We start from the raw sequence: 109,660 nt of genomic DNA, 5'->3' as shown, positions 1-109,660 counted from the left end.
CCCCAGGACGAGCCTGCGGTAGCCGCGTACGGCCGCGACCTCCAGCACCCGTTCGGCCCGGGAGGCCAGGGCCGCCGGGATGCGGTGGGCGTCCTCGGGGGTCTGCCGCTGGATCACCCCGGCGTTGGGGGCGGGCGAGGTGAGGAATCCGGCCGCGTACGGGGCGTCCAGGAAGCGGCCCCGGTCGTCGCGGAAGACCGGCACCGCGGGCGAGTGAATCACCCGGTCGGTGTAGAAGGCGCTGCGTTCGGCACGGTGGTGCGCGTAGTACTCGGGGGCGCGCAGGAGCGTCGCGTGGAGGGCGGAGCCGCGGCACAGGGCCTCCTCCTGGGCCTGCGCGCCGTTGAGATAGCCGCCGCCGGGGTTGCGCGCCGAGGCGTAGTTGAGAACGGCGACCCGGCCGGGCCCCTCGCCGGTCATCCGGCGGGCCGCGCCGAGGCTGCTCTCCCCGGTGACCTCGATCCGCGGGACGCGGTCGGTGTCCAGGGCTGCGACGGGCACCGGATCCGGTCCGTAGAGCCGGGTGCCGGACAGTGCGGCGGTCACGGCACGTTCGATGGACACGTCCTGACCTGCTGCGTTGCGGTATGTCCCGGCCTCGACGACCGCTTCCGTCCCGCGCGCGATGCCGCGCAGCCGCGCGCTCACCGGCGCTCCCCCCTGAGGTGCATACGGGGCATGCTGGTAGGGATCCCTTCCTGGGCGCAACCGGATTTCCTTGGCTCGGGGGCACCCTTGTGCGATCTCCGGGTACGGGTTTGGCTGGTAGGTACGCAGCTGAGAAGGAGGCCCTGATGGCCCTGCACATTCCCGGCGCGACCGGCTCGCGCCCGGACGCCGCCCCCCTCGACGAGAGCGGGGCAGAGGATTTACTGCGCGGCATATGCTTCAAGACGGGCCCTCCCCGAACCGTCGGGGTGGAACTCGAATGGCTCATCCACGACCGGGAACGTCCCCACCTGCCGGTCGGCCAGGAGCGGCTGGACAGCGCCGTCGAGGCGGTCCGCGCGCTGCCCCTGAGCGCGGCGCTGACCTTCGAGCCGGGCGGGCAGCTGGAGCTCAGTTCGCAGCCGGCCGGCTCGCTCATGGAGTGCGTCGAGACGACCGCGGCCGACCTGGCGGCGGTCCGCGCCTCGCTCGGCGCGGCGGGGCTCGCGCCGGTCGGGCTCGGCGTCGACCCGTGGCAGCCGCCGCGGCGCAGGCTGCGGGAGCCCCGCTACGACGCGATGGAGGCCGCGCTGGACCGCGTGGGGCCGGCGGGCCGGGCGATGATGTGCACCTCCGCGTCGGTGCAGGTGTGCCTGGACGCGGGCGAGGAGGAGCCGGGGCCGCTCGGTTACGGGCGGCGCTGGCAGCTCGCGCACCTGCTGGGCGCGGTCCTGGTGGCGGCGTTCGCGAATTCGCCGTTCCAGCAGGGCCGCCGGACCGGCTGGCGCTCCACCCGGCAGTCGCTGTGGGCCGACCTCGACCCGGGCCGGACCCTCGCGCCGGGCTGCGGGCGCGCCCCGCGTGAGGCCTGGGCCGCGCATGTGCTGGACACGACGGTGCTGTGCATCCGGCGCGGGACGGGCCCGTGGGAGGTGCCGGAGGGGCTCACCTTCCGCGAGTGGATCCGCAGCGGTTCGCCCCGCCCGCCGGTGCAGGCCGATCTCGACTACCACCTCACCACCCTGTTCCCGCCGATCCGGCCGCGCGGCCATCTCGAGCTGCGCATGATCGACGCGCAGAGCGGGCCCGACGGGTGGCTGGTGCCGCTCGCCGTCGCAACGGCCCTGTTCGACGACCCGGAGGCCGCCGAGACCGTGTACCGCACGGTGAAGCCGCTGGCGGAGACGGCGGGCGCACCGGCCGCCCCGCGCAATCCGCTCTGGACGACGGCCGCCCGTGAGGGCCTCGCCGACCCGGAGCTGCGGGCCGCGGCCGCCGTGTGTTTCGGCGCGGCGCAGTCCGCGCTGGAGCGGATGGGCGCCAGCGAGGCGGTGCGGGACACCGTGGCCGCCTTCACCGACCGCTATGTCGCCCGGGGCCGATGTCCGGCCGACGACCTGCCCGAACCCGGCGATCTGACCGATCTGAGCCTGCTGACCGGTCCCCCCGTGCCGACGACCCCGCCGCACCCCGGAAAGGCGGCCTCCGCATGACCGAGCACCGTGCAGACTCCGAGCGCCGCGAACTGTCGGACGCCTTCGATCCCGCGCGGGCCGCCGGCCCCGCCGCCACCGGATTCCCCGTCGTGCCCGGCATCGATCCGGAGACCCTGCGGCAACGCGCCCTCGATGCGCTGGTGACCGCGCGGACGCGCACCGCCCTGCTCACCGACAGCGTGGACGACGGTGAACTGACCGCCCAGCACTCCCCGTTGATGTCGCCGCTGGTCTGGGACCTGGCGCACATCGGCAATCAGGAGGAGCAGTGGCTGCTGCGCGCCGTCGGCGGCGGAGAGGCGCTGCGCCCGGAGATCGACGGGCTGTACAACGCCTTCGAGCACTCGCGCGCCTCGCGCCCCTCGCTGCCGCTGCTGGATCCCGCCGAGGCGCGGACCTACGCATCCGACGTGCGGGGGCGGGCGCTGGACCTGCTGGAGGGCGCGCCGCTGCACGAGGGCGGACGCCCGTTGGAGCGGGCCGGGTTCGCCTTCGGGATGATCGCCCAGCACGAACAGCAGCACGACGAGACCATGTTGATCACCCATCAGCTGCGCTCGGGTCCGGCGGCGCTCACCGCGCCCGCCCCGCCCGCGCCCGCCGACGCCGGCGCGCTCCCGGACGAGGTCCTGATCCCCGGGGGCCCGTTCACGATGGGGACCTCCGCCGAGCCGTGGGCCCTGGACAACGAGCGGCCCGCGCACCGGCGCGATGTGGCGGCGTTCCATCTGGACACCTCGCCGGTCACCTGTGGCGCCTACCGCCGCTTCATCGCGGACGGCGGATACGGGGAGAAGCGCTGGTGGGCTCCCGAGGGCTGGGCCATGGTCCGCGAACACGGCCTGGTCGCACCGCTGTTCTGGCACCGGGACGCGGGGCAGTGGCTGCGCCGCCGGTTCGGGGTGACCGAGCCGGTTCCGGACGACGAGCCGGTGCTGCACGTCAGCTGGTACGAGGCGGACGCGTACGCCCGCTGGGCGGGGCGGCGGCTGCCCACGGAGAGCGAGTGGGAGAAGGCCGCCCGGCACGACCCCGTCTCCGGCCGCTCCCGCCGCTACCCGTGGGGCGACGAGGATCCGACGCCGGACCGGGCCAACCTGGGGCAGCGCCATCTGCGTCCGGCGCGGTCCGGTGCCTACCCCAAGGGCCGCTCGCCCTCCGGGGCCGGGCAGTTGATCGGCGACGTGTGGGAATGGACCTCCAGCGACTTCCTGCCCTACCCGGGGTTCGCGGCGTTTCCCTATCGCGAGTATTCGGAGGTCTTCTTCGGGCCGGGGCACAAGGTGCTGCGCGGCGGCTCGTTCGCCGTGGACCGGGTCGCCTGCCGGGGCACCTTCCGCAACTGGGACCTTCCGGTGCGGCGGCAGATCTTCTCCGGGTTCCGCACCGCGAGGGATGCCTGATGTGCCGTCATATCGCCTATGTGGGCGATCCGGTGGCGCTCGGTGACGTTCTGCTGAAGCCCGCGCACTCCTTGGTGCGCCAGTCCTGGGAGCCGCGCCGCCAGCGGTACGGCACGGTCAACGCGGACGGGTTCGGCGTCGGCTGGTACGCGGACGGCGACCCCTCGCCCGGACGCTACCGGCGGCAGGGCCCGGTGTGGGGCGACGAGACCTTCGCCGATCTGGCCCGGGTGGTGCGCAGTACCGCGCTGCTCGCCGCCGTACGGGATGCCACCGAGGCGGGTGCGGACGGGGAGGCCGCAGCCGCGCCGTACGCCGCCGGGCGGCTGCTGTTCAGCCACAACGGGGCGGTGAAGGGCTGGCCGGGCTCGCTCGCCGTACCGGCCGCCGCGCTGCCTCCGGAGCGGCTTCTGTCGCTGGCCGCCCGCAATGACTCGGCGCTGATCTGGGCGCTGATCCGGCATCGGACCGACGCCGGGGACGCCGTGTCGCAAGCCGTCGTGGAGACCGTCCGCGAGGTCGCTGCCGCCGCACCCGGGTCCCGGCTGAATCTGCTCCTCACCGACGGGGAGACGATCACGGCCACCGCCTGGGGCGACACCCTGTGGTACCTCACGACACCGGGCCGTCGCACCGCGGTCGCCTCGGAGCCGTACGACGACGACCCGCTCTGGCGCGAGGTCCCCGACCGCACCCTGCTGGTCGCGACCTCCGCAGACGTCCTGCTCACCCCGCTCAAGGAGCCCTCCGCGTGAGTCCTTTCCTGCTGACCCGCACCCTGCCGGTGGACGCGACGGACGCGGCGCTGCGCGCCGATGTCCTCAGCGGTCTGACCCGGCATCCCAAGACGCTGCCGCCGAAGTGGTTCTACGACGCCCGCGGCAGCGAGCTGTTCGAGGAGATCACCCGGCTGCCCGAGTACTATCCGACCCGCGCGGAGCGGGAGATCCTCCAGACCCGCGCCGAGGAGATCGCCGCGGCCTCGGGGGCCCGGACCGTGATCGAGCTGGGCTCTGGTTCGTCCGAGAAGACCCGCCATCTGCTGGACGTCCTGCCCGGGTTGCACAGCTACGTCCCGGTGGACGTGAGCGAGAGCGCCCTGACGGGGGCGGCCGATTCGCTGCTCGTCGAGCATCCCGGCCTGTCCGTGCACGCGCTGATCGCGGACTTCACCGGCGGCCTGGCCCTGCCGGACACGCCGGGGCCCCGGCTGGTGGTGTTCCTGGGCGGCACGATCGGCAATCTGCTGCCGGAGGAGCGGGCGGCGTTCCTGCGGTCGGTGCGCTCGATGCTCTCCCCCGGTGACGCGCTGCTCCTCGGCACGGACCTGGTGAAGGAGGAGGAGACGCTGGTGGCCGCGTACGACGACGCGGCCGGGGTGACGGCGGCCTTCAACAAGAACGTCCTGAGCGTCGTCAACCGCGAGCTGGGGGCCGATTTCCCGCTCGACGACTTCGATCACGTCGCGGTGTGGAACCCGGAGAACCGGTGGATCGAGATGCGGCTGCGTGCCAGCCGGGCGCTGAGCGTCAAGATCCCGGAGCTGGACCTCGTGGTGCCGTTCGAGGCCGGCGAGGAGCTGCGTACGGAGGTGTCGTCGAAGTTCCGGCAGGAGGACGTCCGCGGGGAGCTGGCCGCCGCCGGGCTGCGGCTGGCTCAGTGGTGGACGGACTCGGCGGGGCGCTTCGCCCTGTCGCTGGCGACGGCGGTCTGAGGGGGCCCGAGGGGGTCTCCCGGTCCGAGGACGGCCGCTCGCGCCCGGTGGGCCAGGGCGCGGCGGCCGTCCTCGCCGGCTGCGGGGATCGGCCCGAGGACGTCGACCCGGCCGGTCAGTCCGGCCGCCCGCACCACCCGCCACAGGGAGGCGGCGAGCGGGTCGTCCCCGACGAAGGCGGCGGCGCCCGCGGCCGGGCCGCAGGCGTGTGCGCCGGTGCGGTAGGCGATGCGGACCGGGCGGACCGTCACGCCCGCGTCGATCGCCGCCTGGAAGACGGCGGGCCGGAACGCGCCGCCGCCGCCCCGACCGCACCAGGTGCTGCCCTCGGGGAAGACCACGACCCGGGAGCCGGAGCGCAGGGCCGCGGCGACGGTCCGCACGGCGGCGGGCAGGGCGCGCAGCCGGTCGCGGTCGATGAACAGGGTGCCGCCGAGGGCGGCGAGGGAGCCGAGCAGGGGCCAGCGCCGGATCTCGCTCTTGGCGACCATCCGGCCGGGCAGGACGGAGGCGATCAGCGGGACGTCGAGCCAGGAGACGTGGTTGGCGACGACGAGCTCGCCGCCCGTGGCGCGGTCCGGCGCGTGCCGCCCGACCGTGACGCGTACGCCGAAGGCTTGGGCGACGGCGCGCGCCCAGCGCCGTGTCAGCTCCCTCCGCGGGGCGACGCCGAGCAGCCGGACCAGCGGGACGCAGGCCACCCCGAGCAGCACCAGCGTGCAACCGGCCAGCAGCAGGAGCGCGGCGGGCAGCGGGGCGCGGACGGCTCCGTCGTGCCGGGCGCAGTCGCCCGGGGTGCACGGGGCGACGGGCAGCCAGGCGCTCATCGCAGCGGGGCCAGGGAGAGGAAGTGGCGCAGGTAGCGCGGGTCGGTGCGGCGCAGCGACAGCAGGACGTACAGGTCGGCGACGTTGAAGTCGGGGTCGTACGCCGGGGCTCCGCAGACCTGGGCGCCGAGCCGGAGGTAGCCGCGCAGCAGGGGCGGGAGATCGGCCCGGGAGCCGGCTTCGGGGCCGTGCGCGGAGGAGTCCCAGAGGCGGTGCGGGGTGACCCAGTGCCTCTCGGGCGCGAGGTGTCCCGCGCGTACGGTGTTCCAGCTCCTGGCGGCCTGGGCGCCGCCGTCGGTCAGCGGCAGGGAGCAGCAGCCCGCGATCCAGGTGTGTCCGGTGCGCTCCATGTAGCGGGCGAGTCCGGCCCAGACGAGGGCGATGACCGCGCCGTCGCGGTGGGCGGGGTGGACGCAGGAGCGGCCGACCTCGACGAGGTCGTCGCGGATCGGGGCGAGCCGGCTGAGGTCGAACTCGCTCTCCGCGTAGAGGCGTCCGGCGATCCGGGCGCGGTCCGGCGGCAGCAGGCGGTAGGTGGCGACGACGTCGCCGGTGACGGTCTCGCGGACCAGGAGGTGGTCGCAGTACGCGTCGAAGGCGTCGCTGTCCAGGCCGGGTTCGGGGCCCTCCAGCCGGGCTCCGAGCTCCCCGGCGAACACCAGGTGGCGCAGGCGCTGGGCGGCGCGGACGTCTTCCTGGCAGGTGGCGAGAGAGACCCGGTAGGCCGGTTCCGGGGCGCCGGCGGGGGCGGGGGCCTGCGCGGGGATGTGGGCCTGCGCGGGGGCGGGAGCGGTGGGGAGCGGGGCGTGCGGGGCGGTGGGCAGCACGGTCATGGCGGTCTCCGGGGACGGAAGCGGCGAGGGGAGCTGCCGGGTCGTCGCGGGAGTGCGAAGGCCCGGCCCCCCTACTTCTTCCGTCATCGGCTGGATTCGACGTGACCGCTGTGGGGAGCGGGGATGTGCGACGGCTGAATCCCCAGGGGGCCATGCCCCCGGGGCCCCCGTCCGGGGGGATCAGCCGCTGCCGGTGAGCATGGCGGTGATGCGCTCGGATGCGGCCTTGGCCTCCCGGGCCGGGTCGCCGCCTTCCAGCACGGCCGTCATGTACGGCTTGATCGGGTTCTCCGCCTCCACCCGGGCCCACTGGGAGGAGTTGGGCGTGGCGCGGCCGCGGGTGGCGCCCTCCGCCATCGCCGCGGTGCCCTCGTCGCCTTCGATGACATGGGCCAGGCTCGGCTTGTTGGGGACGTAGCTCATGCCCCGGGCGAGCTCCGTCTGCCACTTCTCGCTCGCCAGCGCCTTGACCACGGCGATACCGGCGCTGCGCTCGTCGGCCTTCTTCGGGACGATGAGGTCGGAGCCGCCGGTGAATACCGAGCCGGGAGCTTTCGCGGACTTCCCGGGAATGGGGAAGTAGCCCAGCTTTCCCTTGAGTTCGGGATTCTTCTGCTCGATGAGCGCGGCGCTGCCCGGTACCGAGATGATCTGCGCGACGTCGCCCTCGGCGAATACGTCGGTCTGCGGGGGCTTCTCCTCGTCGGCGTCGGTCGGGCCGTCGCCGAGCGCCCGGAGTTTCTTGTAGAACTCCATGCCCGCCAGGGCCTCCGGGGTGTCCAGGGCGCCCTGCCAGTCGCCGCCGTTCTCGTCGGCGAGCTCGCCGCCCTCGTCCCAGATGAATCCGGCGAGCACGTACCAGTTCTGACCGGCCAGGTAAATGCCTTGGTTGCCCGCGCTGTTGACCTTCTCGGTGTCGGCGATCCACTCGGCACGCGTCTTCGGGACCGAGTCGATGCCCGCTGCCTCGAAGATGTCCTTGTTGTAGATCACCACCCGGTTGGCCGCGTACCAGGGGATGCCGTACTGCACGCCGTTGATGCTGCCGGGCTGGGCGAGCCCCGGCAGCCAGTCGTCGCTGCCCAGGTCGCGCATCGATTCGAGGGTCAGATCGCGCAGGCCGCCGCTCTCCGCGTACTGCGCGACCTGCGTGTTTCCGACCTCGATCACGTCGGGGGCGTCGTCGCCCTCCAGTGCGGCGATGACCTTGGGCCCGATGCCGCTCCACTCCTGGATCTTGAAGTCCAGCCGGATCGAGGGGTTCTCCTCCTCGTACGAGCGGGTGAACTTGTCCAGGAAGCCGGGCGAGACGCTGTCCTTCATCAGCCAGACCGTCACCGTGCGATCACCGCTGCCCGAGCCCGATATGTAGCCGCATCCGCCGAGTGCGACGGACGAGACAAGCGCGATGGCTCCGGCCAGTATGCGGTTCTTCACGTGGTCACCTTCTGCGAAACGGCACGACGAAATCGGGACCCGGTGTGGGGGGATTGCGGGCGGCGCTCGCACGGGTGGTTGGCCGAATTTTGGTATGGACCAATGAGTAGGTCAAGGCGGACGCCCGTTCCGATTCGCCTCACCCTCCCTCTCGCGGGACACCCCGGATTAGGGCAACGTGGTCACAGGAGAGGAGACAAACAATGGCGAACCACACCTATCGGGTCACCGAGATCGTAGGAACCTCCGAGGAGGGCATCGACGCGGCGATCCGGAACGGCGTCGCAAGAGCGGCGGAAACGTTGCACAATCTCGATTGGTTCGAGATTAATCAAGTTCGCGGCCATATCGAAGATGGCCGAATCGCGCACTACCAGGTCGGCCTGAAGGTGGGCTTCCGTCTCGACGAAAGCGCCTGATCAGGTACGCCCCTCGCGCTCCTGCGCATCCTTCAGCGCCGCCGACGGGTCGGCCCAGCGGGCCCGCACCACGGCGAATCCGGCCACCTCGGCCGCATCGCAGACGAGTTCGTCGTCGTCCACGAGCATGCGCACCCGATCCGTCCGCCCCAGCCGCCGGAGGACGTCCAGCTTCGTCCGGCGCGCGGGGCGCCGGTCGTCGTTGCGCCGCATCAACAGCGTGCCCTCGGGCAACCCCTGCCGGCTCAACCAGCGCACGGTGTCGCGACGGCAGCGCTCGGGCCGTCCGGTCAGATAGACGATGCGGCACTCCTCGGCACTCGCGAGCACCATCCGTACGCCCTCCGGGAGCGGCGGGTCGGCCGCGGCCGCGGCGAAGAATCCGGCCCAGTCCCGCCGCGGACCCTCCAGGAAGTGCTGCCGGTGGGCGGTGTCCGCGAGCGTGCCGTCCAGGTCGAATACGGCCAGCGGCCGTGCGTCGTTGTCCACTCCCCCAGCTTAGGAAGCCGGAGGCGTCGTGCGGGAATCCTGGGCGGACGGCGGTGTTGAAGAGAGCGTGAGCTCTGTGATCGCCTCGACCCGCTTCTCCTTCCTGGACCGTTCCCGCACCCGTGAGGGGCACGACGCCCCCGGGGCGCTGCGCGACACCGTGGAGCTGGCCCGGGAGGCGGAGGCGCTCGGCTTCCACCGCTTCTGGGTCTCCGAGCACCACGGCGTGCCGGGGGTCGCGGGCTCCGCGCCGACGGTCCTGGCGGCCGCCGTCGCCGCCGCGACCTCCACCATCCGGGTGGGCACCGGCGGCGTGATGCTGCCCAACCACCGGCCGCTCGTCGTCGCCGAGCAGTTCGGGGTGCTCGCCTCCCTCTTCCCCGGCCGGATCGACATGGGGCTCGGCCGCTCCGTGGGGTTCACCGACGGCGTCCGCCGGGCACTGGGCCACGGCAAGGAGGACGCCGAGGACTTCCCCGGACGCCTCGCCGAACTGCTCGGCTGGATCGACGGCACCCAGCGGACCCACCCCCGGGTGCACGCCCACCCGGCGGAGGGCCTGAGCATCCCCGCGTACGTCCTGGCGATCGGGGAGGGCGCGTCGGTCGCCGCGGCCGCCGGGCTCCCCCTCGTCATCGGCGATCTGCGCGGCCGGGAGAAGGTGCTGCGCGCCATCGAGGTCTACCGCCGCGATTTCCGCCCCTCCGCCCGCGCCGAGCGGCCCGAGGTGATCGTCGCGGGCACGGTGGCCGTCGCCGGCACCGAGGAGGCGGCCCGCCGGCTGCTCGTACCGGAGGCGTGGGCCATGGCCTACTCCCGTACGCACGGAGACTTCCCGCCGCTGGCTCCCGCCGGGCGCGTCGAGGCCCTCACCATGACGGCCAAGGAGCGGACGCTGTACGAGCGGGGGCTCGACGGCCATGTCCACGGCACCGAGGACCAGGTGGCCGCCCAGTTGGAGAAGGCGATCGAGGAGACCGGAGCCGACGAGGTGCTCGTCACCACCAGCACGTACGACCGTGCGGGACTGGTGGACTCGCTGCGGCGGCTCGCCCGGATCGCCCGCCCGGGGGGCCGGGCCGACGGGCGGGCCCCGCAGCGGGGCCTCGGCGTCCCCTAGCCGCCGGATCCCGTCCGGCCGCCGTCGAGGACCACGCCTAGAATCGGACTGTTCGTCCCTCCCGGTGTCAGCACCCCACGCGTACGGAGCCGAGCCCCATGCACTCCCCCCACGATCCGTATGTCCGGGTGCGCGGCGCCCGCGAGCACAATCTGAAGGACGTACGGGTCGACATCCCGCGCGACACCCTGACGGTCTTCACCGGCGTGTCCGGGTCGGGGAAGTCCTCGCTCGCCTTCGGGACCATCTACGCGGAGGCGCAGCGCCGCTACTTCGAGTCCGTCGCCCCCTACGCACGGCGGCTGATCCACCAGGTGGGCGCGCCGGCCGTCGGGGAGATCACCGGGCTGCCGCCCGCGGTCTCGCTGGAGCAGCGGCGCTCCGCCCCCGGGTCCCGGTCCTCGGTCGGCACGGTGACCACGCTCTCCAACTCGCTGCGCATGCTCTTCTCCCGTGCCGGGGACTATCCGCCGGGGGCCGAGCGGCTGGACTCCGACTCCTTCTCGCCCAACACGGCCATCGGCGCGTGTCCCGAGTGCCACGGTCTGGGGCGGATCCACCGGACGGACGAGGAGCTGCTCGTCCCGGACGCCTCCCTGTCGGTCCGGGAGGGGGCCATCGCCGCATGGCCGGGGGCCTGGCAGGGCAAGAACCTCCGCGATGTGCTGGACGCGCTGGGTTACGACGTCGACCGGCCGTGGCGCGAGCTGGACCCGAAGGACCGGGAATGGATCCTGTTCACCGACGAGCGACCGGTGGTCACGGTGCATCCGGTGCGGGACGCGGACCGGATCCAACGCCCGTACCAGGGCACGTACATGAGCGCGCGCCACTATGTGCTGCACACCTTCGCCGACACCAGGAGCCGGGCCCTGCGGGCGAAGGCGGAGCGTTTCCTGACCAGTGTGCCGTGCCCGGTGTGCGGTGGGAGCCGGCTGCGGGCCGAGGCGATGGCGGTGACGTTCGCCGGGCGGACCATCGCGGAGCTCGCCGGGCTGCCGCTGTCCGCGCTGGCCGAGGTGCTGGCCGGGGCCGGGGCCGGCGGCGAGGAGACGGCCCGGGTGCTGACGGGCGATCTGCTGGGGCGGATCGGGACGGTGACGGAGCTGGGACTCGGCTATCTGAGCCTGGACCGGACGGCCCCGACGCTGTCCTCGGGCGAGCTGCAACGGCTGCGGCTGGCCACGCAGTTGCGGTCGGGGCTCTTCGGCGTCGTCTATGTCCTGGACGAGCCGTCGGCCGGGCTGCACCCGGCGGACACCGAGGCGCTGCTCGGAGTGCTGGGCCGGCTGAAGGAGGCCGGGAATTCGGTCTTCGTGGTGGAGCACCAGATGGACGTGGTGCGGCGGGCGGACTGGCTGGTGGACGTGGGCCCGCTGGCCGGGGAGCATGGCGGGCGGGTGCTGCACAGCGGGCCGCCGGAGGGTCTCGCCCGGGTCCCGGAGTCGGCCACCCGCCGTTTCCTGTTCGACGAGGACCCCGCGCCGGTGCGCGAGGCGCGCGTTCCGTCCGGCTGGATCCGGCTCAGCGGGGTGGAGCGGCACAATGTGCGGGGCGTCGACGCGGCGTTCCCGCTCGGGGTGTTCACGGCGGTGACCGGCGTGTCGGGCTCGGGCAAGTCGACCCTGGTCGGCCAGGTACTCGCCGGTGCGCCGGCGGACCGGCAGGCGGACGAGGGGGCCGGGGCGGGCGGGCGGTACTGCGCGGCGGTCAGCGGCCTGGAGGCGGTGGACCGGCTCGTCCAGGTCGACCAGAAGCCCATCGGCCGGACGCCCCGGTCCAATCTGGCCACGTACACCGGTCTGTTCGACGCCGTGCGGAAGCTCTTCGCGGGGACGGAGACGGCGCGGGAGCGGGGGTACACGGCGGGGCGGTTCTCGTTCAACGTCAGCGGCGGGCGGTGCGAGACCTGTCAGGGCGAGGGCTTCGTCTCGGTGGAGCTGCTGTTCCTGCCCAGCACGTACGCGCCCTGCCCGGACTGCCACGGCGCGCGCTACAACCCGCAGACGCTCGAGGTCACCCTGGACGGCCTGACGATCGCTCAGGTGCTTGATCTCACCGTGGAGTCGGCGGCTTCGTTCTTCTCCGGGACGCCGGCGGCCGAGCGAGCGTTGTCCACCCTGCTGGACGTGGGGCTGGGCTATCTGCGCCTCGGGCAGCCCGCCACCGAGCTCTCGGGCGGTGAGGCGCAGCGGATCAAGCTGGCGGCCGAGCTCCAGCGCACCCGGCGCGGCCACACGCTGTATCTGCTGGACGAGCCGACGACGGGACTGCACCCGGCCGATGTGGAGGTGCTGATGCGGCAGTTGCACTCCCTGGTCGACGCCGGGAGCACCGTGGTCGTCGTGGAGCACGACATGGCCGTGGTGGCGGGCGCGGACCATGTCATCGACCTGGGCCCCGGGGGCGGCGACCGGGGCGGCCGGATCGTCGCGGCCGGCACCCCGGCGGAGGTGGCGCGTGCCGCCGGGAGCCGTACGGCTCCGTATCTGGCGAAGGCGATGCGGCGCTGAGCCGTGCGGGCTCCGCAGCCGGACCACCATGATCCCGTACGGCCCCGGGCTCGGGGCTCCGGGGCCGTACGGGATCGGCTTGCGTGTCAGCGGCGGACCTTGAGGGTCGCCCGCAGCCACTCCTTGTTCATGGCGGCGATCGAGGGCAGCGGAATGCCCTTGGGACAGGCCGTGGCGCATTCGCCGGCCAGGGTGCAGCCGCCGAAGCCCTCGTCGTCCATCTGGGCCACCATGTCCAGGACGCGGGTCTCGCGTTCGGGGGCGCCCTGCGGCAGGACGTTCAGGTGGTTGACCTTCGCCGAGGTGAACAGCATCGCCGAGCCGTTCGGGCAGGCGGCGACACAGGCTCCGCAGCCGATGCACTCGGCGTGCTCGAAGGCGAAGTCGGCGTCCGGCTTGGGCACCGGGGTGGCGTGGGCGTCCGGGGCGGTGCCGGTGGCCACGGAGATGTAGCCGCCGGACTGGATGATCCGGTCGAACGAGGAGCGGTCCACGACCAGGTCCTTGACGACCGGGAAGGCGGAGGCCCGCCAGGGCTCGATGTCGATCGTGTCGCCGTCGTCGAAGGACCGCATGTGGAGCTGGCAGGTGGTGGTGCGCTCCGGGCCGTGCGCGTCCCCGTTGATGACGAGGCTGCACGCGCCGCAGATGCCCTCGCGGCAGTCGTGGTCGAAGGCGACCGGCTCGTCTCCGGCGAGGGTGAGTTCCTCGTTGAGCGTGTCGAGCATCTCCAGGAACGACATGTCGGCGGAGATGTTGTCGACTTCGTAGGTGGCCATGGCGCCGGGCGTCTCGGCGTTCTGCTGGCGCCAGACGCGCAGGGTGAGCTTCATGCGTAGCTCCGCTGGGTGGGGTGGACGTACTCGAAGACGAGGTCTTCCTTGTGCAGGACGGGTGCGCCACCGGTGACGGTGAACTCCCAGGCGGCGGCGTAGGAGAACTCCTCGTCGCGCCGTTCGGCCTCGCCGTCCGGGGTCTGGGACTCGTCGCGGAAGTGGCCGCCGCAGGACTCGGCGCGGTGCAGGGCGTCGAGGCACATGAGCTCGGCGAGCTCCAGGTAGTCGACGATGCGGTTCGCCTTCTCCAGCGACTGGTTGAACTGTTCGCCGGTGCCGGGGACCTTGATGCGGCGCCAGAACTCCTCGCGGATCTCCGGGATTCTCTGCAGCGCCTTGCGCAGGCCGTCCTCGGTGCGGGCCATGCCGCAGTACTCCCACATGAGTTCACCGATCTCGCGGTGGAAGGAGTCGGGGGTGCGGTCGCCGTCGACGGAGAGCAGCAGGTTGAGCCGGTCCTCGGTCTCGGCGACGGCCTCCGCGACGGCGGGGTGGCCCCGGTCCACGGTGTCGGCGTGCGGGTTGCGGGCGAGGTAGTCGTTGATCGTGGACGGCAGGACGAAGTAGCCGTCGGCGAGGCCCTGCATCAGGGCGGAGGCCCCGAGGCGGTTGGCCCCGTGGTCGGAGAAGTTCGCCTCGCCGATGGCGAAGAGGCCCGGGACGGTGGTCTGGAGGTCGTAGTCGACCCAGAGGCCGCCCATCGTGTAGTGCACGGCGGGGTAGATCCGCATGGGGACCGTGTAGGGGTCCTCGTCGGTGATCCGCTGGTACATGTCGAAGAGGTTGCCGTACTTGGCTTCGACGGCCTTGCGGCCCATCCGGCCGATCGCCTCGGCGAAGTCCAGGTAGACCCCCTGTCCGCCGGGGCCGACGCCGCGGCCCTCGTCGCAGACGTTCTTCGCGGCGCGGGAGGCGATGTCGCGCGGCACCAGGTTCCCGAAGGCGGGGTAGATGCGCTCCAGGTAGTAGTCGCGCTCGTCCTCGGGGATCAGGTTGGCCGGGCGGTCGTCGCCCTTGGCCTGGGGGACCCAGATGCGGCCGTCGTTGCGCAGCGACTCGCTCATCAGGGTCAGCTTGGACTGGTGCTCGCCGGTGCGCGGGATGCAGGTGGGGTGGATCTGGGTGAAGCAGGGGTTGGCGAAGTGCGCGCCGCGCCGGTGGGCCCGCCAGATCGCGGTGGCGTTGGAGTTCATGGCGTTGGTCGACAGGTAGAAGACGTTGCCGTAGCCGCCGGTGGCCAGGACGACCGCGTCGGCGAAGTGGGTGTCGATCTTGCCGGTGACCAGGTCGCGGGCGACGATGCCGCGCGCCTTTCCGTCGACCACGATCAGGTCCAGCATCTCGGTGCGGGCGTGGAGTTCGACGCCGCCGGTGGCGATCTGCCGGGACAGTGCCTGGTACGCGCCGAGGAGCAGTTGCTGTCCGGTCTGGCCGCGCGCGTAGAAGGTGCGGGAGACCTGGACGCCGCCGAAGGAGCGGTTGTCGAGCAGACCGCCGTACTCGCGGGCGAAGGGGACGCCCTGGGCGACGCACTGGTCGATGATCTCGACCGAGATCTGGGCGAGGCGGTGGACGTTGGACTCCCGGGCGCGGAAGTCGCCGCCCTTGACGGTGTCGTAGAACAGCCGGTGGATGGAGTCGCCGTCGTTGCGGTAGTTCTTCGCGGCGTTGATGCCGCCCTGGGCGGCCACCGAGTGGGCGCGCCGGGGCGAGTCCTGGAAGCAGAACTGGACGACGTGGTAGCCCTGTTCGGCGAGGGTGGCGCCGGCCGCCCCGCCGGCCAGCCCGGTGCCGACGACGATGACGGTGTGTTTGCGCCGGTTGGCGGGGTTCACGAGCTTCGCTTGGAAGCGACGGGTGTCCCAGCGTTCGGCGACGGGGCCCTCGGGGGCCTTCGTGTCCACGGCGGGCTCGCCCGTGCGGTACTGCGTGTAGTCGGGCATGTCAGCTCACCACTCCGGTCATGACGGCGACGGGTACGGAGATGAAGCCCACTGTCAGCGCCGCCGCGAGGAGGGTGGCGAGGGCCTTCAGGATGCGGTCGCGGGTCGCGTTGCCGACGCCCAGGGTCTGCGCGGCGCTCCAGAAGCCGTGCTGGACGTGCAGGCCCATGGCGAGCACCGCGGTGATGTAGATGACGTTGCCGTACCAGGTCGAGAAGGTGTCGATGACGTTCTGGTACGGGTGCCCGGCCTCGAAGCTGGTGTGGACCGTGCCGGTCGTCAGGTCGAGGATGTGCCAGACGATGAAGAGCGCGAGGATGATCCCGCCCCAGCGCATGGTCCGGGTGGCGTAGCTCGCCCGGGGCCGCGTGTGGACGTACTTGGCGGGCCGCGCACCGATGTCGCGCCTGCTCAGCTGGTACGCGGAGACGCCGTGCAGCACGACGGCCACGACCAGCCCCACCCGGACGAGCCAGAGCGCCCACTCGTAGTGCAGTACCGGTTCGCCCATGGTGCGCAGCCAGTGGGCGTACCCGTCGAACTCGCCGGGTCCGAAGAAGATCTTCAGGTTGCCCACCATGTGGGCGACGAGATACCCGAGCATGACCAGACCGGTCACGGCCATGATCGTCTTCTTGCCGACGGTCGAGTCCCAGAGCGTACGCGTCATCGACGGCCGTCGGTCCGTCCGCGTTGCCAGTGCCATGGACACGACGATAGGGGCGAGGGATCGATCAGTCCAAGACATGGTCCGACTGAACTCCATAGGAAACACCTATGGAGGGGCGTTATCGTCGGCCTATGCACTTCCAGCAGCTCACCTACTTCGTGGCCGTCGCCGAGGCCCGGCATTTCACCCGGGCCGCGGAGGCGGTGCATGTGTCGCAGCCCTCGCTCTCCCAGCAGATCCGGGCGCTGGAGACGGAGTTGGGCGCGGACCTGTTCAGCCGGGCCCGGGGCAACATCGCCCTCACCGACGCGGGCGAGGCGCTGCTGCCGCTGGCCCGGCGGATTCTCGCCGACGCGGAGACGGCCCGCCACGAGGTGCAGGAGCTGGTCTCGCTGCGCAGCGGCCGGGTGCGGCTGGGGGCGACGCCGAGCCTGTGCACCGGGCTGCTGCCGGACGTGCTGCGCGCCTTCCACGACCGGCATCCGGGGGTGCGGCTGCTGCTGGAGGAGGGCGGCTCGCACGACCTCGTACGTCAGCTGGCGCGCGGCGTGCTCGACCTGGCGCTGGTGGTGCTGCCCCTGCCCGCCGGCTCCCCCGCGCTGACCACGCTGGAGCTGCTGCGGGAGGACCTCGTGGTGGTGTCCTCCGCGGCGGAGCCGCCCCCGGGGCGCGACGGCCGGATCCGGATCGCGGATCTGGAGGGGGCGCCGCTGGTGATGTTCCGGCACGGGTACAACCTGCGGGAGCTGACGCTCGCGGCCTGCCGCGCGGAGGGCTTCGAGCCCTCGTTCACCGTCGAGGGCGGCGAGATGGACGCGGTGCTCGGTTTCGTACGGGCGGGCATCGGCATCGCCGTGGTGCCGAGCATGGCGGCCGCCCGCGCCGGCCACGACCTGCGGAGGACCCCGCTGGCCGGGGACGGGCTGCGGCGCACGATCGCCCTCGCGCACCGCAGCGACGTGGCCCCGCCCCGGGCCGCGCGCGAACTCCAGCGGATGCTGCTGGAGCTCCGGCCGCTCCCCGGTTGACCGGTCGGCGGGCGGGGCCCGCGTCCTGCCGGGCGGAGGGGCCCCGCCCGGCGACGGTCAGACCGCGTCCGCCAGCAGCAGGGAGTGGATGCGGTCCGGAGCCCCGGGGCGGGCGTAGTACCAGCCCTGGGCGGTGTCGCAGCCCAGCCGGCGCAGCTGCTCGGCCTGGGCGCCCGTCTCCACGCCCTCGACCGTGACGGCCAGGTCCAGGCTGTGCGCCAGGGAGACGATGCCTTCGACGATCTTCATGTCGACCGGGTCGGCCGGGTGCTGCTGCATGCCCCGGGTGAAGGAGCGGTCCAGCTTGAGCACGCTGACCGGCAGTCGGCGCAGGTTCGCCAGATTCGAGTAGCCCGTGCCGAAGTCGTCGAGCGCGATGTCGACGCCCATCTCGGCGAGCTGCCGCAGCGGCTTGAGCAGATCGTCGTCCGCACCGATCAGCGCGGACTCGGTGACCTCCAGGCAGAGGGCGCCCGGCTCCAGACCGGAGCGCTCCAGCACGTCGACCGTCTCGGCGACCAGGCGGGGGTGGTGCAGCTGGGTCGGCGAGAGGTTGACGTTGATCCGGAGCGGCCCGCCGTCGCTGTGCCGCTCCTGCCAGAAGTTCGCCTGCCGCACGGACTCCTCCAGCACCCAGCGGCCGAGCGGCACGATGAGGCCGGTGTGCTCGGCGAGCGGGATGAACCGGTCGGGCCCGAGCACCCCGTGCTGGGGGTGGCACCAGCGCACCAGCGCCTCCGCGCCGTGCACGGTGCCGTCGCCCAGGTGCACGAGCGGCTGGTACTCGATGAAGAACTCGCCCCGGTCCAGGGCGGCCGGCAGCGCGGTGGTCAGCCCGTGCCGGGTGATGGCGCGCGCGTCGGCCTCCGCGTCGGCGAGCTGGAAGCGGTTGCCGCCCGCCGCCTTGGCCCGGTACATGGTGATGTCGGCGCTGCGCAGCACCTCGGCGGCGCTGCGCTCCCCCGAGGGGCCTTCGACGACGCCGATCGAGCCGCGGACGGTGAGCTCGCGGCCGTCGACGCTGATGGGCGAGGCGAGGGCGTTCAGGATGCGGCCGGCCAGTTCGTCCACCTCGTCGGCGGTGTCCGGCCCGGTGGTCAGCGCCACGAACTCGTCGCCGCCGAGCCGGGCGACCATCTCGCCGGGCGCGGGGGCGCAGCTCTGGAGCCGGTCGGCGACCTCGACCAGCAGACGGTCGCCGGCGGCGTGACCGAGGCTGTCGTTGATGGCCTTGAAGCCGTCGAGGTCCAGATAGCAGAGGCCGAAGCGGATTCCCTCCTGAGCGGCGAGGGCCTTCTCCAGGCGCTCGAAGAACAGGGTCCGGTTGGGCAGCCCGGTGAGCGCGTCGTGGGTGGCCTCGTAGCGCAGCCGCAGATTCAGCAGCCGCCGTTCGGTGGTGTCCTCCATCAGGGCGAGCTGGTATTCGGGACGGCCCTCGGAGTCCCGCAGCAGCGAGACGGTGAGGTTGGTCCACAGGACGGTGCCGTCGTTGCGGTAGTACGCCTTCTCGACCCGGTAGTGCTCGCGTTCGCCGCGTACCAGCTCGTCGTAGTACTTCCAGACCTGGGGCGAGTCCTCGGGGTGGGTCCACTCGTTCACCTTGTGGCTGCGGACGTGGTTCTCCAGTCCGCCGAACATCTTGGTGAGGGTGTCGTTGATCTCCAGGATGTTGCCGTCCAGGTCGGCGATGCCGATGCCGATGGCGGCGTCCTTGAAGACCGCGCGGAACCGCGCCTCGGTGGCGTGCAGGGCCTGTTCGGCGTGCGAGCGGGCGGTCAGCGCCGAGCGGGCGATGGCCTCCTGCTCGGCGAGCGTGCGCTCGCGCAGGGCCCCCGTGAAGCCGGCGGCCAGCGTGTGCTGGATCCGCGCGCAGCGGGCCCGGCCGTCCTCGGTGGACAGCGCGTCGGGTCCGTTGCCGCCGCAGTACAGGACGAGGTAGGAGTCGACGACGCCGAGCGTGGAACTGAGGGCGTCCGGGTCGGTGCAGTGCGCGTCGATCAGGGCCGCGCCGATCCGCTGGGCGGGCGAGGCGTCGAAGGGCCGGGCGTGCAGGATGCCGTTCAGCTCGCGCGCCAGGGGCAGCAGATGCTGTTCGAACTCCGGCCTGGTGAGGGAGGTGGCCGTCAGGGGGAAGATGGCCCGGCTCCAGATTCTGGCGAACCTGCGGAGCCGGCCTTCCGGACCGTCGGGTTCCGCGTCCGGCTCCCCGGACGCCTGGGCGGGAATACTCACGCCTTGCGCCCAACCCCTGCGAAGCCCGAGAAGGCGTACGGGTCTTCCTGCTCCGGCGACTGCGGGGTGTCCGGCCGCCATTCCGGCATCGACACGAGCCCCGGCTCGACGATCTCGTAGCCCTCGAAGAACTGACCGATCTCCTCGCGCGAGCGCATGATCAGCGGGTTGCGGATGTTCTGGTAGACGCCCACCGTGCCGGCCGCCTCCTCCTTGGGCAGCGGGATGCCCTCGTACGAGGCGTGGGTCAGGACGATCAGACTGCCGGGGGCCAGCGCCTCGCGCAGTTCGGCGACCGCGGCGCGCGGGTCGTCGGCGTCCTCGATGAAGTGGAGCACCGCGACGAGCAGCAGGGCCACCGGCCGGTCCAGGTCGAGCAGTCCGGTGATCTCCGGGTTGGCCAGGATCTCCTTGGGGCGGCGCAGGTCGGCGGCGGCGATGACCGCGCGGTCGTTGCCCTCCAGCACGGCCTGGCTGTGGGCGACGGCGACCGGGTCGTGGTCGACGTACGCCACCTTGGCGCCGGGATCGGCGGCCTGGGCCACCTCGTGGACGTTGCCGAAGGTCGGTATGCCGGAGCCGATGTCCAGGAACTGGTCGATGCCCGCGTCGACGGCGTAACGGACGGCCCGGCGCATAAAGGCGCGATTGGCCTGCATGATCTTGGGAAGGCCCGGGAGGAACTCCATGGCCTTGCGCGCGGCTTCCCGGTCCACCTCGAAATTGTGCGATCCGCCCAGATAGAAGTCGTACATGCGAGACACGCTCGGCACCGAAAGGTCAATGCCCTGCGGTGCCCAGGCGGGACGCTCCATCGATGTCTCCAACAAGTCGCCACGGCGATCCGGCCATGTTCATGGTCAGTGTTGACCAGAGGCTACTGATCGGCCGCCAAGAGAGCGAGTGGAAACGGAAATTCGCGATCCGTTATTGGTCACACTCCGGTGGCATCAACGACCGGCCCGTCGCTGCGCGTATGCGTGCAGCGACGGACCGGCACTCCGGACACCGTTTCCCGGTGGTTCGGGGCCACTTGGGGCTCCTGGGCGATTGTTCGCCGCCGCCCTGATCAGCGGGTGGCACCGACGAGTTCGGAATCCGGGGAAACGGCATACCAGGTGCCGCCGACTCCCTGTCCGTTGGTGTCGCCGGGCTTGCTGTCACCCGCGAAGGTGTAGATGGGCCAGCAGTCGATGGTCTGCTGCTTGACGCCGTCGGGGCGGTCGAAGGTGACGAATCCCTTCGTCGTCACACCCTCCACCGCATTTTTGGCCATGGGAGCGACTACCGGCCACTTCTTGAGGCAGTCGCCCGTGCAAGCGGTCTTCATCGGCCAGGCGGAGTCCTTGGTGAAGCGGTAAACCGTCATCCCTCGACCGTCCACCACGATGTCGCCGAGTTTCGGGTCCTTGCGGACCGAAAGCCCCGCGGGATCGGCCGGTTCCGTCACCCCCGCACTGTCGGCGTTGTTCGCCGCCTTCTTTCCGTCGGGGGCCGCGGCGAACCAGGTGCCGCCGACCCCCTGCCCGTTGACCTGGCCCGGGGCGGTGTCCTTCGCGTACCGGTACATCGGCCAGCCGTCGACGGTGAGCTGGCTCGTGCCGTCGGCGCGGGTGACCTCCCCGAGCAGTTCGGCGTCGGTGCCCGCCGCGGCGGTGGCGTTGCCCGCGGCCACCACGGGCCAGATCGCGGCGCATTCGCCCTCGCAGGTCGACTTCGGCGGGTTGGCGGTGTCCTTGTCGAAGCGGTAGAGCGTGAAGCCCTCGCTGTCGGTCAGCACCTTTCCGAGTTTCTTGCTGTCCTGGACGGCGAGTTGGCCGGCTTCCTTCGGTTGCGCCGCCTCCTTGTCGGCCCCGGAACCGTATCCCCCGCCGGCCGATCCGTACCCGCTGTCGGCGGGCTGCTGGGCCGGGGCCGCGTTGCCCACCGCCTGGCCGTTGGGCGATGCGTCTCCCTGCTCCTGACCGCACGCCGTCGTGAGCGTCAACAGAGCCGCGGCGGTGATCGCGAGCGAGGCGTTGCGCCAGGTGTTCATGTCGACTCCCGTGGTGCTTCGTCGTATCGCTTCCGGTGACGGCGCGGGACCGCGCCGTTCATGGCCCTAGGTACGGGGCGCCCACGGGGTCGCGTTCAAAGGAAGGCCGAGAAGAATTCGGTGGGCCGAACTACGGGGGCGTAAACACGAATGGCCGATTATCCGCACGATCAGGCGAATCACTCGCGGGTCCCGCGTGTCATCCGGCGCCGTGGATCATGCTCCCCGACGTGTACGGATCACGCATCGCGCGGCTCACGGCAGTCGCCGCACTCCTCTGGCTGATAGCCGTACCGCTGCCCGCGACCGCCGACAACTGCGCGGTGGCCTCGATCGGGCAGGGCGACGGCAGTTCCTCGGTCGCCGTGGCGGGCGACGGAGGCTGCGTCGCGGTCTCCGAGCCGGAGCCGCCCCCACCGCCTCCCCCGCCCCGACCACCTGCCCCACCGCCACCGCCGCCTCCCCCGCCACCGCCGCCTCCGCCGCCACCGCCCCCGGTGGTCGTGGAACCACCGCCACCGCCACCGCCACCGCCTCCTCCGCCCCCTCCGCCGCCCGCGCCGGAACCGCCGCCGAAGCCCACGCCCTCGCCGAAGCCCCCGGTGCGCGCCAAGCCACCGGAACCGCGGCCCGTCGCACTGCCGACGTACCGCAAACCGGCCCGCAAACAGCCCCGGAGCGGGCCGTCGCTGGTGTCCCTGACCTTGCTCATCACCGCCCCGGCGGTATTCGCCGTTGCCGTACTGCGGCCACGGTCATCCCGCTGACCAGGAGAGATGCATGTCCGAATGGCTCGTACTGAGCATTGCCATGGCGTCGGCCTGCGCGGTCGTCCTCACCATCGCCGTCCTGAACAACCGGCGCATCGGGGAGGATGACGACCCGTCCGAGACGCCCGACGTCATCGAGTACATGACGATGATGATCGGCGTGGTCTACGCGATCGTGCTGGGCCTCGCCATCGCCGGCGTGTGGGAGGGGCGCAGCGCCGCGCAGGAGTCCGTGCGCATCGAGGCGCAGGCCCTGCACGAGGTGCAGGCACGGGCCTCCGTCTACCCGGTCGAGGTCCGCGACCGCATCCGGGCGGACGTGGACGCCTATGTCCACCACGTCGTCAACGACGAATGGAAGGTGATGTCCGAACGGAACACGCTCACCGAGCGCGGCACCCGGCTGCTGGACCGGGTGCGGGCGGACGTCACCGACTACGAGCCGAAGACCGACCACGAGGGGCAGGCCTACCAGCCGCTGGTCGACCAGGTGGCGGCAGCGGACGACGCCCGCAGCTCACGGGGGCAGAACGCCGGGGCGACGATGCCCGGGGTGGTCTGGTTCGGCCTGATCATCGGGGCGCTGGTGACCGTGGGGCTGATCTTCACCCTGCAGATCCGCAGAACCTTCCGCGAACTGCTCCTGGCGGGCCTGTTCAGCGCGTTGATCGCCTTCCTGCTCTTTCTGATCTGGGACTTCGACGCGCCCTTCGGGCGGGGCATCTCGGCCACCGCCGAACCGTTCATCGACATGTTCCCCGGGGCCGCCCGTTAGAGGAGCGCCCCCAGGCCCCGCTCCCCCGGCCGGTGGGCCGGCCGGGGGACCCCACTGACCCATTCGCCGGACCCCGATCGCGGGCTGGGGCGACCCCTCCTAGCGTGTCGGTCATCGAGGTGCATTTTTCCTGCTATGTGGAAATTGGTTCCGCAGCTGCCCCTCGGGGAACCCGGAGGATCCACCATGCGCGCGATACGTGTCGCACCGCTCGCCCTGCTCGGTGCCACCGCCCTGACGCTGATCGCCCCGTCCACCGCCTTCGCCGCGCCGGACGGGGCCACCAGCACGTTCAATCCGACGATCTCCCCGTCGGTCATCGCACCGGGCGGCCGGGTCACCCTCGGAGCCGGCGGCTGCACGGGCGAGACGACCGTCTCCTCGGGCATCTTCGACACCACCACCATCCCGAGCGGCAGCACGACGGCCACCGCCACCGTCGACACGGACGCCCGCCGCGGCGCCGTCTACGCGGTGACGTTCGCGTGCGGCTCCACCGGCACCTCCCGGAACGTCAACCTGACCATCACCGGCGGCGCCACGAGCACCCCCACCCCGACACCCACGACGGTCCCGACCGCCAGTTCGACGGCCCTCGTGCCGGGCGGGGTGCGCGGCGGCCTCGGCGGAAGCTCCGGCACCACCGACACGGTGGAGGTCGCCGCCGGAGCGGCCCTGGTGATCGCGGCCGCTTCGGGCGCCCTCTACTTCGCGCGTCGCCGCACCGCCGACCGTCGCCACTGACCGCGCGACGTGCGCCGCACGACAGTCGCCCCGGGTCCTGATCCAGGACTCGGGGCGACGGGCGTATCGGGCCGGGCGAAAGGTGGGACGCCTTAGAACGCCGCATGGCTCGTCCGCCGACGCCGGACGAGGAAGACCGCGCCGCCGACGGCCGCAGCGGCCACCAGACCGCCGCCGACCTGCATCTCCACGGAGCTCGGACCCATCGAGCCGCCGAGCCCGCCCTGCGCGCCGTTGCCGGCGAGCACGGTGAACTTGTGCGTCTCGATCCGCTCGTTGTCGTTGCACTTCACCGAGAGGTTGTAGTGCCCCGGCGTGGCGTTGTGACGGATGTGCGCCTTCGCGTACCCGGTGCCGCCCGCGGAGAGCTCGGTCGTCGGGAACGCGTTCGACCAGACCTTGCCGCCGTGACCGCAGCCCTGCGCGGTGACCTTCATGGTCGCGCCCTGGTGGACCGAGTACGGGTTGACGGTGATGTTGCTCGGACCATTGGTGGCGGCGGCCATGGGGGCCGCGAGCCCGACGGCCGCGAAAGCGGTCGCGGTGACCGCGAGAGCGCGTGAAGCACGCATCGTGTGAACCTCCATCGGGAAACGCCCCCGGGGGCTGGTCCCCCGGGCTGGATCGACGAAGACGCCTCCCATGACGAACACTCACCAGTCGGTCCGTGACTCGCACTTCGGCATTGCTCCACCCCGGTGATGCGACACGCCGTACGAAAACCCTCGAACCTGACGGAGCCGCAGGTCACAGACCGTCAGAACTTTTATCTGCTCATTACTCCGATGGGCAGTCACCCGGGAGACCCCGGCCCCCGCCGCCACCCGTTCGCCCCTCTCTGATCGCCGCCCGGACGCCGCGCGCTTAGCGTTCAAGCGTCGCGACGAAGGGAGAACCATGGGCCGGGACTACGCTGGCGCCGAGCGGACCAGACGTGTGCCATGGGGTGCGGTCGCCCTGGTGATGCTCAGCGGCCTCGCCCTCATGCGCAACGGCACGGAGTTCGGGGAGGCGGGGCCACCACAGCCCGCTGCGGCCGCCTCGCTGGACCTGGGCAAGGACACCGCGGGGCCGCCGGTGGAGGGCGAGCCGGTGCAGCAGCTGCCGTACGCCCCGGCCTCCCGGGTGAAGATCTCGTCCATCAACGTGGACGCCCCGATCATCGACGTCAACCTGGACGCCAACGGCTGGATCGACGCCCCGCCCGCCGAGGACCCCAACCTCGCCGGCTGGTACCAGAACGGCATCGCCCCGGGCCAGCGCGGCACCGCGGTGGTCGTGGGCCATGTCGACAACAACTCCGGGCCCGCCGTCTTCTACGGTCTCGGCTCTCTCCAGAAGGGGCACCGCGTCGAAGTCACCCGCTACGACGGCCGGGTCGGGATCTTCGAGGTGTACGGGGTGGAGGTCTTCTCCAAGAACGACTTCCCCGGCCCCCGGGTCTACGGCGACACCGGCCACGCGGAGCTGCGGGTCATCACCTGCGGCGGGGGGTACTCGAAGGCGGGCGGCTACGACGGCAACGTGGTGGTCTTCGCCCGACTGGTCGACACCCGCTGACGGCGACGCACCCCACCCGGCTGTGCCCCCGGCGGACCGCCGGGGGCACAGCGCTGCGCGCGCACCGCTCGGCTCAGACGCGGTGCGGCACCGTGATGCGGTAGCCGGAGTCCAGCAGCCGGGGGAGATAGCGGCGCAGGGCCGCGACGCTCTGCGAGCGGTCACCGCCCGCGTCGTGCGAGAGGACGACCACGCCGGGGGCCGCCCCGTCCAGCACCCGGCGGACGATCGCGCCGGTGCCCGGCGTCTTCCAGTCGAGCGTGTCCACGGTCCAGGCCATGGGCTCCATGCCCAACTCGGCGCCGATCTCGAAGGAGTTGCGGTTCCACGCGCCGTAGGGGGCGCGGTACCACAGCGGCGCGGCCCCGAGCGCCCGGTCCACCACCTCGCTGGTACGCCCCAGCTCGTCGCGGATCGCGGGGCGGGAGAGCTTCGGGATCAGCGGGTGGGACCAGGAGTGGTTGCCCACCACATGCCCGTCGTCCGCCATCTCGCGCAGCAGGTCCGGGTTCCCCTCGGCCATCTCGCCGCAGACGAAGAACATCGCGCGGACCCGGTGCGCGCGCAGGGTGGCCAGGATGTCCGGGGTGTAGAGCGGGTCGGGGCCGTCGTCGAAGCTGAGGACCATCGAGTGCCCGAGGTCGGGGAGGTGCTCGAAGGGCCGGGTGCGCACGGGCGGCCGGGCCGGTCTGAACCGGGGCGGGGTGTTCGCGGTCATGGGGTCGAGCCGGTACGGGGAGGGCCGGCCCCGGACGGTGGCCGGGGGGCCCGCGGCCGCGGCGGGCGGCGGGCCGGCGGCGGGTGCGGGGCGGCTGGGGGTCGACGCCGGATCGGCGGCGATCAGGTGCACGGCGGTGGCGGCTCCGAGGCCGAGGGCGACCCTCAGCAGGGTGCGTCGCTCGGGTCCGGTGTGATCACTTCTCATGGCCAACTGCTCGCACGGCCGGACGTCCGCTCCGGCCGTCGACACCGGGCGCCGACCGTTTTGTACCCGATCGACGCAGTATGTTCATCTCCACCGGATCCCGTCGACGGCCCGGCCTCTCCCTCCCGGGACGAGCCGATAGCCTCGGAGCCGTGACAGAGCAGCAGCCTCATCAGTTCGAACGCGGCACGGACGGTCCCAAGGTGATCGTCGCGGGGCTCGACGGCTCCGACTCCTCGATGCGCGCGGCGGCCTACGCCGCCGGACTCGCCCGTCGGCAGAACGCCATGCTGGCCCTGGTGTACGTCCAGCCGGTGCTGGCCGCGGGCGCCGCGCTGGGCGTGCCGGTGGGCGACACCACGGGCGAGGTCGCCGAGGACCTGGTCACCGAGATCAGAGCGGCGACCGAGCGCTTCAGCGATGCCTGGAACATGCGCTGGGAGTTCCACACGTTCCGGGGCGACCCCTACAACGGCCTGGTCACGGCGGCCGACGAGCTGAAGGCGGACGCGGTGGTGGTCGGGGCCTCGGAGTCGGCCGGGCACCGCTTCGTCGGTTCGGTGGCGGTACGCCTGGTGAAGGCGGGGCGCTGGCCGGTCACCGTGGTGCCGTAGGGCCCGCCGTCGCACCCCCGCCTGCCGCGCGGGGGGGGCTACTTGCCCATGAGGAGGCCGTCGCCCTCCGCTCCCCGGCCGAGGACGATCGCGCGGATGCGGTCGCGGACCTCGCGGAGGTGCTCGGCCCCGTCGTCGAGGGAGGCGTTGAGGTTGACGGCTCGTCCGGAGACGGTGTCGTACCACTGCGGGACGAACTCCGCCTTCTTCACCGCCCAGCGCTCGCCGGGTTTCGCGGGCGGCGCGAAGGTGAAGCGGCCCATCGAGCTCTGGTTGCCGCGCGGGTCCTGGGCCCCCTCGTAGTTGATCATCGCTCCGGCGATCTGGTCGCCCATGCCGTAGACGACCCAGGTGCCGTTGACCTTCTCGTACGCCTGCGGCACATGGGCATGCGTGCCGATGATCAGGTCGATGTCGGGGCGGCCCCGGTCGGCGGAGGCGGTGAGCCGGCGGGCCAGCTCCAGTTGCTTCGTATCGGGCTCGTCCTGCCATTCGGTGCCCCAATGGGCGGAGAGGACGACGACGTCGGCACCGGCGCGGCGGGCCGCCCTGGCCTCTTCGATGATCTTCCGCTCGTCGGTGACGTCGACCGTCCAGGGCCGGCCGGCGGGCAGCGGGATGTCGTTGGTTCCGTAGGTGTACGCGAGGTGGGCGACCTTCGCCGCGTTCTTGCCCGGCCCGGCGGGCAGGATCGTGGGGCGGGCGGCCTCGGCGGCGGTGCGGGCGGAGCCGGCGTGCCGGATGCCCGCCTCGTCCAGCGCTCCGAGCGTGCGCGAGACCCCCTCGGCCCCGTCGTCGAGCGTGTGGTTGGAGGCGGTGGAGCAGGAGTCGAACCCGGTGGCGCGCAGAGCGGTGGCGACCTCCGGCGGCGACTTGAAGCTCGGGTATCCGGTGTAGGGGCCGCCGTCCTTGCCGTACACGGTCTCCATATGGCAGAAGGCCAGGTCGGCGGCGGAGACGACCGGGGCGACGCCGGCCAGCATCGGGGCGAAGTCGTAGCCCCCGCCGCCCGCGTCGACGGCGGCCCGGTCGATGACGGAGGAGTGCGGCAGGACGTCACCCGCGGCGAGAAGCGTGAACGGGCGGGGCCCGTCGGCGTCCTGGCCGCCCGCGCCCCGGGCGGCGGGCGGTCCGCTCGGCACGGGGTCCGGGGGCTGCTGCCCGGTGCAGCCGGTGGCCGCGGCGAGCAGGAGGGCGATGGCGGTCACGGTGCCCGGTCGGATGCGCTGCGTCATCTGCTCGACTCCATGTTCGGATGATTACGACCATCCGACTACACAGATTGTCATACCGGATAAGCAAGGAGCATTGCCGCATACCTAGCTGAACTGGTCGTACCGGCCGACCCCGACGGCCCCTCGACCGTTCACCGCACCATTCGCCGCACTGAGCGACCGCTCGTCGCACGCCTCGGCGCACCGCCTGTTCCCACGCCGCCGAATGCGTTCGTATACGCCAGTCGGCAACGAGGCCGTCAGGGGCCTCGGCGGGAGAGGACGTCCATGAAGACCACGACGACGACCGATGAGCGGGCCATCGCGGAGTTGCAGCGGGATCACGGCCCCGCGCTGTTCCACTTCCTCCTCGGGCTGACCTTCGGCGACCGGCAGCGGGCCGAGGACCTGGTGCAGGAGACCCTCGTACGCGCCTGGCAGCACCCCGAGGCCTTCGACGCGCCCTACGAGTCGATGCGGCCGTGGCTGTTCACCGTCGGCCGCCGTCTCGCCATCGACGCGCGGCGCTCCCGCCAGGCCAGGCCCCTCGAGGTCAGCGACACGGTGCTGGAGAGCACCCCGGCCGCCCTGGACACCGCGGACTCGGCCGTCCGCGCCCTGGACGTCCGCGAGGCGGTCCGCACCCTCAGCCCCGAGCACCGTGCGGTGCTGGTGCAGATCTACTTCCGCGGGCTGAGCGTCGGCGAGACCGCCACGGCGCTCGGCATCCCCGCCGGAACCGTCAAGTCCCGTTCGTACTACGCCCTGCGGGTCCTCGCCCGTACGCTGCCCGGCTACTCCCGCAGGTCCTCCGGCCGGAGCAGCGGCAGCAGGGCGGAGGCCTCGGCCACCTCCACGTAGACCCGGGCGCAGGCGTCGCAGCCCCGGAGATGGCGGGCGACCCGGCACGTCTCCTCGGCGTCCAGAGCGTCCAGCACGTACGCGCCCAGCAGCAGGCGCACATGCGGGTCGTCGCCCGGGTCGGCACTCATTCACAGCCTCGCATCTCCTGGGCGATCCTCCTCTTCTGCCCACGCGGGGCACCCGCCCCCGGTTCAATGCTGCGTGAAGCCCGGTACCGAGCAAGGAAAGAGGCGAGACGGGATGCGTCCCGAGGATATGGATGGGACCGGTGGGAACGGGCCCCAGGTACCGATGACCTGGCTGTCCACCGAGTACATCGCCGACGAGCTGTTGCGGACCGGCGATCTGATGGAGCCGACGACCCTGGAGTTCCGGGCGGGGCGCGACGCGCTCGCCCTGACGATGTTCCTCTGCGAATTCCTCCGGGACGCTCCCGCCCCCCGGGCCCTGCCCGAACCGCGGGTCGACGAACTGCGGCTGCTCACGGCGTACGGGTGCACCTGGCGCAGCTGGATCGGCGAGCGGCTGGCGGAGGCGGAGCTGCGCGCCGCCCCCCGCGACCCCGACCTGGCGCTGGCTCGGGCGGCCTGGCGCTGGCTGCGGGAGACCGAACTGCTCGCGGCGGACCTGGACGCGATCGGCCCCGCGCCCTGGGAGCCCGCGGCCGAGTCGACGGGTGACCAGGAGGTCCGCATCTGGACGCCTGCGTGGCAGTTGGGGCTGCCGCTCGGGCACCTGGCCGTTCACCTGTGCTGACGGCCGGGTTTCACCCGTGACGAGCGGGCTTGACCCGCACCGAAGGCCGGGGCTCAGGAACCGTGCACCCCGGCGCGGTACTTGGGCAGCCGGACCGTGATCCTCATGCCCGCCCCGACACCGGTCTCGATCACGAGGCCGTAGTCGTCGCCGTAGACCTGGCGCAGCCGCTCGTCCACGTTGAGCAGGCCGATGCCGGTGGACGGGCCGCCTTCGCCGCGCAGGATCTGCCGCAGTCGTTCGGGGTCCATACCGGTCCCGTCGTCCTCGATGACCACCTCGGCCTCCGAGCCGGCGTCCAGGGCGCTGATGGTGATGCGGCTGCGGGTGGCCGCCCCTTCGAGGCCGTGCTTGACGGCGTTCTCCACGAGCGGCTGGAGGCACAGGAACGGCAGCGCGACCGGCAGCACCTCCGGGGCGACCTGCAGGGTCACGGCGAGGCGTTCACCGAAGCGGGCGCGCACCAGGGCCAGATACTGGTCGATGGAGTGCAGTTCGTCCGCCAGGGTGGTGAACTCCCCGTGCCGGCGGAACGAGTAGCGGGTGAAGTCGGCGAATTCCAGGAGCAGTTCGCGGGCCTGCTCGGGATCGGTCCGGACGAACGAGGCGATGGCGGCGAGCGAGTTGAAGATGAAGTGCGGGGAGATCTGCGCCCGCAGGGCCTTGATCTCGGCCTCGATGAGCTGGGTGCGGGAGCGGTCGAGCTCGGCCAGTTCCAACTGGACGCAGACCCAGCGCGCCACCTCCCCCGCGGCACGGGCCAGCACCGCGGATTCGCGCGGGGCGTAGGCGACGAGCGCGCCCAGGACCCGGTTCTCGACGGTGAGCGGAACGGCGACGGCCCAGCGCAGCGGGCAGTCGAGGTCGGCGCAGCCGCTGTCGAAGGCGGTGCCGCGGCCGTTGTCGAGCAGCACCTTCAGGTGCTCCATCACGTTCTTGCCGTGGTGCTGCCCGGCGCCGTCCCAGGCCAGCACCCGGTCCCGGTCGGTGAGGCAGAGGGCGTCGGTGCCGAGCAGGGAGCGCAGCCGGCGGGCGGCGCGCCGGGCGCTCTCCTCGGTGAGGCCGGCCCGCAGCGGCGGGGCGGCCAGCGACGCGGTGTGCAGGGTCTCGAAGGTGGCGTGCTCGACGGGGGTGCCGACGTCGCTGGGGCGCAGCGGGCGGGCAGTGCGGCGGCCCAGCCAGAAGCCGGTGCCGAGCAGCAGCGCGATCATCACGACGAGGACGGCGATCCCGGCCCCGGTCATCGTTCCCTCCCCGCGCCGCGCGCCGACGTCAGCGTTTCGGGGAGGTGGAAGCGGCTCATGGCGGCGTTGGTGCCCGGGGGTATCCGCCCCGGTGTGGCGAGCGAGACGAGGATCATCGCGAGGAACCCCACGGGGACGGACCAGACGGCGGGCCAGGCGAGCAGGGCGTGCGGCCAGCCCGGCGGGCGCACGGCCCCGCTGACCGTGATGGCCACCGCGACCAGCGCGGAGCCGCCGCCCAGCAGGAGGCCCGCGACGGCCCCGGGCGGGGTGAGCCGCCGCCACCAGATGCCGAGGATGAGCAGCGGGCAGAAGGAGGAGGCGGAGACGGCGAAGGCCATGCCGACCGCGTCGGCGACCGGCACCCGGCTCACCAGCAGGGACCCGGCCAGCGGTACGGCGATGGCGAGGACGGTGGCGAGCCGGAAGTGGCGTACTCCGCGCGAGGGCAGGACGTCCTGGGTGATGACGCCGGCGACGGCCATGGTGAGCCCGGACGCGGTGGACAGGAACGCGGCGAAGGCCCCGCCGGCGATCAGCGCCCCGAGGAGGTCGCCGCCTAGGCCGCCGATGACCCGGGCGGGCAGCAGCAGGACGGCGGCGTCCGCGTCTCCCCCGTACCGCAGTTCGGGGGTGTAGAGCCGGCCGAGCGCCCCGTAGATCGGCGGCAGCAGGTAGAAGAGGCCGACCAGGGCGAGGACGGCGACGGTGGTGCGGCGGGCGTCGCGGCCGTTGGGGCTGGTGTAGAAGCGGACGACGACATGGGGCAGGCCCATGGTGCCGAGGAAGGTCGCCACGATCAGCCCGTAGGTGGCGTACAGCGGGTGGTCGGCGCGGAAGACGGCGAGCTGGTCGTCGAAGCTGACCCGGGGCCGGCCGTCGCCCTGCCAGGCGAGCACCAGGAAGAGGGCGGGGACCAGGAGGGCGGTGAGCTTCAGCCAGTACTGGAAGACCTGGACGAAGGTGATGGAGCGCATGCCGCCCGCGGCGACGGCCGCGGTCACGACGGTGGCGACGAGCACGTCGCCCAGCCAGCCCGGCGCGCCGGTGAGGATCTTGAGGGTGAGTCCGGCGCCCTGGAGCTGCGGTACGAGGTAGAGCCAGCCGGCCCCCACCACGAGCGCGCTGACCAGCCGGCGGACCTGGCGCGATTCGAGCCGGCCCTCGGCGAAGTCCGGCAGGGTGTACGCCCCCGAACGGCGCAGCGGTGCGGCGACGAAGACCAGGAGCACCAGGTATCCGGCGGTGTAGCCGACCGGGTACCAGAGCATGTCGGGGCCGTGGACGAGGACGAGCCCGGCGACACCGAGGAAGGAGGCCGCCGAGAGGTATTCACCGCTGATCGCGGCGGCGTTGAGGCGGGGCCGCACGGTGCGGGAGGCGACGTAGAAGTCGGAGGTCGTACGCGAGATGCGCAGGCCGAAGCCGCCGACGAGGACGGTGGCGAGGACGACGAGCGCGACCGCCACCCAGGACGCCATGTGGTCGGGGGTGCTCACGGGGTGGGGCGGCCCTCCACCAGCCGGGCGAAGTCGCGTTCGTTGCGTTCGGCCCTGCGGACGTACCACCAGGCGGCCAGGGTGAGCGGCGGGTAGGTGGCGAAGCCGAGCACCGCCCAGACCAGGGCGGAGCTGTTCAGCGCGGCGAAGAGGATCGGCAGGGTGCCCGCGACGAGCGCGAGGACGCCGAAGACGGTGAGCCCGGCGCGCAGTTGGCCGCGCATCAGCGAGCGCACATAGGCGCCGCCGAGGGCGGTCTGCTCGTCGATCTCCGACTGGGTGCGATAACGGGGCAGCGGGCGCACCCGCCGCGGCTCCCCCGTGACCACTTCGCGCCGGGGCGATGGCTCTGCGGACATGCGCCCGGAGTGTAGGCGTCGGCGGGCCGTGCTGGGAAGGGCCCCAGGTCAGCGGCCGCCCTGGCGCATCAGGAGGTCGCGCAGGGCGCGGGTGTGGCGGCGGCTGACGGCGAGCTCGGCCTCTCCGATGCGCACGCTCATGCTGCCCGCGTCCAGGCGCAGTTCGTCGATCCGGCCCAGCGCCACGAGGTGGCGGCGGTGGATCCGGACGAAGCCGCGGGAGCGCCAGCGCTCCTCGAGGGTGGTGAGCGGGATGCGGACGAGGTGGCTGCCGGTGGAGGTGTGCAGTCGCGCGTAGTCGCCCTGTGCCTCGGCGTACGCGATCTCGTCGATGGGGATGAAGCGGATGACGCCGCCGAGCTCGACCGGGATCTGGTCGCCCGCGCTGTCGTGGACGGGTGCGGACCGGTCCCCCACCTGTTCGGCGACCCGGCGGACGGCTTCGGCCAGGCGTTCGCGGCGGACCGGTTTGAGGACGTAGTCGACGGCCTTGAGGTCGAAGGCGTGGACGGCGAAGCCCTCGTGCGCGGTGACGAAGACGATGAGCGGGGGTGCGGCGAATCCGGCGAGGAGCTGGGCGACGTCGAGGCCGGTGAGGCCGGCCATGTGGATGTCGAGGAAGACCACGTCGATCGCGGACGGGTCGTCGGGGCCCGCGTCCACCGCGCCGCCGATGCGGCGCAGTGCCTCGGTCGCCCCCGTGGCGCCCTCGGCGCTGCGGACACGGGGGTCGGCGCGCAGGAGGTAGAGGAGTTCCTCCAGGGCGGGTTGTTCGTCGTCGACGGCGAGTACGCGCAGCATGAGGCCGGAGTTTAGGGCGTGTGGAGGCCGATGGCTTGAGTGATGCGTGGCTTGTTCCCGTACCGCAGTACATGCAGACGACCGAACCCCACATCCGGGTGGGGGCCTATGCCCTGGGTGTGCTCGGGAGTACCGATGCCTTCCGGTTCGAGGAGCATCTGGCGGACTGTCCCGGGTGCCGTGTGCGGGCCCGGGAGTTCGCCGGGATACGGGCCGGTCTGGCGGTGGCGGGGCCGCCGGTGGAGCCGGGGCCCGGTCTCGCCGAACGCCTGGCGGGCGCGGTGGCATCGGGGCGGCGCAGGGCGGGGCGGCGGCGGCTTGCGCTGGTGGCGGCCGCGGTCGTGCTGGCGGTGGGCGGTCCCGCGCTGGTGGCCGGATTCGCCGGTGGGCCGGTCGACGGGGCGGGTGTGCAGAGGTGGTCGGGGACGGACGGGGCGTCGGGGGTCGCCGCGGTGGTGACGGCGGCGGGGCACGAGTGGGGGACGGCGGTGGCGCTGGAGGTGGCGCGGGTTCCCGTGGAGGGGGTGTGCGCGCTGATCGCGGTGGGCCGGGACGGCAGTGAGGAGACGGTGGGCAGCTGGTCGGCCGGGGGCGCGGGGCGCGGTCCGGTGGAGGTGTCGGGCGGGGCGGCGCTGCGGCCGGAGGGGATCGACCACTTCGAGGTGCGGACGGCGGACGGGCGGCGGCTGGTGACGGTGACGCGGTGAGCAGCCGGTCCCGGGGTCCGCTTCGGGGACGCCGGTCCCCTGGTCACTTCAGGAACTTCGAGAGCCTCCGGTCGGCCAGCGGTCTGCCGCCGGTCTGGCAGGTCGGGCAGTACTGGAGCGAGGAGTCGCTGAAGGAGACCTCCAGGACGGTGTCCCCACAGACCGGGCAGGGCTCTCCGGTACGCCCGTGGACGCGCATCCCGCTCTTCTTCTCGGCCTTCAGCTTCCCGGCCGCCACCCCGCTGGAGCGGGCCACGGCGTCCTTCAGCGTGGTGCGCAGCGCGGTGTGCAGGCGGGTGACGTCGTCCTCGCCGAGGTCGGCGGTCCGTTTGAACGGGGACATCTTCGCGACGTGCAGGATCTCGTCACTGTAGGCGTTGCCGATGCCCGCTATGAGCGACTGGTCGCGCAGCGCGCCCTTGATCTGGCGGCGCTCACCGGCGAGCAGCGCGGCGAAGGCGTCGCGGTCGAAGGCGTCGGCGAGCGGGTCGGGGCCCAGGCGGGCGATGCCGGGGACGTCCATCGGGTCGTGGACGAGGTGGACCGAGAGGCGCTTCCTGGTGCCCATCTCGGTCAGGTCGAAGCCGTCGCCGTCCGCGGTCACCAGGCGCAGGGCGAGGGGCCCCTTGCCGGGGCGGGGCGGGGCGGCGGGGAAGGAGTCCTTCCAGTGGAGCCAGCCGGCCCGTGCGAGATGGGTGCACAGGTGGAGTCCGCCCGCCTCGATGTCGAGGAACTTGCCGTGCCGGGCGACCGAGGCGACGGCCTGGCCCTCCAGGGCGGTGAGCGGCGGGTCGTACGTCTTCAGGACGCTGATCGCCAGCGGGAGGACCCGGGCGATCTCCCTGCCGACCAGGTGGTCGTCGAGGAAGACCCGCAGGGCTTCGACTTCGGGCAGTTCGGGCATGGCTCAAGACTGCCGCAGCCGGTGGGCGGCTGCCTGTCAGGACACCGGCGCGCGGTCCGTGCCGGTGATGACCGCGTACACCTCCGCGAACTCCTCCCGGACCGCCGCGGCGAGCCGGTCGAGGTCGGGCAGTGCCTTGCCGTCGGCCACCAGACCCACGTGCACCCGCCCGCCGTAGGTGGACAGGGCGACGGCCAGGGACTGGCCCCGGGCGAGCGGCGCCATGGGGTAGAGGGCGGTCAGCGGGCAGCCGCCGAGCGAGAGCGCGGAGCGGGGCAGCGGCACGCTGGTGACCAGTACGTCGAACAGCATGCGGGCGGCGTTCGCCGCCAGTGGTGCGCCGAACCGGTGTGCCAGCGGCGGCAGTTGGTCGGCGAGTACGGCGACGGCCCCGGCGCCCTTCAGGGGGCCGGCCGCCTTGTTGCGGTCCATCGCCGTCCGGACCGCCCGGAGCCGCTCGCGCGGGTCGGCCGTGGTGACCGGCAGGCCGAGCAGATAGGCGGAGAGACGGTTGCCGGTGGCCGAGGGCCCACGGGGCCGGCGCCGGGAGACGGGGACCAGGGCGCGCGGGTCGGCGGCGGTCAGCGGCTCGCCGCGCTCGGCCATCCAGCGGCGCAGCGCCCCGGCGACCACGGCGAGGAGGATGTCGTTGGCGGTGCCGCCCTCGGCCCGCCGGATCCGCTGGAGGTCCCCGGCGTCGAGGTCGGCGGTGGCCAGCCGTCTGGTGCCGCTGGAGGGTGCGGCGAAGGCGGTCGTGGAGCGCAGGTCGAGGCGGCCGGCGCGGACGACGGAGGCTCCCACCCCGAGCGCCCGGCCGACCTCGCCGATCCGTCCGAGCGCCATGCCCGCCATCTCACGGGGGTCGGGCAGCCAGGAGCGGGGCGGGACGGCGGGGCGGCCCCGGACAGCGGCGCGGGCGCTGGTGACGGCGGCGATCTCGTCGAAGATCCCGGCCCCGATGGCGACCGCCCGCATGCCGTCGGCCAGGGCGTGATGCAGCTTGACCAGGACGGCGAAGGGCCCGCCGACCGCGCCGCCGATGAGGTACATCCGCCAGGGCGGCCGTCCGCGTCCGAGCGGCCGCTCCATCAGTTCGCCGGCCAGCCGGGTGGCCTCCGTCATGAAGTCGCCGTCGGCCACGACGACGCGTTCGACGTGCCGGTGCACGTCGAAGTCCTTGTCCACCGTCCAGGCCTTCCCGCCGACCGGCAGCAGGACGTCCCGCACGCACATGCGCAGCCGGGGGATCGCGGCGGCGCGGGTCCCGAGCAGCTCGAGGATCCGGGCGGGGCCGACGCCGGGAGACGGGGCGAAGACGGCGAGCGCGCCCAGGTGCATCGGGTGGGCGTCCGATTCGAGGTGCCAGAAAGCCAGATCGAGCGGGGCGAGAAGCTCGGTACCCAACGGGGACCTCATGTCGTCGAAGGCGGCGGGGCCGGGGGCGGCCGGTCCCCCGCAGTCAATCCCCGCGACCGGTCACGGTCAAGCACAGACATGTCACGTACGGTCATGTGCGGTCACGTGCGCGCCGGGATGAGGAACTCGCACCACACGCATTTGCCGCTGCCCCGGGACTCCACGCCCCAGACGTCGGCCAGCCGGTCGACCAGCATGAGGCCGCGCCCGGACACCCCGGACTCCCCGGCGTCCCGGCGGCGGGGCAGTGCGCTGGAGCGGTCCTCGACGTCGACGCGCAGGCGTCGCTCGGATCCGGCGAGCACCCGGATCGTCACGACGGCGCCGCCGTCGGTGTGCATGAGCGCGTTGGTGATCAGCTCGTCGGCGGCGAGCTCGATCTCGTCGGCCCGGTCCTTCGCCCCCCAGGCCCGGACGGCCGCCCGGATCATGTGCCGGGACGAGCTCAGCGCCTCGGGGTCGTTCTGGGCGACGTGCTGCTGGAGCCGGCCGCCCGGCTGCGGGGCGTGCGCGGCCCGGCGGCGCAGCAGCAGGACCGCGACGTCGTCCTGGCCGCCGCGCCCGTCGACGGCGTCGCAGAGCTGGTCGGCCAGTTTCTGCAGGTCCTGGGGTCCGTTGGTGACGAGCGTGGTGAGCAGCTGCATGCCTTCGTCGAGGTCGGCGCCCGGCAGCTCGACGAGGCCGTCGGTGAACAGGATCATCGTCTGGCCGGGGTCCAGCTCGGCCGTGCCGACCGGGTACTCCAGGCGGCCGAACTCCGCCGAGAGGCCCAGCGGCAGGCCGCCCTCGGCCGACATCCTGCGGCAGCTCCCGTCCACGTCCCGTACCAGCGGGTCGACGTGCCCGGCGCGGACCACCTGGACGACGCCGGTGGTGAGGTCGACCTCGGCGTAGGTGCAGGTGGCGAAGCGGTCGGTGTCCAGCTCGTGGAGGAAGACGGAGGCGCGCGCCATGACCGTGGCGGGGCTGTGCCCCTCGGCTGCGTACGCGCGCAGGACGATCCTGAGCTGCCCCATGACGGCGGCGGCGTGGGTGTCGTGTCCCTGGACGTCCCCGATGACCGCGCCGACCCGGCCGCCGGGCAGCGGGATCAGGTCGTACCAGTCGCCTCCGATGTCCCGGCCGAGGCGGGCCGAGCGGTAGCGGACGGCGACCTGCGCGCCCGGCACGGCGGGGATCCGGCGCGGCAGCATCGCCTGCTGGAGCCCCTCGGCGAGGTCGTGTTCCTGTTCGTAGAGCATCGCGCGCTGGAGGCTCTGGGCGATCGAGGTGCCGAGCGCCATCAGCAGGTTGCGCTCGTCGGCGGTGAAGCCCGCCTTGTCCCGGTAGAGGAGGCCCAGTGCGCCGATCGGGCGGGCCTGGGCGATCAGCGGCAGGTAGGCGGCCGCGGTGATCCCGAGGTGGCTGATGTCGGGCCACAGGATCGGGTAGGAGACGGCGAAGTCGTCGGCGGACTCGATGAAGCGCGGGGTCAGCGTGCGGACCACCTCGCTCATCGGGTACTGCTCGTCCACCCGGGTGTAGCGGGTGCCGGGGACGTACGCGCCCTCGGGGCCGTCGGCCACGAGGTGGATGCGGCCGGACTCCAGCAGGCCCATGACCAGGCTGGTGGCTCCGAGGTGGGCGAGCCCCTGGGAGTTCTTGAGGACGGCGATGACGTCCTTGACGGTACGGGCGTGGGCCAGCGCGGCGGTGGTGCCCTCGACCAGGCTGGTGCGCCGGCGGCGCTCCTCGTCCAGCTCGCGCCGGGCGGTGGAGTCGGCCAGTTCCTGGGTGGCGTCGCGGACGATCCCGATGATGCGGCGCGGGCGGCCGGTCCGGTCGCGGCGGACGAAGCCCTGGGTGTGGGTCCAGCGCAGGGAGCCGTCGCGCCGCTGGACGCGGAAGTACGCGCCGTAGTTGGTGCGGCCGCTCTTGAGGGCGTGCGAGACCATCCCGTCCAGGCGCTGGGCCTCGTCCGTCGGCACGCGCGGCGCCAGCGATGCGGGCCGCCCGTCGTACTCGTCGACGGTCAGGTCGAACACCGCGAGGGCGGGCTGGTCCATGTGCATGAGGCCGGTGTCCAGATCCCAGTCGAAGCTGCCCATACGGTTCAGGGCGAGGCTGAGGTCCGGGTGGGCGGGCCAGTCGTCGGGGAGTGACAGGGCACCCGCTACCCGATCATCCATACGGGCCACTCTGCCACCATTTGTCTGATTCTTCGACTGATTCACACGGCGTCCGGGGCGGTGCCGCGCGGGTTCCGCCGATGAGGCGCGGACCTCCGGCGCACGGGCGGGTCAGCCGGCGAAAACGTCGCCGACGCCCGCCTCCATGGGCTCGTCCGGCCCGTCCGGCCCGTCGGGTCCGTCGGGTCCGGCAGGCTCGTCCGGCTCGGCGGGGAGGACCTGGGTCGGCTCGGGCGCCACATCCGGGTCACCCTCCTCCTCGTACTCCCAGGGCTCCTCGGGCGGCGGGTCACCGAAGTCGTCGGACGACTCCCCGGGCCCGGGGTCCGTCGGCCCGTCCGGCTCGGCGGGGGCGGAGGGGGCCGGGTCGGACGGCGGAGAGTCCGGGGGTGCGGACTCGGAGGGGCGGCCCGGCGACGGGAAGAGCAGGTCGGCGTCGGGTTCGAAGGGCGGCGGGTCGTCCGGGGCGCGGTCGCGGCCGCCGCTGTCGCCCATGGCCCGTTCGACCCAGGTGTTGTCGTCGGCGTTCACGATGATCAGGCTGGTGGCCGCCTTGACGCCGGGCTCGACGGCCACGATGCGCGCGGGGTCGTAGCCGGGCCAGCGCTCACCGCGGTGGGCCACCTGCCCGTCCGCGACCACCGGCGGGCCCAGCGGGTTGCCGCAGGCGCAGCGGACGCGGGGCATGCCCCGGCTGTCGACCAGGACGGCGGTGCCCGCCTGGAGCACCGCCTGGAAGGCGGTGGCCGAGCCGGCGCTGTAGCCGTGGTTGGTGACCTGGGCGTCGGCGCGCAGGACGACCGGGGTGAGGGACTTCAGGTACCCCGGGATCTGCACGGCCTCGACGCCGGCCGCGTCCGCGAAGGCGCGCGCCTTGTCCTCGTCGTCGCCCAGCAGGCGGGCCTGCTGCTCCACGTCGCAGGCGGCGACGGACCGGGTGCCGCCGTAGAGCCCGGGGACGACGCCGGAGACCCGATGGACCGTCCGGGTGGCGGAGGTCGGTTCGGCGTCCGGTGCGCCGGTCGGGGACGGGGAAGCCGCCGCCCGAGCCGTGGAGGCGGTGAACGGTCCGGGACCGGGGGACGCGAGCGCCTGGAGGAGGACGTCCTTGGCCTCCGCGGTGCCCGTGGTGCCCTTCGCCGTCCGGTCGCCGCCGTCGCCGCAGCCCGCGACGGCGAGCAGCACCCCGGCGGCCAGCGCGGCGAGCGCGGTACGCCGGATACGTCTGGGTGAGCGCACAGAGCTCTCCTGCCTGTCCCGGTGGAACGGAGTGGGTGTCACCATCTGTGCCGCACCGGGCGCGGACCCGCAAGCGGACGTCCGGCCGCCACCCCGGTCTTGAACGCGTTCAAGACACCATCTACTCTCCTCCTGAGGACTTGAACACGTTCAAAGAGGAGGGGGGAGTCGTGTCCGCACTGGTCAACACCATCGTGATGCTGGGCATGCTCGTCATCGTGCCGGCGGGTCTGCGGCTGGCCGAGCAGGAGGGGCTGGACCGGATCCGCCGGCTCTGGCCCCTCTTCGCCGTACCGGGCGCGGTGGCCCTCTGGCTGCCGCGCGGCGCCACGGCCACGGCGCTCGCCTGCTGCTACGCCCTGGGCACCGTCCTGCTCGCCCTGCACGCGCCGCGCCGGGCGATCCGCGGCCGGGACCTCGACCCCGCCGGGATCGCGCTGCTCACCGCGCTGGTCACCCCGGCCGTCGCCGCGACCGCCCTGGTCGCCGAACGCTCGGGCCACGAGCTGTTCGGCTTCGACCTCGGCATCCTCGCGCTGACCGTGCCGCACTTCCACTTCGCCGGATTCGCCGCCGCCCTGATCGCCGGCCTGGTCTGCCGGGTCTCGGACGGCCCCGCAGGCCGCTTCGCCGCACTGAGCGTGCCGCTCGGCACCCTCCTCGTGCTCGCCGGCTACTTCGTCGGCGACTGGGCCGAACTGGTCGGGGCCGTCGTCCTCACCGCCGGCATGTGGACGGTCGGCCTGCTCACCTGGCGTCTGGGGCACGCCGACGGCCGGGACCGGACGACCCGGCTCCTGCTGCTCGTCTCCGCCGCCGTCCTGGTGGCGACGATGCTGCTCGCCCTGAGCTGGGCGCTCGGCGAGGCGACCGGACTGCCCCACCCCACCCTGACCTGGATGGCCGCCACCCATGGCCTCGGCAACGCCCTGGGCTTCGCGCTCTGCTCGCTGCTGGCCTGGCGGCGCCTCCGCACCCCCGACCTCATCCGTACCGCAGGCCCCACCGACACCGAAGGCAGGACCGCATGAGCACCCTCACCTACCCGGAGGTCGGCGCCACCCGGCTCGGCCCGCTCCCCCGGGGCTACCACCACCTCCACCACCGCACCCGGATCGGCCGGGGCGAGGCGGACTTCGCCGCCGCCGGCGCGGCGATCACCGAGTGGCGGATGCACCGCGCCTCGGGCGCCCGGGTGGAGGCCCCGGCACGGCGCGCGGAGCCCGGCGGCAACGTCTCGGTCTCCCTGGGGCTGGGGCCGCTGCGCTTCACGGCCCCCTGCGAGGTGATCTGGACGGCGTACGGGGAGGACAACCGCACCGGCTTCGCCTACGGCACCCTGGCCGGACATCCGGAGCGCGGCGAGGAGTGCTTCGTGGTGGACCTCGCGGACGACGGCACCGTGTGGTTCACGGTGATGGCGTTCTCGCGCCCCGCCTCCTGGTACACCCGGCTCGCCGGGCCGCTGGTGCCGCCCGTACAGCACTGGTACGCCCGCAAGCTCGGCCGCACGCTGCGCCGGATCATCGCCGCGAGCTGACTCCTGGCCGATACTGGCAGGGATGGAATGGTTCACCGCGGACGGCTACTGGCTGAGCCGGCTGATCTTCCAACGGGCTCTGGCCGTGGTCTATCTGGTCGCCTTCCTCTCCGCCGCGCTCCAGTTCCGGGCGCTCATCGGCGAGCGCGGCATGCTGCCCGTCCCCGCGCTGCTGCGGCGCACGCCTTGGCGGGCCGCTCCGGGGCTGTTCCGGCTGCACTACTCGGACCGGTTCTTCGCCACCGTCGCCTGGAGCGGCTGCGCCGTGTCCGTCGCCCTGGCCGCCGGGCTCGACGCTCTGCTGCCGCTGTGGGGCGGCATGCTGCTCTGGGGGCTGCCGTGGGTGCTGTATCTGTCGATCGTCCAGGTGGGACAGGTCTGGTACGGATTCGGCTGGGAGTCCCTGCTGCTGGAGACGGGGTTCCTGGCGGTCTTCCTCGGCACCGGGGACACCGCCGCGCCGGCGCTGGTGCTGTGGCTGCTGCGGTGGCTGCTGTTCCGGGTGGAGTTCGGCGCGGGGCTGATCAAGATGCGCGGGGACGCGTGCTGGCGAAAGCTCACGTGCCTGGACTTCCACCACGAGACGCAGCCGATGCCGGGGCCGCTGAGCTGGTTCTTCCACCATCTGCCCAGGCCCGTGCACCGGGTGGAGACCGCCGCCAACCACGTCACCCAACTGCTGGTCCCCTTCCTGCTGTTCACCCCGCAGCCGGTGGCGAGCGCGGCCGCCGGCCTGATGGTCCTGACCCAGCTCTGGCTCGTCCTGTCGGGGAATTTCGCCTGGCTGAACTGGCTGACCATCGCGCTGGCGCTCTCCGCGATCGACTGGACCCCCCTGGCCGGGCCGCCGCCCGCCCAGGTCGCGCCGCCCCTCTGGTACGAGGCGGTGGTCATCGCGGTGACCGCCCTGGTGCTGGTGCTCAGCTACCGCCCGGCACGCAATCTGCTCGCGCGACGGCAGGCGATGAACCGGTCCTACGACCCCCTGCACCTGGTCAACACCTATGGAGCGTTCGGCTCCATCAGCCGGATACGGCTGGAGGTCGTGGTGGAGGGCAGCGCCGACCCGGTGGCACACGAGGGCGCCGAGTGGCGGGAGTACGGCTTCCGCGGCAAGCCGGGCGATCCGCGCCGGCTGCCGCGCCTGTTCGCCCCGTACCATCTGCGGCTCGACTGGATGATGTGGTTCGCCGCGCTCTCCCCCGCGTACGCGCGTTCCTGGTTCGGGCCGTTCACCGAGCGGCTGCTGGCCGGCGACCGGGACACGCTCCGGCTGCTCGGTCACAACCCCTTCCCCGACGGACCGCCCCGGCACGTCCGCGCCCGGGTGTTCCGCTACCGCTTCACCGGGTTCCGGGAGCTGCGCGCCACCGGATGCTGGTGGCGCCGCACCTATGTCCGGGAATTCCTGCGGCCCGTCTCCCGGCCGCTGCCGCCGGAGCGGGAGGGCGGGGGGACGGGCCGCGGGACGCGCTAGCCGATCCTGGGGCGGTCAGTCGATGCCGGGCAGGATGTGCGGCTCGGCGAGGTCGTCCTCGTATCCGGCGAGCCGGATCGGGGCGGACCTGGCCCAGACCTCGATGTTCCGCAGCTTCTCGGGGCGGCCGGGCCGCCCCGCGCTCCGTTCGGCGGGGCGCATTTCGCGTTCGGTCAGTTCCGGTGTCGTCACCGCGCACTCCTCTGTGTCGCGTCACCCAGGGCGTCGCCGACGCTCCGGCACCGATGCCGGAGCGCGACCGCCCTGTGCGGGGCAGGGATGGTGATATGTCGGTCGCGGTGGCGCCGGTTCGGGGCGGAACAGCGGCCGGGTTAACGACCGTGTCCCAGGACGGTCGGAGAACCTTCGTGGGCCCCTCGATGACGTCCGTTCGCCTCAGCCTAACCAAATGAGCACCACCGCGCTCGATAGAATGTGTGCGGTAGGTCACTTTCGGCCACCGGGTACAGCGAAAAACCCGGTCCAGGAACCATCCTGGGCCGGGTTTTCGGTGGCCGCGCCGGGGCCGGGGGGCCGCTTGGGCCGTTCGGGTTACCAGTTCGCGGGGGCGTAGTCCTTGAGGAAGCAGCCGTAGAGGGCCTCGCCGCCCTCACCGCGCACGATCGGGTCGTAGACCCGGGCCGCGCCGTCGACCAGGTCGAGGGGGGCGTGGAAGCCCTCCTCGGCGAGGCGCATCTTGTCCGGGTGCGGACGCTCGTCGGTGATCCAGCCGGTGTCCACGGCCGTCATCAGGATGCCGTCCTTCTCGAACATCTCCTGGGCGCTGGTGCGCGTCAGCATGTTGAGCGCGGCCTTGGCCATGTTGGTGTGCGGGTGGCCCGCACCCTTGTAGCCGCGGCTGAAGACGCCCTCCATCGCCGAGACGTTGACGACGTACGCGTGCTTGGCGGCGGTCGCCGCCATCGCCGGGCGCAGCCGGCTGATCAGGATGAACGGCGCGGTGGAGTTGCAGAGCTGGACCTCGAGAAGCTCGATCGGCTCGACCTCCTCGACCGTCTGGATCCAGCTGTTGCTGTCGTGCAGGTCCGGGACGAGGCCGCCCGCGTCGATCGCGGTGCCCGCGGCGATCCGGGCCGGCGAGGCCGAGCCGGTGACCAGGGCGAGGTCCGTGACGTCCTGGGCGCTCAGGCCCTCCTTGCGGGCGGCGGGCAGCGCGGCCACCCGGTCGACCGTGCCGCTGCCGAAGGTGCCGATGACCTCGGCGGCGGGCAGCTCACCGGCCGGCAGCGGGGCCGACTCGGCGTTGACCAGCTCGCTGTAGGCCCCCGGGGAGCGGCGCACGGTCTGGGCGGCGTTGTTGATGAGGATGTCGAGCGGGCCCTCGGCCGCGACCGAGTCGGCCAGCGCGACGACCTGGGCCGGGTCGCGGAGGTCGATGCCGACGATCTTCAGCCGGTGGATCCACTCGTCGCTGTCCTCCATCGCCTTGAAGCGGCGGATCGCGTCGCTGGGGAAGCGGGTGGTGATGGTGGTGTGCGCGCCGTCGCGCAGCAGCCGCAGCGCGATGTACATGCCGATCTTCGCCCGGCCGCCGGTGAGCAGCGCCCGGCGTCCGGTCAGATCGGTACGGGCCTCGCGGCGGGAGCGGTTCTCCTTGGCGCAGGACTGGCAGAGCTGGTGGTAGAAGGCGTCGACCTCGACGTAACGCGTCTTGCAGATGTAGCAGGAGCGGGGCCGCTGGAGGATGCCCGCGATCTCGGCCTGGGCGGAGGAGGAGGGCAGCACGCCCTGCGTCTCGTCGTCGATGCGCTCGGCCGAGCCGGTCGCCGTGGCCTCGGTGACGGTCCGGTCGTGGGCGGTCTTCGCGGCGCGGCGCTCCTGGCGGCGGCGCTGCTTCACGGTGCGGTAGATCCCCGCGGTGGCCCGGCGGACCGCGATGGCGTCCGGGTGGTCGACCTCGATCCGGTCGAGTTCGTCGAGCACGCCCAGGCAGACGGCCAGCCGTTCCGGGTCGATACCGGGACCGAACTCCTCGATTCCGGGAGCGAGCTCCGGGCTGTCCTCTGTCACCGTCATTGCCGTTCCTCTGTCATCTTCTCGCCACGGATTCTCGCCGCGGATCGTGGATCACCGCAGGCAGAAACACCCCGCCCAAGTTTGCCATGCGCGGGCCACTGCTCCGTTCGAGCGGCGTACGAGCGGCCCCCGGCGGAGACGGCGCGGGAGGGGCCGGGGAAAAGAAGCGGAAGAAAGGACGCATGACTTCGCGGGGACCGGGCAGGCGACCGTCCGACACATTGGACAGCAGGGAGGGTGACACTCATGACGGCGATGTCAGTGCGAGCCACCGGGACGACGGCGCCGCTGAGCGACGACCGGACCGGTGCGCGGACAGCGGACGTCACCGGAGAGCTGCCCTGGGTCGAGGACGCCGGGAAGATCGCCCCGCAGGACGCACGGGCCCTGTCGAAGATCTTCTTCGACCGGCTCCAGGTCCTGGAGGAGGGCACCCATGACCACCAGTACGCGCGCAACACCCTGATCGAGATGAACCTCTCCCTGGTGCGCTTCGCCGCGTCCAGGTTCCGCAACCGCGGCGGCGACGACACCGAGGACATCATCCAGGTCGGCACGATCGGCCTGATCAAGGCGATCGACCGGTTCGACCTGTCCCGCGAGGTCGAGTTCGCCACCTTCGCCGTGCCCTACATCGTCGGGGAGATCAAGCGCTTCTTCCGCGACACCACCTGGTCGGTGCATGTGCCGCGGCGGCTCCAGGAGCTGCGGGTGGACCTCGCCAAGGCGAAGGAGCAGCTCTCCGCCGAGCTCGACCGCGACCCCACCGTCAAGGAGCTGGCCACCCACCTCGACCTCCCCGAGGAGGAGATCATCGAGGGGCTCGTGGCCGCCAACGGCTACTCGGCCGGTTCGCTCGACACCCCCTCCGCGGACAGTGACTCCGGCCAGGAGCAGCGGGCGTACGCCGATGTCCTCGGCGAGACGGACCCGGCCATGGAGACCGTCGAGAACCTGCACACCCTGGCTCCGCTGCTCGACCAGCTCGACGACCGGGAGCGCCGGATCGTGCAGATGCGGTTCGGGGCGGAGATGACGCAGTCGCAGATCGGCGCGGAGCTGGGCGTGTCCCAGATGCACGTGTCGCGGCTGCTCAGCCGGATCGTCCAGCAGCTGCGCAAGGGGATGAGCGTCGAGGCGTGAGTCTGCGGGGCCCGTCGCTCGCCTATGCTTCCTGACGATCAGGCCGGATCATCCGCGCCGTCGCACGAGGGGGTGGGGGGGTTGACCGAGTCGCCCCCGGTCGCGTCGCCGGGCCCTGTGGGCATATCCGGAATCCCCTCCCAGCAGGTCGGGACGTCGCAGCCCGCCGAGGCGCTGCTGTGGAACCTGAACGCGTCGATCCTGCTCGTGGAGGACGACGCGGGTGATGCGCTGCTGGTCGAGGAGATGCTCGCGGACAGTGAGCTGGACTCCGCCCTCACCTGGTGCAAGACCCTGGCCGAGGCGCGCGCCTTCCTGCACGCGTCCACCACCCCGGTGTGCGTGCTCCTCGATCTGCATCTTCCCGACGTCCACGGCCTGGACGCCGTGCGCCAGATCCTGGAGTCCGACAGCGAGGCCGCGATCGTCGTCCTCACCGGTCTGGAGGAGTCCGGCACCGGGCTCGGCGCGGTCGCCGGCGGCGCCCAGGACTACCTGGTCAAGGGCCTCCTGGACCCCGAGGTGCTGGCGCGCGCGATCCGCTACGCCCTGCAGCGCAAGGAAGTGGAACGGGCCACGGCCGCACTGCGCGCCAACCGGCTGACCGCCCAGGAGAACGCCCGGCTGGAGCGCGGGCTGCTGCCCGTCCCCCTGTTGCGGGACGACCGCTTCCGGGCGCGCGCCCGTTATGAGCCGGGGCGGGTCCACGGGCTGCTGAGCGGTGACTTCTACGACGTCGTGCAGACCTCGGACGGCACGGTGCACGCGGTGATCGGCGATGTCTCCGGGCACGGGGCCGCCGAGGCGGCGCTCGGCGTGTGTCTGCGGGTGGCCTGGCGTACCGCCGTGCTGTGCGGTACGTCCCACCCCGAGCAGATAGCCCTGCTGGAGGAGATCCTGGTCGCCGAGCGCTCGGACTCGCATGTGTTCGCCACCGTCACCTCGCTGGCGTTCCCTCCCGAGCAGCGGCACGCCCAGGTCCTGCGGGCGGGCCATCCCGGCCTGCTGCTGCGTCAGGGCACGGACGTCAGCTGGGTGGAGCCCGAAGGGGGCATGGCCCTCGGACTGCTGCCCGGCGCCGGCCGGTGGCCGACGGTGGACATCCCGCTGACGCCCGGTGCGGGGCTCGTGCTCTTCACGGACGGGCTCTTCGAGGGACGCGACGGACCGGACAGCCGCCTCGGTGAGGAAGGGCTGCTCGCGATGGCACGGGCCAACGGGCATCTGCCGGCCCGTGGATTCGTCGATGCGCTGGTGGCGGGGGCCACCGAGGGGGCCGCGCCCTACGGCGGCCTCGCGGACGACGTCGCCGTCCTGCACCTGGGTTGGGGCGCGGAATCCGATGAGCGGTGACGCGACGGGGCAACCGGTGTCCGGCGGCTTCGCGGCGCGGCTGTCGGTGCAGAACTGGGTCCATCTGCTGCTCGGCGGGTTCATCGTGGTGGTCTGCGGCTGTCTGGTGATCGGCGGGCTCGTGATGGCCCGGATCTCCGACCGGACGACCGATCTGGTGGACCGTATCCAGCCCGCCCGGTCCGCGTCCTTCCAGCTCCAGAACGCCCTGCTCGACCAGGAGACCGGGATCAGGGGGTTCGCGCTGACCGGCGACGACTCCTTCCTCGAACCCTACGAGGCGGGGAAGGCCGCCGAGCGGGAGCGCCTCACTCGGGTCCGGAGCCTGGTGGGCCCGGACAACCGGTACGCCGACGATCTCGACGCGATCGCCACGGCCGCGCAGCAGTGGCGGCGGAGCAAGGCCGAGCCGCTGATGCGGACGGTCCGGGAGCAGGGGCCGAGCGAGGCCGCCACCGGCGCGCAGTTGCAGCGCAGCAAGGCGGACTTCGACCAGCTGCGGCGGGCGTACGGCACCCAGCAGGAGCATCTGGCCGAGGCGCGCGACCAGGCGCGGGCCGACCTCGGCTCGGCGCGCACCACCCGCGACCGGGTGCTGATCGCGCTGGTCACCGTGTTCGTCCTGACCGTGGTGGCGCTGAGCCTGCTGCTCCACCGGGTGGTGGGCGTCCCGCTGAACCGGCTGCGCGGCGCGTCCGACCGGGTCAGGTCGGGGGCTTTCGGAACGCGCATCGAGATCAAGGGGCCGTCCGACGTCCAGGCCGTGGCCTGGGCGGTGGAGGACATGCGGCGGCGGCTGGCCGACGAACTGGCCGAGGCGCAGGACCGCGAGGCGCTGCTCGCGGAGCAGACGCAGGAGCTGCGCCGCTCCAACGCGGAGCTGGAGCAGTTCGCGTACGTCGCCTCGCACGACCTCCAGGAACCGCTGCGCAAGGTCGCCTCCTTCTGCCGGCTCCTGGAGCACCGGTACGGCGAGGAGATCGACGAGCGGGGCAGGCAGTACATCGGCTTCGCGGTGGACGGCGCGCAGCGGATGCAGGTGCTCATCCACGACCTGCTGACGTTCTCGCGGGTGGGCCGGGTGCAGGAGAGCTGGAAGCCGGTCGATCTGGACCGGGCGCTGGACCGCGCGCTGGCCAACCTGACCCTGGCGATCGAGGAGTCGGGGGCGGTGATCGAGCGGCCGGAGTCGCTGCCCGAACAGCTCGGGGACGCGACCGCGCTCACCATGGTCTGGCAGAACCTCGTCGGCAACGCGGTGAAGTTCCGCCGGGAGGACGTCCCGTGCCGGATCTCGCTGGACTGCGTACGCGAGGGCGAGGACTGGCACCTGAGCGTCTCGGACAACGGGATCGGGATCGCGCCCGAGTTCGCGGACAAGGTGTTCGTCATCTTCCAGCGGCTGCACGCCCGTGACGCCTACGGGGGCACGGGCATCGGCCTGGCGCTCTGCCGGAAGATCATCGAGTTCCACGGTGGCCGGATCTGGCTGAAACCCGAACCGGGCGACGGCACCCGCATCCACTTCACGCTGCCCGTGGCGCCCGAGGCGCCCACGCACACCACGGCGGAGCTGCTCGCTCCCGCGCTGCGCGCCGACCGGTCCGAAGGCCCTGCGGGGACCCCCTGATCGAGGAGTTCTCCGTGGCCGTGGTGCGGCCGCCGGGAGGTGCGTAGGATCGGTCCGGATCTCCTGGAGTGGGATCCTTCGCCAGGGGTAGACGCATGGCGGAAAAGGTCTGCGACCTCACTGCGGCGCCCTGGCTGGAGCACATGAACGAACAGGTCACCTCCCCACCCGAAGACCCGGGTCAGGGGCTGGCTGTCGCCGAGGTACTGCTCAGCGCCGAGGTCTTCGACGGCGAGCCGGGCTGCATCGCGCTGGCCCGTGCGCTCGCCGACCGGTTCCTGACGAGACTCGCGGTGGAGTGCCTCGCCCCGATCGGCGAACACACGCGCAGCGACCTGATGCTGGCCGTGAGCGAGCTGGTCACCAACGCCGACCGCTACAGCCACGGCCCCTACCTCCTGGAGCTGGAGGGCAACGCGCAGCTCATCAGCGTGACGGTGTACGACAGCAGCACCGCGATGCCCGTGCTGTACGCCCCCGACCCGACCCGCCTCGGCGGTCACGGCATGGAGATCGTCGTGGCCCTGTGCGACCGGCTCACGGCCGAGCGGGTGCCGGTGGGCAAGCGGATCCGGGCGGAGTTCCAGCTGAGCACCTGAGCCCGGCGGCGCCCGTGACCGTGCGCCGCCGAATCGCGGTCCGGGTCGCCGCTCAGGCGTCGAGCACGGCGGTCGCCTCGACCTCAACCAGGTGTTCGGGGACGTCCAGGGCTGCGACGCCCACCAGCGTGGCGGGCGGTGCGGCGGTGGTTCCCAGTCTCGCGGCGGCCCGGGAAAGGCCCTCCAGGAGCAGGGGCATCTTCTCGGGCGCCCAGTCCACGACGTACACGGTCAGCTTCGCCAGGTCGTCGAAGGTCCCCCCGACCGCGGCGAGGGCCGTGCCGACGTTGACGTAGCACTGTTCGACCTGCGCGGCGAGATCGCCGGCGCCGACGGTGGCTCCCGTCCCGTCCCAGGCGACCTGCCCGGCGATGAAGACCAGTTTCGATCCGGTCGCGACCGACACCTGCCGATAGACGCCGATCTCCGGCAGTCCGCTCGGGTCGACCAGGGTGATGGCCATGCTGTCCGCCTCCTCGTACGGGGGGCCGTGGCCCCCGCTTTCCACCGGACCGGCCGATTTCCGGTCACTTGTGGTTACTCGGAAACCGTAGGAGAGTGAACGCTGACATGGAAGAACGCACTTTTCGGTGACGGGGGAACCTGATGGTGACCAAGCAGTTCAGCGGCTCGCCCGAGGACGCGGATCTGCGGCGCGCGGACTCGCTGGCGCGGGAGATCTTCTCCGACGTGGCCAACAAGTGGGCCCTCCTGATCATCGAGTCCCTGGGCGAGGGCACCCTCCGCTTCACCGAGCTGCGGGGCGCGGTCGAGGGCATCAGCCACAAGATGCTCACCCAGAACCTGCGGATGCTGGAGCGCTACGGACTCGTCGAGCGGTGTGTGCACCCCACCGTGCCCCCGCGGGTGGAGTACACCCTCACCGAGCCGGGGCAGGGCCTGCGCCGGACGGTCCATGTGATGTGCGACTGGACCCATGAGCACATCGGTCACATCGAGGCCTCCCGCCGCGCCTTCGATGCCTGAGGGCCCCGGGGGCGGCTAGCCGTCCTGCCGGCCGAACCAGTCCAGGCACAGCACCAGCGCGTCGTCGGGCGTCTCCGTGCCCCGGTACTCCCCCAGTTCGCCGAGCATCGCGCGCGGGACGGTGGCGGCCGGCAGGAGCCGCGTCGACTGGATGGCGCGGGCCAGCATGCGTTCGCCGTACGCCTCGCCGAGCGGGGACACCGCGTCGTAGACGCCGTCGCTGAACAGCAGCAGCCGGTCGCCGGGCTCCACGTGGAACTCCTGGACCGTGTACTGCGACTCCTCGAACATGCCGAGCGGAAGCTGAGCGTCCAGCTCCACGCGGCGGACCGTGCGGCCGCGTTGCAGCCACAGCTGGGGCGATCCCGCGTCGACGACGCCGACCCGGCCGGTCGCCAGCTCGAAGCGGAGCAGCAGGGTGGAGACGTGGGAGGCCCCGCGGTGCTGGTCGTAGAGGGCCTGATCGGCCAGGGCCGCCTGGTCCGCGATGCCGATGCCGGCGCGGCGGGCGTTGCGCAGGGCGTTGACGGCGAGATTGGTGAGGAGGGAGGCCTGTATGCCCTCGCCCATGCCGTTGGTGACCGCGAGGGTCAGCTCGTCGGCGTCGGCGGCCCAGTCGAAGTTGTCGCCGTGGATGGCGTACGCGGGCTCCAGCTGGGCCCCGATCGCGAACTCGGCGGCGGTGCAGGCGCGGGCGGGCAGCAGTTGCCACTGCATCTCGGCGGCGAGGGTGAGGCGGGTGGTGCGCCGGGCGCGCTGGTACAGGTCGGTGTCCCGTTCGGCGACCAGGATCTCGTGGCCCAGCAGGTCCGCCACGTGGGTCAGCTCGCCGACCAGCTCTGGGGTCGACAGGGCCTGGGGCAGCCGGACGGTGAGGATCCCGAGCCGTTCGCCCCGTACGGTCACGGGCAGGTGATGGTCCACGGCGTCGTCGTGCCGGACCTGCTGTTCGCGGGGCTCCTGGCTGCCGAACGCCCGGCCCTCGGGGCTGTTGTGGAGGGACAGCGGCTCGCTCTCGCCGTCGGGCCGGTCCAGGGATTTGAGGACCCGCAGACCGTAGTCGGCGAGGTGGAGCTCCACCGCGAGGGCCCCGTAGACGCTGCAGAGCTTGTCCCGCAGGGTGCCCAGCAGGGCGTGCGGCGCGGCGGCCCGTACGGCGGCCTCGATGTCCGTTCTTCTGTTCACGGTCTCTCGCGCAATCTTCGTCCTGCGACGTGGTAGGGGCCGGGCTCGGGCTGACAAGCGGGCCTGACGAGTGACACAGTGGCCGAATGCCCCACCGAGGATTTCGCCCGAGCAGTCGCGAACAGGCGTCCGCCGTCGCCGTCGCCGCCTCGGAGCTGCTGGAAGTGCTGTGGGGCCGGGGCCAGGAATCCGCCGCCTCGGGAACCGTATCGCCTTCCCAGCTTCGGGCCCTGCTCGTGATCGAGAGGCAGGAAGGCACCAATCTGCGGGCGCTGGGCGAAGCCCTGGGCTCGCGTGCCCCCTCCGTCAGCAGGCTCTGCGACCGGATGGAGGCGATGGGACTCCTTCAGCGGGCGCCCAGCCCGACCAGTCGGCGAGAGGTGGAACTGCGGCTGAGTCAGCGCGGCCGTGCCCTCATCGAAGAGTACCGGGCGCTGCGCGCCGGCGAACTGAACGCCGTGCTGGAGCGGATGGATCCCGCCGCTCTCGGCGCTCTCGCCGAGGGCCTCACGGCCTTCCACGCCGCCGCTTCGGAGCGCCTTTCCCCGCAAAGGGACACGGGCGGCTCTCCACTCCGCGATGATGTCGCCGACAGCGCCTAGCCTCATCCAGCTCCTGCTTTCGCGTCCATCGGCTCTCCGCCTTGCGACAGCCCACCGGGCAACCGTCGGGGACCAGATTGTTACCCGATGGAGAATGTTGTCAAATGGCAACTGTTACTTCTATCGTTGCCCCGTACCCCGCCGCGACCAGGGACGGAACCATGCCGACCCGTCCGGCAGAACGGCTCTCCGCCCCCCTTCCGACCGCCCGAGGTGCCTTCCGTGCTTTCAACGCCCAACGAAGACAGAGCCGTCAGAATCACCACCCGACAGGAGCGGGGTGCTCTGGTCCTCACCGTGTCGGGTGACCTCGATATCGACACCGTCGCGCCGCTCGGCCTCGCTCTGAGCGCGGCGGCCGACGACGGCTCCGGCCCGGTCGTCGTGAACCTCTCCGGCGTCGGCTTCGCGGACTCGACGACAGTGAACGTGCTCCTCCAGGGACACACCGCGCTCGGCCACCGGCTGCGGTTGGCCGCCCCGTCCCCGTTCATGCGGCGGCTGATCGACATGATCGGCCTCGACAGCGCGCTGCCCGTCCTGCCGGGCGTGGACGACGCCATCGACGCGATCCTGCCTTCCTGACTCCCCCGCCCCGGCCGCGGCGGGGCGGCTACCGTTCCCCCGCGCCCGCCCCGGGCGCCCGGTCGAACACGCAGTCCCCGCACAGCCCGCCGCCCGGACAGCGCCAGTACAGGCAGCAACTGCGCCGCCGGAACGCCGGACCGTGCGGGGAGCCGGTGGCGCGCAACGCCTCGTCGTCGAAGAGCTCGGCCGCCAGTGCGCGGGCCCGTGCGGCCACGTCCGGCCGGTCGTGGGCGCGCGCGAAGGCGACGAGCTCGCGTACGGCTCCGGCGAGCGCGGACCCCGCGTTGCCCCACAGCAACTGCGCGGAGATGTTCCCCTCGCGCCGGAACGCCTCGGACAGCGGGACCAGATGCCCGTACTGGACCTCCTCGCGGATCCGGGCCGCCGTGCCGGGCAGCTCGGCCGTCTCCGCGAGCCACAGGTCGTCCGGCGAGGTGGCCGACGGGTCCCAGTGCAGGGCGCCGGGCGACAGGGCGGGGATCCGCCCGAAGAGCGCGGCCGGGCCCAGGGCGAGGGACCAGAGCCGGGCGGCCAGCCCGAGCTGGGCGATAGAGGCGGCGACCCTGCGCTCGGGGGCCGCGAGTCGCGACGCGACCTTGTCGACACGCGCGGCGAGAAGGCCGTTCTCCCCCGCGTACACCTGCTCGAGCGGCCGGTGCCCGCCACCCGGCACCGGGGTCGTCCGCAGCGCGAAGAACCCCCCGACCGACGCCAGTAGCCCCAGGTCCACGCCCTGTCCCTCCTCGGTTCCCGGCCGGTCTCCGGGCCGCCCCCGCGAGCGGCCGCACGGACACCGGCCGTGTCGTCCTCGCCGCTCACCGTATCCGCCGGGCGGCAACTTCTGACGGCTGGGGGCGGCAGGACTACCGTCGGGAGGAGGACGTCGGTCCGACGGGCGTACTCCTGGGGCAGTACGCCGAAGTGCAGTCTCAAGGACGACGACGTGGGGCCCCGGACGGGACATCGTGGTGTACATGAGCTCCCTTGCGTTGTCCGTGCTGCTGTCACTGATCTCCGCGGTCGCCTACGCGGCCGGGGCGATCATCCAGGAGCGCGTGGCCGCGACCGGTGACAACTCCTCGTACGCCCTGCTGCGCAACGGCGTGTGGTGGGTCGCCGTCCTCCTCAACGGGATCGGTGCGGTCCTGCACGTGGTGGCGCTCGCCTACGGTCCGCTCAGCCTGGTCCAGCCGCTCGGGGCGCTGACGATCGTCTTCGCCCTGCCGATGGCGGCCCTGTTCGTCGGACGCCGGGCCGGAGCCACGGCCTGGCGCGGCGCGCTCATGGCGACGGCCGGGCTCGGCGGACTGCTGGCCCTGACGGGCAACGCCGCACCGCACACGCTGAACGGTCCCGAGCAGCTGCTGCTGGCCGTGGTGACGTTCGGTGGCGTCGGCGCGCTCGTCGTCCTCTCCCGCACGCTGCGCCGCCCGGTCCTGCGCAGCATCGTCCTGGCCACGGGCGCGGGGGTGGCGTTCGGTATGGCCTCGGTGTTCACCAAGACCGTGGCCGTGGAGTGGACATCCGGTTCGCTGCGCTCGGGCGCACCGCCGCTGCTGGTGATCGCCGGGCTCGCGGCGGCGGGCCTCCTGCTGTCCCAGGCGGCCTACCGGGGCGCCGGTCTGACGGCTCCGCTCGCGACGGTGACCGTGGTCAACCCGGTGGTGGCCGCCGCGATCGGCATCACCCTGTTCGGCGAGCACTTCCGCCACGGCGTCGCGGGCACCGTCCTGGCCCTTTCCTGCGGGGCCCTGGCCGCCGGCGGGCTGATCCTCCTGACGCGGGAGCGGCTGAGCGCGGAGCACGCCGATCAGGCGCGGACGGACCCCGAGGCGGCGGGCGCGGAGGAAGAGCGCGCCGCCCCGGCCGCCGGTCCGGGGTACGCGGCCCCCGGCGCGGAGGTGCGGCCGAGCGGAAGCGCCGCGCCGTCACCGGGCGGGGCGGGCCTCGCGCCGGGGCGCAAGCCCGTGCCGCACGACCCGTCGCCGCCCCTGCCGCCGGGGCACGCGGTGCCGCAGGTGGAGTTCGGTGCGCCGGGCCCGCTCGCGGAGCAGCGGCGGCGCGGTGGAGCCACCCTGCGGCGCTCCCGCTCCGAACGGACGGTTCAGACCCTGACGCCGCCCGCCCGGAGGTAGGCGAGCGGGTCGACGTCCGACCCGTAGCCGGGGCCCGTGCGGATCTCGAAGTGCAGGTGCGGGCCCGTGCTGTTGCCCGTGGAGCCGGAGCGGGCGATGCGCTGCCCGCCGGAGACCGACTGCCCCGCGCGCACGTGGAGCGCGGAGAGATGGGCGTACTGGCTGTACTTGCCGTCGCTGTGCCGGACGACGACCTCGTAGCCGTACGCTCCGGCCCAGCCGGCCGAGACGACGCGTCCCGGGGCCACCGACTTCACCGACGTCCCGGTGGGCACGGGGAAGTCCACGCCGGTGTGGTAGCCGCTGGACCAGGAGCCGGCCTGCCGGTAGGGGGTACCGGTGCCCGCGGCCACCGGGGCGCTGAATCCGGAGTGCTTCACTGCGCGCTCCGGGGCGGGCTGCTCCTTCTTGGGAGCGGCCTTCTTCGGCGCCTCCTTCTTCGGAGCCTGCTGCTTCGGGGCTTCCTTCTTGGGAGCCTGCTGCTTCGGGGCCTCTTGCTTCGGCGGTTGCTGCTTCGGGGCTTCCTTCTTCGGCGCGGCCTGCGCGGGTGCTTCCTTCTTGGACTCGGCCTTGCGCTGATCCGCCTTCTTGGCCTCGGACGCGGCCGCCGGAGGCTTGGGGGCGGTCTGCCGCCCGGCCTTCCCGGGGCTCACCCCCGCCCGGCTCGGGTCGAGGCTCAGCCGCTGTCCGGGGAAGATCAGGTCCGGGTCGCCCCCGACGACCGTGCGGTTGGCCGCGTAAAGGCCCTGCCAGCCGCCGCGGACCCGCTGGGCGGACGCGATCCCGGAAAGGGAATCCCCGCTCGCGACCGTGTACGAGTCACGCTTGCCCGGCACATGGGTGGGCGTCGCCGCGGCGGGACGGGTCTGCGGCTGTCTGGGCGGCGCGCTCTGCGGCGCGGCCGCCTGGACGGGCCGGCTGCCCGCGCTCTGCGGCGCGGCCGCCTGGACGGGCCGGCTGCCCGCGCTCTGCGGATCGGTCCCCGCCCCCGGGTCGGTCGCGGGCGCGTCGCCGCCCCGGGTGAGCCCTGCCCGTACGGAACAAGTGGGCCAGGCGCCGGGGCCCTGGCCGTCCAGGACCTTCTCGGCGACGGCGATCTGCTGGTCCCGGGTGGCGAGGTCGGCGCGCGGCGCGTACTGCGCACCGCCGAAGGCGGCCCAGGTGGAGCCGCTGAACTGCAGCCCGCCGTAATAGCCGTTGCCCGTGTTGACGGCCCAATTGCCGCTGGACTCACAGGCGGCGACCTTCTCCCAGACCTCAACCGGCGCGGCCCCCGCCGAGGCTGCGGTGATGAGCGGGAGCGCGATGCCCGCGCCGCCCGCCGTCACCGTGAGCGAGGCACGGTTGATCCGGCTGGGCTGGTACCTGCGGTGCCGTCCGTTCGCGGCCATACTTGGCTCCCCCACTGGCTTTGGGACATGTCGCAAGGGGCAACGTAGGTCGGTGCTGTGACTGATCACAAGCAAAACGTGATACTCGGCCGCTCCGGGCCGCTCGGTGGCCGGAATCCGATGCCCGCCGATCCGACCGGGACCGCGTCCGGCCGGACCCACCTCCGGCCGAAGCCGCGAACTTCCCTCGTCCCCGGATGCGTTCAGCCCTCCCGGGACCCCTCCGGCCAGGCACGCATGGCCACCTCCGCGAGCGTCTCGAGCTCCGCACGGCTCGCGCCGTCCCGCGCCTGCTGCGACATCCCCTGGATGACAGCCGCCGTATAGCGTGCAAGCCCCGCCGCGTCGGCATCCGCGGGCAGCGCTCCCGCGTCGATGTCTGCCTGGATCCGCCGCTGGAACTCCGTCACGTTCCGCGCCCGTTGGCCGCGCAGCGCCGCCACCACCTCGTCCGACGAGCAGTTCTCGGCGGCACTGAGCACCATGCAGCCGTGCGGCCGGCCGGCCGCCGTGTACTCCGCCGCCGCCTCGTGCAGCATCCGGGCGACGCCGCGTCGCGCGGTCGGCTCCTCGGCCATGGCACGGTCGCCGAAGCCGCCGAAGAGGACCCCGTACGTCTCCACGACCTCTCCGAAGAGGGTGCGCTTGTCGCCGAACGCGGCGTACAGGCTCGGTGCCGCAATGCCCATCACGCGCGTCAGGTCAGCGATCGACGTCGCCTCGTACCCCTGCTCCCAGAAGGTCAGTGTCGCCTTCCGGAGAGCGGCCTCCCGATCGAAGGACCGTGGCCTGCCGCGCTGTTTCGTCGCCATGCGCCAATTCTATAGCGACCACTAGAGAACGTGCTACGGTCCTTTCTGTAACGACCGCTAATAAACAAGAGGGGGGCGGAGCCATGGGCTCGCTCACGGGGAAGACGGCACTGGTCACCGGCGGCAGCAGGGGCATCGGACGGGGGATCGCCGAACGGCTGGGACGAGACGGAGCGGTCGTCGGCGTGCACTACGGCAGCAATGAGTCAGCGGCCGCTCAGACCGTGGCCGCCATCGAGGCGGCGGGCGGCAGGGCGTTCGCGCTCGGCGCGGAGCTGGCGGCCCCGAAGGCCGCCGCCGCGCTCTGGGCCGCCTTCGACGCACACGCGGACGGCCTGGACATCCTCGTCAACAATGCCGGGATAGGCACGTCGCAGAAGTTCGCGGAGATCGAGGAGGAGGAGTACGACCGGCTGTTCACCGTCAACGCCAAGGCGCCGTTCTTCCTTACCCAGCTGGGGCTCGACCGACTGCGGGACGGCGGCCGCGTCATCAACATCTCGACGGGCCTCAGCCACGCGGCGATGATGCCGGACCTGATCGCGTACGCCATGTCCAAGGGCGCACTGGACGTGTTCACCCGGTATCTCTCCAAAGTGCTGGGCAGCCGGGGCATCACCGTCAACGCGGTGGCGCCGGGCATCGTGGACACCGACGTCAACGCGGACTGGCTGCACGCGAGCGACGAGGCCTGGGCCGAGGCGGCCGCCCTGTCCGCCCTGGGGAAGGTCGGCACCCCGGCCGACATCGCCGACGTGGTGGCCTTCCTGGCCTCGGACGCCGGACGGTGGGTCACGGGCCAGTGGATCGACGCGACGGGCGGTTCGCTGGCCTGAAGAGTGTCGCCCAACTGCCGCCCGCCGGGCGATGGTTCGACCCACCGCTGCGGAACAACCGGGCAGCGCCTCCATGGAGAGCGCTCTCCGTCAGTGCTATAAAGGCGCTCATGACGGATGATCTGCGGTCGGCCGGAGCACCCACCCTGGAGGACGTGGCGCGGGCGGCCGGCGTCTCACGCGCCACCGTGTCCCGGGTCATCAACGGGGTGCGCAATGTGGACCCGATGATCCAGGAGGCCGTGCGCCAGGCGGTCTCCGTGACGGGCTACACCCCCAACCGGGCGGCCAGGTCGCTGGTGACCCGGCGGGCCGATGCCGTCGCTCTGGTGGTCTCGGGCGCGGGTGTCGAGCCGGAGGCGGCTCCGGAGACGGCTCCGGAAGGCCCCGGCGGCGGGGCGTCCGGGGGCGGGAACGGGCCCAGGGACGGGAATGGGTCCGGGGGCGGGAATGGATCCGGGGGCGGGTCCGGCGACGCGGGCTCGTTCACCGCGCAGGTGTTCGCCGACCCGTTCTTCGGCCGGGTGGTGACCGGGGTGGTCAACTACCTGCGTCCGCGCGGGATGCACCCGGTGCTGATGTTCGCGGAGACCTCGCGGGCGCGCGAGGAGGTGGTGGCGTACCTGCGGCAGGGCAGCGCGGACGGGGCCCTGGTCGTCTCGACGCACGCCGAGGATCCGCTGCCCGCCCTGATCGCGGACGCCGGTCTGGCGGCCGTCCTGTACGCGCGCCCGGCGCGGCCGGTCCCGGTCAGCTATGTCGACCTGGCGCACCAGGACGGCGCACGGCTGGCGGCCGAGCACCTCCTGGGCCGGGGCTGCCGCCGGATCGCGACGATCAGCGGCCCGCTGGACGTCCCGGCGGGCCAGGCCCGCCTGACGGGCTTCCGGGACACCATGGCGCGCCACGGGCACCCGTACGTCCCCATCGTCGAGGGGCAGTTCACCCAGGAGAGCGGCGAGGCGGCGATGGAACGGCTGCTGGCGGAACATCCGGACCTGGACGGAGTCTTCGCCGCCAACGACCTGATGGCCCTGGGGGCCTGCCATGTCCTGCGGGAGCACGGCCGCTCGGTGCCGGGGGACGTGGCGGTGGTGGGCTTCGACGACAGCAGCGCGGCCCTGGCCTGCCGCCCGCCGCTGACGACGGTCCGCCAGCCGGTGGAGGGGATGGCGGCCGAGATGACGCGCCTGCTGCTGGACCGGCTGGCCCGGCCGGACGGCCCGGTGACCTCGGTGATCTTCGAACCGGAGCTGGTGATACGGGGCTCGGCCTAGGGCCTGTGCACGAGCGGCACCGGCGCTGGTCGGCGGACGGAACATCGACTGGTCGACGGCGAGCGTCGATTCGACCTCCCGCCGGGCTGACCAGCATGCCGCCGGGGCGATCTAGTAGTACCCCTTCACCTCGTCGAGCAGCTCCCGCACGATGTCCGCGTGTCCCACATGCCGCCCGGTCTCCTCGACGAGGTGGATGAGTATCCAGCGGAGGTTGGCGCCGCCGTCGCGGAAGTCGGGGTGGCGGCCGACGTCGTCCAGGGAGGCCGCGGCCACGATCTCGTTGCTGCGGGCACACTGGGCCTCGTACTCCACGAGCAGCTGCTTCAGCGGAACGCCGTCGGCCTTCCAGTCGGCGCCCTCGTCCGTCTCGTCGAAGGACGGGTTCTGGGTCTTGTCGCCGCCGAGGAAGACCACCTCCAACCAGGTGTGCTCGACCCACCGCATGTGGCTGATCAGCCCGGCCATCGTCATCGCCGGCGAGGTCGGGACGAGGGAACGCCGCGCGTCGGCCTCGCTCAGACCCTCGCACTTCCATCGCAGGATCTGCCGCTGGAGGTCCAGCCAGCCGATGAGCGCGGTGCGTTCGTCGGCCTGCAAGGGGGGACGCTCAAGTGAAGGTGCCATGCCCGCACGTTACGCGGTCACAAGATCAGCGGACAGGCCCTGGGCCCCGGCCTGGGCCCCGGCCGGGTCACGACGCTGATCGACGGGAAACGCCCCGGTGATCAACCCGCTCCCTGTGTGTCGGCCCGCCTCGTCAGGTCTGCCGCGATGTCGTCCCAGTCCGGCCCGTGCAGCCACAGGTTCTCGGCGGCCTCCCGCATCAGCGCCGGCTCGTCCGGTCGCTGCAACAGCACCAGCCGATAGGCCAGGTTGCGCACCCAGACCGGCAGGAGGCCGTCGACCGCGTGCGGGCACAGCTCGCGCAGCATGCCGAGGATCGCGTCCGCGTCCGCGAAGGTCAGCTCCTCGACGAAGAAGTGCTCCCGGTGCTCGAGGTCGCACGCAGGCGTGGGGCGGTACTCGTCTCCGTAGAGGCAACGCGCGTGCTCGGTCAGGGTGCTGTGCATGCCCCGGAGCCTATGACGCGCGGCGGGACCCGGGGGCTCGCGGGCGGTGCCGGAACGGGCGCGGCCCCCCGGCCTCAGCTCGACGGCGTGCGGTGGCGTTCCCGGACCGCCTGGACCGCCGTACGGGTCGGCGCACCGGTCGTGCCCGGCCCGGGGCGGCTGCCTCCCCGGGTCAGGAAGTCGGCGAGCGGGAGCGTCGCCGCGCCCACGGTCACCGCGTCCGGGCCGAGGCGGCCCATCTCGATGGTCGTGCGGGCCGCCGCGTGACGCAGGGCGTACTCGTTCGCGTACCGGCGGATCTCGGGCAGCAGGCGCGGGCCGATGAGCAGGCCCGCCCAGCCGCCGATCAGGATCCGCTCGGGCAGGAAGAGGTTGATCAGGTCGGCGAGGGCCGCGCCGAGGCATTCGGCCGTCTCGTCGAGGAGCGCGAGCGCCACCGGGTCCGGACGGGGGCCGCCGGGCCCCGGATAGGCGGCGGCGAGCAGCGCGGCGAGCGCGGTCTCGTCGTCGGCGTGCTCGGGCAGCGGGCCGCCCGCCTCGCGCCAGCGCTCCCGCAGGGCTTCCGCGCCCGCGTACGCCTCCAGACAGCCGATGGAGCCGCAGCGGCACCGGCGGCCGCGCAACTGGACGGTGGTGTGGCCCCATTCGAGGGCGAGGCTGGTGCGGTCCTCGTCGAGGATGTCGCCGTGGTCGACGCAGGCGCCCACGCCCGAGCCGATCAGCGCGATGGCGGCGGCGCCCGCGCCCCGGCCGCCGCCGAACCACATCTCGGCCTGGCCGAGCGTCTTGGCCCCGTTGTCGATGAAGAGCGGCACCTCGGGCGGCACGTCGACCGCCTCGCGCAGCAGCTGCTCGAAGGGGACCGCACGCCAGCCGATGGTCTGGCCGTGCACCACCGCACCGCGCCTGCCGTCGGGGCCTTCGGGGCCGTCGCGCTCGATGATGCCGGGGACCCCGATGCCGATGCCGAGCAGTCGGCGCGGGTCGGCGCCCGCGTCGCGCAGCACGTCCGCGACGCCGGTGCGGACATGGGCGACGATGCGGTCGACGTCGTAGCCGTGCTGGGCCAGCAGCCTTTCGGTGCGGGCCAGTTCGGTGAGGGAGAGGTCGAACAGCTCGACGCGGACCCGGGTCTCGCCGATGTCGATGCCGACCAGCAGCCCGCCGTCCGGGGCGACGCGCAGCAGCGTACGGGGGCGGCCGCCGTCCGAGTCGACGATGCCGGCCTCCTCCAGCAGCCCCTCGGCGGACAGTTCCGCAACGACGTTGCTGATGGAACCTGAACTCAGGCCCGTGACCGGTCCGAGCTCCTGACGGCTCAGCGGGCCGTCGAAATACAACCGTTGCAATACCCTCGCCCGGTTACCCCGTCGCAGGTCACGCACGGTCCGTCTGTTGCGCTCGGCCATGTTGCTCCTTCCCTTCCAGGAACATACCCCGGTCCCAGACCTTGACGCGACCTTCTCTCACCTCTTAAATCACGGCATAAATTAAGTCATGGAGGCCGTTCGGTTCCCGAACGCAGCCATCCCCGGAAAGGGGCCACCTCACATGCGTCATGTCAGAGCCGCCAGCGCCGCCACCCTCGCCCTCGCCATCGCCGTAGCCGCCACCGGCTGTGGCGGCGGGACGACCTCGGGCGGCAGCAACGAGTCGCCGAAGACCCTCACCTACTGGGCGTCCAACCAGGGGCCCAGCATCGAGGCCGACAAGGAGATCCTCACTCCCGAGCTGAAGAAGTTCGAGAAGGAGACCGGGATCAAGGTCAAGCTGGAGGTCGTGCCGTGGGCCGACCTGCTGAACCGGATCCTCGCCGCCACCAGCTCCGGTCAGGGCCCGGACGTGCTGAACATCGGCAACACCTGGTCGGCCTCGCTCCAGGCGACCGGCGCGCTCCTGCCGTGGGACGAGGCGAACTTCGAGGCGATCGGCGGCCGGGACCGCTTCGTCGACTCGGCGGTCGCCTCGGCCGGCAAGGCGGGCGAGCCGCCGGCCGCCGTGCCGCTGTACTCACTGGCGTACGCCCTCTACTACAACAAGAAGATGTTCGCCGACGCGGGCATCGAGAAGCCCCCGGCCACCTGGGACGAGCTCGTCGCGGCCGGACAGAAGATATCCAAGGACGGCAAGTGGGGGCTGGGCGCCGAGGGCGGCAACCTCTCCAACAACATCCACCAGACCTTCGTCCTGGGCCAGCAGCACGGCGCCGACTTCTTCGACGAGGAGGGCAAGGCGACCTTCACCTCGGACGGAGCGGTCGCGGCGGTGAAGCAGTACATCGACTTCATGGCTCAGGACAAGATCATCGCTCCGGGCAACGCGGAGTACGCCCAGAACCAGTCGCTCACCGACTTCGCCAAGGGCAAGACGGCCATGGTGCTGTGGCAGGCCGCCGCCTCCACCTTCGCCGCCCAGGGCATGAAGCCGGAGGACTGGGGCGCGGCCCCGGTGCCGGTGCCCTCGGGCACGCCGGGCGCGGACAAGCAGACCAACTCCATGGTCGCGGGCATCAACATGGCGGTGTTCAAGAACACCAAGAACATCGACGGCGCGAAGAAGTTCGTGAAGTTCATGACGAGCGACGCCGAGCAGAAGCTGCTCAACAAGACCTACGGATCGATCCCGCCGGTCAAGGCCGCGCAGGCCGACGCCGCCTTCGGGGCGCCCGACCTCAAGGTCCTCCGCGACACCCTCGCCACCAGCGCAGCCCCGCTCCCCCAGGTCCCGAACGAGTCGCAGTTCGAGACGGCCGTGGGCACAGCGGTCAAGGAACTGTGGGCGGACGCGGCGGCAGGTCGCCCCGTCACCGACGAATCCGTCAAGTCGCGCCTGGAAAAGGCCCAGCAGACGATGCAGCAGTGAGGCCCTGATCCATGACCGCCACCGTCACCACGGACCCCGAGGTCGACAAGTCGACCGGCAAGGGTACGAGCCGGGGCACCGGGGGTGCGCGCAGGAGACTGCCGCGCATCCCCGACCGGATCCGCCGCGGCGGACTGCCCTATCTCCTGCTCCTGCCCGCCGCCCTGCTCGAACTCCTCATCCACATCATCCCGATGGTCATCGGGATCGTGATGAGCTTCCGTCAGCTCACCCAGTTCTTCATCAACAACTGGGGCGCGGCGCCCTGGACCGGCCTCGACAACTACCGGATCGCCGTCGACTTCGACGCGCCGATCGGTGAGGCCCTGCTCCACTCGTTCCTCGTCACCTGTGTCTTCACGTTCTTCTCCGTCGGCCTCGCCTGGCTGTTCGGCGTCACCGCGGCGATCCTGCTCCAGGAGAACTTCCGCGGCCGGGGCTTCCTGCGGGCGGTCTTCCTCGTCCCGTACGCCCTGCCGGTCTACGCGGCCGTCATCACCTGGGCGTTCATGTTCCAGCGGGACAACGGGCTGATCAACCACGTGCTGCACGACCAGCTCGGCATCACCGACGAGCCGTCGTTCTGGCTGATCGGCGACAACAGCATCTACACCCTGATCATCGTCTCGGTGTGGAAGGGCTGGCCGTTCGCCTTCCTCATGCTGATGGCCGGGCTCCAGAACATCCCGCGCGAACTGTACGAGGCCGCCTCCATCGACGGCGCCGGCATCTGGCAGCAGATCCGCCGGATCACGCTGCCCTCGCTGCGCCCGGTCAACCAGGTCCTGGTCCTCGTGCTCTTCCTGTGGACGTTCAACGACTTCAACACGCCGTACGTCCTGTTCGGGAAATCGGCGCCGGAGAGCGCGGACCTGATCTCGATCCACATCTACCAGTCGTCGTTCGTCACCTGGAACTTCGGCACCGGATCGGCCATGTCCGTCCTGCTGCTGCTCTTCCTGCTGGTCGTGACGGCCGTCTATCTGTTCTTCACCTCGCGCGGAAGGAAGGGCGCCGATGTCTAGCCCCGCACGGCCGCCGGGCGCCACCCGGACGCGCCCGGCCCGCTCCCCGATGGCCGCGCCGCAGTCCTTCCTCTGGACCCGCCGCATCGTCCTGACGCTGCTCGCCGGCTTCGTCCTGCTGCCGGTCTACGTCATGGTCAGCAGCTCGCTGAAGCCGCTCCAGGATGTGTCGGGGAAGTTCCAGTGGATCCCCTCGACGCTGACGATCCGGCCGTACTTCGACATCTGGGAGACCGTCCCGCTCGCCAAGTACTTCGTCAACTCGCTGATCGTGGCGGGCTCGGCGACCGTGCTGTCGGTGACCATCGCGGTGTTCTCCGCCTATGCGGTGAGCCGCTACCGGTTCCGGGGCAAGCGGGTCTTCACCGTCACGGTGCTGTCCACGCAGATGTTCCCGGGGATCCTCTTCCTGCTCCCGCTGTTCCTCATCTTCGTCAACATCGGCAACAGCACCGGCGTCGCGCTGTACGGCTCGCGCGGCGGGCTCATCCTGACGTATCTGACGTTCTCGCTGCCGTTCTCCATCTGGATGCTGATCGGGTACTTCGACTCCATCCCGCGCGATCTCGACGAGGCCGCGCTGGTCGACGGCTGCGGCCCCGTCCGCGCGCTGTTCCAGGTCGTCGTACCTGCCGCCGTCCCGGGAATCGTCGCCGTGTCGGTGTACTCGTTCATGACGGCGTGGGGCGAAGTGCTCTTCGCCTCCGTCATGACCAACGACGCCACCCGGACCCTCTCCGTCGGCCTGCAGGGCTACGCCACGCAGAACGACGTGTACTGGAACCAGGTCATGGCGGCGTCCCTCGTCGTCAGCGTCCCGATCGTCGTCGGCTTCCTGCTCCTCCAGCGCTACCTGGTGGCCGGTCTCACCGCGGGAGCCGTCAAGTGACCTCCGTAGAAAGGCAGTACGTGTCGGACCTCAACTCCCTCCCGGCCGACTTCACCTGGGGCGTCGCCACCGCCGCGTACCAGATCGAGGGAGCCGTGGCCGAGGACGGCCGCTCCCCCTCGATCTGGGACACGTTCTCGCACACCCCCGGCAAGATCGACGGCGGCGACACGGGGGACGTGGCCTGCGACCACTACCACCGGGTCCCCGAGGACATCGGCCTGATCCAGCAGCTCGGCGCGGACGCCTACCGCTTCTCCGTCGCCTGGCCGCGCGTCGTGCCCGGCGGCGACGGGCCGGTCAACAAGGCGGGCCTCGACTTCTACGACCGGCTCGTGGACGGCCTCCTGGAGGCCGGCGTCACCCCGTTCGCCACCCTCTACCACTGGGACCTGCCGCAGGCGTTGCAGGACCGGGGCGGCTGGACCGTACGGGAGACCGCGGAGCACTTCGCCGCGTACGCCTCCCACGTGGTGGAGCGGCTCGGCGACCGGGTCAAGGACTGGGCGACGCTCAACGAGCCGCTCTGCTCGGCCTGGATCGGGCACCTGGAAGGCCGGATGGCGCCGGGCCTCACCGACCTCACCGCCGCCGTGCGCGCCTCCTACCACCTGCACCTGGGCCACGGCCTGGCCGTGCGGGCGATCCGGGCGGCATCCTCGGATGCCCGGGTCGGCATCGTCAACAACCTCAGCCCCATCGAGCCGGCCAGTGCGAGCGAGGCCGATGTGGCCGCCGCCCGCCGCGCCGACGGCCACATCAACCGCTGGTGGCTGGACCCGATCCTGGGGCGCGGCTACCCGCAGGACATGGTGGCGGAGTACGGAGTCGAACTCCCGGTGCGGCCGGGCGACCTGGAGACCATCGCCGCACCGCTCGACTGGCTGGGGCTGAACTACTACTTCCGCCAGATCGTCACCGCCGACCCCGACGGCGCCGCGCCCCGGGCCAGGCAGGTGTCCGTCCCCGGCGCCCGGCTCACCCACATGGACTGGGAGGTCCACGCCGAGGGCCTGGAACAGCTGTTGCTGCGGCTGACCGAGGAGTACGGGGTCGGACGCATCTACGTCACCGAGAACGGCTCGGCGTTCGAGGACGCCGTCGCGGCGGACGGCTCGGTGCACGACCCCGAGCGCGTCCGCTATCTCGAGGAGCACCTCGCCGCCTGCGCCCGCGCGGTCGGCAGGGGCGCGCCGCTGGCCGGATACTTCGCCTGGTCGCTGATGGACAACTTCGAGTGGGCCTACGGCTACGACAAGCGGTTCGGCCTGGTCCACGTGGACTACCCGACCCAGCGCCGTACGGTCAAGAGCAGCGGCCGCCGGTACGCGGAGCTGGTCCGGGAGCACGCGGAGCGACGCGGCGGCCGGACGGCCGCCTGACCCGCCGGGCCCCTGGGTCCGGTCGAACGGCCGTCTGCCATGCGCCACCCGGCAGGCGGCCGTTCGACGACCGGCCCTGGGAACGGCGTCAGGCGAGCAGGGTCTCCCGCAGCCGGGCGCCGAACGCCACCGGGTCCTCGGTGAGACCGACATGGCCCCCGGTTCTTCAGGCTCCTCCGAGTTGTCGGTTCCGCCGGACTTCGGCTTGTGCATAGGTGGTCAGTGCCCAGTCTGTAGCGGCGGTACAGCAGGGGCCAGGGGTGATGTTCAGCGTTCGAGCAGGGGCACAACGGCGCGGGCGAACTCTGCCGGCTCGGCGCTTGCGCCCACGTGGTTGCCGGGCATGTCGATCAGAGGTAGTCCCAACTGGCCGGCGAGTGCCTGGGTGGCCCGGCGTGCCATCTGGTGATGGCTCAGCGTGCCGGCGCACAGCGCCACCGAAATCCGACGGGTGGCTTCGATGTCGGGCACGTAGAAGACCGTGGGGCCGGCCATCCGCCCCAGGAAGTAGCGGTTCTTGTCGAGTTCCTCAGGCGGCAGCTCGGGTAGAGCCATGTGCGTGGGAGGCGTCTGATCCGGGCCTGTGTGGTGGCCCGCGCCGCTGAAATCGAAGAACTCTTGCACCGCCCATTGGGGGTCAGTTTCCGCCGCTGTGAACGCTGTCGCCGCGCGGTCCGTCAGGTCCGCGTCGTCAAGGAGAGATACCAGGGGTGGCTCATGCAAGACGGCCCGGTCGACCAGGTGGGGATGCTGCTTGGCCAGCTCTAGCAGTGTCACGGCACCACCACTGGTACCGACGAACAGTGCGGGCCGGCCGGTGAACCGGTCGACGAGTGCGGCAAGGTCCCCAGCCAGGACCTCGGGCGTGGGCGCAGCCATCCCCGATACCGCGCGGCTGGCACCGATGCCGCGCGGATCGTGGGTGACGACCCTGAACCGTCCTGCAAGCTCGTGCGCCAGCGCTGCAAAGCCAGCTCGTCCCGCCGGCGCGCCGACGAGGAACAGCAGTGGCCCCTCGCCCTGGACGCTGAAGGCGATCGTGCAGTCCGGCCGGTCGAGAAGTTCCAGCGAACTCGTGATCCGATCGCTGTAGTCCGCGATCTTCCGGCTGATCACTTCGAGGGCACGGTCCAGCTCCTCGCGGCGATCTTGGACGCGACGGCGGTGAGCCGTGAGCAACTCCAGCCGGAGACCGGCTGGATCTGTGACCTTGTCGTCGGCGCCTGTGAACTGCGCAATGTCGGCGAGTGGCATCCCCGTCTCACGGAGATGAACCAACATCCGGATCAGCTCGACATCGGCCGTCGTGTATTGGCGACGGCCAGCGTTGTCGCGCCGAGGAGACGGCACGATCCCCTGACGTTCGAAGTAGCGCAGCGTGTCGGGTGCCAGACCGATCCGCGCCGAGACCTCCGCGATGCTGAACAGCTCATCTGCCTTATCCATTCCACAAGCCTCAGCGTTGGACCTTGGTACAAGTCAAGCGGTCACCACCCGGCAAACTCAATCAACCTGTACGGATGGCTCGACGACCTGGGCATTCCTGATGGCACGCCGTACCTGTTGTCACCGCGCTTCGTCTACGACACGGACCTGAACTCGTACTTCCATCGGGTGAACCTCTTGGAGGGCCCGCTGAACGGGCAGAGCACATGCTCCAGGAAGACGGGTCGTCGGTCCTGCGCGGACCGTCCGACGGCCCGGAGAACGAAGCGTCAGCGGCAGCCACGGAGGTCCGTGGCTGCCGCTGACCGCCTCGCCGCGCCGCCAGCGGGGATGGGACGGCGCGGCAGGCTCCGGATCCGGTGGGATCAGCTCCGGTAGACGCCGAACTCGTAGAGCGAGTAGCCCCACGGAGTGCCGCGCTCGGTCGCGCTCACGCGGACGTAGCGGGCGTTGCCGGCGACCTCGATGTCATCGATCCCGCCGTTGCCGGCCGTCTGGGTGTGGACGGTGTTCCAGTCCTGCCCGTTGTCCGAGGTCTGGACGGTGTACGCCTTGGCATAGGCGGCCTCCCAGGCCAGTTGGACGTGATCGAAGGAGGTGGCCGACCCCAGGTCGACCTGGATCCACTGCTGGTCGGCCCAGTCGCTGGCCCAGCGGGTGTCGAAGGAACCGTCGACGGCGTTGGCCGCCGGGCAGGGGCAGCCGACGCTGTCCGGCTGGAAGGACGAGGCCTCGGCGGGCTTGCCGGAGGCCAGGTTCACCCCGCCGACCTGCGGCGGCACCACCTTGAAGGACTTCGACTCGATGCCGACGTTGCCCTTCCCGTCGGTCGACTTGAGGTAGACCTTCCAGACGCCGAGCCGGTCCGGCGCGGTCACCTCGAAGGTGCCGTCACCCCGGTCGGTGAAGACCGCGTCCGTCAACTGGCCGCTGTCGTCGATGTACTTGGAGTTGACCAGGACCTGGTGGGTCAGCGCGTCGCCGTCCGGGTCGGAGACCGACGCCTTGAGGGTGAACGGCCGCCCCGCCTCGACGGCGGAGGCGTTGTCGACGGTCATGCCGCTGATGACCGGCGGGGTGTTGTCGCCGGAGGTGTCGGCACCGTACGCCTCCTTCACCGCGTAGTAGGACAGCCGCTTCTGGCCCGCGGGCAGCAGGTTGAACCAGACGCCGCCGAAGTCGTACTCGGTGCCGTAGTGGAACAGCGTGGCCCCGAGCGCCACCCCCTGGTGCCCTTCGACGCAGTCCCAGGCCCGCTGGTAGCCCTCGGCCTTGGCGACGTCGCCCGGCTCGTCGGGTACGCCGTTGACGTCGTCCGGGACCTCCCACTCACCGGCGGGCCCGCCCTCGGTGACGATGTAGGGCTTGTCGTAGCCGCCGCTCTCCCAGGTGGCGCGGATGTCGCAGACGGCGTCGTAGGAGTTCACTGCGTACAGATCGAGGTCGGGCGCGTTCTTCTTGTAGTACGGCCAGGCCCCGGTCCAGGCGTCGGTCGAGGTGACCGGGTGGTTCGGGTCGACCGCGTGGATCTTCTTGGCGATCTCGTTGACGAAGGTGGTGTAGGCGTCGCGCTGCTGCTCCAGCTCGTCGCCGCTGTAGCAGTTCTGCAGACCGAGCACCGACTCGTTGCCGACGTTCCACATGAGGACGCCCTCATGGTCCTTGTAGGTCTCCACCCACTTCGGGAACTCGGCGAGCATGTCGTTCTTGTAGGCGGTGTCCGTCAGGTAGTTCACGCAGCCGCCGCTGCCGGGACCGCCGCCCGGCTGCAGCCAGAACCCGGCGATCACCTTGATGCCGTTCCCGGCCGCGGTGTCCAGCAGAGGCTTCGTGGTGGCGTCGGTGCCCCAGGTACGGATCGTGTTGACGCCCATCGACTTCACGTCGGGCATGTACTGACCGGCGTCCGCGACGGACGGGCCCCAGGTCAGGCCTTTCACGGTGTACGGGGCGCCGTCCACGGTCAGCTGCCAGGCCCCCTGGGAGCCGGTCACCTTCACCACACTGCCGGCGGCCTGGGCGGTGGACGCCGGAAGGGCGGCCGCCGCGGCGGCCAGGAGTGCGGCGACGGCGAGACGCGCGGTGGTACGGCCCCGGGGGCGGGGCGGCCGTCGGAATCGGGACGTGATCATGGGGGGAGGGGCTCCTCACGGGAGTGCGGGTGGAGGTGCGGAAAGCGTTGGAGAGCGCTCTCCCTCATGGGCGCACTGCGCCCATGAGGGAAACGCGACGGGCCGGGTCAGGGCAGTTCGTAGTTCTCGTCCAGGACCGCGCCCTGGTCCGGGTTGTTCTGGTCGTAGCCACGGGCGTCGCACTGGAGAGCGCCGACGACGCAGTGGTCGACCAGGGCGTCGAGCGTGGCGTCGTCCCAGGCGTTGAAGAAGTCGTAGTGGAAGGAGTGGCCGGTGCCGCTGGCCAGTCTCACCTGCGACATGTCACCGTTGACGGGCCACGCCATCTTGAACTCGATCATCGGCAGGGCGACCGGGTGGCTCGTCGGGCAGACGTCCTGGTTGGCCCCCATCACGACCGGGTAGGCCATGTGAGCCTTGTGGTCGGGGGTGTCCAGATACTTCCCGTCCCAGCAACTGGGCGCCTGCATACGCAGGTTGAGCTGGGTGTCCTGGCTCGTCGGGCAGGCGGCCGGGAAGTCGTAGTTGTGGTAGCTCTCACCGCACTCGTACCCCTCGACCATGCCGGGGTGGTCGCGGAACTCCTCGGCGGTCTGCGTGGGGCTGCCGACGACGAACCGCAGCCCCTTGGGGAAGGGCCGCACGGTCCGGTAGTCGGTGACTCCGGCCTTGTAGTAGATGGTCTGGGGTCCGACCGGGCGGATCTCCTGGTCCCCGTTGTAGAGGGTCGGCATCCAGTACGCGGACAGGTCGCCGGGCGCCAGGCAGGCGGTGCCGCCCGCGCTCAGGGACGCGGTGGTGCTGTTCGCGTTCGTGGTGTCGTTGCCCATGAACGTGTGGTCGTGCGACGCGCCGGCCTGGCCCGGGTAGACGATCGGGTCGTCCGGGGCCGTGTGGTTGACCGAGCAGTTGGCCTGGAACTCGTGGAAGTAGCGGTGCGGCGGAATCTCGTCGGACGGCTCCACTCCTGTGACCGGCGGGACCGCCGGTATGTACCCGTCGCCGTCGGGATCGTCCCCGAAGGCGACGGGCTTGGCCGCCGCCATCGTGTGACCCTGCATGGCGTGCGAGGCCGCCGCGGGCTGATCGGACACGGGCCGGGCCGCCCCCGGGGCGGCCGCCCCGGCGTTCGTGATCGCGCTCAGTCCCAGCGCGACCAGCGCCAGGGCGGTTGCCACGATCAGGACGGACACCAGGGTCGTTCTGTTGAGTCTTGTCACCATAGGGACCTCCATACCGCTCTTCATCCCTGCACATCGGGTGCACGGTGGGGGGAAAGGGTGAGCTGGACGGTGCAGCCGGGAAGAGACTCCACCCTGTCCGTCACGGGCCGGCGGACCACGGGACCCTCTGGGAGAGCGCTCTCCAAAGCGGTGCCAGTGTTGCGCCGGTGCTGAGAGGGTGTCAATAGCCTGTGAACGATGCACTGCGCAAAGGCTGTTGGGCGACGGAAGGAATACGACCGGAGGAGACGGCACAAGGAAGCGGCCCCGCGCACCGCGGGACCGCTTACTCACGCCTGCTTCGGACCGCCGGGGTGAGGCCGCCCGGGACGGCTCCCGACCCCGGCGGCCTCACCCCTCGGCGGGAGCCGCTCCGCCGGGGAGGACGGCGGGACGGCTCCCCCGGATCACGCGGTGTGCAGGGTCAGCCCGTACCGGTTGAGGATCTCGTTGACCGGCTGGTACCAGGTCTCTCCGCCGCCGGAGCAGTTGCCCCAGCCGCCGGAGGTGACGCCCTGGGCCTGGTCACCGCTGATGAACGAGCCGCCGGAGTCGCCGCCCTCGGCGCAGACGCTCGTCTTGGTCATCTGGTGCACGGCGCCCTGGCTGTAGTTGACGGTCTCGTTCTTGGCGAGGACGTTGCCGCAGTGCCAGTGCGTGGTGGAGCCGGAGCGGCAGATCGACGCACCGATCGGCGCCTCGTTCGAACCGCGGACGAGTTGGTCGGAGACGGTGCCCCAGCCGATGACGACCGGCGCGGTCCACCAGCCGTTGGCGACGTTCACCCAGGCGTAGTCGTCGCCGGGGAAGGACGAGCCCTGGAAGTGGCCGATGTCCGAGCCGTCCCAGCCGCGCACGGACTGGCCGGCGCCGCCGCAGTGCCCGGCCGTCACGAAGCCGCCGTGCACGGAGAAGCCGATGGAACAGCGGACGTTGCCCGTGTAGTACGGGTCGCCTCCGACCGTTCCGGCGGCGAAGGTCTGCGGCGCTTCGGCGGCCGTCCGCACGGTCACGGGCCCGGCCTTGCGGGCCTTGGCGACGAAGGAGCGGACATCGTTGTCAGTCTGCTCGGACGCGACCACGTTCACCACGACGCTGCTGGCGGCCGGGTCGACGTGCCAGCTGCTCACGCCGGCGGGGGCGGACAGGGCGTCGATGCGCGCCTTCGTCGCGTCGAGCTGCTTGGCCGAGTGCTCGACGAGCCGGGTCTCGGCGCCGGCGGCCCGGACGGCTCCGGCCTTTCCGGCGTCGGTGACCGCGACGGTCAGCTTGCCGGTACCGGCGTCGAACCAGGAGCCGCCGTAGGCGGAGCCCGCGGCGCGCTGCGCCTTCGGCTCCAGGGCGGTGGCGGCCTTCTCGTCGGCGAGCCTCGCGACGGCCTCGCCCTCGCTGAGGCCGAGGTCGCGCTGCATTCCGGCGAGGAGGGCCGCGGAGGCGGGGGCCTGCGCGGAGTCGGCGGGGGCGGCAGAGGCGGACGACGGGCCGGCGGCGGCCCAGGCACCGAGGAGCAGGAGTGCGGACAGACCGGTCCGCAGCACGGTTGCGTGTCTCAAGGGAGTGACCCTTCCTGTTGTTCCAGCGACGTGGGGGTGGAACGGGAGGCGTCCGGGAGCGCGCACCGATCGAGCTTTGAGAGCGCTCTCAGATGTGCCGTCCCGGACTGTAGCCGAGTTCGATAGTCAGGTCCATGCCAATGACGGAGGCGGGCCGGGAAGGTGTCGCCGAGGCCGCTCCCGTACCGGGTTGAGTAGGCGTACTCATCCGGCCCGCAGACACTGGTCCTACTGTCACAGGAACACGGAGCAGGACCAGGTGGAGGAGCAGATCATGGCCGGATCACGCCGCAGGCAGTGGAGAGTCGCCCTCACCGGCGCGCTGGCGGGTTCGCTGGTCCTGCTGATGGGGGCGTGCGGCGTGGTGGACACGAAGGACGACCGCCGGGCGGCGGAGGAACTGGCCGAGAAGCACTTCCCCGGGCAGCTGAAGGCGATCGGTGCGCGCACGCTCTTTCCGGGCTCCGGTGGCTCCGAGGTCACGTTCGCGGTGGCCGACGACCGCGACGCCGTGGTCCGGCTCCGCATCGACACGGACCGGGCGGACGAGGGACTGTGCGACCGCAAGGACTGCGCCGTTGCGCTGGCCCGAGCGGTGCAGCACGGGCGGCAACAGGCCGACGACTTCCGGACGCTCAAGAGCGCCTTCGACTCCTGCGGTTACGAGGTCATCGCGCTGGACACGACCGGTACCCCGCCCTATGTGGTCGCGGAGCTCACGAACGCCAACGTGACGAAGGTGCTCCGCGAGATCGGGGACTGCGTCCAGCGCTGGGTCACCGCGAGCGGGGCCGACAGCACGTTGGCGAAGGCCGTCGGCTCGTACGTGAACGTCGTCTCCCCGGCCGTCGCGGACCGGCGCGACCGGGGCAAGGACTCCTGGCCCACGATGATGCGGCTGACCCGGTCGAATCTGCTGGCCTCGCTCACCAAGCACGCCTACCACTCCGCCAGTTACGAGATCGAGGCGGGCCGGGTCGACACGGCGGGGAGTGCCCGGATCGTCCGCCCGTTCCGGGAGAGGCAGAAGTTCGGCGACACCGTGCAGAACGCGGTGAGGGAGCAACTGCGGGCCACCTACCCCCGGGTGGTCATGAGCAGCTACCAGTGGATCTGGCGCCTGGAGCCGGGCCGGATCGACCGGCAGACCGGCTACGTCCTGTTCTGCCCGGAGCCCGGCGCACGCGGACAGTGCGTCAACAGCGACGACGCGGCCCTGGTGACCACGGACGAGCACGGCAATCCGGTGGGGAAGATCCGTCTCGTGCACGATGTACGCGAGGGCACGGGGGCGCTGCGGCTGCCGCCGTACTAGGCCGCGTTCGCGAAGTCGCCGATGCCCCACCGAGCTGGTTCCCCCCTGCCGGGAGGTCGGAGACAGCTCACCGAGAGGATGCTGTGCCATGACCGCACCGATCAGTCAGTCGTGGACGCGCATCGAGACCTGGCTGGCCGCGTACGCGCCGGCGACCTACGCCGCGCTGGCGCCGCCCGCGGATCCGGCGGACATCGCCGCGGTCGAACGCGTCATCGACCGCCCGCTGCTGAAGCCCTTGGTGGTGTCGCTGCTGCGGCACGACGGCTTCCTCCCCCCGTGGGGCCCGCTGCTGCCAGGGGGCTACCGACCGATGAGCGCACGCGAGATGGCGGCCGCGTGGCAGCTTCTCACCGGCTTCTACGACACGTGCGAGGCAGAGGAGAAGGGAGCGGAGGCGGACGACGACTTCATGAAGCTCGGGTTCAGCAGCGTCCTGTACGGACACCCGCGGTTGATTCCCATCGCGCGGGACCCGGGCGGAGGCTACCTCGTGCTGGACCACCGTCCCGAGAGCGATCGGGGGCGTGTCCACGAAGCCGAGGCCGTGGAAGGCGTCCTGCGCGTTTCCCATGAGAAGTGGGCGTCCCTGCCGGTGCTCATGGAGGCGATCGCCACCTCGCTGGAGACCTCCCGGCCGCTCAACGGCGACACACCGGTCGTGGACGGGGAGCAGCGGCTGTGCTGGGACCGCCTACCGCCGAGCGATGGCCGGACCCTGGATCGATCATGACGCGGCAGAGCGGACGAGCCGGTGTCCCGTCTCTCACGCCCCGGCCCAGGGCCGCAGCTTCTCCGGATTGCGGACCACCCAGATCCGGGTGACGCGGCCGTCGGCGACATCGAACGAGGCCACGGTCACGACGACGCCATCGCGCCGGGCCACCAGGCCCGGCGCACCGTTGACCGACCGCTCCAGGACGTCGAGCCCCGGGGCACTGTCGGCGAGGGCGACCATGTACTGGGCGATGCGCGCGCCGCCCTCGATCGGGCGCAGGGCGGCGCCGGCCAGACCGCCGCCGTCGGCGGTCATCACCGCGGCCGGGTCGAGGAGGTCCACGAGAGCCGCGATGTCCCTGTTCTGCCACGCCTCCTTGACCTGCCGCACCGCTTCGGCCCGCCCGGCCGCCGCCACCGGAGCCCGTGCGGCGCGCACCCGCCGCCGGGCGGACGCGGCCAGCTGTTTGCAGGCGGCGGGGGTACGGCCGAGGACGCCGGCGATCTCGGCGAAGGGGTAGCGGAAGACGTCGTGCAGGACGAACGAGACCCGCTCGGCTGGGGTCATCGACTCCAGGACGACGAGGAAGGCCATGGTCACCGACTCGTCCAGGACCATCTGGTCGGCGGGATCGGCGTTCGGGCCGTGACCCCACTGGGCGTGGTCGGGCAGCGGATCGGGCAGCCAGGCGCCGACATAGCGTTCCCGCCGGACCCGCGCCGAACCGAGCTGGTCCAGGCAGATGCGGCCGGTCACCGTCGTCAGCCAGGCGCCGGGGGACTCGATCGCGTCCTGCCGACTGCGCGGCAGCGCGTACCAGCGCGTGTAGGCCTCCTGCACGGCGTCCTCGGACTCGGCCACCGAGCCGAGCAACCGGTAGGCGACGTTCATCAGTTGGCGCCGCTCGCCGGCTATGCCCCCGGCACCCGTCCCAGCCGTCCCCATGCTCGCGACCGCCCCCTCGCCTTACCTTTCGCAGGCCCGCGTCGTCGGGCTGGTGAGACCTTATCGATCTACCGCCCACGGGCGGGAAACGGGGCGTGGCATGACCACCCGAGTGACGGCACAGCACAGCGGCTTCTCGTTCCTGCGGATCGCGATCGCCCTGCAGGCCCTGACCATCTTCCTTCAGGCGGTCTCCGCCGGACTGTTGATGACCGCGTCCTACGGAGAGGTCCTGCACAGCGTCGGAGCGCGCGTGATGTACGGGGCGTCGATGCTGTACGTGCTCGCCGCGGTGCTGGCGTGGAAGCCGGGCGGCGGTTCGCCCCGGCCGATCGGGTACGCGTCCGGGTTCCTGGTCCTGGCCTCGGTCCAGGTCGCGGTCGGCATCGCGCACATTCCGTCGGTCCATCTCCCGCTGGGCGTCCTGATGTTCGGGCTGAGCGTGCTGGCCCTGGCGCGGCGCTGAGGTCCGGCGGGCCGGCCCGCGGTGTGGGGCCGCCGGAGCGGTGCCGTGTCCGCGATGCAGTCACCCACGCGGGTAAATGCCGCATACAGCTACTCTCCGTGCGGTACACACCGACGCGAAGGGGCTGACCGAAGCCATGGACGGGAACACCGGCAACAGTCACGGGCGGGTCGTCGCCACCCTCGACGACGTGAGCATGCGCCTCCACACCACCGGCCAGGTCATCCTCGACGCCGTCGACTGGACCGTCCGGGCCGGCGAGCACTGGGCGCTGCTCGGCCCCAACGGTGCGGGAAAGACCAGCGTGCTGCGGCTCGTCGGCGCCACCGCGTTCCCCACGACCGGCACGGTCGGTGTTCTCGGCCACCTGCTCGGCCGCGTCGACGTGCGGGAACTGCGCGCCCGGATCGGCCATGTCTCCACCTCCCAGCGCGTCCCGGGGGACCTGACCGGCCACACCGTCGTCCTCACCGGCCACACCGGCACGGTCCAGCCGCTGTGGAAGGCGTACGGCGACGAGGTGCGCGAGCGGGCCCACGCCCTGCTCGCCGAGCTCCAGATCAAGGACCTCGCCGACCGTGGGTACGGCGTCTGCTCGGGTGGCCAGCGGGCCCGGATCCTCATCGCCCGCGCCCTCATGGCGGACCCGGCGCTGTTGCTGCTCGACGAGCCGTTCAACGCGCTCGACCTGCCCTCGCGCGAGGACCTCATCGACACCATGCGGCACCTCGCCCTGAACCGGCCGGAGCTGTCGACCGTGACGGTCACCCATCACCTGGAGGAGCTCTCCCCGGCGATCAGCCATGCCCTGCTCCTGCGCGAGGGGCGCGTGCTGGCGTGCGGCGCGATCGAGGGCGTTCTCACGGCCGAGCGCATGACCGCCTGCTTCGGCCGCCCCATCGAGGTGACCCGGCATGCGGGCCGCTGGCTGGCGCGCGCCGACGGCCAGGCGTAGGCGCGGCCACGCGTCGGCGCGGACGCCCTTGGGCACGGACACGCGCCGGCCGGGCGGCCCCGCCCGGCCGGCGGTCTCAGGGGGCCAGCAGGGGCAGTCCGGTGACCCGCCACAGGTCGCGGAAGCCGTCCCGCGCCCCGTGCGCGCGCTCGGCCGGTCCGCCCGCCGTCCCCCGGGCCGCCTCCTCTTCCACCGCCGTACGCCAGACCCGTACCGTCGCGCCGCTCCCGGCGGGCGCGTCCAGGGGAGCCCAGCCCGGGTCGCCGTGGGCGGCGAAACCGGCCCAGGCGTCGGTCATGCGCCGGGAGAGCTCCTCGTCGGCCGCGCCGGGCGGGCCTCCGACCAGGAAGTGGACGCTCTCCTCGTGGAGGTTGCCGAAGGCGAACGGGATGTCCGCGCAGTGCCAGGCGCGGACCCGGTCCCCCGCACGGTCCCGGCGGCGGTCGAAGCGGGCGAGGAAGGCCCGGCCGCCCGCCCGCGCGTGGGCCTCGGCGAGGCGGGAGCTGTACTCGGCGAAGAGGAGGCCGGAGTGGAGGGCCAGATAGACGTCGAGAACCGGTGCGTCGGGCAGCCGCTCGCGGTGCCCCTCGACCAGTGACGCCGGGAGGCCGAAGTCTGCGGCGAAAACGGCCAGTTGCTCTTCCGTGGTGATCTTCGCACTGCTGCCGACCGCGTCCAGGAGCCAGCACTCCTCCGTGGTGTGGCAGACCAGCAGCTCCACCGCGCCGCCCGCTCCGGCCGCCAGTGCCTCCAGCGGGTCGGCGGTCAGGAGAGCGCCGTCGGCGACCGGGGCGTAGATCGCCGGGTCGTAGTGGCGCTGCCCCGAGGCGGGGTCGTGTGCGTACCGTTCGCAGACCCGGTCCGCGGCGGCCACGAGGGTCCGGGGCGGGGCGGCGAGCAGCCCGGCGCGGGTCGCGGGCACCCCGGCCGCCGCGGCGACCTCGGCGGTGGTGCGGGCCGCCTGCTCCACCGTGGCGCAGGCGCTGACGGCGCTGTGCAGGACGGCCCGGCGGAACAGGCCGCGCGCCCGGCCGGCCACCGTCAGGCAGGCCACGGAGGTCGCGCCCGAGGACTGGCCGGCCAGGGTGACCCGGTCGGGCGAGCCGCCGAACGCGGAGATGTTGTCGCGGACCCACTCCAGGGCGGCGATCTGGTCGAGCAGGCCCCGGTTGTCGGGGAAGGCCGCGCTGCCGTCGGCGTCGGGGACGTGGCCGAACCCCTCGAAGCCGAGGCGGCTGTTGAGGGTGACGACGACGAGTCCCCGGCCCGCCAGTGCGGTGCCGTCGAAGTCGGGCTGGGCCGAAGACCCGAAGACGTACGCACCGCCGTGGATCCAGACCAGCACGGGCAGGTCGCCCGGCCCCTCGGCGGGCGTCCAGATGTTCAGCGTGAGGATGTCCTCGTCACCGGGCGACCAGCGCGGCGCGCCCGGCAGTTCGGCCGACTGGGGTGCGACCGGCCCGAAGGCGGTGCAGTCGCGTACGCCGTCCCAGGGTTCCGCCGGCTGCGGCTCCCGGAACCGGTGCGCGCCGAACGGCGGTGCCGCGTAAGGGAGTCCGCGTACGGTGACGACTCCGCGGTCCCGGGCGGCGCGCCGCCCCCGTACCCGCCCGGCCTTCGTCGTGAAGACGTCCACGGCCACCGCTCCCCCGCTCCCGCCCCGTCCGGCGTTCGGCGCGGCGGGGCCAGCATCCCAGCACACCCGCCGCCACCGCCAGCGGATTGATCTTGGCCTGCGCGCCTGAACGCCCGACCGCCCGCGCTCGGGCGGCTACGCGCCGATCAGTTCGCGCACGGTGGCCATGTCGCTGAACGGCAGCAGCTCGCCCCGGACGCTCTGGTGCGGTTCGCTGCCCTTGCCCGCGATGAGCACGATGTCGTCCGGCCCCGCCTCCGCCAGTGCGGCGGCGATGGCCGGGCGGCGGTCGGTGAGCCGCTCGAACGGCGTCCCCGTCGCCGCGATGCCCACCGCGATCTGGTCGAGGATGGCCTCCGGGTCCTCGTAACGGGGGTTGTCCGAGGTGAGGACGCACAGGTCGGAGTGGGTGCCCGCGATCGTGCCCATCTCGGCGCGCTTGGTGGTGTCGCGGTCGCCGCCGCAGCCGAAGACGGTGATGACCCGGCCCCGGGCGAAGCCCCGGATCGTGGTGAGGACCTTGCTGAGGGAGTCCGGCGAGTGGGCGTAGTCCACGATCACCGAGGTGCCCTCGGGGGTCTGGAGGCGTTCGAAGCGGCCGGGGATCTGCGGCATCCGCTCCAGGGCGTCGACCAGCCCGGCCAGACCGTGGCCGAGGAGGTGGCACGCGGCGACCGTGGCCAGCGCGTTGGAGACGGAGAAGCGGCCGGGCGACGGGATCGCCGCCGGATACTTGCGGCCGTCGTGGTGCAGGGTGAACCGGGTGCCCGAGGCGTCCACGGTGAGATCGCTCGCGCGGTAGTCCGCGTCGCCGTCCAGCGCGTACGTGGTCACCGCGTCGGGCATCAGCTCCCGGATCCCGGCGCCCACCGGGTCGTCCGCGTTGATCACGGCGCGTCGGCACAGTCCCTGGAAGAGGCGGAGCTTGGCGTCCCGGTAGTTCTCCATGGTGCCGTGGTCGTCCAGGTGGTCCTGGGTGAGGTTGGTGAAGACGCCCACGTCGATGAACGTACGGTCCAGGCGGTGCGTCAGCAGACCCATCGAGGTGGCCTCCAGGACGACGCTTCCGCAGGACCGGTCGCGCATGTGCCCCAACAGATACTGCAGATCGGGCGATTCCGGGGTGGTGAGCACCGAGGGCGGCATCGGGATGAGTTCGTCCCCGATCCGGCTGCCCGCGGTGCCGATCACTCCGACCCGGGCCCGCTCGGCGAGCCGCAGCACCGACTCGGTCATGTAGGAGACGGACGTCTTGCCGTTGGTGCCGGTGATGGCGATCAGGTCCATCGCCCGGCCCGGTTCGCCGAAGTAGCGCGAGGCGACGACGGCGGCGGCCCTGCGGACGTCGGGGACGCGTACCGCGCACACGTCGCCCAAGGCCTCGGGCAGGGGTGCGGCCTGCTCGTCGACCAGGACGGCGACCGCGCCGCGTGCGACGGCCGGGGCAACGGCGTCCGGGCCGCCGGCCACATGGCCGGGCACCGCGGCGAAGACGGACCCGGGGGTGACCCGGTCCGCGTCGAACGTCGCTCCGGCGGTGACGTCCGTGCGGGCGGGGGTCCCCCGCAGCACCTGGTGGTCCTGTCCGGCCATGAGGTCGCTCAGCTTCACGATGATCCCTTCGAAGGCGGCGTCGGGCCGGCTGGTGCGGCCGTCGCCGGGAAGCGGCACGGCGGGTGCGCCGTGGGCCGCGTGGTGCTGTGGAGCCGATCGTGGAACGCGCCTCGGGCGAACGCCGGAGGCGGCGGTGAGCTCCGGCGCTCAGCGGGCCGGAGAGGTGGTGACGGGGCGGCGGGCCGGGGCGGTCATGCCGGGGGCCGGCAACGCCGGATGCCGTTGTCGGGAACGGTCGCGAAGATCGCTAGCCGTGGCCGTGCAGTGCGGTACGGCCCGTTCCGGGCGCCGCGTCGGCGGGCGCCGGGGGGAGGGCCGCGCGGGCGGCGGCCGGGGACAGTGCGAACGCGAAGGCGGCCGGGGGCAGCGCGAAGGTGGCCCGGTCCGGGCACTTCCTCGGTTCGGCCCTATGTCCCATGGATCGAGTGTACGTGGGGTGGGAAGGGCGCCGCTCCGGTGTCCGCCCAGGTCGGGGCGGGCACCGGAGCGGGGCCGGGCGTCACGGGGTGCTGTCGAGGAACCGGACGGTCCCGAGGATCTTCCGCACGGTCGACTCGGGCACCTCGTCGTCGACTCCCCGTACGCCGACGAAGGTCCAGGAGACCGTCTCGCCCGCCGGGCTCTCGAAGGCGAACGCGGTCGCCTTGCCGTCGTAGGCGCAGCGGCCCGTCCCGTCGACACCGGTCGAGGTGGCCGTCGCCACGCTCCCGGTGATGCCGGACTTCGTGGTGAACGGCTTCGCCGCCCCGGTGGTGACCTTCTCCTTCGACGGCTGGGCGTAGCTGCCGTAGACCCACAGACGGGCGTTCTCCCGGGCCGCCTCGGCGGTGCTGCGGGCGGCGGCCTCGCCCCGGGAGCCCGCGGCGGCGAGCGGGGTCTCCTCCTGGATGCCGTTGCCGTCCTCGTCGGAGCGGCACCACTTCTCCTTCAGGATCGCCGGTGCCGAGAACCCGACGAGCGGGGTCTCCTCGGGGTCGTCGTTCTCGGCGACGTAACTCACCCAGCCGGTCGGCTTGAGCGCCCAGGACACCGGTACGTCGAAGACGATGCCGCGCTTGGGGTTGACCACGGTCTTCCAGCCGGGCACGAGCGGCGCGGGCTCGTCCTCGGATCCGCCCCGGGGCGCCCCGGGGGACGCCGACGGCGAGCGGGAGTCCGCCGCGGTGGGCCCCGCCTCCGGCTTCTTGTCGTCCTTCCCGCCGAGCACCAGGTATCCGGTGATCCCGGCGGCGAGGACGACGGCGGTGGCCGCGACGACCGCGACGACCGTGCTGCTGCGGCCGCCGCCGCCGGGCGGGGTCGGTCCGGGGTGCGGGGGCAGTCCGGCGGGGACGGTCGGTGCGCTCCAGGGCCCGGCGGGGGGCTGCCCGGCGGGCTCGGTCCGGGCGTCCCACGGAGCGGGCCCGCCTCCGGTGTTCTGCTGCTGTCCGCCCGGCCCCTGCTCCCGCGGCGGCCATCCGTACGGCGGCTGCGGCTGGCCCTGCGGCGGCTGCTGCCCCTGCTGGTGGTGATCGCCCGCGGGCGGTTGCTGTCCGCTCCCCATGGGAGGTCACCCTATGCCGGGCCTTTCGGCGACCGGGACGCACGGTGCCCGGACTCTCCGGATCCGCGGCGAACGGGCCGCGACCTGCGCACGTACCGGCCCGTGCCGCCCTCCTCGGCCGCCGGGAACCGATCTTCCCTTTGCGGCCGGAGCAGGACGGGAGTGGAATTGCGTACAGGGGACAGTCGTATGCGGAACTCCCGGAGGAAAGGACGCGCCATGAGCGACACCGACTGGGGGGACGACGTCTACCAGCCCCAGGCACCCGAGGCTTCCGATCCCGGCGAACAGCTCGGCGCCGAGGACACCCTCATGGATCCGTCCGGTACCGGCGACCCCTTGGACGAGGGATATTCGCCGCCGGACCGGCCGTGGGCGGTCGACGGCCTCGGCACCACGGCCGGCGAGCGGCAGACCGGTGAGTCCCTCGAGACCCGGCTGACCAGGGAAGTGCCCGAGCCGGACGGATCCGCCGGCGACGGCGTGGGCGATCTGGTGGACGGCGACGGCGAGCTCTGGGACGACGAGGTCGGTGTCGCCCGCGCCGGACGGCTGACCCAGCAGGCCGACGGGCGGGTGCCGGCCACCCTGACGGCCAGCGACGTGGGCATCGACGGCGCGGCGGCGTCGGCCGAGGAGGCCGCGATGCATGTGATCCCCGAGCCGGGGGACGACGACGCGCTCCTGGAGGCCGGGCCGGCTCCCGGCGCCCCCGGATCCGGCCCCGCCACCGGCGCGGCCGCCCCGCCGTCGCCCTGAGCGGGCCCCCGACGAGCCCCCGCCCCTGAACGCGGCTGTCCCCCGGCCCGTACTCCCCCGGCCTGCACTCCCCCGGCCGGAGCGCGCCACCCGAAGCGCGCCTCGTACCGCAACGGCACGCACGCGCCGCACCGCGCCGGGCGACCGCACGCACCGCACGCACTCGGATCCCCAGGAGCACACAGATGAGCGGCACTGCTCAGATCGGCGTCACCGGACTCGCGGTCATGGGCCGCAACCTCGCCCGGAACTTCGCCCGCAACGGCTTCACCGTCGCCGTGCACAACCGCACCACGTCCCGGACGGACGCGCTGGTCGAGGAGTTCGGCGACGAGGGCACGTTCGTCGCCGCGCACACGCCCGAGGAGTTCGTGGCCGCCCTGGAGCGGCCCCGGCGTCTGGTGATCATGGTGAAGGCGGGAGACCCGACCGACGCGGTGATCCGGGAGTTCGCGCCGCTGCTGGAGGAGGGCGACGTCGTCATCGACGGCGGGAACGCCCACTTCGAGGACACCCGCCGCCGCGAGAAGGAGCTGCGCGAGCGCGGGATCCACTTCGTCGGAGTGGGGATCTCCGGCGGTGAGGAAGGCGCGCTGAACGGGCCCAGCATCATGCCGGGCGGCTCGGCGGAGTCCTACGCCTCGCTGGGCCCGATGCTGGAGAAGATCGCCGCGCAGGCGAAGGACGGCACGCCGTGCACCACGCACATCGGTCCCGACGGCGCGGGTCACTTCGTGAAGATGGTCCACAACGGCATCGAGTACGCGGACATGCAGCTGATCGCCGAGGCGTACGACCTGCTGCGCGCCGTCGCCGGGTACTCCCCCGCGCAGATCGCCGAGACCTTCCGCACCTGGAACACCGGACGGCTGGACTCGTACCTCATCGAGATCACGGCGGAGGTCCTGGCCCACGCGGACGCGGCGACCGGGAGGCCGTTCGTCGACATCGTGCAGGACCGGGCGGAGCAGAAGGGCACCGGGCGCTGGACCGTGCAGATCGCGCTCGACCTCGGGGTTCCGGTGTCGGGGATCGCCGAGGCGGTCTTCGCCCGGTCGCTGTCCGGCCACGCCGATCTGCGGGAGGCGGCCCGCGGTCTGCCGGGGCCCGTCCCGCGGCCGCTCGATGGGCCGGCGGCCGCGGCGTTCGCGGACCGGGTGGAGCAGGCTCTGTACGCGTCCAAGATCGTCTCGTACACGCAGGGGTTCCACCAGATCCGGGCGGGCGGCGAGGCGTACGACTGGGACATCGATCTCGGCTCCGTGGCGGCGATCTGGCGGGCGGGCTGCATCATCCGGGCGGCGTTCCTGGACCGCATCCGGGCCGCCTACGACGCCCGGCCCGAGCTGGTCAGCCTGCTGGCCGACCAGGAGTTCGGGCAGGAGATCGGCGCGGCGCAGGACGACTGGCGGGCGGTGGTGGCCGAGGCCGTGCGCCAGGGCGTGCCGACCCCGGGCTTCGCCGCCGCGCTCTCGTACTACGACGGGCTGCGCGCGGACCGGCTGCCGGCGGCCCTCACCCAGGGCCAGCGGGACTTCTTCGGGGCGCACACCTACCGGCGCACGGACCGGGAGGGTTCGTTCCACACGCTCTGGGGCGGCGACCGGTCCGAGGTCGGGGCGGGGTGACCCGGCCGGTCCACCCGGGGTGCGGGCGGGCGCGGGACATGGGTTAGTGGCTGCGAGCCCTGCTCACCGTCGCAGAAGCCCTGCCTCACCGTCGTAGTGGAGTGCGCGCATGCCCGACGCCGTCCCCCGTCCCGTCTCCGTCCAGCCCGTCGTGGCGCCGTTGACCAACGCGGCGCTGTTCCTGGTCGGCACGATCGAGCCGGGCGGCGAGGGCGCGGTGCGGGACGTGCTGCCGGATCTCGCGGCCGTGGCCCGGTCGCTGGGGTTCCGGTATCCGGAATCGGGCCTCGCCTGTGTGGCGGGCTTCGGATCCGGCGCCTGGGACCGGCTGTTCGGCGGGCCCCGTCCGGCTCACCTCCACCCGTTCCCGGAGTTGCGGGGGCCGCTGCACCACGCGCCGGCGACCCCGGGAGACGTGCTGCTGCACATCCGGGCCGAGCGGATGGACGTCTGCTTCGCGTGGGCGGCCCAGTTGCTCGACAAGCTCGGCGGAGCCCTGCGGATCGTGGACGAGACGCACGGCTTCCGCTACCTGGACCACCGGGATCTGCTCGGCTTCGTGGACGGTACGGAGAACCCGGTCGGTGACGACGCCCGTTCGGCGGCGCTCGTCGGGGCGGACGAGGACCCGGACTTCGAGGGCGGCAGTTACGTCGTCGTGCAGAAGTACCTGCACGACCTGACGGCCTGGAACGCGCTCCCCGTCGAGGAGCAGGAGCGCGTCATCGGCCGCACCAAGTTCGACGACGTGGAGTTCCCGGACGAGGACAAGCCCGCCGATTCCCACATCGCGCTCAACACCATCACCGATCCGGACGGCACGGAGCGCGACATCCTGCGGGCCAACATGCCGTTCGGGAACTTCGGACAGGGCGAGTTCGGTACGTACTTCATCGGGTACGCCGCCGATCCCGAGGTGACCGAGCGGATGCTCCGCAACATGTTCCTCGGCGATCCGCCCGGGACGCACGACCGCATCCTGGACTTCTCCACAGCGGTCACCGGCTCCCTCTTCTTCGCCCCCCGCGCCGACTTCCTCGACGCTCCGCCGCCCCCGCCCGTCCTGGCCCACCCCGGGGACCGGCCGGAACCGGTGACCGCACCGGTCCGGCAGGAGCCGGTCGCGGCCGGGTCGGACCACGGTTCGCTGCGCATCGGCAGCCTGCAAGAAAGCGCCCAGTGATGAACAATCTGCACCGCGAACTCGCGCCGGTCACCCCGTCCGCCTGGGACGAGATCGAGGAGGAGGCCCGCCGCACCTTCCGCCGCCATGTCGCCGGCCGCCGGGTCGTCGACGTGTCCGATCCGGACGGTCCGACGCTGGCGGCGGTCGGCGACGGCCATCTGAGCGACATCGATCCGCCCACCCCGGACGTGGTGGCGCGGGCCCGCACCTCGATGCCGGTCATCGAGTGGCGGGTGCCGTTCACGGTGACCCGGCAGGCCGTGGACGATGTGGAGCGCGGCTCCGCCGACAGCGACTGGCAGCCCGTCAAGGACGCGGCGCGCACCTGTGCGTTCGCCGAGGACATGGCGATCATCGACGGGTACGGGGCGGCCGGGATCACCGGTCTGCGGGACGGCTCCTCGCACGATCCGCTGCCGCTGCCCGCCGACGCGCGGGACTATCCGGTGGCGGTCAGCCAGGCGGTGACGCGGCTGCGGCTGGCCGGTGTCGACGGACCGTACCGGCTGCTGCTCGGAGCGGACGCGTTCACGGAGGCGGCCGAGACCTCGGACCACGGATATCCGGTCAAGACGCACCTGAGCCGCCTGGTGGACGACGAGATCCTGTGGGCGCCCGCGGTCAAGGGCGGGGTGCTGCTGTCCACCCGGGGCGGCGACTTCGAACTCTGTCTGGGCCAGGACCTGTCGATCGGCTACGCGGACCACGACGCCACCAGCGTCCATCTCTACTTCCAGCAGGCCTTCACCTTCCGGATGCTGACGCCGGAAGCCGTGGTCGGCCTGATCGCCTGACCCGTCGGAGGGGGCGCTCGACCGCGCGGGGCCGGGCAGCCGAGCGCCCCCGTTCCGCCGAAGACCCCGGGGGCAGTCATCAGGGACTCTGGCCGTATGACGCAGACGACTTCCGCACACCACGAGGGCGGCCCGGCCGCGCCCGCCGCCCGCTTCGACGCCGTCGTCCGGGCGGCCGTCGGGCAGGGACTGCTGGGCGAGGGCGGCCCGGTCGCCGGATTCATCGACACGGAGGGGGTGCGCGCCTCCGTCGGGACCCTGCGCGACGCGTTCACCGGCCCGCCCGAGGTGCTGCACACCTTCGCGGCCAAGGCCTGTTCCCTCATCCCGGTGCTGCGGCTGCTCGCCGACTGCGGCATGGGGTGCGAGGTGGCGAGCCCCGGTGAACTGCGCCTCGCCCTGGAGGCCGGGTTCGCCGCGTCCCGCATCGTCCTGGACTCCCCCGCCAAGACCCGCGAGGAGATCCGGCTGGCGCTCGCCCTCGGCGTGGCCGTCAACGCCGACAGCCTCGGCGAACTGCGCCGCATCGACGCCCTCCGGAACCCGGGCACCGCCTCGGTCCTCGGGCTGCGGGTCAACCCCCAGGTGGGCGGGGGCTCGATCGGGCCGATGAGCACCGCGACGGACACGTCGAAGTTCGGGGTGGCGCTCCGCGACCCGGGAGCCCGCGAGGCCATCGTCCGGGCCTTCCGTGAGCGCCCGTGGCTGACCCGGCTGCACGCCCATGTGGGCTCCCAGGGCTGCCCGTTGGAGCTGATCGCGGCCGGGGTGGCACGGACGTACGAGCTGGCCGAGGAGATCAACGCGACGCTGGGCGTCCAGCAGGTCACCGGTCTGGACATCGGCGGCGGTCTGCCGGTCAACTTCGCCGACGAGGACGTTCGCCCCACGTACGCGGACTATGTGGCGGCCCTGACGGCGGCCGCCCCCGGCCTCTTCTCCGGGCGCTACGCCCTGGTCACGGAGTTCGGCCGGTCGCTGCTGGCGAAGAACGGCTTCATCGGGGCCCGGGTGGAGTACACGAAGGACGCCGGGGGCCGCCGGATCGCGCTCACCCACGCGGGAGCGCAGACCGCGACGCGTACCGTCCTGATGCCCGACGCCTGGCCGTTGCGGATCGGGGCGTTCGGCCCGGACGGTGCTCCGAAGGCCGGGCCCGTGCTGGCGCAGGACATCGCGGGACCGTGCTGCTTCGCGGGGGACGTGGTGGCGTACGGCAGGGAGCTGCCGGAACTGGCCGAGGACGACGTGGTCGTGCTGTACGACACGGGGGCGTACTACTTCTCCACCCCGTGGGCGTACAACAGCCTGCCCCGGCCTGCGGTGTACGGATTCCGGGCGGGGCAGGACGGGGCGGTGACGTTCGCGACGGTGCGGGACGCGCAGTCGATGGACTCCATCGCGGCGGAGAGCGGTCTCGCGCACGTGGATGCGCTGATCGAGCGGGGCGACCGAAAACAATAGCCATGTACATAGTAGCCATGTACTCTATCGCCCATGATCTCAACGCGTGACGACGGCGGTGGCGGTGGCGCACCGCAGGCTCCGGCGGGCCCGACACCGGGTTTCCTGGTCTGGCGGCTGTCCATGAAATGGCGGGTCGCCGTGGACCGGGCCCTGACGCCGCTGGGTCTGACCCATGCGCAGTTCTCGCTCGTGGGCTCCCTGTACGACCTCCAGAGCTCCGGCGCCCTGCCCAGCCAGCGCCGCCTGGCCGACCACACCGGCCTCGAACCGCTCTACGTGTCCAAGCTCGCCCGGACGCTGGAAGCGGGCGGCCTGCTCACCCGCACGCCCGACCCCGCCGACAGCAGGGCGGTCAGGCTGAGCCTCACCGAGGAGGGGCGGAACGTCACCGAACGGGCGGTCGTGGTCGTCCGGAGCCTCATGGACCACCTGCTCGAGCCACTGGGCGGGCTCTCCGGCACGGAGACAGCGGCCTTCACACGCCGCCTGACCGAGCTGCTCGACGTCCCGCCCGCCGCCGCGCCCGACCCGTCATCACCACCCCCGAAGGAGCAGTCATGACCTCCGCCCCGAGCGTCGACGGACAGATCATCGGCCAGGCCCACTACGCCACCCGGGCCGTGCTCGAAAGCCTGCTGGCCACGACGGGCACGACGTTCCACCAGGCCCTGGCCCTCAACGCGCTGGCCGCCCGGGGCGGCACGGCCGACCGCTCCTGGCTGGTGGCACGCCTCACCACCGGGCTGAAGATCGACGCGGCGACGGCGGAGGAGGTCCTCGCCTCCCTGACGGCCTCGGGACTCCTCACGGCGTCGGCCGACGACGGGGCCCGCCTCGGTTTCACCGAGGCGGGCCAGGAGCGCCAGGCCGCCATCGCCGACGGCACCGCGAAGATCGTGGCCCCGCTCTACGCGGACCTGCCCGCGGAGGACCTGGCCACCACCGCTCGGATCCTGCTCACGCTGACCGAACGGGCCGACAAGGCGCTGGCGTCGGCCTGAACCGGACCCGGTCGCCGATCAGGTCCCGGCGGGCTGGGGCTCGGGCTCCGGATCCGGTACGGGGTCCGGGCCCGGCGCCGGAGGCTGCGGGATCGGGTCCGGCGCCGGGCCGGGCGGCATCGGTGCGGGCCCCGGCGGCACGGGCGGCGGACTGGGCACCGGGGTCGGCGGGCCCGGCACGGGCGGAGGCGTCGGCGAGGGCGGTACGGGGTCGGGGTACGGGTGGGTCATCGCGATCCTCCACAACGGCATGAAAAGGACAGATGGAGCTTTCCTCCACCGTCTCCCGGTGCGGCTGCCCCCGCCTGCCGAGTCCACACATGCGTCCGCCGGCAGCGGCGTCGCGCCGGCCCGCCCGCAGCGGGCGGAACCACTCCGGCGCAACGCCCGGACCGGCACCATCGATACGAAAGGCGTCCCCATGTCCCTGCCGAGCGTTCTCGCCGTCCACGCCCATCCGGACGACGAGTGTCTGTTCTCCGGCGGCGTCCTCGCCCGGCACGCGGCCGCCGGCGCCCGCACGGCGGTGGTCACCGCGACCTGGGCGGAGGGCACCCACCGGGCCGCCGAACTCACCCGGGCCCTCGCCGCCCTGGGCGCGGGCGCTCCCCGGCTGCTGGGCTACGCGGACGCCCGCGTGCCGGAGTCGGCCCCGGGCCGGCCCCGGTTCCTGGACGCGCCGCTGGACGAGGCCGTGGAGGCCGTGGTCGGCCACATCCGTGACCTCCGGCCGGAGGTCGTGATCACGGTGGACGCCTACGGAGGCATCACCGGCCACCCGGACCACGTGCACGCCCACCGGGTCACCGCGCTCGCGGTGCGGGCCGCCGGGCTTCCCGGGCTCTATCCGGAAGCCGGTGATCCCTGGCAGCCGAGCGCCCTCTACCTGGCCACGCACCCGCGCTCGGCGGCCGTTGCCGTGGGCGAAAGGCTGGGCCGGCCGGGGACCGCCGCCGCCGCGCTGTACTGCTCGGAGGACGCGTGGATCACCGCCACCGTCGACGTCGGCCCCTGGCTGCCGCAGAAGCTGGCCGCGATCCTCGCGCACCGCAGCGAGGTGGCACGGGGAGCGGCGCCCGGCCTGATCGCCGCCCTGTCTCCGGCAGTTCAGCGCGAGGTGCTCGGCACCGAGTGGTACATCCGCCAGGACCTCGCGCTCCGTGGCGGGTCCGCCACGGAGCTGAGCGCCTGACGCACGCCGGTCAGAACAACTCGGGGTGGTTCCTGAGCTGCCGCTCCGCCTCCTGGACGAGCTCGCCCGGCGCCTCGGGCGCCTCGTCGGGGTGGCGCTGCGCCCACTTCGCCGCGTACGGGCACAGGGGCACGACGGGGACGCCCTCGCGGGCGGCCATGGCATAGAACTCCCTCACGAGCGCCCCCGCGATGCCCTTGCCCTCGTGTTCGGGCCGGACGACGGTGTGGACGGCGACGAGCGCGCCGGGAGCCGGCTCCATGACGAAGTACGCGACGGTGCCGGCCGGCCTGCCGTCCTCGTACGCCACGAGGTTGCCGTGCTCCCGGTCGTCCCTGATCTCCACCGCTGCGTTCTCCGCCATGGCTCCTGCTTTCTCGTTCGTGGACGCGGACGACCGTCTCAGCCGCCCGCGACGACGGCCTGCGGGCTCCGCTGCGTACGCGTCCCGGGAACCGGCGCCGAGGCGTCGTCGCCGAGCGCCACGATCCGGTTGTCCGCGTCCACGTGCACGACCCGCGGCACGAGGGCACGGGCCTCCGCATCGTCGACCTGTGCGTAGCTGATCAGGATGACCAGGTCACCGGGGTGCACGAGGTGTGCGGCCGCGCCGTTGATCCCGATGACGCCGGAGCCGCGCTCGCCCTCGATGACGTACGTCTCCAGGCGGGCGCCGTTGTCGATGTCAACGATATGGACCAGCTCGCCGGGCAGCAGGTCGGCGGCCTCCATCAGTGCGACGTCGATCGTCACGGAGCCGACGTAGTGCAGGTCGGCCTGGGTGACGGTGGCGCGATGGATCTTGGATTTGAACATGGTACGTACCATTGAGATGCTCCCGGACGTAGGCTCCCTGCCTGCGTTCTTGCAGGTCAAGGGCTGTTCTCGCAGCCTACAACGATTCGCGGGTCCGGTCAGCTCTCGCCAGGTTTTTGAGCTACAGCTCGTAGTCCTGGGCCAGTTCCTCCCAACGAATGCTACGAAGCGCAAGGTCTGCCTTCTCACCAGTCGGCACCTCCGGTGCCGACTGGAACCAGGCGACGGCGAGGGAGGAACCATCCATGGCCGGGTCGAGCGCCGTGGAGTCGAACACACCGACGCAAGCCACGGAAGGCAGCACCTCGACGGGACCGAAGGCGCCGACGGTCTCGTCCGGGTACTCACGCGGGGGCGGAACAAGGTGGACCGGTGTGGAGGGGAACGCCAGCTCGGCCTGTCGCTGGAGCCGGCCGACCCTGCGGTCGTTGATGCGCTTGCACGGGTAGCCCTCCAGCATCCCTCCGTAGGTCGAAGACATCCGTAGCTCGGTGAGCCGGATCGCACGACCGGACACGAGGACTATGTGACCCAGTGACATGCCGACACCCTATGCACGCGATGCACTTTCGATACACGCCCCAAGCGTGTTCTTCACCTACCAGGCGAGGTCTACCGATGGTTCGACCTAGGCCGAAGGTCGGGGTGTTCGACGGTGCTTGGAAGAACCACCATGGAGGTGTGACGACCCCTCCCTTCAGCATTGACGCCTTCCTCAGTCAGCCGCTCACCGCGCGCATCGCTACCGATGGACCGAGCGTGCGGCCGGTCTGGTTTCTCTGGGAGGAGGGCACCTTCTGGGTTCTGACCGGCCCTTGGACCAAGCTGTTTCACCGTGTGCGCGAGGATCCGCAGATCGCTCTTGTAGTGGACGTATGTGACATCGCTACAGGGCTTGTCCGCCAGGTCATCGCCCGTGGCCGTGCCGAACTCGTTCCCTTCGACGTCCCGCGTGGTCGCCGCAAGTTGGTCCGATATCTGGGCACGGATGAGTCCCGCTGGGATTCACGCTTCGTCCACTACCTGCATGATGATCCTGATCAGCGCGGCACGACGTGGCTCCGGCTGACCCCTTCGTCCCTGACAGCCCACGATCTGAGCTATACGGCCACTCGCTGAGCTCGTTCTCCCACTACCAGGATCTGCCAGGTCTACCGATGACCTTGAGGGTCTCGGGGCGTTTGACGGCCTTGCCGACGTCGTAGCGAAGTGCCCGGCGTTCGTTCTTGGCACCGGGTGGCTCTCCGGGCCCGGCGCCTCGCGGTTCGGGAACACCGGTCGGCGGGCGCCGGACTTCGAGGACCACGTCCGGCCCATCCCCAGGTGAGCGACTCAGCTCGAGACACCATGCGAAACCGGCAGATAAAGAACAGGCTAAGAGTTGTCCCGTAACTGCTGGGTGCGCTGATCAGCAGAAGTCGAGCAGGACGCCCTTGTCCACGCAGTACCTCAAGACATCGATCAGCCGGCGGGCGTCGTCAAGGCGACGCTGGAGGACGGGATCGTCGGCGACTTGTGGCCGCTCGCCGATGATCGCTTCCAGCCGTGGCAGCATGGCCGCGCACTGAGCGGGAGCAAGGTCGCCGTCGTCGTCCGGATGGTTGAGCAGCGGCGCCAGCGTGGTGGTGATGCTGCTCCACGCACGCTTCCCACCGAAGCCGGCCATCTCGGGAAGATGGAATCCCTCGCTTTGGGCCAGCCACTCCCTGAACAGATGGAACCCGTAGTGCGACCACGAGATGTCCGGGCCGGCCACATCGTCGTCCGCGGGGCAGAGCATGAGTCCCATCCATCGTCCTCCTCTTCGACAGGCCGGGTCCCCAACACCTCGATCCGTCGGCGCCCGACGGCGATCCGTCCGGCCAGGCTCAGATCCGCCGACTCCGAGGTCCACAGGGCGTATCGGAGCCGACGGTCGCTTCGTCTCGTAGGTCAGCGCGCGGTGACCGAATACGCGGCGAGCGCGCGGTTGTCGCGCGGCTTGGCGATGGACCGGAGAACGTCGACCTGGCTCAGGACCAGCTGTCGTACCGCCTCGGGCAGTGCGGCCAGACGCTCCTCCGTTCCGGCCAGGTCGAGGCAAGCAGCGATCTCCCAGTCACCGTCCTGAAGCTCTTCGGTATCGACCGGCCCGCTGCCGTCCGCCGTCCAGCCGGCCTCGGGCAGAAGACGCAGCAGCCCCTCACGGGAGAGAACCGTGCGGACGTTGCCCTGACCATGCAGCCCTGCGGCCTCGATCTGCCCCTGGATCAGCACGGCGAGAAAGTGCGCCAACTGGTCACCGGACGCAGGCGTCAAGTCCCACTCGGTGAACCACAACCGCCGCGCCCACGGCCGTACCCGGGCCAGCGTGTCTCGCAGTTGTCCAAGCGATGCGAAATACCAGGAACAGTGTGCGAGCACCACGTGGTCAAAGGCACGTTCGGGGAAGTCCACCGATGGGTCAAGGACGTCGGTGCCGAAGCGGAAGTCGATGCGCGGCCCGAGGGGGCCTGCCGTGAGCCGGGCTGCCGATTCCCCCAGAGTCACCGGCGCCCCGTAGGAGGGCTCGGCCATGTCGACGGCGACCACACGCCCCTCGGGCCCGACCGCCTCCGCCAGGACAGCGGTCATATCGCCCTGGCCGCAGCCCAGTTCGAGGACGGTTGAACCTGGCGCGATCTGCCAGCCCGCCACGAGCGCGGTGCGGTGGCGAGTCTGGGACAGCTGGCTGTCCCAGCTGTGATCGGCGGCGGCCATGCCGGCCGCGAGCGAGGGGGCCTTGGCGCGAAGATCGGAGGGATGCACAGAGTCCTTGGTCATGCTCGACGGGTCGGTGGCGGCCCATGGTAGGAGACGCGGGGACAGCACGCCTCGTATTTCCTGGTCGACGCCACCTCGACGCGCTACCGCGGACCCCGCTCGGTCAGCAGTAGAGGCGACGCAGGTGGGGCCAGGTCCGCGGGCCGACCTTGCCGTCCTCGGCCAGGTCGGTGTTGCAGGCGTAGTTCACGGTGCTCTGAAACTTCTCGGCCGCTTTCTGGGAGTTGCGGCCGAAGATGCCGTCGATCGTTCCCGGATCGCGGCCGTGGTACTGGAGGAGGCACTGGGCTTCCTTGCCGGCGGAGGTCACCTGCGAAGCGGACGGAACGACCGTGGTGCCGCTGTAGTAGCCGGCGGAGAGGCGGCCGGTGGAGCTCATGCTGACGTTGCACGGGTAGGCCGCGACAGCGGTGGCGCCGGTCTCGGCCGCGGCGGCGACGCCTCCGGTGGCCGTGGTGCCCAGCAGGGTGAGGGAGGCGAGCACGAGCGGGATGCGCATGCGGGGTGCGGTGCGTGCCATGGAGGACTCCTGGAGATGAGTGTGGTCGGTCTGGACATCGGTACGTGTTCCGCCGGATGACGCGGGCGGGCCCGGTCGCAAGGACGAGGGACGTGTCCGTGAGCTGCCAGGTCACGCGCAGCGACGACCCGCCGCGCGGCTACGTCGGTTCCGTCAGCAGCTGGAGGCGGTGTCGATGCGGATCCCGGTCACCGTGAAGGTGTTGCTGAAGTGCTGGTTGTGGTTCGGATCCACGCACAGATAGGACGTCGCGCCGGTGCCGTTGTGGATGTAACGCAGGTAGACCCGGTCGTCGTTGCGCGTGTTGACGACGTAGTCGGCGCCTCGGCTCCGGGAGCCGAGATTCTGGTAGGAGGTCGTGACGTCCTGGAACGAGGCCGTGGGGTCGTCGTCGACCCAGTCGCTGGAGGTCAGATAGAAGCAGACGCGCGGCCAGTCGCACCCCCTGCGGGAATCCGCCGAAGCGGTCGGCGCCGTAGCCATCGTGGTGGCGGCGAGGGCAGCGGCCGCTGTCGTCACGATGGCCACGCGCTTGGTCGTCCTGCGGTTCGCTCGTACGCGCACAACAAATCAACTCCCGTGTTGCTCTGGTGGATACACATCCGGACTGGCACACCTGACCGTCTCCGCGGCACAGCCGCCACGGATACCGTCAGGGGACGCGGCTCAGCAGACGGTCGGGTCCAGGTCACGCGGCTTCGGCCAGCTTCTCGGGCCGATGGAGCCGTCGGCTTTCAGCCCGTTCTTCTTCTGGAAGCGGATCGTCGCGGCCCAGGTGATGTCACCGGAGATGCGGTCCGCCGCGTCTGGGCTTCACTTCACCTACTCCAGCAGCCGATACCGGTGAGCCGAGCAGCCTTCGTGGTGGTCATGGTCTCTCCCCGTCGCGGTCCATGGGCGAGGCGTTGCTTGCCTGCCCAAGTCTGGAGAAGTCGCACGACGGGCGGAACCTATGACATTGCAGGTATGCCTCGACACAGGCTCTCGGCGCGTTCGTCATCATCGACGCCGACTCCCGTGTCCAGCGCCCCGCGGGCCGTGTGAATGAGGAACGGCCCTGTTGGTCGAGGTGGCATGGGGACCTACGCACCCTGAACGTCTGCCGGCCCGGATCCCGCCGTGTCAGTGGCCGGTGACAGGATCGAGAGGTGCTGATCAAGGGATACGACGGCGGCCCGCTGGTGCCGGGCGAGTCATTGCTGGTTCACCCGGGGTTCTGGTCGAACTATCTCTTGGCGATGTGTAGCGGCGGCGGGTGTGCCGAGCGCCCGGTTCCGGAGTGGTTCGGTGAGGAGGGCGCCGATGTCGATGCCCTGTCCGAGGTCCTCTTCGATCCTGAACGCTGGCCGGTGTTCAGGGTGCCGGCAGAAGGCGGCCCCGGGGCGGTGGTGGTCTACCGCAATCTGGATGGCGACTACGGCACCGACTACCTCCTCACCCATGCGGGCAGAAGCTACGTCGAGCAGATCGCCAGTTGGGACGGCGACTTCTCCGGCACGCGGCTGACATGGGTCGAACTGATCCGGATCGCCGACAGCCCATCCCTTGCGCTCGAAGGCGCCCAGGACTCAGCCACCCGCCTCCTGTTGCTGCTTCCCCTCCTCGCGGAACCGGACATGCCCGAAGCAGCGTCGAGGCTCATCGCCGCCCTGACCGTGGTCGGCGCGCCGCAGGACACTGCGTCCATCGCGGCGGAGCATCTGCTGGCCCACCTCACGAGGAGATCCCGACACGACCCCACGTGGGCATCTCCGCTGAGCGGCAGCTGAGGAGAGACGGATCTCATCGCTGATCGCACTCGGGGAACGATCTTGTGTGGGGTCGGGCCGCGGCCGGGAACCGCAACGCCTGCAAGGCGTGGCGCTGTTCCCGTACTCCGCGGCCCGGAGCCCGCCATGGATCTCGCCCTATTCGTGGGCCCGGTCAGCTGCCACCGGGCTTCTCGTGACGCACACCGCCCCCTCCCCCGGGGGCCGTCGGCGACACCGGGAAAGCGATGGCGATCGCTACCAGGGGGCTGCCGGTCTCCACCGTCCGGTCCTGGAACGGATGGCTGACCAGGTAGACGGACAGCAAGGCCTGATCCGGACGCCGTACGGCGTTCACCGCCGAACGGGAGGGCAACGTGGGCACGCGGGTCCTGCCCTCTCCGGGCTGCTCGCCGATCACGGCGGCGCGGGTCGCGTCGAGCGCGGCGGCGTACTGGTCCTCGTCGAGGTCCGCCAGTTCGTTTCTCGGGTTGGTCAGCCGTCGGATCGCGCACGTCTCCCCGCTGAAGGGTGCGACGGGCCTGCGGACGACCAGCCCGATGCGATGGCCGGCCACCTCGGCCATGCTGGTCGCCTTCGACGGGCTCACCAACTGGACGGTCCACTGCCTCAGCTCACCCCGGGCCACACACCGGCGGATGTAGGCGCGGAGCCGGTCCATGTGCTCGGTCATCCGGGGGGAGGCCGACCGGTAGACATCGAGGAACCGCTCCAGGACCGTCTCGGGCCGCACGCCTCTCCACACCAGGTTCCCGTCGGCGTGGGCCCGCTGGGCCACAACGGGGCCCCCGAGGTGCTGGACGAAGCGCTCCAGATCCCGCAGGTTCTCGTCGAGCGCCTGTGGCTCGAGGGTGAAGCGCGATGTCTCCCATGACCTGCCGGACAGGTTCTGCGGCTCCGTCCCCACCGGCGGCAGGTCGTGGTCCGCGGGAACGCTCCGCGCGACGCGGATGAGATCGGGATTCAGCCGCAGTGCCACCTCCCGGGGGGAGATGCCGCGCTCGGCCATCCCTCCGATCTCCTGGCGCTGGTCGTCGAGCATGGCCGTCAGACGCTCCTGGGCGTCCAGGACCTCGCGGCCGGCGTAGAGGCGGCACAGGTCCGCGTAGGCGCTGCGACGTGCGAGCGACTGGGTGAACTGGCTCACTGTGTCGTAGGTGGGCGAGGATCTGAGGCAGTAGCTGATGGTGAGGCCCTCGAGGAGGGTTCCCGGGCCCAGCTTGGTGCCCCCCACGGCCACGACGCTCAGGCCGTTGCCGTCGTACTCGCGCCAACGGGGCAGGGTGAGCGAGCTGCCGTTGACCGACATGACGGTGATCTTGCTGACTGCGGCGACCAGTTGCCCGGCCACCTCGTCCCACGAGATCGGCGATGAGTCCGTGTTCGACGAGGCTGCTGCGCTCGTGGGGAGGAAGTCCGTGCGCCACAGGCTTTCGAAGCCGGACAACAGGCGGGCGGCGTGCGGACTGCCCGGCTCCCGGAGGCCGTCAGCGATGCGCCTGACGCGCTCGGCCACCTGGTCACGGACCTGTGCCTGCACGGCGACGAACCGGCTGACCGACACCAGCATGGAGTTGTGCGCCCGGGTCTGCCCGCGCGCCCTGCGCACGGCACAGGCCAGCACGAACGCGTCGATCGCGGAGTGCAGCGAGTCCGGCAGTGCGGGAGAGGGCACATGGCCAGAACGGTGTCCTGCGGGCAGCCACGCTTCCTCGTCCGTCACCGGGCGGACGAGCGGAAGTCGCTCTTCGGGTCCGGCCCGGTCCGGCGGTGGCGGAATGCTGTAGATGAAGTCCGGGACCAAGTGCGAAAGCGCCCGGATGGGCGCGATGGTGAAGCCGACATAGGCGGACCTCGGAGCGGCGCTCAGCAGCCGTTCGACCCTCGCGTCCAGCGCCGAAGGGGGCTTCCGTGCCCCCGTTCCGCCGCTCGTCGTGTCGATGACCAGCAACGGGGCGTCCGGAGGCGATGCCCCGTACTCCAGCCAGCGGTAGAGCCCGTCGACGACCCGCCGGTTCCTCTTGATCACGAAGACGCGTGGGAGGGGGTCCGGTGCGGGATTCCACCGCAGGGCCCTGACCAACGAGAAGTCGCCGTTCTCGGTGCTGTCGGTCATGGAGAGGACGGGGAGGCGGCGGGAGTTCCACAAGGCGCCCGCACCGATGGCCGCGCCCCCGTCCGCGGAGGCCGTCGACGCGCTGTCGAAGCCCAGCAGCCCCTCGTCCACCTGCCGCTGCAGCTGGGCTCGCTCGATATTGCTCGGACCGGCGATGATGACGATCTTCAGATAGCCGGCATCGACCGCCTTGGCCGCGAGACCGATCACGGACGTGAACGTGCCGGAGCCGAGGTGATCGATGGCCAGTCCCGAGCGCCTCCAGTACCCGGGACGGCACGGGTCCTCCAGCCTGGACAGGAGCGCGTCCGTGACCATGTCGAGCCGATGGACCACGTCTGCGGGGAAGAAACGCCCGCGGTTCAGAAAGGCTCGGTAGCGCTCCCAGAAGTGCCGCTCCCCCGCGAACTCGCCGTGCAGATACCACGCCGCGTGCCCCCGAGAGTCCTCCCACGCGGCGGCGGGCGCGAACTGGGCGACCGTGGCCTCCAGTTGCCGGAGCAACACGGACCGGTCGACCGCCATGCCCTGCATGGCGAGCATGCCGAGAACCACGTCCACGGCCCGGACGACTTCCTCGTGAACCACGGACCGGCCCTGGGGCAGAAGAGCGAGCGCCAGGCTCAGGGCGCGCTCGGCGGCCTGGGGTGCGGCGGAGTCGGGGACCTTCGGGGGCCCCGGGGAGCGTGGTGGCGTCGGCACTCCGAGGAGCTCCAGCGTCCGCGCCAGGGCCGTCCCGGCCGACGCCGCCTCCGCGGCGAGTTCCTCCGTACCGTCCGCTCCGCCCGCCACCGCCGTGAGCCGTTCCCCGCTGTTCCGGCCGGAGGCGATGTGACGTCCCAGCACCTGGCTCAGCAGCAGCACCTCGTGCTCGGTCAGCTCCTGTTCCAGCCGCTCGCGTACCCGTGGCGCCGGCCGCACGGCCACCCGCCCCGTGGGCCCCGTGGTCAGTTCGTACAGGCCGGAGCAGAGCAGCTCCGCGAGATCCTCCGTCGTCGCCTCCGGGACCAGTTCGCGGCGGAGTACGTGCAGGAGGTGCAGGCTCAGTCCGCCGAGGGAGCAGGAGAGCACCGCCAGTCGCGCGGCGGCGGGGGCTGCCGTGCGCAGGAATCCCTCCGTGCGTTCCTCGGGGGTTCTCGGCGTCGGGGGCCGGGAGGGGCCCAGCCGTTGCAGGCGGTCGCCGGGTGGGATCAAGGCCGCGGAGCAGCCTTCGGGCGCCGCGAGCATCACCGCCCGCGCCCACCGTCCGAGGGAGTACGGCGAGAGGGACAGGACCGGCAGGGCGAACCAGGCGTCGCGGTCGGTGACTCCCGCGCTGCGCGCCGGCAGCGGAGGCACCCGGAAGGCGAACCCCGTGTTGGAGGCGCCGGGGACGTCGAGGGAGGCCCGGACGACGGGCAGGTCGAGCCCGGTGCGGCGCCACAGTTTGGGCGGCAGCGGATTGAGCAGGGCGACGGGTTCGTGCTGCGCCCACGCCCGCAGCTGCTGCCAGATATCGGGGCGCCGCCAGGCCGGATCGGTACAGTCCGACATCACGAGGACCAGGCGTCGCCCGTCGGGGGAACGCAGCTGTCCCGCCGATGTCGGCTGCCCCCGGCGGTCGGTGAGTTCGACTCCGGAATCCGGGTCAAGGGCGAGGTCACGGACCTGGAGCGTACGGAAGGCGCCGAGCCGGTCGAGCAGGTCGGCGAGGGCGTCGGCGGTCTCCCGCCACACCTGCATCGAGGGCGAGCGGTCGACGACGAGCACCAGATCGAACCAGCGCTCGGGAGCGGGCTCGAAGGCCGGGATCAGCTCCCCGCTGCGGCCGTAGCCGTCCACGGTCGCGTCGAGGTCGAGCACGTGCTGTCGTCCCGCTCGCCACGACCGCTTCCACGGGCGCAGCGCCCGCGTCAGCTCCAGTGCGAAGGGCAGCGCTGTGGCCCCGGGGACGGCTACCGCATGGCCGGCGACGCGTCCGGAGGACTCCGGCAGCCGTTCGTGCAGCGGACGGGCCGGCTGGTCGTCGTCCGGCGCGGTGGGACGGGTGCGCGGCTCGGCCACCTCGCCGCGCGGGGCGGGAACGTCCAGTGCCGCGGGCGGCGGCTCCTCGGCGGCGGGCTCGGCAACGGCGCTGCCGACTCCGGGAGGGTCCGCCGCGGCCATGCGGGAGGCCAGCCAGAGTGCCTCGGCGAGCGCCGTCGCATCGAGCTCGGAAGCAGCGGCGCCGAGCGCCGTCACGACCCGGTCCAGACCGCCGGCCGCGAACATCGGAGACACGGGGTGTTCCGTGGGCGAGGAGTCCTCAGGCACCGGTCAGCTCACGCAGGATCAGATCCCTGACGTCCTGCGCGGCATCACTCTCCGGTGCCTGGTCGCCGGTCAGCACGTGTACGGCGTTGAGCAGCTGGTCGACGGCCAGGCTCTCGCCCGCCCTCAGCCGTGCCACGAACGACAGGACCAGCGAGTCCACCGGGCCGGCGGGCTCCACGTCCGCGCCGAAGTGGGCTGCCACGACCCGGCGCAGCGCCTCGGCGTCGGGCACCGGCATGGTGTAGCGGATGCAGCGCCTCAGGAAAGCGGCGGGGAAGTCGCGCTCGCCGTTGCTCGTCAGCACGACGAAGGGGAAGTTGCTGCACTGCACGCGCCCCCGGGCGATCGGATGGCACTCGTCGCCGTCCCATTCGCGCACCTCGACGACTTCCTGTCGGTAGCGCGCCAGCTCCGGGATCTCGAACTCGCCGTACTCCAGCACCTCCAGGAGGTCGCTGGGCAGATCGAGGTCGCTCTTGTCGATCTCGTCGATGAGCAGCGCGCGGGGCCGCTCCGACGGCAGCAGGGCGGTGCCCAGCGGCCCGAGCCGGACGAAGGGAGCGATGTCGTCGTCGGTTTCGCCCACCAGGCGCTGCGCGTGGATCCGGCCCAGGGCGTCGTAGCGGTAGAGGGCGTCCCCCAGGGTGCTGCGGGAGGTGATGTGCCAGCGCAGCGGAGCACCGAGCCCCACCTCGGCCGCGACCTGCTTGATCACGGACGACTTGCCCGAACCCGGGGCGCCGGTCAGCAGCAGCGGGCGGCGAAGGGCGAGCGCGGCGTTCACCGCTTCGACGAGCCGGGGCGGGGGCTGGAAGCGCTCGGGCTTCGCGTCCCGGGGGAAGGTGCGCCAGGGCGGCGGAGCACCGAGGTCCACATTCCGTGGGGTGCCGTCGCCCAGGTAGAAGGGGGTCCAGGTCATGATGCTTTCTCTCCGTCGAAGGTACGGGTCTCGAACCAGTCGCAGAAGTCCAGCCACTGCTCGTCGAGCCACACGGACCGCAGGCGGGCGAGGTCCGTGTGGCCGTCCGCAGGATCCGGCTGCCCGGCCTCCCGGCGCCAGGCGGCCCGGTAGGCAGCGCTGAACTCTCCGGGGAGCTGTTCCCAACACCGTTCCAAGCTGTCCCGCGAGGCCGCGGGAAGGTCTTCCGGGCCGTCCGGCCAGAGGATGATGGGGGCGGAGGCGAGCAGGAGTTCCAGGAGCTCCGCGAGCCGTTCCGGTCGGTGGCTGAGCGCCAGGGCACGCTCGTACCAGCCGTCGCCGGAGCACCCCATCAGTTCGTCGGTCTCGGTCCTGCCGAGCCAGCTCACCGGTGCTCCGCCGGATTTCATCGCGTCGAGTTGCTGCCGGGCGAACTCGTTGATCAGTCCGAGGTGAGCGGGCAGGGACAGTCTGTCGCTCCACCGCAGGACGAGGTCGTAGTGGAGGCCCAGTCGGGGGCCGAGTCTGGTCTCCTCGGGGCGCCAGGAGGCGAGCAGCGCGGCGGGCGCGGCGATGTCGATGCATCGGAGCCTGAACCCCGTGTTCCGGGCGTTCACGGTCGCCCACTTCAGCACGGCGCCCAACTGCAGCTCGACCCCGGACTGCGTCGGAGTGCAGACGAAGTCCTTGCGGTCCACCGGCGTGTCGCCGTCGAGGAGCCAGGCCAGCAGGGTCTCGGGCCACTCGTCGGCGACGGCCGCGTGCAGGCTGATCACCAGCCGCAGCCGGTGCTCGGCGGCCCGCTGCTCCTGGGCGGCGAAGGCGTCGGCGAGTTCCACGGCGGCGCCCCGGCTCCTCGCCCAGGCCACCAGCCGGGGCGTGTCGCACGCGAGACCGTCCTCCATGGCCAGCACGGCGACGAAGTCGGTCAGGGGCGCTGTGGGGCTGCCCTTGACGAGGGGGACCCGCAGGCACAGCGACTCGACGCATTCTCGCAGCAGTTCGTCGGCGTCGGAGTCGGGCGCGGGCCGGCGCGCGGCTGTCGCGTACGCACGTCGGATCCGGTCCGACTGCAAGGGTTTGCCCGGCCAGCTCGACGAGAGGAACTCGCTGGTCCGCGCGGCGTCCATGAGCCGGTCGAGGACGCGCAGGGCGTTGACCGTGTGCAGGCCGGGCGTCGCCGGGGCCGGCTCCAGGGACTCCAGCGTCCGGCGCAGGCGCCCGAGGTCTCCCACCGTGGCGATCGGGATGTCGAGGACCGCCTCGCCGAAGGGTTCGAGCGCTCGCCGCAGGTCCTCGTCGCCCAGGGCGCGGAGCAGGCCGCCCGCTCTGACGGTGTGCTGCGCGTTGCGCGCCAGCCAGGGCCGGGGCTGGTGGGACAGGCCGTCCACGATCACCAGTCGGGAGTCGGTGCCCGTCTCGTTCTCGACGGCCTCGCGCACGTCCACCGGTGTGAGGAACTCCCCGGCGTCGGGCAGGCCCTCGCCCAGGATGCGGGCGAGCGCGCGGGTGTAGGCGAGACCGTAGGAGGACTCCGTGGCGCCCGCGGACATCAGGAGCGACAGCCGGGTGGCGCCCTGTCGGACGCCTCCGGCCACCAGGTCGAGATTCGGGCCGGCCCCGCCCGCGTGGCAGGCGTCCACCACGGCCACCACCCCCTGCACGCCATGGACGTCCAGGCTCTGTCCGAGGAGATGGCCGACGTCCACCACGCTGGTCGACACGTCCTCGCGGGAGTCGCTCGCCATGAAGGAGAGCTTGGGCACCTGACCGAGGTTGGTGCCGTGTCCCAGGAAGGCGAGGATCAGCACGGCCTCCGCTTCTCCGGCCCTTTCCGCCGCCGCGCGCACCGCCTTCTCGACGTCATCACGCTGGACGTCCACCCCGCAGAGCAGCGAAGGAGCCCCGGACGGGTCCTGCTCGCAGCCGCCCAACTGCGGTTCCAGAAGAGCCCGGTGGAGGGCTTCGGCGGTGTCCTCCAGACCGGTGAGGAGGCCCAGGGCGGGGCACTGCGGCGCGATCACCAGCAGCTGACGCGCCGGCGTTGTCCGTCTCATCCGTCGATGGCCGCTTCGAGCGCTTCGACGAGCGGCCCCGCAACGGCCGGCTGCGCCAAGTACGTGGCCGCGGGGTGCACGTACAGTCCGTCGGAGTCCACCCGCCGCGATTCCGGGACGACCTGCGCGGCGTTCGGGCCGATGCACCGTTCCAGCCCGGTACCGCCCGTGACGAAGTCGTCGCGGTCCCAGAAGTTCAGCCAGCGGGCGACCCCCGCCGGAGTCCGCACCGGCTGGGGGCGCAGCCGGGGATGCACGGCCGTGCGCATGCCCAGCGGCGATCCGAGCGTGACGAGCAGCGGCACGTGGGCGGATTGCCGATGGAGGGTCTCGAACGCCACCACGGTCCCCAGGGAGTGCGCGACGACGACCGTGGGGCCGACGGGGTCGATCTCCTCGGCTATCCGGGCGCGGATGCGCTGGTCGATACTCGTTCCCGCGTCGTCGACATGCTTGCGCGCCAAATACCATCTGACCTGACGCAGGTCGCTCAGCATCGCCCCCGCGCTCACCCAGCCGCCCAGGGTCCGCAGCCCGGGAAGCGCGAAGAGCGCGTTGGCCGCGGCGGACAGCCGCCGCACGATGTCGCCGGCCCCCTGCTGCTCGCCGGTCGGGGCCAGCTTGTTCCTGGCCTGCCGGAGCAGCCGTGCCTCGCGGTCGTCCTCGGGGGCGGCCAGGCGCTCGTCGACAGCGTCGAGGAGCATCTCCTGGAGCGCCTCGTCCTCGGCGGGATCGACGGGGGCCGCCGGTCCCCGGGGAGCGGCTCCGGGGGCGGGAAAGAGGTCACCGTAGGAGGCGAACCGCAGGTCGACCGCCTTGCCGTCGAGCAGTTCGACGGCCCTTCGGGAGTGTCCGGCGGCACGCGCGCCGTCTGCGAGGGCGGGCAGCCATTCCGCCATGATGGTTTCGGCGTCGCGCGGCTTGCCAACACCGTGCACGAAGACCAGTCGCGGTCTCATCGAGCCTCCCCCGGGCCACGAACTCTGCTCGCCCACAGGTGCCGTTGGGCGAACTGTGAGGATATCAACCGGACGGGCCCGGACGGTGCCGGACGCCATTCCTTCGTCGCCGCCGTCGGCCGGCCGCCACGGGGCATCGGCCACCCGGTCCGAACGTCGGCCGGTCCTCGGCCTCGCCGCGCCGGCCGCCCCGTCGCCCGCGGCGTCGCGCCGGAGCCGCCCACCGGCCGCCGACCGGCCTGTACGCTGCGATCATGCAGCCGTCCGCCTCCTCCTCCCCGTCGGATTCCGCGCGGACGGGTCCGGTCGCGGACCCCGCCCGGCGCGGGCTTCTGACGGAGCGCATCGCCCGCGAGCTGGAGCACGACATCCGCTCGGGCGAGATCGCCGTCGGGACGAAGCTTCCCTCCGAGCGTGAGCTCGCCGCCCAGTTCGGCGCGAGCAGGAACGTCGTGCGCGAGGTGCTGCGGCGGCTGGAGGCCCAGCATCTGATCGAAGTCGCGCCGGGGCGCGGGTCCTTCGTCCGTGAGCAGTCCTCGGGGCAGGCCCGGGGGTACGACGCGCTGTACCGGGCGGGCCGGCCCACCGTCCGGCAGTTGATCGAGGCGCGGATCCCGCTGGAGGTCGAGATGGTCCGGCTGGCGACCGAGCGGGCCACGGACGAGGACATCACGGCGATGCGGGCCGCCCGGGACGGTCTGGAGTCGGCGACCGACGTCGTCGTCAAGGCCCAGGCGGACATGGCCTTCCACGACGCCATCGCCGTGGCCAGCAAGAACCCGGTGCTGCGGATCATGCTGTCCTCGATCAGCGGGATGATGTTCGAGATGATGCTCCGCTCGAACTCCGATCCGTCGATCGGCGAACCCGGCGTGCCGCACCACCCGGAGATCTTCGAGGCCGTCGAGGCGCGGGACGTGGATCTCGCCTGCGCGCGGATGCGGGAGCACCTGATGCTGGGGCTGCGGACGTACGGGGCGGATCTCGACGTCCAGGTCGACACGATGGCGCGCAATCACATCGAGACGCTGCTGGACCAGGCCGAGGGCCGCCGGACGACTCCGGGGCGTTAGCCGGTCGGGAGACCCGCGGCGGCGCGGCCGTCCGTCCGGTCCGCGGAATCTTCGCTTCAGGGTCTGGTCGGGGAGGTTTCCCTGCTGTTACGGTCCCGCGTAGACCAACTGGTCCTACCAGTTGGACCAGGCCCGTCGGGTCCGGTTCCGCAGGCACCGGCCGGCACGCGGCACGCACGCAGAGAAACGAGGACGAGGATGTCCACGAGCAGCCAGCTCCTGAGCCGGCGCGGCTTCGGCAGGCTCGCCGCAGGGGTCGCGGTGGCCGCCGGGGCGGGCGCGCTGAGCTCCTGTTCGGGCGGGGGCGGCACGCCATCGGCCGACACACCGTTGCGGATCATGGCGATCAACCACGTCTGGTCCCAGGCGGTCAAGCGCCGCACCGCCGAGTTCGAGGAGCGGATCGGGCGGCGGGTCTCCATGACCCTGCTCACCGCCGACCAGCTCGCCAGCAGCTACAACGTCAAGCTCAACGCGTCGGGCACCGACGTGGACGTGATGATGGTCCGGGCGCTCCAGGAGCAGTTGCTCTTCGCCCACAACGGCTGGCTCGCCGACCTCGGCGACCGCGTCGCGGACGACGACCGGTTCGCCTGGGACGACTTCCAGAAGGCGCCGCGCGAGGCCTCGACGACGGCCGGGAAGGTGCTGAGCGTCCCGGTGGTGACCGAGCGCCCGGCGCTCTACTACCGCAAGGACCTGGTGGAGGACCTGGGCGGGCCGCCGCGCACCCTGGAGGCGCTGATGGCGGCCGCGCAGGAGCTGACCCGGCGGGACAAGGGCTTCTACGGTTATGTGGGCCGGGGCCAGCGCAGCGGCGCGGTCTCCCAGTGGTCGAGCTTCCTCTACTCGCACGGCGGGGACTTCGTCGTGGACGGGAAGTCCGGGATCGGCAGCGCCGAGGCCGTCGCCGCCTACGAGTACTACGGCCGTCTGCTGGCCGGCTCCGGGCCGCCCGGGGCGACCAACATGAGCCTCGAACAGGCGATGCCGATCTTCGCGCAGGGCAAGGCCGCCTTCTTCATCGACGCCGACGCGATCTACAGCAGCTTCCTCGACCCCAAGGTGTCCCGGGTGCGCGAGACCGTCGGCTTCGCCCCCTTCCCCGCCGGGACGGCCGGGGCCAGGCCGCACAACATCCCGTCCTGGAGCCTCGGCATCAACACCTTCTCCCGGCTGCGCGACGACGCCTGGGAGTTCATCAGTTGGGCGGCCGGTCCCGAGATGTCGGCCGCGCTCCAGTCGGAGGGCATTCCCGGCGCCCGCTCCTCCGTGTGGGAGGACCCCAAGACGCTGGCCGCCTTCCCGCCGGAGCTCGCCGAGGCCATGCGGCTCAACGCCGAACGCGGCGTGGGGTACGACCGGCCCCGGGTCCTCCAGGTCGGCAGGGCCCGGGACATCGTCGGCCGTCCGCTGGTCGCGGGCATCCTCGGCGAGTCCGTCCGGCCGGTCGTGCGCGACGCGGACGCGGAGTTCGCCGACTTCCTCGTACGCGACAACCGCCACAAGGAGTCCTGATGTCCGCCACCGAGGTCTCGACCGCCCGCGCCACCGGCCCGGCTCCCAGGACGACGCCGCCCGGATCCGGGCGGCGGCAGCGGACCTTCGAGCAGGCCAACCGGCGGCTCAAGTGGGCGATGCTCTCCCCGGCCGTGCTCTTCGTCGGCCTGATGATCGTCTTCCCGCTGGTCTTCACCCTGAATCTCAGCCTCACCGACGCCTTCGGGGCGGTGAACGCCGACAGCGCCCACGTCGGTCTGCGCAACTTCACCGACGCGCTGGGCGACACCCGCCGGTTCTGGCCCGCCGCCCGCCGCACCCTGGTCTTCACCGTCGGCGCGGTGCTGCTGGAGACGGTGCTCGGGCTCGCCCTGGCGATGCTGATGCGCAAGCCGTTCCGGGGGATGCGCTGGGTCCGTACCGTGCTCATCATTCCGCTGCTCGCCACACCGGTCGCAATCGGCATCCTGTGGCTGCTGATCCTCGACCCCACCAACGGCATCGCCAACCATCTGCTCGAAGCGGCCGGCGTGCCCCGGCAGGAGTTCCTCGGCTCGGTCGGACAGTCGCTGCCGACGCTGATGCTCATCGACGTGTGGCAGTGGACGCCCATGATGACGCTGCTGCTGCTCGCCGGGCTCACCACACTGCCCGAGGAGCCGGAGGAAGCGGCGCTGGTCGACGGGGCGAACGCCTGGCAGCGTTTCCGGTACGTCGTCCTGCCGATGCTCGGGCCGACGCTCGCCACCGCACTGGTGCTGCGCGCCGTCGACGCGCTGAAGACCTTCGACATCCTCTACGCCACCAAGGGCGCGGGCGGCGGTTCGGACTTCGAGGTGGAGACCCTCAACGTCTACGCCTACGGGCTCACCTTCGACTACCAGGAGTACGGCCTGGCCGCCGCCGTCCTGGTCCTGTTCACGCTGTTCATCATCGGTGTCGTGGTGCTGCTGCGCCGCCGGGGCGGAAGGAAGAACGCATGAGTGCCACCCTCTCCCCCGCTCCGCCGGCCCGCGGGCGCCGGTACGGGTCGTGGCTGCGCGGGGCCGCCATCACGGTCGTGACCCTCGTCTTCGCGCTCCCGCTGGTGTGGATGTTCGCCGCGGCGTTCAAGACCAATGTGCAGGTCACGGACCCCTCGGTGGGGCTGTGGTTCACGCCCACGCTGGACAACTTCCGCGCCGTCGTCGAGGCCGGGCAGATCGTGCGCTCGATGGGCAACTCCCTGCTGGTCGGGGTGGTTTCGACGGTGCTCTCCGCCGTGATCGCCGTCCCGGCGGCCTGGGCGGTGGGCCGGTTCTCCATGCACCGCACCGGCTCGGTGATCCTCGTGGCGCGCATCGTCCCGGCGATCTCCCTGCTCGTGCCCTGGTACTACCTGTTCGCGCGGATGGGCCTGGTCGGCTCCTACACCGTGCTGATCCTCAGTCATATGTTCGTCTCGGTCCCGCTGATCATGTGGATCATGATCAGCTTCTTCGCGGGGCTGCCGGTCGAGCTGGAGGAGGCCGCCCGCACCGACGGGCTGAGCGCCTTCGGCGCGTTCTGGCGCATCTCGCTGCCGCTGGCCGCCCCCGGCACCGCCACCGCGTCGCTGCTGGCCTTCGTCTTCAGCTGGAACAACTTCATGTTCGCGCTGGTCTTCTCCGACGACCGGACCCAGACCGTGCCGGTCACCCTGTTCAACTTCATCTCCTACGCGAGCACGGACTGGGGCGGCCTGATGGCCGCCGCCTCCCTCATCACCGTGCCCGTCGTCCTCGCCGCCGTCCTCGGCCAGAAGTACCTGGTGGCCGGGCTGACCTCCGGCGCTTCCAAGGGCTGACCTCGCAAACCCCCCGACTCCGGAAAGAGCGCACACGCATGAAGATCGTCGACGCGAAGGTCGTCGTCACCAGCCCCGGCCGCAACTTCGTCACCCTGAAGCTGACGACCGACGAAGGCCTCACCGGCCTCGGGGACGCCACCTTGAACGGCAGGGAACTCGCCGTCGTCAGCTACCTCACCGACCATGTCGCCCCGCTGCTGATCGGGCTCGACCCGCACCGCGTCGAGGACACCTGGCAGTCGCTGTACCGGGGCGCGTACTGGCGGCGCGGCCCGGTGACGATGGCCGCCATCGCCGCCGTGGACGTGGCCCTGTGGGACATCAAGGCGAAGGCCGCGGGGCTGCCGCTGTACCAACTGCTGGGCGGTGCGAGCCGGGAGCGGATCGGGACGTACGGCCACGCCAACGGCC

General features: G+C 72.0%; 104 protein-coding genes and 3 pseudogenes (2 of these 107 running past the window's edge). 52 read left to right on the top strand and 55 right to left on the bottom strand.

Annotated features, from left to right (window positions below):
• Positions 1-648, bottom strand: the 5' portion of a protein-coding gene (locus tag ACH4UK_RS16730) for a TIGR02452 family protein (RefSeq protein WP_398356940.1). It extends 174 nt beyond the left edge of the window; 648 of the gene's 822 nt are visible here — the first part of the coding sequence; its start codon is at positions 646-648; the stop codon falls past the left edge of the window.
• Positions 649-794: 146 nt separating this feature from the next.
• Between ACH4UK_RS16730 and egtA the strand changes: the two genes are divergently transcribed.
• The 4 genes from egtA to egtD are packed head-to-tail and all read left to right on the top strand — an operon-like array spanning position 795 to position 5,261.
• Entirely contained in the window at positions 795-2,141 is a 1,347-nt protein-coding gene (gene egtA, locus ACH4UK_RS16725; RefSeq protein WP_398356938.1) for an ergothioneine biosynthesis glutamate--cysteine ligase EgtA, read from the top strand.
• A complete protein-coding gene (gene egtB, locus ACH4UK_RS16720; RefSeq protein ID WP_398356936.1) occupies positions 2,138-3,547 on the top strand; it encodes an ergothioneine biosynthesis protein EgtB in 1,410 nt (469 codons plus the stop codon). Before egtA ends, egtB begins: the two co-directional genes overlap by 4 nt.
• A complete protein-coding gene (gene egtC / locus ACH4UK_RS16715; protein ID WP_398356934.1) occupies positions 3,547-4,302 on the top strand; it encodes an ergothioneine biosynthesis protein EgtC in 756 nt (251 codons plus the stop codon). Before egtB ends, egtC begins: the two co-directional genes overlap by 1 nt.
• Complete coding sequence (gene egtD, locus ACH4UK_RS16710; RefSeq protein WP_398356932.1) at positions 4,299-5,261, top strand: L-histidine N(alpha)-methyltransferase; 963 nt, start codon at positions 4,299-4,301, stop codon at positions 5,259-5,261. The genes egtC and egtD overlap by 4 nt, the downstream gene beginning before the upstream one ends.
• Here egtD and ACH4UK_RS16705 read toward each other — a convergent pair.
• The 3 genes from ACH4UK_RS16705 to ACH4UK_RS16695 all read right to left on the bottom strand — a co-directional run bounded on the left by ACH4UK_RS16705 (position 5,204) and on the right by ACH4UK_RS16695 (position 8,358).
• A complete protein-coding gene (locus ACH4UK_RS16705) occupies positions 5,204-6,088 on the bottom strand; it encodes a lysophospholipid acyltransferase family protein (protein WP_398356931.1) in 885 nt (294 codons plus the stop codon). The genes egtD and ACH4UK_RS16705 overlap by 58 nt on opposite strands.
• Complete coding sequence (locus ACH4UK_RS16700; protein ID WP_398356929.1) at positions 6,085-6,921, bottom strand: GNAT family N-acetyltransferase; 837 nt, start codon at positions 6,919-6,921, stop codon at positions 6,085-6,087. Before ACH4UK_RS16700 ends, ACH4UK_RS16705 begins: the two co-directional genes overlap by 4 nt.
• A gap of 180 nt (positions 6,922-7,101) precedes the next feature.
• Entirely contained in the window at positions 7,102-8,358 is a 1,257-nt protein-coding gene (locus tag ACH4UK_RS16695) for an extracellular solute-binding protein (protein WP_398356927.1), read from the bottom strand.
• A 203-nt stretch (positions 8,359-8,561) separates the two neighbouring features.
• Here ACH4UK_RS16695 and ACH4UK_RS16690 point away from each other — a divergent pair, with 203 nt between their 5' ends.
• A complete protein-coding gene (locus ACH4UK_RS16690; protein WP_003964580.1) occupies positions 8,562-8,777 on the top strand; it encodes a dodecin in 216 nt (71 codons plus the stop codon).
• On the opposite strand, the gene ACH4UK_RS16685 is transcribed toward ACH4UK_RS16690, so the two are convergent.
• On the bottom strand, positions 8,778-9,266 hold the full coding sequence (locus tag ACH4UK_RS16685; protein ID WP_398356925.1) for a hypothetical protein: 489 nt from the start codon (positions 9,264-9,266) through the stop codon (positions 8,778-8,780).
• 67 nt (positions 9,267-9,333) lie between these two features.
• On the opposite strand from ACH4UK_RS16685, the gene ACH4UK_RS16680 reads away from it, so the two are divergent.
• Together ACH4UK_RS16680 and uvrA are read left to right on the top strand one after the other, a co-directional pair.
• Entirely contained in the window at positions 9,334-10,386 is a 1,053-nt protein-coding gene (locus ACH4UK_RS16680; RefSeq protein ID WP_398356923.1) for an MsnO8 family LLM class oxidoreductase, read from the top strand.
• A gap of 98 nt (positions 10,387-10,484) precedes the next feature.
• A complete protein-coding gene (uvrA, locus tag ACH4UK_RS16675) occupies positions 10,485-12,899 on the top strand; it encodes an excinuclease ABC subunit UvrA (RefSeq protein WP_398356921.1) in 2,415 nt (804 codons plus the stop codon).
• Positions 12,900-12,985: 86 nt separating this feature from the next.
• Here uvrA and ACH4UK_RS16670 read toward each other — a convergent pair whose 3' ends face one another.
• The 3 genes from ACH4UK_RS16670 to ACH4UK_RS16660 are packed head-to-tail and all read right to left on the bottom strand — an operon-like array spanning position 12,986 to position 16,384.
• Positions 12,986-13,732 (bottom strand): succinate dehydrogenase/fumarate reductase iron-sulfur subunit, encoded by a 747-nt coding sequence (locus ACH4UK_RS16670; RefSeq protein WP_398356919.1) that lies wholly within the window; start codon positions 13,730-13,732, stop codon positions 12,986-12,988.
• Positions 13,729-15,678, bottom strand: coding sequence for a fumarate reductase/succinate dehydrogenase flavoprotein subunit (locus ACH4UK_RS16665; RefSeq protein ID WP_398356918.1), 1,950 nt, complete (start codon positions 15,676-15,678; stop codon positions 13,729-13,731). Before ACH4UK_RS16665 ends, ACH4UK_RS16670 begins: the two co-directional genes overlap by 4 nt.
• A gap of 1 nt (position 15,679) precedes the next feature.
• Positions 15,680-16,384 carry a succinate dehydrogenase gene (locus ACH4UK_RS16660; protein ID WP_398356916.1) on the bottom strand — a complete coding sequence of 235 codons (705 nt, stop codon included), beginning with the start codon at positions 16,382-16,384 and terminating at the stop codon, positions 15,680-15,682.
• 95 nt (positions 16,385-16,479) lie between these two features.
• Here ACH4UK_RS16660 and ACH4UK_RS16655 point away from each other — a divergent pair, with 95 nt between their 5' ends.
• Positions 16,480-17,376 (top strand): LysR family transcriptional regulator, encoded by an 897-nt coding sequence (locus ACH4UK_RS16655; protein ID WP_398356914.1) that lies wholly within the window; start codon positions 16,480-16,482, stop codon positions 17,374-17,376.
• Positions 17,377-17,433: 57 nt separating this feature from the next.
• Here the strand turns inward: ACH4UK_RS16655 and ACH4UK_RS16650 are convergent, their stop codons facing one another.
• The 3 genes from ACH4UK_RS16650 to ACH4UK_RS16640 all read right to left on the bottom strand — a co-directional run bounded on the left by ACH4UK_RS16650 (position 17,434) and on the right by ACH4UK_RS16640 (position 21,643).
• Positions 17,434-19,608: a putative bifunctional diguanylate cyclase/phosphodiesterase gene (locus ACH4UK_RS16650; RefSeq protein WP_398356913.1), complete on the bottom strand. Its 2,175-nt coding sequence runs from the start codon at positions 19,606-19,608 to the stop codon at positions 17,434-17,436.
• Entirely contained in the window at positions 19,605-20,423 is an 819-nt protein-coding gene (locus tag ACH4UK_RS16645) for an SAM-dependent methyltransferase (protein ID WP_398356911.1), read from the bottom strand. Before ACH4UK_RS16645 ends, ACH4UK_RS16650 begins: the two co-directional genes overlap by 4 nt.
• A 254-nt stretch (positions 20,424-20,677) precedes the next feature.
• Positions 20,678-21,643 (bottom strand): SCO0930 family lipoprotein, encoded by a 966-nt coding sequence (locus ACH4UK_RS16640; protein ID WP_398356909.1) that lies wholly within the window; start codon positions 21,641-21,643, stop codon positions 20,678-20,680.
• A 780-nt stretch (positions 21,644-22,423) separates the two neighbouring features.
• Here ACH4UK_RS16640 and ACH4UK_RS16635 point away from each other — a divergent pair.
• Both ACH4UK_RS16635 and ACH4UK_RS16630 read left to right on the top strand, forming a co-directional pair.
• Entirely contained in the window at positions 22,424-23,188 is a 765-nt protein-coding gene (locus ACH4UK_RS16635; protein ID WP_398356907.1) for a DUF4239 domain-containing protein, read from the top strand.
• 186 nt (positions 23,189-23,374) lie between these two features.
• The gene (locus ACH4UK_RS16630) at positions 23,375-23,932 is read left to right on the top strand and encodes a hypothetical protein (RefSeq protein WP_398356905.1); all 558 of its coding nucleotides are present in this window, start codon (positions 23,375-23,377) and stop codon (positions 23,930-23,932) included.
• Positions 23,933-24,024: 92 nt separating this feature from the next.
• On the opposite strand, the gene ACH4UK_RS16625 is transcribed toward ACH4UK_RS16630, so the two are convergent.
• Positions 24,025-24,504, bottom strand: a complete 480-nt coding sequence (locus ACH4UK_RS16625) for a hypothetical protein (RefSeq protein ID WP_398356903.1) — start codon at positions 24,502-24,504, stop codon at positions 24,025-24,027.
• A gap of 325 nt (positions 24,505-24,829) precedes the next feature.
• Here ACH4UK_RS16625 and ACH4UK_RS16620 point away from each other — a divergent pair, with 325 nt between their 5' ends.
• Complete coding sequence (locus ACH4UK_RS16620) at positions 24,830-25,492, top strand: class F sortase (protein WP_398356902.1); 663 nt, start codon at positions 24,830-24,832, stop codon at positions 25,490-25,492.
• A 73-nt stretch (positions 25,493-25,565) separates the two neighbouring features.
• On the opposite strand, the gene ACH4UK_RS16615 is transcribed toward ACH4UK_RS16620, so the two are convergent.
• Positions 25,566-26,417: a polysaccharide deacetylase family protein gene (locus tag ACH4UK_RS16615; RefSeq protein ID WP_398356900.1), complete on the bottom strand. Its 852-nt coding sequence runs from the start codon at positions 26,415-26,417 to the stop codon at positions 25,566-25,568.
• A 152-nt stretch (positions 26,418-26,569) separates the two neighbouring features.
• Between ACH4UK_RS16615 and ACH4UK_RS16610 the strand changes: the two genes are divergently transcribed.
• On the top strand, positions 26,570-27,031 hold the full coding sequence (locus ACH4UK_RS16610; protein WP_398356898.1) for a universal stress protein: 462 nt from the start codon (positions 26,570-26,572) through the stop codon (positions 27,029-27,031).
• Between the two features lie 38 nt (positions 27,032-27,069).
• Here the strand turns inward: ACH4UK_RS16610 and ACH4UK_RS16605 are convergent, their stop codons facing one another.
• Entirely contained in the window at positions 27,070-28,266 is a 1,197-nt protein-coding gene (locus tag ACH4UK_RS16605) for a CapA family protein (RefSeq protein ID WP_398356896.1), read from the bottom strand.
• Positions 28,267-28,533: 267 nt separating this feature from the next.
• On the opposite strand from ACH4UK_RS16605, the gene ACH4UK_RS16600 reads away from it, so the two are divergent.
• Entirely contained in the window at positions 28,534-29,106 is a 573-nt protein-coding gene (locus ACH4UK_RS16600) for a sigma-70 family RNA polymerase sigma factor (RefSeq protein ID WP_398356894.1), read from the top strand.
• Here the strand turns inward: ACH4UK_RS16600 and ACH4UK_RS16595 are convergent.
• Complete coding sequence (locus ACH4UK_RS16595) at positions 29,040-29,237, bottom strand: zf-HC2 domain-containing protein (protein ID WP_398356892.1); 198 nt, start codon at positions 29,235-29,237, stop codon at positions 29,040-29,042. The two genes, ACH4UK_RS16600 and ACH4UK_RS16595, sit on opposite strands and share 67 nt — an antisense overlap.
• A gap of 112 nt (positions 29,238-29,349) precedes the next feature.
• Here ACH4UK_RS16595 and ACH4UK_RS16590 point away from each other — a divergent pair, with 112 nt between their 5' ends.
• On the top strand, positions 29,350-29,865 hold the full coding sequence (locus ACH4UK_RS16590; RefSeq protein WP_398356891.1) for a hypothetical protein: 516 nt from the start codon (positions 29,350-29,352) through the stop codon (positions 29,863-29,865).
• Between the two features lie 53 nt (positions 29,866-29,918).
• Here ACH4UK_RS16590 and ACH4UK_RS16585 read toward each other — a convergent pair whose 3' ends face one another.
• The 4 genes from ACH4UK_RS16585 to ACH4UK_RS16570 are packed head-to-tail and all read right to left on the bottom strand — an operon-like array spanning position 29,919 to position 33,768.
• Positions 29,919-31,109: a sensor histidine kinase gene (locus tag ACH4UK_RS16585; RefSeq protein ID WP_398356889.1), complete on the bottom strand. Its 1,191-nt coding sequence runs from the start codon at positions 31,107-31,109 to the stop codon at positions 29,919-29,921.
• The gene (locus ACH4UK_RS16580; RefSeq protein WP_398356887.1) at positions 31,106-32,608 is read right to left on the bottom strand and encodes a cation acetate symporter; all 1,503 of its coding nucleotides are present in this window, start codon (positions 32,606-32,608) and stop codon (positions 31,106-31,108) included. Before ACH4UK_RS16580 ends, ACH4UK_RS16585 begins: the two co-directional genes overlap by 4 nt.
• The gene (locus ACH4UK_RS16575) at positions 32,605-32,967 is read right to left on the bottom strand and encodes a hypothetical protein (protein ID WP_398356885.1); all 363 of its coding nucleotides are present in this window, start codon (positions 32,965-32,967) and stop codon (positions 32,605-32,607) included. Before ACH4UK_RS16575 ends, ACH4UK_RS16580 begins: the two co-directional genes overlap by 4 nt.
• A gap of 48 nt (positions 32,968-33,015) precedes the next feature.
• Positions 33,016-33,768, bottom strand: a complete 753-nt coding sequence (locus ACH4UK_RS16570) for a LytR/AlgR family response regulator transcription factor (RefSeq protein ID WP_398356883.1) — start codon at positions 33,766-33,768, stop codon at positions 33,016-33,018.
• A gap of 71 nt (positions 33,769-33,839) precedes the next feature.
• On the opposite strand from ACH4UK_RS16570, the gene ACH4UK_RS16565 reads away from it, so the two are divergent.
• Entirely contained in the window at positions 33,840-34,475 is a 636-nt protein-coding gene (locus ACH4UK_RS16565) for a zf-HC2 domain-containing protein (RefSeq protein ID WP_398357009.1), read from the top strand.
• A gap of 43 nt (positions 34,476-34,518) precedes the next feature.
• On the opposite strand, the gene ACH4UK_RS16560 is transcribed toward ACH4UK_RS16565, so the two are convergent.
• From ACH4UK_RS16560 to ACH4UK_RS16545, 4 genes are all read right to left on the bottom strand, one after another.
• Positions 34,519-35,379: an Fpg/Nei family DNA glycosylase gene (locus tag ACH4UK_RS16560; RefSeq protein WP_398356881.1), complete on the bottom strand. Its 861-nt coding sequence runs from the start codon at positions 35,377-35,379 to the stop codon at positions 34,519-34,521.
• A 36-nt stretch (positions 35,380-35,415) separates the two neighbouring features.
• Entirely contained in the window at positions 35,416-36,783 is a 1,368-nt protein-coding gene (locus tag ACH4UK_RS16555) for a wax ester/triacylglycerol synthase family O-acyltransferase (protein ID WP_398356879.1), read from the bottom strand.
• Between the two features lie 113 nt (positions 36,784-36,896).
• The gene (locus ACH4UK_RS16550; RefSeq protein WP_398356877.1) at positions 36,897-38,963 is read right to left on the bottom strand and encodes a SpoIIE family protein phosphatase; all 2,067 of its coding nucleotides are present in this window, start codon (positions 38,961-38,963) and stop codon (positions 36,897-36,899) included.
• Between the two features lie 111 nt (positions 38,964-39,074).
• On the bottom strand, positions 39,075-40,202 hold the full coding sequence (locus tag ACH4UK_RS16545; protein ID WP_398356875.1) for a DUF6777 domain-containing protein: 1,128 nt from the start codon (positions 40,200-40,202) through the stop codon (positions 39,075-39,077).
• A gap of 170 nt (positions 40,203-40,372) precedes the next feature.
• Between ACH4UK_RS16545 and ACH4UK_RS16540 the strand changes: the two genes are divergently transcribed.
• Genes ACH4UK_RS16540 through ACH4UK_RS16530 form a run of 3 tightly spaced genes read left to right on the top strand, consistent with a single transcriptional unit; the run spans position 40,373 to position 43,219 of the window.
• Positions 40,373-41,233: a YndJ family protein gene (locus ACH4UK_RS16540; protein WP_398356873.1), complete on the top strand. Its 861-nt coding sequence runs from the start codon at positions 40,373-40,375 to the stop codon at positions 41,231-41,233.
• The gene (locus ACH4UK_RS16535; RefSeq protein WP_398356871.1) at positions 41,230-41,742 is read left to right on the top strand and encodes a DUF1990 family protein; all 513 of its coding nucleotides are present in this window, start codon (positions 41,230-41,232) and stop codon (positions 41,740-41,742) included. The genes ACH4UK_RS16540 and ACH4UK_RS16535 overlap by 4 nt, the downstream gene beginning before the upstream one ends.
• Positions 41,743-41,764: 22 nt before the next feature.
• Entirely contained in the window at positions 41,765-43,219 is a 1,455-nt protein-coding gene (locus tag ACH4UK_RS16530; protein WP_398356869.1) for a lipase maturation factor family protein, read from the top strand.
• A gap of 15 nt (positions 43,220-43,234) precedes the next feature.
• Here the strand turns inward: ACH4UK_RS16530 and ACH4UK_RS16525 are convergent, their stop codons facing one another.
• Together ACH4UK_RS16525 and ACH4UK_RS16520 are read right to left on the bottom strand one after the other, a co-directional pair.
• The gene (locus tag ACH4UK_RS16525) at positions 43,235-43,411 is read right to left on the bottom strand and encodes a hypothetical protein (protein WP_398356868.1); all 177 of its coding nucleotides are present in this window, start codon (positions 43,409-43,411) and stop codon (positions 43,235-43,237) included.
• A gap of 360 nt (positions 43,412-43,771) precedes the next feature.
• Complete coding sequence (locus tag ACH4UK_RS16520) at positions 43,772-45,256, bottom strand: SDR family NAD(P)-dependent oxidoreductase (RefSeq protein ID WP_398356866.1); 1,485 nt, start codon at positions 45,254-45,256, stop codon at positions 43,772-43,774.
• Between the two features lie 246 nt (positions 45,257-45,502).
• Between ACH4UK_RS16520 and ACH4UK_RS16515 the strand changes: the two genes are divergently transcribed.
• The 4 genes from ACH4UK_RS16515 to ACH4UK_RS16500 all read left to right on the top strand — a co-directional run bounded on the left by ACH4UK_RS16515 (position 45,503) and on the right by ACH4UK_RS16500 (position 49,981).
• Positions 45,503-46,399, top strand: a complete 897-nt coding sequence (locus ACH4UK_RS16515) for an RNA polymerase sigma factor SigF (RefSeq protein WP_398356864.1) — start codon at positions 45,503-45,505, stop codon at positions 46,397-46,399.
• A gap of 117 nt (positions 46,400-46,516) precedes the next feature.
• Positions 46,517-47,752 carry a PP2C family protein-serine/threonine phosphatase gene (locus ACH4UK_RS16510; RefSeq protein WP_398357007.1) on the top strand — a complete coding sequence of 412 codons (1,236 nt, stop codon included), beginning with the start codon at positions 46,517-46,519 and terminating at the stop codon, positions 47,750-47,752.
• Positions 47,742-49,382 carry an ATP-binding protein gene (locus tag ACH4UK_RS16505; protein ID WP_398356862.1) on the top strand — a complete coding sequence of 547 codons (1,641 nt, stop codon included), beginning with the start codon at positions 47,742-47,744 and terminating at the stop codon, positions 49,380-49,382. The genes ACH4UK_RS16510 and ACH4UK_RS16505 overlap by 11 nt, the downstream gene beginning before the upstream one ends.
• A gap of 143 nt (positions 49,383-49,525) precedes the next feature.
• Complete coding sequence (locus ACH4UK_RS16500) at positions 49,526-49,981, top strand: ATP-binding protein (RefSeq protein ID WP_398357005.1); 456 nt, start codon at positions 49,526-49,528, stop codon at positions 49,979-49,981.
• Between the two features lie 52 nt (positions 49,982-50,033).
• Here the strand turns inward: ACH4UK_RS16500 and ACH4UK_RS16495 are convergent, their stop codons facing one another.
• Positions 50,034-50,444 (bottom strand): RidA family protein, encoded by a 411-nt coding sequence (locus ACH4UK_RS16495; RefSeq protein ID WP_398356860.1) that lies wholly within the window; start codon positions 50,442-50,444, stop codon positions 50,034-50,036.
• A gap of 143 nt (positions 50,445-50,587) precedes the next feature.
• Here ACH4UK_RS16495 and ACH4UK_RS16490 point away from each other — a divergent pair, with 143 nt between their 5' ends.
• Entirely contained in the window at positions 50,588-50,968 is a 381-nt protein-coding gene (locus ACH4UK_RS16490; protein WP_398356858.1) for a winged helix-turn-helix transcriptional regulator, read from the top strand.
• Between the two features lie 15 nt (positions 50,969-50,983).
• Here ACH4UK_RS16490 and ACH4UK_RS16485 read toward each other — a convergent pair whose 3' ends face one another.
• Positions 50,984-52,153: a PP2C family protein-serine/threonine phosphatase gene (locus ACH4UK_RS16485; protein ID WP_398356857.1), complete on the bottom strand. Its 1,170-nt coding sequence runs from the start codon at positions 52,151-52,153 to the stop codon at positions 50,984-50,986.
• A gap of 86 nt (positions 52,154-52,239) precedes the next feature.
• Here ACH4UK_RS16485 and ACH4UK_RS16480 point away from each other — a divergent pair, with 86 nt between their 5' ends.
• Positions 52,240-52,755 carry a MarR family winged helix-turn-helix transcriptional regulator gene (locus ACH4UK_RS16480; RefSeq protein WP_398356855.1) on the top strand — a complete coding sequence of 172 codons (516 nt, stop codon included), beginning with the start codon at positions 52,240-52,242 and terminating at the stop codon, positions 52,753-52,755.
• A gap of 222 nt (positions 52,756-52,977) precedes the next feature.
• Positions 52,978-53,340, top strand: a complete 363-nt coding sequence (locus ACH4UK_RS16475) for an STAS domain-containing protein (RefSeq protein WP_398356853.1) — start codon at positions 52,978-52,980, stop codon at positions 53,338-53,340.
• A gap of 28 nt (positions 53,341-53,368) precedes the next feature.
• On the opposite strand, the gene ACH4UK_RS16470 is transcribed toward ACH4UK_RS16475, so the two are convergent.
• Positions 53,369-54,073 (bottom strand): (2Fe-2S)-binding protein, encoded by a 705-nt coding sequence (locus ACH4UK_RS16470; protein WP_398356852.1) that lies wholly within the window; start codon positions 54,071-54,073, stop codon positions 53,369-53,371.
• Between the two features lie 244 nt (positions 54,074-54,317).
• Here ACH4UK_RS16470 and ACH4UK_RS16465 point away from each other — a divergent pair, with 244 nt between their 5' ends.
• Positions 54,318-55,478 carry a DMT family transporter gene (locus ACH4UK_RS16465; RefSeq protein ID WP_398356850.1) on the top strand — a complete coding sequence of 387 codons (1,161 nt, stop codon included), beginning with the start codon at positions 54,318-54,320 and terminating at the stop codon, positions 55,476-55,478.
• On the opposite strand, the gene ACH4UK_RS16460 is transcribed toward ACH4UK_RS16465, so the two are convergent.
• Complete coding sequence (locus ACH4UK_RS16460; RefSeq protein ID WP_398356849.1) at positions 55,448-56,869, bottom strand: transglycosylase family protein; 1,422 nt, start codon at positions 56,867-56,869, stop codon at positions 55,448-55,450. The genes ACH4UK_RS16465 and ACH4UK_RS16460 overlap by 31 nt on opposite strands.
• A gap of 203 nt (positions 56,870-57,072) precedes the next feature.
• Entirely contained in the window at positions 57,073-57,681 is a 609-nt protein-coding gene (locus ACH4UK_RS16455; protein WP_398356847.1) for a TetR/AcrR family transcriptional regulator, read from the bottom strand.
• A gap of 83 nt (positions 57,682-57,764) precedes the next feature.
• Here ACH4UK_RS16455 and ACH4UK_RS16450 point away from each other — a divergent pair, with 83 nt between their 5' ends.
• The 3 genes and pseudogenes from ACH4UK_RS16450 to ACH4UK_RS16440 form a co-directional block, all read left to right on the top strand.
• Positions 57,765-58,517: an SDR family oxidoreductase gene (locus ACH4UK_RS16450; protein ID WP_398356846.1), complete on the top strand. Its 753-nt coding sequence runs from the start codon at positions 57,765-57,767 to the stop codon at positions 58,515-58,517.
• 110 nt (positions 58,518-58,627) lie between these two features.
• Complete coding sequence (locus ACH4UK_RS16445) at positions 58,628-59,794, top strand: LacI family DNA-binding transcriptional regulator (RefSeq protein ID WP_398356844.1); 1,167 nt, start codon at positions 58,628-58,630, stop codon at positions 59,792-59,794.
• Positions 59,795-59,799: 5 nt separating this feature from the next.
• Positions 59,800-59,903: pseudogene (locus tag ACH4UK_RS16440) on the top strand (IS5/IS1182 family transposase); the annotation flags it as partial.
• A 2-nt stretch (positions 59,904-59,905) separates the two neighbouring features.
• On the opposite strand, the gene ACH4UK_RS16435 reads toward ACH4UK_RS16440, so the two are convergent.
• The 3 genes from ACH4UK_RS16435 to ACH4UK_RS16425 form a co-directional block, all read right to left on the bottom strand.
• Complete coding sequence (locus ACH4UK_RS16435) at positions 59,906-60,421, bottom strand: DinB family protein (RefSeq protein WP_398356842.1); 516 nt, start codon at positions 60,419-60,421, stop codon at positions 59,906-59,908.
• Positions 60,422-60,522: 101 nt separating this feature from the next.
• Positions 60,523-60,867 (bottom strand): hypothetical protein, encoded by a 345-nt coding sequence (locus tag ACH4UK_RS16430; RefSeq protein WP_398356840.1) that lies wholly within the window; start codon positions 60,865-60,867, stop codon positions 60,523-60,525.
• 74 nt (positions 60,868-60,941) lie between these two features.
• Positions 60,942-62,276, bottom strand: coding sequence for an ROK family protein (locus tag ACH4UK_RS16425; protein WP_398356838.1), 1,335 nt, complete (start codon positions 62,274-62,276; stop codon positions 60,942-60,944).
• 142 nt (positions 62,277-62,418) lie between these two features.
• Between ACH4UK_RS16425 and ACH4UK_RS16420 the strand changes: the two genes are divergently transcribed.
• Genes ACH4UK_RS16420 through ACH4UK_RS16405 form a run of 4 tightly spaced genes read left to right on the top strand, consistent with a single transcriptional unit; the run spans position 62,419 to position 67,025 of the window.
• Positions 62,419-63,729: an ABC transporter substrate-binding protein gene (locus ACH4UK_RS16420; protein WP_398356836.1), complete on the top strand. Its 1,311-nt coding sequence runs from the start codon at positions 62,419-62,421 to the stop codon at positions 63,727-63,729.
• 11 nt (positions 63,730-63,740) lie between these two features.
• Complete coding sequence (locus ACH4UK_RS16415; protein ID WP_398356834.1) at positions 63,741-64,754, top strand: carbohydrate ABC transporter permease; 1,014 nt, start codon at positions 63,741-63,743, stop codon at positions 64,752-64,754.
• Complete coding sequence (locus ACH4UK_RS16410) at positions 64,747-65,643, top strand: carbohydrate ABC transporter permease (protein WP_398356832.1); 897 nt, start codon at positions 64,747-64,749, stop codon at positions 65,641-65,643. The genes ACH4UK_RS16415 and ACH4UK_RS16410 overlap by 8 nt, the downstream gene beginning before the upstream one ends.
• A 20-nt stretch (positions 65,644-65,663) precedes the next feature.
• Complete coding sequence (locus ACH4UK_RS16405) at positions 65,664-67,025, top strand: GH1 family beta-glucosidase (protein WP_398357003.1); 1,362 nt, start codon at positions 65,664-65,666, stop codon at positions 67,023-67,025.
• 267 nt (positions 67,026-67,292) lie between these two features.
• Here the strand turns inward: ACH4UK_RS16405 and ACH4UK_RS16400 are convergent, their stop codons facing one another.
• The 4 genes from ACH4UK_RS16400 to ACH4UK_RS16385 form a co-directional block, all read right to left on the bottom strand.
• Complete coding sequence (locus ACH4UK_RS16400) at positions 67,293-68,471, bottom strand: alpha/beta fold hydrolase (protein WP_398356830.1); 1,179 nt, start codon at positions 68,469-68,471, stop codon at positions 67,293-67,295.
• A gap of 365 nt (positions 68,472-68,836) precedes the next feature.
• Positions 68,837-70,603 carry a discoidin domain-containing protein gene (locus ACH4UK_RS16395; protein WP_398356829.1) on the bottom strand — a complete coding sequence of 589 codons (1,767 nt, stop codon included), beginning with the start codon at positions 70,601-70,603 and terminating at the stop codon, positions 68,837-68,839.
• Between the two features lie 107 nt (positions 70,604-70,710).
• On the bottom strand, positions 70,711-71,826 hold the full coding sequence (locus ACH4UK_RS16390) for a DUF1996 domain-containing protein (protein WP_398356827.1): 1,116 nt from the start codon (positions 71,824-71,826) through the stop codon (positions 70,711-70,713).
• A gap of 407 nt (positions 71,827-72,233) precedes the next feature.
• Positions 72,234-73,379 carry a S1 family peptidase gene (locus tag ACH4UK_RS16385; protein WP_398356825.1) on the bottom strand — a complete coding sequence of 382 codons (1,146 nt, stop codon included), beginning with the start codon at positions 73,377-73,379 and terminating at the stop codon, positions 72,234-72,236.
• 274 nt (positions 73,380-73,653) lie between these two features.
• Here ACH4UK_RS16385 and ACH4UK_RS16380 point away from each other — a divergent pair, with 274 nt between their 5' ends.
• The gene (locus tag ACH4UK_RS16380; RefSeq protein ID WP_398356824.1) at positions 73,654-74,694 is read left to right on the top strand and encodes an SCO7460 family lipoprotein; all 1,041 of its coding nucleotides are present in this window, start codon (positions 73,654-73,656) and stop codon (positions 74,692-74,694) included.
• An 88-nt stretch (positions 74,695-74,782) separates the two neighbouring features.
• Positions 74,783-75,427, top strand: a complete 645-nt coding sequence (locus ACH4UK_RS16375; protein WP_398356822.1) for an SMI1/KNR4 family protein — start codon at positions 74,783-74,785, stop codon at positions 75,425-75,427.
• 33 nt (positions 75,428-75,460) lie between these two features.
• Here ACH4UK_RS16375 and sigJ read toward each other — a convergent pair whose 3' ends face one another.
• On the bottom strand, positions 75,461-76,357 hold the full coding sequence (sigJ, locus tag ACH4UK_RS16370) for an RNA polymerase sigma factor SigJ (protein WP_398356820.1): 897 nt from the start codon (positions 76,355-76,357) through the stop codon (positions 75,461-75,463).
• A gap of 100 nt (positions 76,358-76,457) precedes the next feature.
• Between sigJ and ACH4UK_RS16365 the strand changes: the two genes are divergently transcribed.
• Together ACH4UK_RS16365 and ACH4UK_RS16360 are read left to right on the top strand one after the other, a co-directional pair.
• Positions 76,458-76,823, top strand: a complete 366-nt coding sequence (locus ACH4UK_RS16365; protein ID WP_398356818.1) for a hypothetical protein — start codon at positions 76,458-76,460, stop codon at positions 76,821-76,823.
• 136 nt (positions 76,824-76,959) lie between these two features.
• Positions 76,960-77,778 carry an ABC transporter ATP-binding protein gene (locus tag ACH4UK_RS16360; protein ID WP_398356816.1) on the top strand — a complete coding sequence of 273 codons (819 nt, stop codon included), beginning with the start codon at positions 76,960-76,962 and terminating at the stop codon, positions 77,776-77,778.
• Positions 77,779-77,854: 76 nt separating this feature from the next.
• Here the strand turns inward: ACH4UK_RS16360 and ACH4UK_RS16355 are convergent, their stop codons facing one another.
• From ACH4UK_RS16355 to ACH4UK_RS16340, 4 genes are all read right to left on the bottom strand, one after another.
• Positions 77,855-79,414, bottom strand: a complete 1,560-nt coding sequence (locus ACH4UK_RS16355; protein WP_398356814.1) for a carboxylesterase/lipase family protein — start codon at positions 79,412-79,414, stop codon at positions 77,855-77,857.
• A gap of 135 nt (positions 79,415-79,549) precedes the next feature.
• Positions 79,550-81,025, bottom strand: coding sequence for a UDP-N-acetylmuramoyl-L-alanyl-D-glutamate--2,6-diaminopimelate ligase (locus ACH4UK_RS16350; protein ID WP_398357001.1), 1,476 nt, complete (start codon positions 81,023-81,025; stop codon positions 79,550-79,552).
• Between the two features lie 250 nt (positions 81,026-81,275).
• A complete protein-coding gene (locus ACH4UK_RS16345; protein WP_398356812.1) occupies positions 81,276-81,446 on the bottom strand; it encodes a hypothetical protein in 171 nt (56 codons plus the stop codon).
• A gap of 81 nt (positions 81,447-81,527) precedes the next feature.
• Positions 81,528-82,571: a hypothetical protein gene (locus ACH4UK_RS16340; RefSeq protein ID WP_398356810.1), complete on the bottom strand. Its 1,044-nt coding sequence runs from the start codon at positions 82,569-82,571 to the stop codon at positions 81,528-81,530.
• 219 nt (positions 82,572-82,790) lie between these two features.
• On the opposite strand from ACH4UK_RS16340, the gene ACH4UK_RS16335 reads away from it, so the two are divergent.
• From ACH4UK_RS16335 to ACH4UK_RS16300, 8 genes are all read left to right on the top strand, one after another.
• Entirely contained in the window at positions 82,791-83,330 is a 540-nt protein-coding gene (locus ACH4UK_RS16335) for a DUF5709 domain-containing protein (RefSeq protein WP_398356808.1), read from the top strand.
• A 185-nt stretch (positions 83,331-83,515) separates the two neighbouring features.
• Positions 83,516-84,958, top strand: coding sequence for an NADP-dependent phosphogluconate dehydrogenase (gndA, locus tag ACH4UK_RS16330; RefSeq protein ID WP_398356806.1), 1,443 nt, complete (start codon positions 83,516-83,518; stop codon positions 84,956-84,958).
• A 109-nt stretch (positions 84,959-85,067) separates the two neighbouring features.
• Entirely contained in the window at positions 85,068-86,141 is a 1,074-nt protein-coding gene (locus ACH4UK_RS16325; RefSeq protein ID WP_398356804.1) for a Dyp-type peroxidase, read from the top strand.
• Positions 86,141-86,938: a family 1 encapsulin nanocompartment shell protein gene (locus tag ACH4UK_RS16320; protein ID WP_398356802.1), complete on the top strand. Its 798-nt coding sequence runs from the start codon at positions 86,141-86,143 to the stop codon at positions 86,936-86,938. The genes ACH4UK_RS16325 and ACH4UK_RS16320 overlap by 1 nt, the downstream gene beginning before the upstream one ends.
• A gap of 96 nt (positions 86,939-87,034) precedes the next feature.
• Complete coding sequence (locus tag ACH4UK_RS16315) at positions 87,035-88,402, top strand: diaminopimelate decarboxylase (RefSeq protein WP_398356800.1); 1,368 nt, start codon at positions 87,035-87,037, stop codon at positions 88,400-88,402.
• A gap of 33 nt (positions 88,403-88,435) precedes the next feature.
• A complete protein-coding gene (locus tag ACH4UK_RS16310; protein WP_398356798.1) occupies positions 88,436-88,966 on the top strand; it encodes a MarR family winged helix-turn-helix transcriptional regulator in 531 nt (176 codons plus the stop codon).
• Positions 88,963-89,406, top strand: a complete 444-nt coding sequence (locus ACH4UK_RS16305; protein ID WP_398356796.1) for a hypothetical protein — start codon at positions 88,963-88,965, stop codon at positions 89,404-89,406. Before ACH4UK_RS16310 ends, ACH4UK_RS16305 begins: the two co-directional genes overlap by 4 nt.
• A 421-nt stretch (positions 89,407-89,827) precedes the next feature.
• Positions 89,828-90,598 carry a PIG-L family deacetylase gene (locus ACH4UK_RS16300; protein ID WP_398356794.1) on the top strand — a complete coding sequence of 257 codons (771 nt, stop codon included), beginning with the start codon at positions 89,828-89,830 and terminating at the stop codon, positions 90,596-90,598.
• A 10-nt stretch (positions 90,599-90,608) separates the two neighbouring features.
• On the opposite strand, the gene ACH4UK_RS16295 is transcribed toward ACH4UK_RS16300, so the two are convergent.
• From ACH4UK_RS16295 to ACH4UK_RS16285, 3 genes are all read right to left on the bottom strand, one after another.
• A complete protein-coding gene (locus tag ACH4UK_RS16295; RefSeq protein WP_398356792.1) occupies positions 90,609-90,962 on the bottom strand; it encodes a GNAT family N-acetyltransferase in 354 nt (117 codons plus the stop codon).
• Positions 90,963-91,000: 38 nt separating this feature from the next.
• A complete protein-coding gene (gene panD, locus ACH4UK_RS16290) occupies positions 91,001-91,426 on the bottom strand; it encodes an aspartate 1-decarboxylase (RefSeq protein ID WP_398356790.1) in 426 nt (141 codons plus the stop codon).
• 109 nt (positions 91,427-91,535) lie between these two features.
• Positions 91,536-91,955, bottom strand: a complete 420-nt coding sequence (locus ACH4UK_RS16285; protein WP_398356789.1) for a hypothetical protein — start codon at positions 91,953-91,955, stop codon at positions 91,536-91,538.
• A gap of 161 nt (positions 91,956-92,116) precedes the next feature.
• On the opposite strand from ACH4UK_RS16285, the gene ACH4UK_RS16280 reads away from it, so the two are divergent.
• Positions 92,117-92,533, top strand: a complete 417-nt coding sequence (locus ACH4UK_RS16280; protein ID WP_398356999.1) for a pyridoxamine 5'-phosphate oxidase family protein — start codon at positions 92,117-92,119, stop codon at positions 92,531-92,533.
• Between the two features lie 13 nt (positions 92,534-92,546).
• Here ACH4UK_RS16280 and ACH4UK_RS16275 read toward each other — a convergent pair.
• The 6 genes and pseudogenes from ACH4UK_RS16275 to ACH4UK_RS16250 all read right to left on the bottom strand — a co-directional run.
• Positions 92,547-92,696 (bottom strand): annotated as a pseudogene (locus ACH4UK_RS16275) (transposase); the annotation flags it as partial.
• Between the two features lie 126 nt (positions 92,697-92,822).
• A complete protein-coding gene (locus ACH4UK_RS16270; RefSeq protein WP_398356787.1) occupies positions 92,823-93,203 on the bottom strand; it encodes a hypothetical protein in 381 nt (126 codons plus the stop codon).
• A 143-nt stretch (positions 93,204-93,346) separates the two neighbouring features.
• Positions 93,347-94,216, bottom strand: a complete 870-nt coding sequence (locus ACH4UK_RS16265) for a class I SAM-dependent methyltransferase (protein ID WP_398356785.1) — start codon at positions 94,214-94,216, stop codon at positions 93,347-93,349.
• A 103-nt stretch (positions 94,217-94,319) separates the two neighbouring features.
• On the bottom strand, positions 94,320-94,736 hold the full coding sequence (locus ACH4UK_RS16260) for a peptidoglycan-binding protein (RefSeq protein ID WP_398356784.1): 417 nt from the start codon (positions 94,734-94,736) through the stop codon (positions 94,320-94,322).
• Positions 94,737-94,889: 153 nt separating this feature from the next.
• Positions 94,890-95,264 carry a hypothetical protein gene (locus ACH4UK_RS16255; protein WP_398356782.1) on the bottom strand — a complete coding sequence of 125 codons (375 nt, stop codon included), beginning with the start codon at positions 95,262-95,264 and terminating at the stop codon, positions 94,890-94,892.
• Between the two features lie 138 nt (positions 95,265-95,402).
• Positions 95,403-95,534 (bottom strand): annotated as a pseudogene (locus tag ACH4UK_RS16250) (peptidoglycan-binding protein); the annotation flags it as partial.
• 350 nt (positions 95,535-95,884) lie between these two features.
• Between ACH4UK_RS16250 and ACH4UK_RS16245 the strand changes: the two are divergent.
• The gene (locus ACH4UK_RS16245) at positions 95,885-96,505 is read left to right on the top strand and encodes a hypothetical protein (RefSeq protein WP_398356780.1); all 621 of its coding nucleotides are present in this window, start codon (positions 95,885-95,887) and stop codon (positions 96,503-96,505) included.
• Positions 96,506-96,659: 154 nt separating this feature from the next.
• Here ACH4UK_RS16245 and ACH4UK_RS16240 read toward each other — a convergent pair whose 3' ends face one another.
• The 4 genes from ACH4UK_RS16240 to ACH4UK_RS16225 are packed head-to-tail and all read right to left on the bottom strand — an operon-like array spanning position 96,660 to position 104,848.
• A complete protein-coding gene (locus tag ACH4UK_RS16240) occupies positions 96,660-100,871 on the bottom strand; it encodes an SAV_2336 N-terminal domain-related protein (protein ID WP_398356998.1) in 4,212 nt (1,403 codons plus the stop codon).
• A 34-nt stretch (positions 100,872-100,905) separates the two neighbouring features.
• Complete coding sequence (locus tag ACH4UK_RS16235; protein WP_398356778.1) at positions 100,906-101,832, bottom strand: AAA family ATPase; 927 nt, start codon at positions 101,830-101,832, stop codon at positions 100,906-100,908.
• Complete coding sequence (locus ACH4UK_RS16230; RefSeq protein WP_398356776.1) at positions 101,829-103,889, bottom strand: hypothetical protein; 2,061 nt, start codon at positions 103,887-103,889, stop codon at positions 101,829-101,831. Before ACH4UK_RS16230 ends, ACH4UK_RS16235 begins: the two co-directional genes overlap by 4 nt.
• Positions 103,886-104,848: an alpha/beta hydrolase gene (locus ACH4UK_RS16225; RefSeq protein ID WP_398356774.1), complete on the bottom strand. Its 963-nt coding sequence runs from the start codon at positions 104,846-104,848 to the stop codon at positions 103,886-103,888. Before ACH4UK_RS16225 ends, ACH4UK_RS16230 begins: the two co-directional genes overlap by 4 nt.
• Before the next feature lie 254 nt (positions 104,849-105,102).
• Here ACH4UK_RS16225 and ACH4UK_RS16220 point away from each other — a divergent pair, with 254 nt between their 5' ends.
• The 5 genes from ACH4UK_RS16220 to manD form a co-directional block, all read left to right on the top strand.
• Positions 105,103-105,921 carry a FadR/GntR family transcriptional regulator gene (locus tag ACH4UK_RS16220; RefSeq protein WP_398356773.1) on the top strand — a complete coding sequence of 273 codons (819 nt, stop codon included), beginning with the start codon at positions 105,103-105,105 and terminating at the stop codon, positions 105,919-105,921.
• A gap of 198 nt (positions 105,922-106,119) precedes the next feature.
• Entirely contained in the window at positions 106,120-107,439 is a 1,320-nt protein-coding gene (locus ACH4UK_RS16215; protein ID WP_398356771.1) for an ABC transporter substrate-binding protein, read from the top strand.
• A complete protein-coding gene (locus ACH4UK_RS16210) occupies positions 107,439-108,404 on the top strand; it encodes a carbohydrate ABC transporter permease (RefSeq protein WP_398356769.1) in 966 nt (321 codons plus the stop codon). Before ACH4UK_RS16215 ends, ACH4UK_RS16210 begins: the two co-directional genes overlap by 1 nt.
• Positions 108,401-109,246 carry a carbohydrate ABC transporter permease gene (locus tag ACH4UK_RS16205; RefSeq protein WP_398356768.1) on the top strand — a complete coding sequence of 282 codons (846 nt, stop codon included), beginning with the start codon at positions 108,401-108,403 and terminating at the stop codon, positions 109,244-109,246. Before ACH4UK_RS16210 ends, ACH4UK_RS16205 begins: the two co-directional genes overlap by 4 nt.
• A gap of 38 nt (positions 109,247-109,284) precedes the next feature.
• Positions 109,285-109,660, top strand: the 5' portion of a protein-coding gene (manD, locus tag ACH4UK_RS16200) for a D-mannonate dehydratase ManD (protein WP_398356766.1). Its footprint extends 839 nt past the window's final position; 376 of the gene's 1,215 nt are visible here — the first part of the coding sequence; it begins with the start codon at positions 109,285-109,287; its stop codon lies beyond the right edge, outside the window.

Source organism: Streptomyces sp. NPDC020884, from assembly GCF_044333935.1.
Classification (GTDB): domain Bacteria; phylum Actinomycetota; class Actinomycetes; order Streptomycetales; family Streptomycetaceae; genus Streptomyces.
This window is presented reverse-complemented; position numbering and strand designations above follow the sequence as displayed.

What these genes read in the sequence shown, in the direction of transcription:
- ACH4UK_RS16320 (WP_398356802.1), top strand. Translation starts at nt 86,141, where the DNA reads ATGAACAATCTGCACCGCGAACTCGCGCCGGTCACCCCGTCCGCCTGG.
- ACH4UK_RS16520 (WP_398356866.1), bottom strand. Translation starts at nt 45,256, where the DNA reads ATGACGGTGACAGAGGACAGCCCGGAGCTCGCTCCCGGAATCGAGGAG.
- ACH4UK_RS16345 (WP_398356812.1), bottom strand. Translation starts at nt 81,446, where the DNA reads ATGGGACATAGGGCCGAACCGAGGAAGTGCCCGGACCGGGCCACCTTC.
- ACH4UK_RS16310 (WP_398356798.1), top strand. Translation starts at nt 88,436, where the DNA reads ATGATCTCAACGCGTGACGACGGCGGTGGCGGTGGCGCACCGCAGGCT.
- ACH4UK_RS16655 (WP_398356914.1), top strand. Translation starts at nt 16,480, where the DNA reads ATGCACTTCCAGCAGCTCACCTACTTCGTGGCCGTCGCCGAGGCCCGG.
- ACH4UK_RS16535 (WP_398356871.1), top strand. Translation starts at nt 41,230, where the DNA reads ATGAGCACCCTCACCTACCCGGAGGTCGGCGCCACCCGGCTCGGCCCG.
- ACH4UK_RS16335 (WP_398356808.1), top strand. Translation starts at nt 82,791, where the DNA reads ATGAGCGACACCGACTGGGGGGACGACGTCTACCAGCCCCAGGCACCC.
- ACH4UK_RS16700 (WP_398356929.1), bottom strand. Translation starts at nt 6,921, where the DNA reads ATGACCGTGCTGCCCACCGCCCCGCACGCCCCGCTCCCCACCGCTCCC.
- ACH4UK_RS16495 (WP_398356860.1), bottom strand. Translation starts at nt 50,444, where the DNA reads ATGGCCATCACCCTGGTCGACCCGAGCGGACTGCCGGAGATCGGCGTC.
- ACH4UK_RS16605 (WP_398356896.1), bottom strand. Translation starts at nt 28,266, where the DNA reads ATGACGCAGCGCATCCGACCGGGCACCGTGACCGCCATCGCCCTCCTG.
- ACH4UK_RS16530 (WP_398356869.1), top strand. Translation starts at nt 41,765, where the DNA reads ATGGAATGGTTCACCGCGGACGGCTACTGGCTGAGCCGGCTGATCTTC.
- egtB (WP_398356936.1), top strand. Translation starts at nt 2,138, where the DNA reads ATGACCGAGCACCGTGCAGACTCCGAGCGCCGCGAACTGTCGGACGCC.
- ACH4UK_RS16430 (WP_398356840.1), bottom strand. Translation starts at nt 60,867, where the DNA reads ATGCACAGCACCCTGACCGAGCACGCGCGTTGCCTCTACGGAGACGAG.
- ACH4UK_RS16570 (WP_398356883.1), bottom strand. Translation starts at nt 33,768, where the DNA reads ATGCTGCGCGTACTCGCCGTCGACGACGAACAACCCGCCCTGGAGGAA.
- ACH4UK_RS16515 (WP_398356864.1), top strand. Translation starts at nt 45,503, where the DNA reads ATGACGGCGATGTCAGTGCGAGCCACCGGGACGACGGCGCCGCTGAGC.
- ACH4UK_RS16445 (WP_398356844.1), top strand. Translation starts at nt 58,628, where the DNA reads ATGACGGATGATCTGCGGTCGGCCGGAGCACCCACCCTGGAGGACGTG.
- ACH4UK_RS16415 (WP_398356834.1), top strand. Translation starts at nt 63,741, where the DNA reads ATGACCGCCACCGTCACCACGGACCCCGAGGTCGACAAGTCGACCGGC.
- ACH4UK_RS16480 (WP_398356855.1), top strand. Translation starts at nt 52,240, where the DNA reads ATGCCCCACCGAGGATTTCGCCCGAGCAGTCGCGAACAGGCGTCCGCC.
- ACH4UK_RS16360 (WP_398356816.1), top strand. Translation starts at nt 76,960, where the DNA reads ATGGACGGGAACACCGGCAACAGTCACGGGCGGGTCGTCGCCACCCTC.
- ACH4UK_RS16450 (WP_398356846.1), top strand. Translation starts at nt 57,765, where the DNA reads ATGGGCTCGCTCACGGGGAAGACGGCACTGGTCACCGGCGGCAGCAGG.
- ACH4UK_RS16490 (WP_398356858.1), top strand. Translation starts at nt 50,588, where the DNA reads ATGGTGACCAAGCAGTTCAGCGGCTCGCCCGAGGACGCGGATCTGCGG.
- ACH4UK_RS16220 (WP_398356773.1), top strand. Translation starts at nt 105,103, where the DNA reads ATGCAGCCGTCCGCCTCCTCCTCCCCGTCGGATTCCGCGCGGACGGGT.
- ACH4UK_RS16375 (WP_398356822.1), top strand. Translation starts at nt 74,783, where the DNA reads ATGACCGCACCGATCAGTCAGTCGTGGACGCGCATCGAGACCTGGCTG.
- ACH4UK_RS16640 (WP_398356909.1), bottom strand. Translation starts at nt 21,643, where the DNA reads ATGAACACCTGGCGCAACGCCTCGCTCGCGATCACCGCCGCGGCTCTG.
- ACH4UK_RS16340 (WP_398356810.1), bottom strand. Translation starts at nt 82,571, where the DNA reads ATGGGGAGCGGACAGCAACCGCCCGCGGGCGATCACCACCAGCAGGGG.
- ACH4UK_RS16585 (WP_398356889.1), bottom strand. Translation starts at nt 31,109, where the DNA reads ATGACCGGGGCCGGGATCGCCGTCCTCGTCGTGATGATCGCGCTGCTG.
- ACH4UK_RS16285 (WP_398356789.1), bottom strand. Translation starts at nt 91,955, where the DNA reads ATGTCACTGGGTCACATAGTCCTCGTGTCCGGTCGTGCGATCCGGCTC.
- ACH4UK_RS16595 (WP_398356892.1), bottom strand. Translation starts at nt 29,237, where the DNA reads ATGAGTGCCGACCCGGGCGACGACCCGCATGTGCGCCTGCTGCTGGGC.
- egtC (WP_398356934.1), top strand. Translation starts at nt 3,547, where the DNA reads ATGTGCCGTCATATCGCCTATGTGGGCGATCCGGTGGCGCTCGGTGAC.
- ACH4UK_RS16665 (WP_398356918.1), bottom strand. Translation starts at nt 15,678, where the DNA reads ATGCCCGACTACACGCAGTACCGCACGGGCGAGCCCGCCGTGGACACG.
- ACH4UK_RS16270 (WP_398356787.1), bottom strand. Translation starts at nt 93,203, where the DNA reads ATGGGACTCATGCTCTGCCCCGCGGACGACGATGTGGCCGGCCCGGAC.
- sigJ (WP_398356820.1), bottom strand. Translation starts at nt 76,357, where the DNA reads ATGGGGACGGCTGGGACGGGTGCCGGGGGCATAGCCGGCGAGCGGCGC.
- gndA (WP_398356806.1), top strand. Translation starts at nt 83,516, where the DNA reads ATGAGCGGCACTGCTCAGATCGGCGTCACCGGACTCGCGGTCATGGGC.
- panD (WP_398356790.1), bottom strand. Translation starts at nt 91,426, where the DNA reads ATGGTACGTACCATGTTCAAATCCAAGATCCATCGCGCCACCGTCACC.
- ACH4UK_RS16305 (WP_398356796.1), top strand. Translation starts at nt 88,963, where the DNA reads ATGACCTCCGCCCCGAGCGTCGACGGACAGATCATCGGCCAGGCCCAC.
- ACH4UK_RS16460 (WP_398356849.1), bottom strand. Translation starts at nt 56,869, where the DNA reads ATGGCCGCGAACGGACGGCACCGCAGGTACCAGCCCAGCCGGATCAAC.
- ACH4UK_RS16400 (WP_398356830.1), bottom strand. Translation starts at nt 68,471, where the DNA reads ATGGATAAGGCAGATGAGCTGTTCAGCATCGCGGAGGTCTCGGCGCGG.
- ACH4UK_RS16505 (WP_398356862.1), top strand. Translation starts at nt 47,742, where the DNA reads ATGAGCGGTGACGCGACGGGGCAACCGGTGTCCGGCGGCTTCGCGGCG.
- ACH4UK_RS16295 (WP_398356792.1), bottom strand. Translation starts at nt 90,962, where the DNA reads ATGGCGGAGAACGCAGCGGTGGAGATCAGGGACGACCGGGAGCACGGC.
- ACH4UK_RS16630 (WP_398356905.1), top strand. Translation starts at nt 23,375, where the DNA reads ATGCGCGCGATACGTGTCGCACCGCTCGCCCTGCTCGGTGCCACCGCC.
- ACH4UK_RS16205 (WP_398356768.1), top strand. Translation starts at nt 108,401, where the DNA reads ATGAGTGCCACCCTCTCCCCCGCTCCGCCGGCCCGCGGGCGCCGGTAC.
- uvrA (WP_398356921.1), top strand. Translation starts at nt 10,485, where the DNA reads ATGCACTCCCCCCACGATCCGTATGTCCGGGTGCGCGGCGCCCGCGAG.
- ACH4UK_RS16465 (WP_398356850.1), top strand. Translation starts at nt 54,318, where the DNA reads ATGAGCTCCCTTGCGTTGTCCGTGCTGCTGTCACTGATCTCCGCGGTC.
- ACH4UK_RS16395 (WP_398356829.1), bottom strand. Translation starts at nt 70,603, where the DNA reads ATGATCACGTCCCGATTCCGACGGCCGCCCCGCCCCCGGGGCCGTACC.
- ACH4UK_RS16215 (WP_398356771.1), top strand. Translation starts at nt 106,120, where the DNA reads ATGTCCACGAGCAGCCAGCTCCTGAGCCGGCGCGGCTTCGGCAGGCTC.
- ACH4UK_RS16325 (WP_398356804.1), top strand. Translation starts at nt 85,068, where the DNA reads ATGCCCGACGCCGTCCCCCGTCCCGTCTCCGTCCAGCCCGTCGTGGCG.
- ACH4UK_RS16575 (WP_398356885.1), bottom strand. Translation starts at nt 32,967, where the DNA reads ATGTCCGCAGAGCCATCGCCCCGGCGCGAAGTGGTCACGGGGGAGCCG.
- ACH4UK_RS16690 (WP_003964580.1), top strand. Translation starts at nt 8,562, where the DNA reads ATGGCGAACCACACCTATCGGGTCACCGAGATCGTAGGAACCTCCGAG.
- ACH4UK_RS16420 (WP_398356836.1), top strand. Translation starts at nt 62,419, where the DNA reads ATGCGTCATGTCAGAGCCGCCAGCGCCGCCACCCTCGCCCTCGCCATC.
- ACH4UK_RS16260 (WP_398356784.1), bottom strand. Translation starts at nt 94,736, where the DNA reads ATGGCACGCACCGCACCCCGCATGCGCATCCCGCTCGTGCTCGCCTCC.
- ACH4UK_RS16590 (WP_398356891.1), top strand. Translation starts at nt 29,350, where the DNA reads ATGCGTCCCGAGGATATGGATGGGACCGGTGGGAACGGGCCCCAGGTA.
- ACH4UK_RS16410 (WP_398356832.1), top strand. Translation starts at nt 64,747, where the DNA reads ATGTCTAGCCCCGCACGGCCGCCGGGCGCCACCCGGACGCGCCCGGCC.
- ACH4UK_RS16380 (WP_398356824.1), top strand. Translation starts at nt 73,654, where the DNA reads ATGGCCGGATCACGCCGCAGGCAGTGGAGAGTCGCCCTCACCGGCGCG.
- ACH4UK_RS16615 (WP_398356900.1), bottom strand. Translation starts at nt 26,417, where the DNA reads ATGAGAAGTGATCACACCGGACCCGAGCGACGCACCCTGCTGAGGGTC.
- ACH4UK_RS16565 (WP_398357009.1), top strand. Translation starts at nt 33,840, where the DNA reads ATGCAGACGACCGAACCCCACATCCGGGTGGGGGCCTATGCCCTGGGT.
- ACH4UK_RS16635 (WP_398356907.1), top strand. Translation starts at nt 22,424, where the DNA reads ATGTCCGAATGGCTCGTACTGAGCATTGCCATGGCGTCGGCCTGCGCG.
- egtA (WP_398356938.1), top strand. Translation starts at nt 795, where the DNA reads ATGGCCCTGCACATTCCCGGCGCGACCGGCTCGCGCCCGGACGCCGCC.
- ACH4UK_RS16670 (WP_398356919.1), bottom strand. Translation starts at nt 13,732, where the DNA reads ATGAAGCTCACCCTGCGCGTCTGGCGCCAGCAGAACGCCGAGACGCCC.
- ACH4UK_RS16240 (WP_398356998.1), bottom strand. Translation starts at nt 100,871, where the DNA reads ATGTTCGCGGCCGGCGGTCTGGACCGGGTCGTGACGGCGCTCGGCGCC.
- ACH4UK_RS16600 (WP_398356894.1), top strand. Translation starts at nt 28,534, where the DNA reads ATGAAGACCACGACGACGACCGATGAGCGGGCCATCGCGGAGTTGCAG.
- ACH4UK_RS16645 (WP_398356911.1), bottom strand. Translation starts at nt 20,423, where the DNA reads ATGGAGCGTCCCGCCTGGGCACCGCAGGGCATTGACCTTTCGGTGCCG.
- ACH4UK_RS16660 (WP_398356916.1), bottom strand. Translation starts at nt 16,384, where the DNA reads ATGGCACTGGCAACGCGGACGGACCGACGGCCGTCGATGACGCGTACG.
- ACH4UK_RS16390 (WP_398356827.1), bottom strand. Translation starts at nt 71,826, where the DNA reads ATGGTGACAAGACTCAACAGAACGACCCTGGTGTCCGTCCTGATCGTG.
- ACH4UK_RS16500 (WP_398357005.1), top strand. Translation starts at nt 49,526, where the DNA reads ATGAACGAACAGGTCACCTCCCCACCCGAAGACCCGGGTCAGGGGCTG.
- ACH4UK_RS16550 (WP_398356877.1), bottom strand. Translation starts at nt 38,963, where the DNA reads ATGGATGATCGGGTAGCGGGTGCCCTGTCACTCCCCGACGACTGGCCC.
- ACH4UK_RS16560 (WP_398356881.1), bottom strand. Translation starts at nt 35,379, where the DNA reads ATGCCCGAACTGCCCGAAGTCGAAGCCCTGCGGGTCTTCCTCGACGAC.
- ACH4UK_RS16365 (WP_398356818.1), top strand. Translation starts at nt 76,458, where the DNA reads ATGACCACCCGAGTGACGGCACAGCACAGCGGCTTCTCGTTCCTGCGG.
- ACH4UK_RS16225 (WP_398356774.1), bottom strand. Translation starts at nt 104,848, where the DNA reads ATGAGACCGCGACTGGTCTTCGTGCACGGTGTTGGCAAGCCGCGCGAC.
- ACH4UK_RS16425 (WP_398356838.1), bottom strand. Translation starts at nt 62,276, where the DNA reads ATGGCCGAGCGCAACAGACGGACCGTGCGTGACCTGCGACGGGGTAAC.
- ACH4UK_RS16705 (WP_398356931.1), bottom strand. Translation starts at nt 6,088, where the DNA reads ATGAGCGCCTGGCTGCCCGTCGCCCCGTGCACCCCGGGCGACTGCGCC.
- ACH4UK_RS16300 (WP_398356794.1), top strand. Translation starts at nt 89,828, where the DNA reads ATGTCCCTGCCGAGCGTTCTCGCCGTCCACGCCCATCCGGACGACGAG.
- ACH4UK_RS16315 (WP_398356800.1), top strand. Translation starts at nt 87,035, where the DNA reads ATGACGCAGACGACTTCCGCACACCACGAGGGCGGCCCGGCCGCGCCC.
- ACH4UK_RS16455 (WP_398356847.1), bottom strand. Translation starts at nt 57,681, where the DNA reads ATGGCGACGAAACAGCGCGGCAGGCCACGGTCCTTCGATCGGGAGGCC.
- ACH4UK_RS16210 (WP_398356769.1), top strand. Translation starts at nt 107,439, where the DNA reads ATGTCCGCCACCGAGGTCTCGACCGCCCGCGCCACCGGCCCGGCTCCC.
- ACH4UK_RS16235 (WP_398356778.1), bottom strand. Translation starts at nt 101,832, where the DNA reads ATGACCTGGACCCCCTTCTACCTGGGCGACGGCACCCCACGGAATGTG.
- ACH4UK_RS16620 (WP_398356902.1), top strand. Translation starts at nt 24,830, where the DNA reads ATGGGCCGGGACTACGCTGGCGCCGAGCGGACCAGACGTGTGCCATGG.
- ACH4UK_RS16625 (WP_398356903.1), bottom strand. Translation starts at nt 24,504, where the DNA reads ATGCGTGCTTCACGCGCTCTCGCGGTCACCGCGACCGCTTTCGCGGCC.
- ACH4UK_RS16435 (WP_398356842.1), bottom strand. Translation starts at nt 60,421, where the DNA reads ATGGCACCTTCACTTGAGCGTCCCCCCTTGCAGGCCGACGAACGCACC.
- ACH4UK_RS16230 (WP_398356776.1), bottom strand. Translation starts at nt 103,889, where the DNA reads ATGAGACGGACAACGCCGGCGCGTCAGCTGCTGGTGATCGCGCCGCAG.
- ACH4UK_RS16265 (WP_398356785.1), bottom strand. Translation starts at nt 94,216, where the DNA reads ATGACCAAGGACTCTGTGCATCCCTCCGATCTTCGCGCCAAGGCCCCC.